The organism is Niallia sp. WK069_GA_01 (assembly GCF_983173855.1).
The window spans coordinates 4,556,042-4,665,000 of the sequence record NZ_OZ470138.1; the positions used below are offsets into that span (position 1 = coordinate 4,556,042).

General features: G+C 36.5%; 86 protein-coding genes, 3 rRNA genes, 2 pseudogenes and 3 riboswitches (2 of these 94 running past the window's edge). Of the genes and pseudogenes, 13 read left to right on the forward strand and 78 right to left on the reverse strand.

What is annotated here, in order from left to right; genetic code table 11:
- From AC5LWL_RS21240 to AC5LWL_RS21275, 8 genes are all read right to left on the reverse strand, one after another.
- A protein-coding gene (locus tag AC5LWL_RS21240; RefSeq protein WP_493436159.1) for a MetQ/NlpA family ABC transporter substrate-binding protein crosses the window boundary here: on the reverse strand, positions 1-180 show its beginning. Its footprint begins 648 nt before the window's first position; the window shows 180 of its 828 coding nt (coding positions 1-180); its start codon is at positions 178-180; its stop codon lies off the left edge, out of view.
- A 469-nt stretch (positions 181-649) separates the two neighbouring features.
- Positions 650-1,633, reverse strand: a complete 984-nt coding sequence (locus AC5LWL_RS21245; RefSeq protein WP_493436160.1) for a tRNA dihydrouridine synthase — start codon at positions 1,631-1,633, stop codon at positions 650-652.
- Positions 1,634-2,040: 407 nt separating this feature from the next.
- On the reverse strand, positions 2,041-2,529 hold the full coding sequence (locus AC5LWL_RS21250) for a hypothetical protein (RefSeq protein ID WP_493436161.1): 489 nt from the start codon (positions 2,527-2,529) through the stop codon (positions 2,041-2,043).
- 370 nt (positions 2,530-2,899) lie between these two features.
- Positions 2,900-4,636, reverse strand: a complete 1,737-nt coding sequence (locus tag AC5LWL_RS21255) for a LeoA/HP0731 family dynamin-like GTPase (protein ID WP_493436162.1) — start codon at positions 4,634-4,636, stop codon at positions 2,900-2,902.
- 20 nt (positions 4,637-4,656) lie between these two features.
- Positions 4,657-6,876: a GTPase gene (locus tag AC5LWL_RS21260; protein WP_493436163.1), complete on the reverse strand. Its 2,220-nt coding sequence runs from the start codon at positions 6,874-6,876 to the stop codon at positions 4,657-4,659.
- Between the two features lie 612 nt (positions 6,877-7,488).
- Positions 7,489-9,069, reverse strand: coding sequence for an IS66 family transposase (gene tnpC, locus AC5LWL_RS21265; RefSeq protein WP_493436164.1), 1,581 nt, complete (start codon positions 9,067-9,069; stop codon positions 7,489-7,491).
- A 33-nt stretch (positions 9,070-9,102) separates the two neighbouring features.
- Positions 9,103-9,456, reverse strand: a complete 354-nt coding sequence (gene tnpB / locus AC5LWL_RS21270; RefSeq protein WP_493436165.1) for an IS66 family insertion sequence element accessory protein TnpB — start codon at positions 9,454-9,456, stop codon at positions 9,103-9,105.
- Positions 9,453-9,647, reverse strand: coding sequence for a hypothetical protein (locus AC5LWL_RS21275; protein ID WP_493436166.1), 195 nt, complete (start codon positions 9,645-9,647; stop codon positions 9,453-9,455). Before AC5LWL_RS21275 ends, tnpB begins: the two co-directional genes overlap by 4 nt.
- 310 nt (positions 9,648-9,957) lie before the next feature.
- On the opposite strand from AC5LWL_RS21275, the gene AC5LWL_RS21280 reads away from it, so the two are divergent.
- Entirely contained in the window at positions 9,958-10,239 is a 282-nt protein-coding gene (locus tag AC5LWL_RS21280; RefSeq protein WP_493436167.1) for a helix-turn-helix domain-containing protein, read from the forward strand.
- A gap of 340 nt (positions 10,240-10,579) precedes the next feature.
- On the opposite strand, the gene AC5LWL_RS21285 is transcribed toward AC5LWL_RS21280, so the two are convergent.
- Both AC5LWL_RS21285 and AC5LWL_RS21290 read right to left on the reverse strand, forming a co-directional pair.
- On the reverse strand, positions 10,580-10,852 hold the full coding sequence (locus AC5LWL_RS21285; RefSeq protein WP_493436168.1) for a DUF7662 domain-containing protein: 273 nt from the start codon (positions 10,850-10,852) through the stop codon (positions 10,580-10,582).
- Between the two features lie 96 nt (positions 10,853-10,948).
- Positions 10,949-11,251 (reverse strand): hypothetical protein, encoded by a 303-nt coding sequence (locus AC5LWL_RS21290; protein WP_493436169.1) that lies wholly within the window; start codon positions 11,249-11,251, stop codon positions 10,949-10,951.
- 218 nt (positions 11,252-11,469) lie between these two features.
- Between AC5LWL_RS21290 and AC5LWL_RS21295 the strand changes: the two genes are divergently transcribed.
- The gene (locus AC5LWL_RS21295) at positions 11,470-12,129 is read left to right on the forward strand and encodes a YecA family protein (RefSeq protein WP_493436170.1); all 660 of its coding nucleotides are present in this window, start codon (positions 11,470-11,472) and stop codon (positions 12,127-12,129) included.
- 65 nt (positions 12,130-12,194) lie between these two features.
- On the opposite strand, the gene AC5LWL_RS21300 is transcribed toward AC5LWL_RS21295, so the two are convergent.
- From AC5LWL_RS21300 to AC5LWL_RS21320, 5 genes are all read right to left on the reverse strand, one after another.
- Complete coding sequence (locus AC5LWL_RS21300; RefSeq protein ID WP_493436171.1) at positions 12,195-13,070, reverse strand: hypothetical protein; 876 nt, start codon at positions 13,068-13,070, stop codon at positions 12,195-12,197.
- A 499-nt stretch (positions 13,071-13,569) separates the two neighbouring features.
- Positions 13,570-14,118: a GNAT family N-acetyltransferase gene (locus tag AC5LWL_RS21305; RefSeq protein WP_493436172.1), complete on the reverse strand. Its 549-nt coding sequence runs from the start codon at positions 14,116-14,118 to the stop codon at positions 13,570-13,572.
- A gap of 299 nt (positions 14,119-14,417) precedes the next feature.
- Positions 14,418-15,437 carry a hypothetical protein gene (locus AC5LWL_RS21310; RefSeq protein ID WP_493436173.1) on the reverse strand — a complete coding sequence of 340 codons (1,020 nt, stop codon included), beginning with the start codon at positions 15,435-15,437 and terminating at the stop codon, positions 14,418-14,420.
- An 81-nt stretch (positions 15,438-15,518) separates the two neighbouring features.
- Entirely contained in the window at positions 15,519-16,355 is an 837-nt protein-coding gene (locus tag AC5LWL_RS21315) for a hypothetical protein (protein ID WP_493436174.1), read from the reverse strand.
- Between the two features lie 832 nt (positions 16,356-17,187).
- A complete protein-coding gene (locus tag AC5LWL_RS21320; protein ID WP_493436175.1) occupies positions 17,188-17,601 on the reverse strand; it encodes a VOC family protein in 414 nt (137 codons plus the stop codon).
- Positions 17,602-17,785: 184 nt separating this feature from the next.
- Here AC5LWL_RS21320 and AC5LWL_RS21325 point away from each other — a divergent pair, with 184 nt between their 5' ends.
- Positions 17,786-18,496: a MerR family transcriptional regulator gene (locus tag AC5LWL_RS21325; RefSeq protein ID WP_493436176.1), complete on the forward strand. Its 711-nt coding sequence runs from the start codon at positions 17,786-17,788 to the stop codon at positions 18,494-18,496.
- A gap of 743 nt (positions 18,497-19,239) precedes the next feature.
- On the opposite strand, the gene rlmD is transcribed toward AC5LWL_RS21325, so the two are convergent.
- The 6 genes from rlmD to AC5LWL_RS21355 form a co-directional block, all read right to left on the reverse strand.
- Entirely contained in the window at positions 19,240-20,610 is a 1,371-nt protein-coding gene (gene rlmD / locus AC5LWL_RS21330; protein WP_493436177.1) for a 23S rRNA (uracil(1939)-C(5))-methyltransferase RlmD, read from the reverse strand.
- A gap of 292 nt (positions 20,611-20,902) precedes the next feature.
- Positions 20,903-21,838 carry a diacylglycerol kinase gene (locus tag AC5LWL_RS21335; RefSeq protein ID WP_493436178.1) on the reverse strand — a complete coding sequence of 312 codons (936 nt, stop codon included), beginning with the start codon at positions 21,836-21,838 and terminating at the stop codon, positions 20,903-20,905.
- Between the two features lie 336 nt (positions 21,839-22,174).
- Positions 22,175-23,104 carry a hypothetical protein gene (locus tag AC5LWL_RS21340; protein WP_493436179.1) on the reverse strand — a complete coding sequence of 310 codons (930 nt, stop codon included), beginning with the start codon at positions 23,102-23,104 and terminating at the stop codon, positions 22,175-22,177.
- A 109-nt stretch (positions 23,105-23,213) separates the two neighbouring features.
- Positions 23,214-24,296 carry a hypothetical protein gene (locus AC5LWL_RS21345; protein ID WP_493436180.1) on the reverse strand — a complete coding sequence of 361 codons (1,083 nt, stop codon included), beginning with the start codon at positions 24,294-24,296 and terminating at the stop codon, positions 23,214-23,216.
- Positions 24,297-24,412: 116 nt separating this feature from the next.
- Positions 24,413-24,883 carry an anti-sigma factor gene (locus AC5LWL_RS21350; RefSeq protein WP_493436181.1) on the reverse strand — a complete coding sequence of 157 codons (471 nt, stop codon included), beginning with the start codon at positions 24,881-24,883 and terminating at the stop codon, positions 24,413-24,415.
- Positions 24,880-25,425 (reverse strand): RNA polymerase sigma factor, encoded by a 546-nt coding sequence (locus AC5LWL_RS21355; RefSeq protein ID WP_493436681.1) that lies wholly within the window; start codon positions 25,423-25,425, stop codon positions 24,880-24,882. Before AC5LWL_RS21355 ends, AC5LWL_RS21350 begins: the two co-directional genes overlap by 4 nt.
- A gap of 450 nt (positions 25,426-25,875) precedes the next feature.
- On the opposite strand from AC5LWL_RS21355, the gene AC5LWL_RS21360 reads away from it, so the two are divergent.
- Positions 25,876-27,546 (forward strand): hypothetical protein, encoded by a 1,671-nt coding sequence (locus AC5LWL_RS21360; RefSeq protein WP_493436182.1) that lies wholly within the window; start codon positions 25,876-25,878, stop codon positions 27,544-27,546.
- A gap of 461 nt (positions 27,547-28,007) precedes the next feature.
- Positions 28,008-28,622, forward strand: coding sequence for a glycerol-3-phosphate 1-O-acyltransferase PlsY (plsY, locus tag AC5LWL_RS21365; protein WP_493436183.1), 615 nt, complete (start codon positions 28,008-28,010; stop codon positions 28,620-28,622).
- Positions 28,623-28,758: 136 nt separating this feature from the next.
- Here plsY and gatB read toward each other — a convergent pair whose 3' ends face one another.
- The 3 genes from gatB to gatC are packed head-to-tail and all read right to left on the reverse strand — an operon-like array spanning position 28,759 to position 31,959.
- Positions 28,759-30,186 (reverse strand): Asp-tRNA(Asn)/Glu-tRNA(Gln) amidotransferase subunit GatB, encoded by a 1,428-nt coding sequence (gatB, locus tag AC5LWL_RS21370; protein WP_493436184.1) that lies wholly within the window; start codon positions 30,184-30,186, stop codon positions 28,759-28,761.
- Between the two features lie 12 nt (positions 30,187-30,198).
- On the reverse strand, positions 30,199-31,656 hold the full coding sequence (gene gatA / locus AC5LWL_RS21375) for an Asp-tRNA(Asn)/Glu-tRNA(Gln) amidotransferase subunit GatA (protein WP_493436185.1): 1,458 nt from the start codon (positions 31,654-31,656) through the stop codon (positions 30,199-30,201).
- A 12-nt stretch (positions 31,657-31,668) separates the two neighbouring features.
- On the reverse strand, positions 31,669-31,959 hold the full coding sequence (gatC, locus tag AC5LWL_RS21380) for an Asp-tRNA(Asn)/Glu-tRNA(Gln) amidotransferase subunit GatC (RefSeq protein WP_493436186.1): 291 nt from the start codon (positions 31,957-31,959) through the stop codon (positions 31,669-31,671).
- Positions 31,960-32,602: 643 nt separating this feature from the next.
- On the opposite strand from gatC, the gene AC5LWL_RS21385 reads away from it, so the two are divergent.
- Entirely contained in the window at positions 32,603-33,043 is a 441-nt protein-coding gene (locus AC5LWL_RS21385; RefSeq protein ID WP_493436682.1) for a MarR family winged helix-turn-helix transcriptional regulator, read from the forward strand.
- A 102-nt stretch (positions 33,044-33,145) separates the two neighbouring features.
- Here AC5LWL_RS21385 and AC5LWL_RS21390 read toward each other — a convergent pair whose 3' ends face one another.
- From AC5LWL_RS21390 to AC5LWL_RS21440, 11 genes and pseudogenes are all read right to left on the reverse strand, one after another.
- Positions 33,146-33,574, reverse strand: a complete 429-nt coding sequence (locus AC5LWL_RS21390) for an organic hydroperoxide resistance protein (protein WP_493436187.1) — start codon at positions 33,572-33,574, stop codon at positions 33,146-33,148.
- Positions 33,575-33,841: 267 nt separating this feature from the next.
- Positions 33,842-34,291 carry a YueI family protein gene (locus tag AC5LWL_RS21395; RefSeq protein WP_493436188.1) on the reverse strand — a complete coding sequence of 150 codons (450 nt, stop codon included), beginning with the start codon at positions 34,289-34,291 and terminating at the stop codon, positions 33,842-33,844.
- 73 nt (positions 34,292-34,364) lie between these two features.
- Positions 34,365-35,531 (reverse strand): CamS family sex pheromone protein, encoded by a 1,167-nt coding sequence (locus AC5LWL_RS21400; protein ID WP_493436189.1) that lies wholly within the window; start codon positions 35,529-35,531, stop codon positions 34,365-34,367.
- Complete coding sequence (gene ligA, locus AC5LWL_RS21405; protein ID WP_493436190.1) at positions 35,528-37,552, reverse strand: NAD-dependent DNA ligase LigA; 2,025 nt, start codon at positions 37,550-37,552, stop codon at positions 35,528-35,530. The genes AC5LWL_RS21400 and ligA overlap by 4 nt, the downstream gene beginning before the upstream one ends.
- A 25-nt stretch (positions 37,553-37,577) precedes the next feature.
- The gene (locus AC5LWL_RS21410) at positions 37,578-39,158 is read right to left on the reverse strand and encodes a 3'-5' exonuclease (RefSeq protein ID WP_493436191.1); all 1,581 of its coding nucleotides are present in this window, start codon (positions 39,156-39,158) and stop codon (positions 37,578-37,580) included.
- 60 nt (positions 39,159-39,218) lie between these two features.
- The gene (ltrA, locus tag AC5LWL_RS21415) at positions 39,219-41,021 is read right to left on the reverse strand and encodes a group II intron reverse transcriptase/maturase (protein ID WP_493436683.1); all 1,803 of its coding nucleotides are present in this window, start codon (positions 41,019-41,021) and stop codon (positions 39,219-39,221) included.
- 824 nt (positions 41,022-41,845) lie between these two features.
- A pseudogene (locus AC5LWL_RS21420) lies at positions 41,846-42,529 on the reverse strand (UvrD-helicase domain-containing protein); the annotation flags it as partial.
- Between the two features lie 55 nt (positions 42,530-42,584).
- Positions 42,585-43,277, reverse strand: coding sequence for a heptaprenylglyceryl phosphate synthase (pcrB, locus tag AC5LWL_RS21425; protein WP_493436192.1), 693 nt, complete (start codon positions 43,275-43,277; stop codon positions 42,585-42,587).
- A gap of 352 nt (positions 43,278-43,629) precedes the next feature.
- Positions 43,630-43,938 carry a YerC/YecD family TrpR-related protein gene (locus AC5LWL_RS21430; protein WP_493436193.1) on the reverse strand — a complete coding sequence of 103 codons (309 nt, stop codon included), beginning with the start codon at positions 43,936-43,938 and terminating at the stop codon, positions 43,630-43,632.
- Positions 43,939-43,959: 21 nt separating this feature from the next.
- On the reverse strand, positions 43,960-45,006 hold the full coding sequence (locus AC5LWL_RS21435) for a DUF3048 domain-containing protein (RefSeq protein ID WP_493436194.1): 1,047 nt from the start codon (positions 45,004-45,006) through the stop codon (positions 43,960-43,962).
- Between the two features lie 218 nt (positions 45,007-45,224).
- Positions 45,225-46,970: an adenine deaminase C-terminal domain-containing protein gene (locus AC5LWL_RS21440; protein ID WP_493436195.1), complete on the reverse strand. Its 1,746-nt coding sequence runs from the start codon at positions 46,968-46,970 to the stop codon at positions 45,225-45,227.
- A 273-nt stretch (positions 46,971-47,243) separates the two neighbouring features.
- On the opposite strand from AC5LWL_RS21440, the gene AC5LWL_RS21445 reads away from it, so the two are divergent.
- Positions 47,244-47,612 (forward strand): YgaP family membrane protein, encoded by a 369-nt coding sequence (locus AC5LWL_RS21445; protein WP_493436196.1) that lies wholly within the window; start codon positions 47,244-47,246, stop codon positions 47,610-47,612.
- 372 nt (positions 47,613-47,984) lie between these two features.
- On the opposite strand, the gene purD is transcribed toward AC5LWL_RS21445, so the two are convergent.
- From purD to AC5LWL_RS21515, 14 genes are all read right to left on the reverse strand, one after another.
- Positions 47,985-49,241, reverse strand: a complete 1,257-nt coding sequence (gene purD, locus AC5LWL_RS21450; protein ID WP_493436197.1) for a phosphoribosylamine--glycine ligase — start codon at positions 49,239-49,241, stop codon at positions 47,985-47,987.
- A 26-nt stretch (positions 49,242-49,267) separates the two neighbouring features.
- Positions 49,268-50,803, reverse strand: coding sequence for a bifunctional phosphoribosylaminoimidazolecarboxamide formyltransferase/IMP cyclohydrolase (purH, locus tag AC5LWL_RS21455; RefSeq protein WP_493436198.1), 1,536 nt, complete (start codon positions 50,801-50,803; stop codon positions 49,268-49,270).
- A 47-nt stretch (positions 50,804-50,850) separates the two neighbouring features.
- On the reverse strand, positions 50,851-51,411 hold the full coding sequence (gene purN / locus AC5LWL_RS21460) for a phosphoribosylglycinamide formyltransferase (protein ID WP_493436199.1): 561 nt from the start codon (positions 51,409-51,411) through the stop codon (positions 50,851-50,853).
- Between the two features lie 13 nt (positions 51,412-51,424).
- Entirely contained in the window at positions 51,425-52,456 is a 1,032-nt protein-coding gene (gene purM, locus AC5LWL_RS21465; RefSeq protein ID WP_493436200.1) for a phosphoribosylformylglycinamidine cyclo-ligase, read from the reverse strand.
- 366 nt (positions 52,457-52,822) lie between these two features.
- Positions 52,823-54,235, reverse strand: a complete 1,413-nt coding sequence (purF, locus tag AC5LWL_RS21470; protein WP_493436201.1) for an amidophosphoribosyltransferase — start codon at positions 54,233-54,235, stop codon at positions 52,823-52,825.
- Entirely contained in the window at positions 54,220-56,436 is a 2,217-nt protein-coding gene (purL, locus tag AC5LWL_RS21475; protein ID WP_493436202.1) for a phosphoribosylformylglycinamidine synthase subunit PurL, read from the reverse strand. The genes purF and purL overlap by 16 nt, the downstream gene beginning before the upstream one ends.
- The gene (gene purQ / locus AC5LWL_RS21480) at positions 56,420-57,106 is read right to left on the reverse strand and encodes a phosphoribosylformylglycinamidine synthase subunit PurQ (protein WP_493436203.1); all 687 of its coding nucleotides are present in this window, start codon (positions 57,104-57,106) and stop codon (positions 56,420-56,422) included. The genes purL and purQ overlap by 17 nt, the downstream gene beginning before the upstream one ends.
- Positions 57,103-57,357, reverse strand: a complete 255-nt coding sequence (purS, locus tag AC5LWL_RS21485) for a phosphoribosylformylglycinamidine synthase subunit PurS (RefSeq protein WP_493436204.1) — start codon at positions 57,355-57,357, stop codon at positions 57,103-57,105. Before purS ends, purQ begins: the two co-directional genes overlap by 4 nt.
- Positions 57,350-58,069 carry a phosphoribosylaminoimidazolesuccinocarboxamide synthase gene (gene purC / locus AC5LWL_RS21490; RefSeq protein WP_493436205.1) on the reverse strand — a complete coding sequence of 240 codons (720 nt, stop codon included), beginning with the start codon at positions 58,067-58,069 and terminating at the stop codon, positions 57,350-57,352. The genes purS and purC overlap by 8 nt, the downstream gene beginning before the upstream one ends.
- Positions 58,070-58,202: 133 nt before the next feature.
- Positions 58,203-59,495: an adenylosuccinate lyase gene (purB, locus tag AC5LWL_RS21495; RefSeq protein WP_493436206.1), complete on the reverse strand. Its 1,293-nt coding sequence runs from the start codon at positions 59,493-59,495 to the stop codon at positions 58,203-58,205.
- Between the two features lie 3 nt (positions 59,496-59,498).
- Positions 59,499-60,653, reverse strand: a complete 1,155-nt coding sequence (gene purK, locus AC5LWL_RS21500; RefSeq protein ID WP_493436207.1) for a 5-(carboxyamino)imidazole ribonucleotide synthase — start codon at positions 60,651-60,653, stop codon at positions 59,499-59,501.
- Entirely contained in the window at positions 60,640-61,128 is a 489-nt protein-coding gene (purE, locus tag AC5LWL_RS21505) for a 5-(carboxyamino)imidazole ribonucleotide mutase (RefSeq protein ID WP_493436208.1), read from the reverse strand. Before purE ends, purK begins: the two co-directional genes overlap by 14 nt.
- A gap of 130 nt (positions 61,129-61,258) precedes the next feature.
- Positions 61,259-61,360: riboswitch (purine riboswitch) on the reverse strand.
- A 109-nt stretch (positions 61,361-61,469) separates the two neighbouring features.
- Positions 61,470-61,661, reverse strand: a complete 192-nt coding sequence (locus AC5LWL_RS21510; RefSeq protein ID WP_493436209.1) for an NETI motif-containing protein — start codon at positions 61,659-61,661, stop codon at positions 61,470-61,472.
- Positions 61,639-62,199 (reverse strand): DUF2179 domain-containing protein, encoded by a 561-nt coding sequence (locus AC5LWL_RS21515; RefSeq protein WP_493436210.1) that lies wholly within the window; start codon positions 62,197-62,199, stop codon positions 61,639-61,641. The genes AC5LWL_RS21510 and AC5LWL_RS21515 overlap by 23 nt, the downstream gene beginning before the upstream one ends.
- Positions 62,200-63,583: 1,384 nt before the next feature.
- Here AC5LWL_RS21515 and AC5LWL_RS21520 point away from each other — a divergent pair.
- Positions 63,584-64,726, forward strand: coding sequence for an IS110 family RNA-guided transposase (locus AC5LWL_RS21520; RefSeq protein ID WP_493432573.1), 1,143 nt, complete (start codon positions 63,584-63,586; stop codon positions 64,724-64,726).
- A gap of 1,199 nt (positions 64,727-65,925) precedes the next feature.
- Here AC5LWL_RS21520 and rrf read toward each other — a convergent pair.
- The 11 genes from rrf to AC5LWL_RS21575 all read right to left on the reverse strand — a co-directional run bounded on the left by rrf (position 65,926) and on the right by AC5LWL_RS21575 (position 85,970).
- A 5S ribosomal RNA gene (gene rrf / locus AC5LWL_RS21525) occupies positions 65,926-66,042 on the reverse strand.
- A gap of 76 nt (positions 66,043-66,118) precedes the next feature.
- A 23S ribosomal RNA gene (locus AC5LWL_RS21530) occupies positions 66,119-69,055 on the reverse strand.
- Positions 69,056-69,671: 616 nt separating this feature from the next.
- Positions 69,672-71,221 (reverse strand): 16S ribosomal RNA (locus AC5LWL_RS21535).
- Together the 16S, 23S and 5S rRNA genes form the textbook arrangement of a ribosomal RNA operon.
- A gap of 1,137 nt (positions 71,222-72,358) precedes the next feature.
- Positions 72,359-74,908, reverse strand: a complete 2,550-nt coding sequence (ptsG, locus tag AC5LWL_RS21540; protein WP_493436211.1) for a glucose-specific PTS transporter subunit IIBC — start codon at positions 74,906-74,908, stop codon at positions 72,359-72,361.
- Between the two features lie 187 nt (positions 74,909-75,095).
- Positions 75,096-75,938 (reverse strand): glucose PTS transporter transcription antiterminator GlcT, encoded by an 843-nt coding sequence (gene glcT, locus AC5LWL_RS21545; protein ID WP_493436212.1) that lies wholly within the window; start codon positions 75,936-75,938, stop codon positions 75,096-75,098.
- Positions 75,939-76,161: 223 nt separating this feature from the next.
- Positions 76,162-77,490 carry an NCS2 family permease gene (locus AC5LWL_RS21550; protein WP_493436213.1) on the reverse strand — a complete coding sequence of 443 codons (1,329 nt, stop codon included), beginning with the start codon at positions 77,488-77,490 and terminating at the stop codon, positions 76,162-76,164.
- A gap of 127 nt (positions 77,491-77,617) precedes the next feature.
- Positions 77,618-77,720, reverse strand: a riboswitch (purine riboswitch).
- Positions 77,721-77,884: 164 nt separating this feature from the next.
- Positions 77,885-79,438 carry a glutamine-hydrolyzing GMP synthase gene (gene guaA, locus AC5LWL_RS21555; protein ID WP_493436214.1) on the reverse strand — a complete coding sequence of 518 codons (1,554 nt, stop codon included), beginning with the start codon at positions 79,436-79,438 and terminating at the stop codon, positions 77,885-77,887.
- Positions 79,439-79,694: 256 nt separating this feature from the next.
- Positions 79,695-79,796: riboswitch (purine riboswitch) on the reverse strand.
- A gap of 29 nt (positions 79,797-79,825) precedes the next feature.
- A complete protein-coding gene (locus tag AC5LWL_RS21560) occupies positions 79,826-82,051 on the reverse strand; it encodes a transglutaminase TgpA family protein (RefSeq protein ID WP_493436215.1) in 2,226 nt (741 codons plus the stop codon).
- On the reverse strand, positions 82,048-83,211 hold the full coding sequence (locus tag AC5LWL_RS21565; RefSeq protein WP_493436216.1) for a DUF58 domain-containing protein: 1,164 nt from the start codon (positions 83,209-83,211) through the stop codon (positions 82,048-82,050). Before AC5LWL_RS21565 ends, AC5LWL_RS21560 begins: the two co-directional genes overlap by 4 nt.
- Positions 83,212-83,256: 45 nt before the next feature.
- The gene (locus AC5LWL_RS21570; RefSeq protein ID WP_493436217.1) at positions 83,257-84,207 is read right to left on the reverse strand and encodes an AAA family ATPase; all 951 of its coding nucleotides are present in this window, start codon (positions 84,205-84,207) and stop codon (positions 83,257-83,259) included.
- A gap of 341 nt (positions 84,208-84,548) precedes the next feature.
- On the reverse strand, positions 84,549-85,970 hold the full coding sequence (locus AC5LWL_RS21575) for a TerD family protein (RefSeq protein ID WP_493436218.1): 1,422 nt from the start codon (positions 85,968-85,970) through the stop codon (positions 84,549-84,551).
- A gap of 365 nt (positions 85,971-86,335) precedes the next feature.
- On the opposite strand from AC5LWL_RS21575, the gene AC5LWL_RS21580 reads away from it, so the two are divergent.
- Positions 86,336-86,533 (forward strand): hypothetical protein, encoded by a 198-nt coding sequence (locus AC5LWL_RS21580; protein ID WP_493436219.1) that lies wholly within the window; start codon positions 86,336-86,338, stop codon positions 86,531-86,533.
- Between the two features lie 94 nt (positions 86,534-86,627).
- Here AC5LWL_RS21580 and AC5LWL_RS21585 read toward each other — a convergent pair whose 3' ends face one another.
- From AC5LWL_RS21585 to proC, 4 genes are all read right to left on the reverse strand, one after another.
- Positions 86,628-87,476, reverse strand: coding sequence for an STAS domain-containing protein (locus AC5LWL_RS21585; protein ID WP_493436220.1), 849 nt, complete (start codon positions 87,474-87,476; stop codon positions 86,628-86,630).
- Between the two features lie 304 nt (positions 87,477-87,780).
- Positions 87,781-89,043 carry a glutamate-5-semialdehyde dehydrogenase gene (locus tag AC5LWL_RS21590; RefSeq protein ID WP_493436221.1) on the reverse strand — a complete coding sequence of 421 codons (1,263 nt, stop codon included), beginning with the start codon at positions 89,041-89,043 and terminating at the stop codon, positions 87,781-87,783.
- A gap of 27 nt (positions 89,044-89,070) precedes the next feature.
- A complete protein-coding gene (proB, locus tag AC5LWL_RS21595; protein WP_493436222.1) occupies positions 89,071-90,183 on the reverse strand; it encodes a glutamate 5-kinase in 1,113 nt (370 codons plus the stop codon).
- A gap of 328 nt (positions 90,184-90,511) precedes the next feature.
- A complete protein-coding gene (gene proC / locus AC5LWL_RS21600) occupies positions 90,512-91,354 on the reverse strand; it encodes a pyrroline-5-carboxylate reductase (protein WP_493436223.1) in 843 nt (280 codons plus the stop codon).
- 645 nt (positions 91,355-91,999) lie between these two features.
- Between proC and AC5LWL_RS21605 the strand changes: the two genes are divergently transcribed.
- On the forward strand, positions 92,000-93,181 hold the full coding sequence (locus tag AC5LWL_RS21605; RefSeq protein ID WP_493436224.1) for a DUF4317 domain-containing protein: 1,182 nt from the start codon (positions 92,000-92,002) through the stop codon (positions 93,179-93,181).
- Between the two features lie 310 nt (positions 93,182-93,491).
- Here the strand turns inward: AC5LWL_RS21605 and AC5LWL_RS21610 are convergent, their stop codons facing one another.
- The 9 genes and pseudogenes from AC5LWL_RS21610 to groES form a co-directional block, all read right to left on the reverse strand.
- Complete coding sequence (locus tag AC5LWL_RS21610; RefSeq protein ID WP_493436225.1) at positions 93,492-93,857, reverse strand: retropepsin-like aspartic protease; 366 nt, start codon at positions 93,855-93,857, stop codon at positions 93,492-93,494.
- A gap of 1,335 nt (positions 93,858-95,192) precedes the next feature.
- Positions 95,193-95,675, reverse strand: a complete 483-nt coding sequence (gene tnpA / locus AC5LWL_RS21615; protein ID WP_493434490.1) for an IS200/IS605 family transposase — start codon at positions 95,673-95,675, stop codon at positions 95,193-95,195.
- Between the two features lie 195 nt (positions 95,676-95,870).
- A complete protein-coding gene (locus AC5LWL_RS21620) occupies positions 95,871-97,205 on the reverse strand; it encodes an FtsW/RodA/SpoVE family cell cycle protein (protein WP_493436226.1) in 1,335 nt (444 codons plus the stop codon).
- The gene (locus AC5LWL_RS21625; RefSeq protein WP_493436227.1) at positions 97,202-97,624 is read right to left on the reverse strand and encodes a PadR family transcriptional regulator; all 423 of its coding nucleotides are present in this window, start codon (positions 97,622-97,624) and stop codon (positions 97,202-97,204) included. Before AC5LWL_RS21625 ends, AC5LWL_RS21620 begins: the two co-directional genes overlap by 4 nt.
- A gap of 3 nt (positions 97,625-97,627) precedes the next feature.
- The gene (locus tag AC5LWL_RS21630) at positions 97,628-98,179 is read right to left on the reverse strand and encodes a sigma-70 family RNA polymerase sigma factor (RefSeq protein WP_493436228.1); all 552 of its coding nucleotides are present in this window, start codon (positions 98,177-98,179) and stop codon (positions 97,628-97,630) included.
- 155 nt (positions 98,180-98,334) lie between these two features.
- Positions 98,335-98,679: pseudogene (locus tag AC5LWL_RS21635) on the reverse strand (transposase); the annotation flags it as partial.
- Positions 98,680-98,760: 81 nt separating this feature from the next.
- On the reverse strand, positions 98,761-99,570 hold the full coding sequence (locus tag AC5LWL_RS21640) for a class I SAM-dependent methyltransferase (RefSeq protein WP_493436229.1): 810 nt from the start codon (positions 99,568-99,570) through the stop codon (positions 98,761-98,763).
- 438 nt (positions 99,571-100,008) lie between these two features.
- Positions 100,009-101,643, reverse strand: coding sequence for a chaperonin GroEL (gene groL / locus AC5LWL_RS21645; protein WP_493436230.1), 1,635 nt, complete (start codon positions 101,641-101,643; stop codon positions 100,009-100,011).
- Between the two features lie 78 nt (positions 101,644-101,721).
- Positions 101,722-102,006, reverse strand: a complete 285-nt coding sequence (gene groES / locus AC5LWL_RS21650) for a co-chaperone GroES (protein ID WP_493436231.1) — start codon at positions 102,004-102,006, stop codon at positions 101,722-101,724.
- 601 nt (positions 102,007-102,607) lie between these two features.
- Between groES and AC5LWL_RS21655 the strand changes: the two genes are divergently transcribed.
- Entirely contained in the window at positions 102,608-103,333 is a 726-nt protein-coding gene (locus AC5LWL_RS21655; RefSeq protein ID WP_493436232.1) for a CPBP family intramembrane glutamic endopeptidase, read from the forward strand.
- Positions 103,334-103,543 (forward strand): YdiK family protein, encoded by a 210-nt coding sequence (locus tag AC5LWL_RS21660; protein ID WP_493436233.1) that lies wholly within the window; start codon positions 103,334-103,336, stop codon positions 103,541-103,543.
- Between the two features lie 267 nt (positions 103,544-103,810).
- On the opposite strand, the gene AC5LWL_RS21665 is transcribed toward AC5LWL_RS21660, so the two are convergent.
- Together AC5LWL_RS21665 and moaC are read right to left on the reverse strand one after the other, a co-directional pair.
- Positions 103,811-104,464, reverse strand: a complete 654-nt coding sequence (locus tag AC5LWL_RS21665) for a redox-sensing transcriptional repressor Rex (protein WP_493436234.1) — start codon at positions 104,462-104,464, stop codon at positions 103,811-103,813.
- A gap of 56 nt (positions 104,465-104,520) precedes the next feature.
- Entirely contained in the window at positions 104,521-105,012 is a 492-nt protein-coding gene (gene moaC, locus AC5LWL_RS21670; RefSeq protein WP_493436235.1) for a cyclic pyranopterin monophosphate synthase MoaC, read from the reverse strand.
- A 230-nt stretch (positions 105,013-105,242) separates the two neighbouring features.
- On the opposite strand from moaC, the gene AC5LWL_RS21675 reads away from it, so the two are divergent.
- Complete coding sequence (locus AC5LWL_RS21675; protein ID WP_493436236.1) at positions 105,243-107,168, forward strand: ABC-F family ATP-binding cassette domain-containing protein; 1,926 nt, start codon at positions 105,243-105,245, stop codon at positions 107,166-107,168.
- 208 nt (positions 107,169-107,376) lie between these two features.
- On the opposite strand, the gene tsaD is transcribed toward AC5LWL_RS21675, so the two are convergent.
- The 3 genes in view from tsaD to tsaB are tightly spaced (each overlapping or abutting the next) and all read right to left on the reverse strand, a layout consistent with a single transcriptional unit that may run on beyond the window.
- On the reverse strand, positions 107,377-108,396 hold the full coding sequence (gene tsaD, locus AC5LWL_RS21680; RefSeq protein ID WP_493436237.1) for a tRNA (adenosine(37)-N6)-threonylcarbamoyltransferase complex transferase subunit TsaD: 1,020 nt from the start codon (positions 108,394-108,396) through the stop codon (positions 107,377-107,379).
- The gene (gene rimI / locus AC5LWL_RS21685) at positions 108,396-108,842 is read right to left on the reverse strand and encodes a ribosomal protein S18-alanine N-acetyltransferase (RefSeq protein WP_493436238.1); all 447 of its coding nucleotides are present in this window, start codon (positions 108,840-108,842) and stop codon (positions 108,396-108,398) included. The genes tsaD and rimI overlap by 1 nt, the downstream gene beginning before the upstream one ends.
- Positions 108,829-108,959 carry the final stretch of a tRNA (adenosine(37)-N6)-threonylcarbamoyltransferase complex dimerization subunit type 1 TsaB gene (gene tsaB, locus AC5LWL_RS21690; protein ID WP_493436239.1) on the reverse strand. Its footprint extends 598 nt past the window's final position, so only the last 131 of its 729 coding nucleotides appear in the window; its start codon lies off the right edge, out of view; its stop codon occupies positions 108,829-108,831. Before tsaB ends, rimI begins: the two co-directional genes overlap by 14 nt.

The following is a 108,959-nucleotide window of genomic DNA, read 5'->3' on the forward strand; positions in this document are numbered from 1 at the left end:
ACCTTTATCTTCTAAAATAGGTTTAACAGCCTTTAAAAAAAGTTCACTGTACGGACCTGGTGAAGTTCCTACTTTAATAGTTGTTTTTTCTCCTGATGAATTAGCTGCATTTTTTCCACAGCCAGCAATAATAGTAGTTAAAATTCCTAAAATGACAAATAATACAGTCAGCTTTTTCATCTTGTTGTCGTTCCCTTCCTATTCATGTTTTTATTTTCTTGGATAATCTAGTTCCCTATATAAAGCAGTAATAATGATGAAACTATGTATAGATTCATTTCTAAAAAATCGCAAGCATCCTTTTCCAGTCAACGATAAAAAGCAGTCTAACTTTCCAATAGTTGATGAAGATGCTTAGCCACTTAAGGATCTAATATCCTTAGATTCCTTTTTCATCTTAAAGAGATCGTTCCCCCTTTTTAAATGTATCATCTAATTTCCAATTAATTGTATGATAAAATGAATTATACTCTATTATTCCGATAAGTCAAGTAAGTATTAAAATTCACTCCTTTTAACCATAAAAAAACCCCAATCCGCAAAAGATTCTTTAACGAATTAGGGCTGATTTAACAAATGTCTAATTGGGTGTTACACTTTTAAACCATCTATGCAAGCACTCCACAGATCGTTTCACTATTCTCGTCCATCACCATTCTTTTTCAAAGTTATCAAGCAATGTACGTACTTCATCTGTTGATTTCGTGTTCATTAATTTATTTCTTAATTCACCAGCTCCACGGAATCCTTTGACATAAATTTTGAAGAAGCGATGAAGTCCTGTGATTGAACGTGGCAATGCTTCCGCATATTGATCTTGAAGATCAAGCTGCAGTCTTAAAAGATCAAGGTATTCTTTACTGCTATGCTCTTTTGGCTCTTTTTCAAAAGCAAAAGGATTTTTAAAAATACCTCGCCCGATCATAACGCCATCAATACCATATTGTTTTGCAAGCTGCAGGCCAGTTTGACGGTCAGCAATGTCCCCATTGATTGTTAGCAGTGTATTTGGTGCGATACGATCCCGTAATTTTTTGATTTCCGGAATTAGCTCCCAATGCGCATCTACTTGGCTCATTTCCTTTCTTGTACGTAAATGAATAGAAAGGTTCGCAATATCTTGTTTTAAAATATGGGTGAGCCATTCCTCCCACTCCTGAACCTCCTTATAGCCAAGTCGTGTTTTCACACTGACAGGCAGTCCGCCCGCTTTTGCTGCTTGAATAAGTTCTGCCGCAACGTCTGGACGCAGAATAAGGCCGCTTCCCTTGCCTCTCGATGCCACATTAGGTACAGGACAGCCCATATTAATATCGATGCCTTTAAATCCTAGTTCTGCCATGCCAATGCTCATTTGACGGAAATATTCAGGATTATCTCCCCAAATATGTGCTACCAATGGCTGTTCATCTTCTGTAAAAAGCAAACGGCCACGCACACTTTTCATGCCCTCTGGATGACAATAGCTATCCGAGTTTGTAAACTCTGTGAAAAATACATCCGGTCGACCAGCTTCACTTACAACATGACGAAAAACAACATCTGTCACATCTTCCATTGGTGCAAGTACAAAAAATGGTCGTGGTAAATCACGCCAAAAATTATCTATCATTTCAAACTCAAATCCTCTCACTATGGATACATCTTCAAATACTCAGTCAAAAAATCTAAAACCAAATGTTCTACTACTTTTACATTTATATCATGCTTATTAACTTATTTTCAAACAACAATTACACGGTATTTATAATTTGTGAAAATCGTCTATGCTTATTCTAACGAAAATCAGTCTTGAATCATATTTTTATTAAATAAACCTTTCTAACAGCAGGGGGGTGTCTTCATCCATCACTGATGGTTAATTGAATTTATTGTAAAATTAGGGTCAGGCTCCTAATTTCTTGTCCTAAACGCAAGGAAAAAATAATTTTGAAGGTTTTTAAACTTTTTTGAGGAAATAACTTAGAAGACTGATTCACTTGATTTAATGAAAGGATAATTAAAAACTTTTATGCCTTTTCAAGAGATATTTATTCATAATTACTGATTGTTCATTAAATAAATCTGTTTTTCTAAAGAATGAACCTTTTCCGTTACAAATTGTACTTCTGTTTTCACCACAACAGCTTTGTCTAATTTGTTTTCCATTATATCTAATCTTCCATTAACTTCTTGAAAAGCTACTTTTACATATTGATTCATTTCTTTTAGATCTGTTTTTACTTCTTGAATTTCTTCTCTTAACTCTGTTTTTACTTCTTGAATTTCTTCTTTTAACTCTGTTTTTACTTCTTGAATTTCTTCTTTTAACTCTGTTTTTACTTCTTGAATTTCTTTTCTTAACTCTGTTTTTACTTCTTGAATTTCTTTTCTTAACTCTGTTTTTACTTCTTGAATTTCTTCTCTTAACTCTGTTTTCGTTTCTTGTAAGTCTGCTTTTACTCCTTGAATTTCTTTTCTTAACTCTGTTTCCATTTTATCCATTCTATTACTTATAGTTAGTAATAATTCATACATTTTATTTTCCACTTATCACACCTCCTCGTATCACTTATTATACCTTATTCTCTCTTCTTCTACTACTATCCTGAAGAATTCCTCACTTACCCAATATACTCACACCTTTTTAGATTAATTATTAATTATATTATACTTTATATTGCTTCTATACCTTAAAAAGCTAAAGATAGTTGGGGACAAACCAAAAAATATAATAGAACTTTTTGTTTCACTGTTTTTACCATACTCCCTATTAGCATAGTTCTGGGAAACATATCTTATGGCTTTTGTGCTATGTATAAAAGAAGCAGACAATTAATTTTGTCTGCTTCGATTTAAGGTTTTCTAATCCCATTAAAAAATACTAATTGCTTTACCTTATCTCCATTATTTAATTATTCTAGCGATTAGTTAGCTCTGTTAATGTTTTCTTAACTTGAATCATTAATTGCCCCATACCATGTACAGAAGATTCTTTAGATAGTTCAAAATCTCTTAATTCAACTTGATCTTTCTCTGCATCTCTTATTTGTTCTAAAAAGAAAGGCAATATGGATCCGTTAATGTTTTGTTCATATTCATTTCTAATTTCGAGGGCAACTTCTCGAAAATCCTTTCGTAAATCTGCCCTTGCTTCACGAAGTTTTTGCTCGTGTGAAACCTCATCGTATTCCTCTTTTGCTGCAAAGAAAATATCTAAAACCGTGCCTATTATAGATAATACAGGGCCAAGTTTATTTACAAATTTAGTTAACTTTGTTGCTCCCCAAGGTTTAAATTTCCCCCCAAAGAACTTCACAAAGTTATAAACAGCATCCTTTGAAACGTTAGTTGCAAATTGCCCCACTTTGTTTAATGCCTCCGGTCCTTTCTCTAAGATTGAATGACCACTTTTTTTCTCAGTAAAGTCTCTTTCCCCCAACGATTTTCTGCCTGTACTTGCTTCAAGCATTTTGGAAATGGACCTCCCGAGCGTTGAATCTTGAAGATTTTCAAGTTCTATTTGGAGTTGTTCTACTTGCTCAGTTAATCCATTTTGAATTCTTTCAAGCGTTTGTTCCGATTCGCTCTCTATCTGACTTTCTGCTTTTTTTAAAGCTGAATTTACCTCTTCAGAACTATGGTTTCCATCCGCCATACCAGCAACATTTTCACCTATCATTATCACTTTATGTTCTAATTTATTTAACTCACTTGTAGTTATATTTTTAAACCGAGTCATAGCATTTCTGACTAAAATACCTTTTCTACGCAAAATTTCAACCATATCTCGATGTAATTTTTCTTCTGTTGTAAGAAGATTATATGCCTTTTCTAATACCTCTGATGCTCTATGTAATGGTGTTAACAACCTTGCAGTTAGTTTATTTTTGTCTATCAACTGCTGTAAAGAATTTAGAAAGGCTTCAAAATTAGAGTCCTCCAATAGACATTCTCTTTCTTCATCGTCTTCTTCCAATCTTGCTTCTAAATAATCATGGGCATCAATATAACAAGTATAAAAATCATCTGGGTGAAATGGCTCCATCACCTCAAGAAGTGACTTTTGAAGGGTGTAAGATGTACCTGACTCTCTACTCATTTTATTTACAACAAGTACCACTTGACCATTTCTTTGCATATCGTGAATGATACGTCTAAAAAAATCACCACCTTGAGGATTAAACAGCTCATTTGAAACTACAAATACCAATAAATCCGTTTTTGAGATTTGATTTAAAGTTTTCTCGTCATGGTCATTTCTTCCTGCATAGATTCCAGGTGTATCAATAATTCGCACATCATTCCACATATATTCTTCCGTTCTATCTGTCATGATTTGTGCTCCAACATACAATTTTTTATCCCCTACTTCATATACTTCAACAAGTTTTCTTTCTCCATCTATTTCCTCATAATGTTTTTCAAGAAAACTAGCATTGGTAAGGGCAGCGATAGTAGATGATTTACCAGCATTGTATTGGCCAACAAATGCAATTGAAAGTTTTGTTTCTCTGTTATAATCATTCAAAAATACTTTATAATCTCTGTATAAACTCTTAATTTCGTCTTCCTGCCTACCTTCTAAGGTATTCAATACCTTACTACAAATTTCATCAATTGATTGTAGATTTTTCTTGTACAATAACGAATCCATAAGTTAATTCTCCTCTCTTTTTATTTAAGAACTATTTTCATTCTGCAAACTCCTTGAGCTAAACGGATATTAACTCCGCCCTTTCCAATAATAAGCCCTTTTAAGTTATTTGGAACTTGAACAACAGCAACCCTTTTATTATCTCTATTTTCGATTGTAACTTGATCTGGATTAACCTTTTCATGGTGAAGAGACCTTGCTATTAAGTTACGAATATCTATATCATCACTTATTAAATAGACATGTTCACCGCATATATCATTTAGATTTGATAGATAAGACCCATTCATAAACCAATGAGAAGGAACAATAATTTTTGTAGCAACTCCTTGATCCCTACAAATTGCTATAATATCAGATAACTCCATTGGCACACTTTCAAGCTGAAGTAAATGGAAAAACATATGTTTATTGATATTTTCTTTCATATTTCCCATTTTCTTCGCATATTCTCTGACTAAATTTGCTATTGAAAACAAGCCTTCAGTAAAGGTGCTAACTTCATCGAAAATCTCCTGTTTCCCCTTAGAGGTAATTTCCTTATAAAACCATGACTTGTATCTTCCTATAGTTTTCCTTTCCAGATCATCAATATTTTCAAAGAGGGCCTTCTCCGCATCTCTTTTTACTCTCTGCCACTTTTTCTTTTCGTAACTTTTTAACAGTCCACTAAAAATTCCAACAACAACACTTCCACCTAATAATAACCATCCCACTGGGTTCCAAATATTTGCAGTTCCTATAAAAACCGCCGTTGATACCCCACCTAAAGCAATGCCTCCCCACTTAGTAATTCTTCCTAGTTGTCCTTTTTTTAAGGTACCAATATCACTTGGTACAACATGAATATTTTCGAAATCATATTGATATTGCCGTGAAAATTCGTTTAAGTAGCTTTCAAGTTCTCCAGTCACGATCTTTAATACGGTTTCCATAGACTTTTCAATATTTTCACTTCTATCTTTAAGCCGCTCTTGTAGTACATCATGTGCATCTTTTCTACCAATATATTCTTCTACAAAACTAGGAATCCATTCTTTTATTGGTGCAAATAATTCTTCAACTTTACTTTCAATTCTTCTGTTACTTTCCGGAATAAATTGATTAAAAAAACGTTGTAACTCATCACGTTTTTCAACCATATAATGGGCTTGTGCTCGTATAACACTTTGTTCTTCCCAAAGCATTTTTTCGACAGTATCTACAAAATGGACAAGACTATCAAAAAATGTGAGCACTCGTCTATGTTTTCCATAACGATTTATCTCATACGAGATCCTATCATAAAGCATTTCCATTTGACTTACATTCCAAAGTTGGTTAGAAGTTTCCTTTTTATCTTCTTTTGTACTTAAAAAAGCTGCTTGAGCGTGAATCCAAATCACATCTACATGGGAAATACCCAAGTGAGTTTTTACGTAGTGTGATATATGATTTCTATGTTCTTTTAATCTATCCAAGTCAAAAACTTTATCTGGCTTTCTAAGGAAACGATTGATTTTCCGAACACTTGGCTCTCCAGTTTCAGGTTCTAAAAGATTATGCTTAACATTCATAACAACAAAAAAGTGTTTATTTATTTCCTGAAGACTTGCCATCTCATCAAATTCCCCTGGTTGAACGGAGTCATCTGATGTTAAAAACACAATCATATCGGATTGATCTATTATATCTTGGGCCACTTGTGTGTCATCGTCACCCTTATATGCCTCAATTCCTGGTACATCTAACAATCTTAACCCTTTCCAAGAGTATTCTAAAATCTCCCTTGTTGTTCTTTGAGCCCCTTTACCGATTGTTCCACCACTACCCTTTGTTAAAGCCTCACGTATCGTACTCTTTCCAGCTTTGGTTCTTCCAAAAAGAGATACTGTAAATGTATTTAATGATTTTTTCTTTCTGGCTGAAGATTGAGAAAGATCCTCTATACTGCTCTTAGTTTGAACCCCTATTTTTTGTATTATTTTATCGAGTGCAGATGAAAATTCAAAGTTTTTGGCATCCCTATTGCTTAGCAGATCCTCTTTTTCAATAGTTAATTGCCAGTGTAATTTATCAACCATATCAGAAATCTCTTTCTGATAATGAACTGTGTCATTATATGCTTCTATCGCAATATTTGAACATTCATCTAGCGTTTTTTCAAACTCACTAGGAATATTAACATCCATTTCTCCTAACTCTCCTTTAGCCCACAAAGATTGAACGAAAACCTTATCTATATTAAATCTAGTATCCATTCTTGGATACCCACTTTTCCATTTACTAGGTTTTTCCTAATACAATTATACTATACGTAGTTATTAAAGAAGAATATTGTTTATACTACAATCAAAAACTTAAAGGGATAAGAAAGCTATTCCTTATCCCTCAATTCACTTTCTAAATTTATAGGAACCACTCGTTTTACTCGTATGAAGGATTAAATGCTTCATTCAGTACAATAAATAGAATTGTTGTTATCCTCTTAAATTGAACATTTAAAGGGTTCATTCAAAAAAGAATTAAAAAGGAAATTAGGAATTGCACTCGTTTCACTCGTATCATCCAAAAATGCAGTTGTATGAAGCATTTCAGTTGATGCAAACACAGCCTCTTGAGTAACTAACTTTGTTTTTGCCGTCAAGGGCGATCTTTTCCTCAAGTTTGATTATACCTACCTAGAATTAAAAAAATGATGCCATCATAGATTCCTCTAAGAAGGAACCTTTAGAAATATTTCATAAAGAATTTATGTAAATACACTAAAAAGGAATCGGATTGACCGTAAGCCCGAATTATAAAAAAATAGCGCACCTTCACGGTACGCACGATGAATAGCCAAATATCTGAAGATTTTTTCAGATATTTGGCTATTTTGCACATGTGGCTTGGATATTTTCCGACCATGGCATGTAGTTATGTAAAAGATCTGGTTGCTGATGAATTGGTAAAGTTGGCAGCTCTGTTAGTAACTTGACTAAATATTGATAAAAATCGATGCCGTTTGCTTTCGATGTTTCGGCCAAGCTTAGACAGGTGGCATTTGCTTTGGCATCTGCTTCACTCACGGAGAAAAGCCAGTTCTTGCGACCAATCACATTCGGACGAATCGCATTTTCGGCTGGATTATTATTGATTTCTAAATGCCCATCATCAAGAAATGCTTTTAAACCATCAGCTCGGCTCAATGTATATTCAGCTGCTTTCGCCAATGCATTTTTACCGAAGAACGGTGAGCGATCGACCCAATCGAAAAATTCATCTACGATAGGCTTCGATTCTTTTTGTCTCATTTGTTGGCGTTCTTCGGGTGAAAGATGTTTAACTTTACGCTCAATCTGATACAACCTGTCGCAGTAATCGACGCCTATTCGACCGTTTTTACTATCAGCTTTTAACCAATAACGTCTCGTGTGAGCCCAACAGTTAGCGAACTGTACGTCAGGTAATTGACCGTAAGCTGAATAGCCATCGCAAATCACAGTTCCTTTGAACCCGGCTATCAAATCTTCTAATATAGCTCGACTTCTAGATAAGGCACTTTTGAAAACGACAATGATAGGGCCTTGGCTTGGTACGCTACGACATACCCAGTTATAAGCATTCGATTGTCCGGATTTCCCGTCGGACCTTTTAATGATTTGCGCATAGGTTTCGTCCACATGGAGCACTGATTTAGTTGTTAATAATTTCTTCATCAAATCATAAATTGGTTGAAGCCAATCTTCGGCAGCGCGAATAACCCAGTTAGATAGGTTCTTATCATTTGTAAGTAAGCCATATCGTTCCCACTCTTTTACCTGCCGGTAAAGAGGCAAGTACTGAATAAACTTATCGTAGATAAGTTTTGCCAAAACAGTTGGTCCTGCAATACTACGTTGAATGGCAGCTTGTGGCGCTTTCCCTCGTTTTATTTGTGCTTTTTGAGTGGTATCTTTTTTGCATGCCTTGCACTCATAGGCATGCTCGATATGTTGCACACGCTTCATTGTAGCTGGAATGAATTTTGCCTCTTCACTTATTACTGTTGTACCTATTTCTGTCATTTGATGGAGACAACAATCACATTGTGTATTAGCTGGATGATGATGAATTTCTTCTATTTCAATATCATTGCTAAATGAATCGTTTCTCTTTTTCTTCGATACTTTACGGATAACGGTATAGCTAATGGTTTCCGTGCTTTGTTCTTCTGTCTGCTCAGAATCGCTAAAAGACGGATCGTCTTCAAATAAAGATCCTTGACCGTCTGGTGCTTGATACTTTGATTTTTCTGATTTAGAACCATATAAAGCTTTGGTTAATTGGCGTACTTGTTCAGTCAATGTTTCTATTTGTCGATTTGACTGAGCAAGTTGTTGCTCTAGTAATCGTATGATACGTTCGTTTTGTTCTTCTTGCTTCGAATTAACACCTGTCAAATCGTTCACCACATTTCCGTACAGTTTCATCTATGGATCATTATACCATTCGGAATGGAGCGTTTAAAAGACACCTTTTGCAGATTTCGCAATTGCCTTTGGCTGCTGAAGCGATAGTCCTTCTAATAACCAACGAAGCTCTTGTTGTGAAAGATTTCGTACTTCATTTTCGTCTTTCGGCCATTGAAGCTTGCCGTTATCTAATCGTTTATAAAGCATGGCGAAGCCATCACCATCGAAGTACAAACATTTATAACGATCTTTGCTCCATCCAGAAAACAGAAAGATTGAATCGCTATATGGATCTAACTCAAATGAATCTTGAATAAGCGTAGCGAGGCCGTCAATTCCTTTACGCATATCCGTTTTACCACAGATAATAAAAATATTTTTAACGCTCGTAAAATCATGTTTCACCGATTGCTCAACTCCCTCATGATGACTTGTATGATGCGATCATCTACGCCATTGAAGAAGGAAATTTCAACACCAGCTGCTTTAATCATGCAGTTGGGGAAATGGCTTTGAGATTGCGGTACAACAGATGGAAGGGTGTCGTGGATAGGATCTAATGTCACGGGGACAATGGTTAATTTTGTGGTTGGCATAAGAATGGCACCTCCTTTGATTGATACGTCTATCGTACCGGAGGTGCCTACGCGTTTAAATGCGCTATTTGATTACGGGCTTACTTTTTTCCACTGACTATTGGCAAATGAAAATAAAAAAGCCCGCATTCATCTTAATTAGAATGCGAGCCGTTTAAAATATTCAAATTTTAATTGTATGGAGGTTTTTAGAACCATTATTTTTCCCTACTTTTCATTTGATTAATTTGTATTATAAATAAGAATAGTGCGATAATCAAGTTGAGTATTTGGATAAACTTTACATTGATTAGGAAGGAAGGTTCAATAGATGTATACAGTTGCTGAAGTATGCAAGAAACTAGGGTTAGATCGTCAAACTGTAGAAAGAATGTGTGAAAAAGGAAAGTTCCGTGATGCTCATAAAAATGAAAATGGCTTGTGGCTGATTCCAGATTATAACTTCATCACATCTCGAGAGCAAGACGAAAGAGCAGAAGAAGTATTGCGGCAAATTAATAGAAAAAATCGTGGTGGTAGGGATGAAACTGAAATACCCTATATTCCAGCAAAAATAGTCGCTGATTATTATGGGGCTACATTAAAAAAGTGATAAAATAGGAGGTCTATATTCCTTCTACAGAAAAACGATTTATATTAGTCTAGTCAACACTTTTCCGAGATTGAAATAGAGTTAACACTTCAATGAATAACCGTTGATATAGCAACGATTTGCATAGAAAAAGTGTTGACATTACCTACTTGATTTCCCCTTTAAATAACAGCAAGTGTTAACACATTTAGATTAGGGAAATATGAAATAACATTCTTCTATTTCGTTTGTTTCCACACCTTATTGCCCCTGGTTGCAGAACAAATTTTAAAACTTCCTATCCTCTTTATAGAGATTGAAGAATCCTGAAAAGATGAGCTTATTCCGCATAAGGCTCGGCTTATTTAACTATGTACCGAAACTCTATCTTTTCAGCTTTTAAATCTACATTTTCTTTCTCCCAACCATACTCTAGCCAGGAAGCACATTGTCTATATTTCTCTGTATGTGAATTTGACCACCATGTTGGATTCTTTCTAGCAGTTGGAGGCAAGTCTCTTTTTATTAAGTATTCAATCTCTTGGAAAGTTAAAGTTGCCCTTGTAACACCTTTTTCTATTAAACTTATTAAATGTTGACTAAGAGGATAATAGTCAGAGGAACTGTTCATCATTATTCCTTCTTTCAATTTTATTAATTTATGGTAGCACAAATATTTAATCTACATAAGTAATGAAGGTGTTGTGATTGATAGTGAATAAATGATGTACTATCTGCTGAAACTGTTATGCTTCTTTTCATATTGACTTAATGTAGGAAATTCATTCTGATTAATAAAGATATAATATTTTCGCAAAGCATTCTGAATAGAACCATTTGAGTCAATTAGCTCTCTCTTAATTCGCTTTAAGGTTTCATACATCTTTACATCATCTCTTACTATTTCATCCAAATTAACGTGAAATTCAACTTCTACTTTTCTTGCTTTACTTAGTCTGGAACGCACAGCCTTATCCTTACTATCAATCTTTCCGTCATTAACAAGAAATTTTTCAAAATCTTTTTCCCTCATATAGACCTCTCCTATTTCATTAAAATTTGAAAACATTCTACTATCTGGTTTTAGTATATACTAATTTTTTGTAGCTAGATTAAGCAATTGAAAGGCTAAACACTGTATTTAACTCCCTCTGTTCAAACATGGTTGCCGAAAAAATTGCGAAATACAAAATAATTGGTTCTATGTTATGTTAATAATTGAAGATTCAAAAGAAAGGAAGTATGAAGCAAATGGTTGGTCGTAATGATGAATGTCCTTGTGGAAGCGGGAAGAAATATAAAAAATGTTGTATAAATAAGAACCTAAACGAAAAAAATTTATGGAAAGAACGAGCTTTCGTCTTAGGCACTCCGTACCCTTATAATGAGAAACTTGTAAATACTTTCTTAGCTGTATTTGATCACTCAGTTAAAGAGGCTTGGCGTGGTGCATGTCATGGAGTTTCTAGCATTCTCTATATCCTGTTGAAAGAACAAGGTATTGATTGTAAGCTACAATTAGGATTCGTGAAAGCTGAGTCAGTTCCATTCCCTTTCTGTCACTCTTGGATAACTATTGATGGAGAAATTTTTGACGTTGGCCTATATCGTTCAAATCCTTCTATTCTTAGTCCAAATGAATATTTAGAAGTATCTGTCCCTATTTTCAAAGGAGTAAATCTTGAAACAAATCAGCCTTCACAGATTCAATTTGGTGTTTTCACAGAACGTGTAGATAGAATTTATGAACAGCTATCTCGGATGACAATGGGTGAATATTTTAATGGATGGCCACTCCATAAAGATGGTTTTTGGGGTGAAATCATTCAAATTGCTAAAAAGCTAGATTTAACGGTGAAGATACAGGAACTACAAGAAAAATATTCAGATGAACTCTATAAAAAAGCATAATTGAAATAATATTCCCTCATTTTTCTGGGGGAATATTAAGTAAAAAAATTGATCTAGGGTAGCAATTACTTTTTTCTAATTCTTTCATCATCTTTAAGTCGCTGGTACGCCTTACTCTTCAAAAATCGTTCTGGGTTTTTTCTTATAGCTTCCACAATTTTTCCTTTTTGGCTTTCTGAAATTTTCTCTCTCGATTCTCTAAGGTTCTTTGCCACGGCAAAAAGCTCATTAAACACTGGTGAAGATACAGTATGATTTGGCTGTCCCATATTAAAGAATCCTTTTTCCTTAACTAAGGTATTTTCCCAGACTTCTTCAACGTCCTTTTTTAATATTGTAACAATTAATATCCCCTGAAGATTTAAAAATACATATGATGAGTCGGGGTTATGGTTAATGTAAGTATAACCCACAACACTTCCCCCAATGGCAGTATGTAAATCAAATTCACTGGTATCCCCAGATACTTCCTTAATAGGACCAAAAAAGAATATATGATTTTCAATATGACCAAGGTCTTTTCTTTCTCCAAGAAGGAATTCACGCATGACTTTTTCTGCTTCAATTAAAGTACCTAAATCTATAATATCAATATTTTGATCACGCACAAATTCTATGATATCAAGATAAAGGCTTCGCCAACTGACTGAAGAAATGAAGTAATTAAGCCATTGTCCATATTCCACAACATGGAGATTATCTGAATGATATGGATGATAGAATTTATTAGCAAAAGTTGTTTCATTTCGACTGAATCTATCTTCACAGACCCCACACAACATCGCCTGTTTGTCACCGTCTTGAATAACCCTGTTTGGTTGGGATGCCATTCGCATATTACCTGTGGGTGAATTTTTCTTCATCGACCTAAAAACAAATTTAGGGATAATATGACTTTTTTCTAGTTCCCTTTCTTCTTGACATAATGCACAATTTCCCATAAAACCCCTCCCCATTTCTTCTTATCCTTGACAATATACAGTTCGAAATAGTCAAAAGGAGCTTCGCATGAAGTCATGCTCTTCTCAAATAGGCACAATAACCAATGATTTTTAGATTAAATTTATTAATTGTTTAAAAAAAGAACGTCTTAGACGCTCTCTTTTTCAATGATTCATTCTCTTTAACAGACCACTCAACTACGCCATTACTAAAGACTAGAAAACTTACACACAAGGTAATTGCTTGCAGTACGATTTGTGTACCTTTAAGGCTTGTAAACAGTTCCTTCATAATAACCACCCCTTTATATTGTATTGTTGAGAGTTGCTCAACTGAGCAAGGAACCTGTGCCGTCTGAACAAGCGGGGGAGCCTGTTAAAAAGAACAATTACCTTATTCTACCATACGAAAGTCTTTTTAATCAAATTATACTCTATCATCAATAAAGATATATTTTTGACAGCAATGACTTAACCATCTCTATTTAGAGAAATTTATTCAAGAATTAGTCCAAATAATGTCTGCAGCTTTATTTACAATCTGACTAGAATTACCCCAAATTACATCAAAACCATGTTTTTTATAGAAATGATCGAGCTTATCAAAATGATCCTTGTCTGTATGAGAAATCCAACCTGAAATTGTATTTACAGAATACTGTATAGCAAAACTGACTAATGAATGGAGTAAAATTGATCCGTAACCCCTTCCTTTATTTTCTCCAAAAACCTCTATATCACCTATCTCTATTGTATCATCGCTATAGTAAGTAGCACTCAATCGGATTCGGTTCAAAACGATACCTTTTTTATGAATTACTTTAAGGTCAATAAAAAACGGTCCGAATTTTTCTTCTTGATCAAAAAAAGTGCGGTAAACTATGATATGCTCATCATTTTTATGTAAAACATTTAAAATAGATTTCTCCGGGTCTTCATCAATTTTCCTAATTTCCGTTTCTAACACAAAATTTATATCCTTTATCTTATCTTTTGAATATTGTCTTTTGTTCCTTTGTTTATCTAATTCAAATAGAAAATCGAACATATATATACTCCTTCGCTACCTTTTTCTTGTGGTTCTCCAATTAAAAATATCAATACTTATGCACCTTATAAATTTAACATAAAAATACAACTCTTTGTTCTCCCTTTCTAACAATAAGTATTTCAAACTTTAGCTTCTGTTTTGAATTCAAAATTGTAAAGGAACAGAGGGAGTGGAAACCTGGATGGAAACTAAATACAAACCTGATGACTCTCCAGATGAATGGAGTAGAAAACCCAACTGAATAAAAAGCAAAAGACTGGTCCTTTATATGGCTCCAGTCTGAATTTGTATTTAATTTACGATTTAAAGGCTATTAAATTGATATAATCATTCAATCGAAACTCTCGACTATTTTGCCAATCACAGACAAAACCTTCTAATTGAAATATATCTTCGAAATCATCACACAAATGAATCAATGTTTCAAAGGAATTTCCATAGAAACTAATTAATCCCTTTATAGATTTTCCATACTGAACAATTAAAATTTTATGTGCTTTATCAGGAAATGGTATAACAAGATTAGTTTGCTCTCCCGACAATACAGCAAACTTGTTTTCTCCACCATTTACAATCCAATCTCGCAAAGGATTAAAACGATCATTTAATACAAAGTTTTGTCCCTTTACAAAAGCAAGATAATTGAAAACTATTTTAGCACACACTCTAAAATATCTGTCATCAAATTGAATGGACTGCTGTACTCTTATCTGCACAGTGCCATAATTAGGTGATTGGTTATCAAATGGCTTTTGAGTAAGTAACCTTTCTACAAAATCACTAATACTTGACTCCAGTTCTATATTGCTTAGAGCTACATGCCATTTACCATCATGCAATCCAAGTAAGAACTCATCCGAATCTAATCGTTCATCTTGATACAATTGATACCTTCCACTATATTTATTCAAATTCTTTTCGAAATCCGCAACTTGTTTATTTACCTCCCCAAAAGTTCTATCAGAAATAAACTGACAAGTTCCATTCACATTCATTTTAATTTGTGAAATACTGTAAGGATGACCTAAACTAATATAACCAAATTCAACATTCCCTGACTCATTCACACCATTCATTAAGGAAACCGCTGATTTTGTGGCATGTTTACGATCCAATTTCCCTCTTTTACCAGGTCCATAGATTTGACGAGGTAGGGCAATGAGGGAATTTCTCATAAATGGAAGTTCCATTGCCGAAAACGCATTGTTACAATCGTGACTTACATACTCAACAGGAAGTTTCTGAATACCTCCTATTCCAGCTGGAAAGATGTGCTCTCCAGAAGAAAAAATTACTTCTGGCTCTGTTTTCTTCAAATAAATACAAAACCTCATGTTCTTATTGTCCCTTCATTACTTACCCTTCCTATACAACCCAATATTTATTGATATCACAGCTTACACTACAGGAATAAGTGATAAAAATTTATCTCCTAAAGTATTTTTACAAGCAAGCTCAATCAATGAATGATCAACATCCCACGTAAATGTAGATGAATAAGTTAGTAAAGGTGAGCTATTTGAAGAATTCTCTATATTCATGGGAGCTATAAATCTATCAGAAACCTTTAATATCTCTTTTGGCAATTTTAAAGCCTCTGAAGATGATAAAAATTTACTGCTCCCTTCAATTAATTCGATGGAAACCGTTCTTGTTATTCTGCTATTTGAATCATCACTTTTACTTGATTGGATAATATCCTTTAGTTCCTTGAGAAGTGAATCGCTTGCAGATTCATCACTAATCTTACCCATAGCATTTTCAAAGTCCAGAACTCTATAAATTGGGTTATCCTGTAGACCATCGAAATCAAAATCTATAAGCATTGAACGTAATCTGCTTTTTAGCTCCTCACTACCAGCAATATCATTGGTATAGAATATAGTTCGTTCCTCAATAATATCGAACGGTAATCTTGTTCCCTTTTCACAAATTAGAATCATAGGTTTCCGCATGGTATATCTAATCCCTACCTCGTACATAACATTTGGATTAAGCCCAGTCAAATTGGCGATAACCAACTTAGCGGAATATAGGTTATTAATAACCTGGGAGTTAATTGATCCAGGTTTGGTAATTCTATGGGCAACCCTCGGCTCCAAATTGAATTCTTCCAAGATTGGCTTTAAGACTCCGTCTGTAATACCATCAGCATATCTTCGTTCAGCTGATTCATCCGCTCCGATGGGAGTAACTACAAAACAAATATCCTTGTTGATTTCCTCCATTCCCACAAAAAACACCTTCTTTCATAATGATATAAATTTAATTATAAATTAAAAGCTCTTAATACATATAGTTTAGCTTAACCGTCAGATGATTTGAAACTCAAATTGTTAATTGTAAATCTACAATTTCTGTTTAGTTAGAACCATCTCCTCCTCCTCAACCTCTCATATACCGTTATAGATTCGCTTTCAACTCTCTATTTAGCCACCTTCGCATGTTTTTGTTTACAATCGTTTCTCCTTCTCTACATTAGATAAAGATATACACCCATCTACTATGTCCCCACCCAAAAATTAAGTTCCAACCCCCATCACCGCTCTATTCCCCTCAATCCCTTCTCCTAAAAGGGCTCACGCCCTATTCACCCGTTTACTCTAAATTTCTTCATAAAATAATTACGTTCCCGCTTTTTCCGCATTTCCACTCGAATTTGTAACGTTTTTTCACTGATTTTGAGAAAAAAATTACGTTCCAGAGTAGACGAAGGAGATCGGATTTTGAATAAGTTCCTGATCTACTTCTACAATTGAAAAACTAACGAAAAAACCAGATAAAACGCTGAAAAACATTCGACTCTATTATGTGTGGAAACCAACTGAAAAGGAATAGGAGATGGATTGAACCCTTATTGGACAAGGCTTGGAGAGGCATAGAAATGAGAGAAACGAATGGATTCCGATTGGAAACTAATTGAAATGGAGATTGAACTGACATTGAATTGGGGTGGGATTTTTTCCGATTTTGGAAATAAAAAAACCGAAGGTCTGCCGGGAAAAGTACCGGAAAACCTTCGGAATTGGAACGTTCTTTCATTTAAACATTTTTATATTGTTAATGTTATTTTGATTGAACCCACCATAAATTACTAAAAGGATCTACAAAGCCAGCCATAGAACCACCTTCTCCATCTTCCATGACTTCCATAATTGATGTTGCTCCTGCTTTAATGGCCTTTTCATAAGTATCTGTTACGTTATCAACATAAATATACATTTGGACAGGGACTAAACCATCATTCTTTAAATCTCCACATACTCCTGGTCCACAACTCCCATCATGAGATGTATCAGCGAAATAAATGATGCTTTCTCCAATTTTCATTTCTGCATGAATAACACCCTCTGTGTCTCCTAATTTATTTACGTTAATTACTTCCGATTGAAAAACATTCTTAGTAAATTCAATAAATTTTGAAGCACTAAGTACCATAAAGTAAGGTACGACTGTTTGATTCATTTTTCGATTTTGCATAGGTATTCGCTCCCTTTAAATAGATTTCTATAAGGCATTCATTATTTAACCTTATATTTCCATAGTACAATATTAATGCAAATGCTAATGTTTAGTGTTTTTTTCTTTTATATTGTTGTATCCTATTATAAAAACCCGTCATTAACTTTAACTTTAATTTATAAGGTTAAGAGAGGAGATTTCTATGAAAGGAATTGAAATTGCTAAGAAGTTGAATATAAGCACAAGTGCATTAAGACATTATGAATCCTGGGGACTGATTCCTGTCGTCGATAGAGCAGAAAATGGGTACAGAATTTATACCTCTGTTCATGAAGCCTATTTTCAATGTATTCGTGCATTATTGCCCGGCTTTGGTATGGATTTGATTAAAGAGATCATGCCACTTATCAAAAATGGACAAATTGTAGAGGGATTATGGCTGATTAATAAAGCACAAGTTAATCTCTATACTGAAAAAGAAACCGTACAAAAAACGATTGAAATACTTGATTTAAAAGAACTAACGGAAATTCCTGATTACAGTAAGAAAACCTTTTTTACAATTGGAGAAGTTGCAAAAGAAGCGAATGTATCCGCATCTGCTATTAGACATTGGGAAAAGGAAGGGCTAATCAACCCTGAAAGGCACAAAGAGAGTGGTTTTCGTCTATATAGTCCATCCGATATTCGAAGGGTATTGATTATCCGAACTGTTCAAAGAGTCGTTTACTCATTGGATATAGTTCGTGAAGTATTATCAGACCTTGAAAACAACAACGTTGCTCAGGCTAAGCAAATGGCTTTAACATCATTGGAATACATTGATTATGCACTAACAGAGCAAGTACGAGGGATAGCATCTTTACAAAATTTATTGGATGTTGTGTCTAAAAAGAAAAATCAGGAGGAGTAATAGAGAATAATCTTATTTAAAAGGAGACTATATGCACTCGGATTTTTTAATCTTAGAAAAAAAAATCCGAAGGTCTGCCGAAAAAATACCGGAAAAACCTTCAGAGTTGGAACTTTTCTTTTCTACACCCACGATTTCAGTTTAGTTCTTTCTCTTTTCTCACACATTCCACCTTTTGGATTATATATTACAAACTAAACTTATTTCTTTCTTCTACCTATGTACAACCCAAATAAACCCTTCCGATTTCCCCCACCTCAAACCCGCATTCTTCCATTCGAGTTAAAATAAAGATTTCCGACCGAACCCCAATTTTGCCCCTTTTCTGATTCAAAAATGACCGTTTTTCGCCTGTTTTTCCGCATTTTTTTCACGTTTTTTCGGGAGTTAAAATAGAAATCTCCGAGAATGGAAGGAAGAAATAGCGGAGATAAGAATTCTGGAAAGAAGATAAAACATAGAGAAATGATTGATTGAGACCTACGGTCTCTTATTGAACAGCTGCCTGAATGTACTATTGAAAAACGCCTGATACAGCAAGGGTTTAGTAAGATTGAATCCTCATAAAACTATTGAAAATATATTGATTTTCTATTGAATTAAACAAGAAAAAATCCCGGGTTCCTATTGAGGAAAAACCGGGATGATATTGAAACAAAATTGGAGATCGGAAATGTTATTTTAACTAAAATCGATCCTGAATCGGAAATTTCTATTTTGGTTCGGAAGAGTCTTTTATTGTTTTACACTTGTAGAACAAGCTCTGCCACACACTCCACATGCATCGTCTGCGGAAACATATCCACAGGCTGTACTTCCAGTGTTTTATATCCTCCATCTTCCAATACACGCAAATCTCTTGCTAATGTCGCTGGGTTGCAGGAGACATACACTACTTTTTTCGGTTTCATTTCGATAATAGTCTGCAGCAATGCACTGTCGCAGCCTTTTCTCGGTGGATCGACTACTAATACATCTGCTATATTTCCTTCTTTATACCAGTTGGGGATAACTATTTCTGCTTCGCCAACTGCAAAATCCACATTGTGGATATCATTTAATTCCGCATTTCTGCGGGCATCTTCTATTGCTTGTGGAACAATTTCGACTCCAAATACTTTTTTGGCTTTTTTTGCAAGGAAAAGAGAGATGGTTCCGATTCCGCAATATGCGTCAATAACGTTTTCTTCTCCTTGTAGTCCAGCATATTCCAATGCCTTATCATACAAAACCTTTGTCTGTTCTGGGTTTACTTGATAAAAAGAGCGGGCAGATATTGCAAATTTTACATTGCCGATATAATCCGTTATTGTTTCTTGTCCCCAAAGTACTTTTGTAGTATCTCCCATAATCACATTTGTTTTTTTATTATTCACATTGTGGATAATCGATTTCACTTCAGGAATATCTTCAACAATTTCATCCACAATTTTCTTTTCATTCATTAATTTATTTGTACGAGTTATCAACACAACCATGATTTCGCCTGTTACTAATCCACGTCTTGCCATAATATGACGTAAATCACCTTTATGGCGGCTTTCATCATATGCACGCATACCATATTTATTGCAGATTTCTTTTACCTTTTTAATAACGACATCATTTTCTTCTTGTTGAATAAGGCATTCTTCCATGTTAATAATTTGGTGGGAACGCTGTTGATAAAAGCCCCCAATCAATCCGCCTTCTCCCTCACCAATCGGAACCTGCACTTTATTTCGGTAGCGCCAAGGTTCATTCATACCAAGAGTTGGATGTACAATCGTATCAATTTTTCCAATTCTCGTTAATACATCCTGCACTTGTTTATGCTTTATTTGCAGCTGTCCTTCATAACTTACATGCTGAAGCTGGCAGCCTCCACATGCTTTATAGATAGGACATGGGGCTTCCACTCTGTATGGGCTTTTTTCCTTCATCTCCACTAAACGGCCAAATCCATAATTTTTATTCGTTTTCACTACTCTTACTGTTGCTTTTTCACCTGGCAGACCATTGGGGATAAATAGTGGATAACCATCCACCTTTGCTACACCGGCGCCATCATGTGTTAAATCTTCAAATACTATATCTATTGTATCGTTCTTTTGAACTGGTAATGTTCGACTCATATGCTTCTTCCTTTACCTATTGTTTTCCATTCAGAAATGTGGAAACGCCTTTTGACCAGTGCCTTTTACTTTTAGAGACATGTGGGCTAGACGCTGTAGATAGACATCGTTCTAACTTAAAACTTATTTGGATAAGCGACAAAAACAAAACTCTCATTATACATTGGATAAAAATAAATCATACCATAAAAAGGAGCGGATTATTATAGGAAGTTTTTTGGAAAGGCAATGATTAGAGGGGGATTATTACAAAGAGAGTGAGCTGCTTGTTTGCTCACTCTTGTGGTTTTATTTATTGTTCTATATTTTTTATCTTTTCTGGATTATCTTCATCTCGAATTTTATCAATTGGAACAAACACTTCAAAGTGGCGGTATAAATTAATAAATTCTGCTGGAAGCATGCCGCCTAATTCCCCATCCAAATTTAATTGCACCGTTTCATTGGAAGTAATTTTTATATGATTGGCATTTGCATAAATAACGCCTGGATCGTTAATATGCTCCCCGCGAATGGCCATTGTAGCAATCCGAATAAAGTCTGCAAGATTTGCTTTTTTTAAGATAAGCAGCGAAAACAAGCCATCATTAATAGAAGCACCTGGAGCTAGCTTCTCAAACCCGCCGACAGAGTTGGTTAACCCCACTAAAAAGAGCATAACTTCCCCTTCAAATAGTTTTCCGTCGTATTCAATCTTCACATTAGTCGCTTTTAAAAAAGGCAGCATTTCAATTCCCTTTAAATAATAAGCAAGTTGTCCAAGCATCGTTTTCAGCTTGCTTGGCACTTCATATGTCAATTCTGTTAGATGTCCGCCGCCAGCGATATTAATAAAATATTTCCCATTTATTCTGCCTATATCCATTGGAATGGTATCGCCTTTTGCTATTATATCTGCTGCTACTTCTATATCTCTTGGAATATGTAATGCTCTTGCGAAATCATTTGTTGTGCCTACCGGAATAATTCCTAGCTTTGGACGATATTCTTGTTCTGCTAATCCATTCACTACTTCATTAATAGTGCCATCACCACCAGCTGCAACGACAAGGTCATAGCGCCTCTCTACTGCAATCTTGGCTGCTTTTGTAGCATCTTCTGGACCTATTGTTGCGTGGCAGGATGTTTCATATCCTGCATTCTCTAATTTCTTTAACACTTCTGCTAAATGCTTTTTAAAGGCTTCACGACCTGAAGTAGGATTATATATAATTCTTGCTCGTTTCATATCCATCATCCTATTTTTCAAGATTTCAATCCGTACTACCAACTATCATCATAAACGATAATTGCATCTTTAGGCAATATTTAGTAGTCTTGACTATCTCTGCAACTATCATTTAATACGTTTAATAAAAGAGTATATTTTTCATCTCCATTATACCCTCTTCTTGCTTTTTTCAACCAACTATCTTCGTTGCTTTCTTTCCATAAAAATTAAACAAACGTTTGATTAAAGCTCTCTAATCCCTGCCGCTGCTTACTTTTGCCAACATACCGATATATTTTATACAAGAAGAAAAGACCTACACCGAAATAGATCTTTTCCAACTATAAATAGATTTTATTTATTTATTAAATTTAAGCTGCCTCCATTAATAATATGAATGGCACCCTGTTTTTTACCTTTGACATAATTTGCTTCTGTTAATGTATCTAATTCATTCAGATTTTCTTTATTTTTATTTAAGATTTTCCACTCAGCACGATCGTCAGCTAATATTTCTGTATCTTTAACCGCTACTTCTACATTATCCGTATCAGCTAAATTCAAATGAAGAGACGTTGTATTAGAGATGCTCCAGTCATTCTTAAGATGCCTTGGATTAACCGTTAAATCATCATTTTCACCCAAAATTTCTACCTTCACATCGGATGGGATAAGAATAGTTGACTGTATTGATGAATACGAGGAAGAAAATCCATTTAAACGAACTGGCAAATCTTTTAGTTTAAAGTAAACCGTATCTCCTTTTTCATTAACTAATACATAATCTTCTGATTTTTTTATTCTTATTTTATCCTCTGTATTATCCGTTCGGTATGTACCAAACAGGGAAACGTTCTTCTCCTCTGTTCCTTCTATTGATAAGGGACTGCTTTGTCCTTCTGTCTCGATAACCACTCTCTTAATCCCGCTCTTTATTTTATAATCAAAAGCTGGTAGTTCCATTGTTACCTCTTCTTTTGTCAGTTCCTTTTCCATAAGATCTAATAATCCAGTTGACTGTAAAAAAACAATAGCTATTCCTGCAGTTCCAATTATGCCAACAATAATGATACTGAATAAATCAAAATTCAAATATGGTTTTTCCTGTTTAGATGTAAACAAATACAGCAGTATTTCCATTCCAAGTACAACTAAAATGATCGGCCACCAAACCTTTAACACCGTTGTTAGTTCCCAGTCTAATAACTGTGTTAATAAAAGAAAAATCCCAAGGAAAAGCAGCGATAACCCCATTGAAAATGTACCAACACGCCATGTTCTCAATTTTTGTTCCCCCCTTGTTTCTATAAGAGGCTCTGTTAGATTTTTAAATAGACGTCGTCTTTTAAACAGAACCTTCTTTTACTTTTTATCTATCTGTATACAAATTCTCTTACTTCTTTTTCTTCCCCATCAACAAGCGTCCTCCGCCAAGGATAAGAATAAGGCAGACTAACCCTGTTTGAAAATATTGATAAAATAAAAACTGAAGATCAATATGAAATAAAACATTCAGTTTAGGTGCTAAAATAGGCAAAATAATATTTAGAAATAAATAATATATTCCCAGTAGTACAAGACCAATGCCTATCCACTTCTGGTGATTGATTAAATAAGAAATGACCGGTGTATCTTGTAAAGGTTGTTCTTCTCCTGCTTTTGAAGCTTTTTGCAACCCATCAAAAAAGCTGTAAAACCAAATCAATGGGATTAAAAATAAGAAAAGCCCTAATCTCAATTCATTTAAAATAAAAATAGAAAATAAAAATGCTGCCATTAATTGCATTCCACGCTGTTGCAATCCTAAATATAAATGACCTGCTCCAGGAAAAATCGATAAAAAAGTGGCAATCACTTTGCTTTTTTTCCCATCTTCTCTATTCTTTTCAAAATCTTGAAATACCGTTTGATCCACTAAAACCTCACCATTTTGCTTCTTAGTAAATTGCTGCATGGCATCAAAAAAGCCATAAACCCAAATTACTGGCAAAATCGCCATAAATATTAAAAACTCACTTCTGTTTGTTAGAAAGGTAACAAAAAATATCATAATCCCTAGTCCAAGAAAAGAGGTTAATAACGTAATTCCACGGTACATTAATCCTAATTGAATATGCCCGAGCCCTGGAATAAAGGAAAGAACAATCGTATAAAAACGTTCAGATTCTATTGTATTTACTAAAATTGCTTCTCCATCTCTATCTATTTTTTCTGTAGGAAGCCGTCTCTTTAAATATCTGCTTGTTGTGATGAAGGTATCAATTAAACTGATTATATAAATGGTAAAACCGAATAATACAATAAAGATAATTATTCCTTCATCTATAAATGCTCCTGATACAGCAAGAAGAATCGAGAAAAAAGCTAATCCTAAAACAGCTGCACCATATAAAAATCCTCTAAGCCTTTTTCCGATATAAAACAAGCCAGCCCCCGGAAAAAACGCTAATAAAAAAGCGACAATCGGGTTTTTCATTCTTTCTTTTCCTCCTTTATGGTTAAAGGGGACGGAGCTTCGCTCGCGCCACCTTTAGTAGGTTTTATTTGCCCTTATATTTGTTTTAGTTGCTCACAACAAATAAAGACTAATGTTTATTTGTTGTGTTTCATGTTGCCTTCTAATTCATCCATCCACGTAAATGTTTTATCCACAAATCCAATGGTTGTAGACTCTTTTTTACTTGGCATCTCTGCTTTTTGAATGGTTTCTGTATGTTGAACAATGGATTGAAAAACCCCCGTAGACATCAGAATTAGCGTTACTGCAGCAGCTAAAGTGTAATGAAAAATAGGAGAGTGATAAAAGCTCTGTCTCTTGTTCTCCTTTATCACAAACTTTGTTTCAACAGCTTCATTGGAAAGTTTTAGCATAATCTGGTCAGTAAAAGCAGTCTCATTTGAAATGGTAGGAAGCGCCGTTTCTTGTTCATCTACAGCATTTAGATAGACTTCGAGGCAATGATCACATGTATAAAGATGATCCTCGAGCAAGCTTCGTTCCTGTTCCTCTAGCTCATCCTTCACATACTTCAACCACTGTTCATAAGCATAATGTTTTGTCATAAAAAGTCTTCCTCCTTCCAATGCTTTCTCATCCAAATTCTTGCTCGATAAAGCTTTGTTTCAATTGTTTTCACTTGAACCTTTTGTTCCAGTGCCATTTGCTGATAGCTTTTTTCAGCAATATAGTAGCCATAAATAACATCCCTGTAATTATCCGGCAGTTCTTCTAGCCTTTTTCGGACTAGCTGACGTCGTTGTCGATTTACAATCTCTAACTCTACCTCTTCTTTTTTTGTATGATGCAAATCCAATTCAACAACTTCCGAGATATCTTCTCTTCTTCTTTGTTGTTTTCTTTTTACATCGATTGCATAATTAACAGCTATTCTTGTTATCCATGTTTTGAAGCCTTGGTTCTCATATTTGGGGAGAGAAGTATAAATCTTGATAAAAACTTCTTGTGTTGCATCTTCTGCTTCTTTCTGATCTTTAAGCACACTATATATAGTACGGAATAAATCATTTCGATAATTTTCAACTAATAATCGAAAAGCTTGATCGTTTCCGGCAATTATTTTCTCAATAAGAACTTTATCATTAATTCTTCTCTCCCCCTCTCCAAACCGGCTTACATACTAATAGACGATTTAAACAACGAACCCCCTACAGTAAATATAATTATTTTTTAAGGAGTGAAAGTTTTCCTTCATATGTATACTTTTTGCAGAGACTTTAAGAAAATACTCTATTAGAGGTTGTTCAAAAAGTCCGGTAAAAATGACACGTCGAATTTCTTCGTTGGTTTGCTTTTCCGCTTCTCACGTATTAACACCATACGCTGTGATGCTCAAAGCTAAACCGCCTCGAACTTCTCGGTCCTTTTTATCCTCCTTTTTGAACACGCACTATTATCTTATCATGTAAAAAGGAGAAGACAACTTCCTATTTTATATTATTTTTTTATACTGCCGTCGCCTTTTTAAAAACGAAACTATTTCCATTAAATTACGTATTAACGTAGGATAAACTATAATAAAGGAGGAGAAATAAAAATGATTTATTTATTTGCTTTATTGGCAATAACCTTAAATCCATTTGTATGGAAAACCTATTATCCGAGAAGAATTTTTCTTTATTCACAAGTTGCCCGTGTCATTCTTGGAGCAGTCTTTATTTTCTTATTAGATTATTTCCGTTTAGTTGATTACTCAATACAAGCCCTTATAAAATTTGGTTTTCTTTATATAGCCATTTTCTTTTTATGCGACTTATTTTATCCGCGTGTAAAAGGGTATAGTGTTACTGCTATACTTAGCTTTTTAATGCTAATGGTTTGTGCTTACCTGCAGTTTTTTTATCCGCTGACAATTGTAAAGGATAAATATGCATTTGTTGCTAATAAAACAACGGTTGCAAGCCGTGAAGAGGAATCAATGGATGAACAGCATATTGCCGTTGTTCCAGAAAGTTATGCAAGATATCGCAGTGAAAAGAAATTAGGAGAGCTTGCCCATTCCTCCTACTATGACCTTGGCGACTCTACTTTGCAAAAAATAGATGACCATTTATACTGGGTAACACCTATCGAATATACTGGTTTTTTTAAATGGGTTAAAGGAGAAACTGTTCCTGGCTATATTAAAATGAGTGCAGAAGATGAAAATGAAGATGCTATTCTAGTGGAAGCTTCGATGAAATATGTTCCTTCTGCCTATTTTCATGAAGATATTAAAAGAATTGTCCGCAGCAAATATAAAGATACTATTCTTTTAGAAGCAAGCTTTGAACCGAATGATGATGATAAACCATACTATGTTGTACCGTATGGATACTATCAAAAATTCCGCCAAATGGTAGACATAAAAGGAATATATGTTATTGACCCAGAAACAGGAACGATTGAGAACTATGCAATGGATAATATTCCTGATTATATTGATCATGTTATCCCGACAAGTGTTGCAGAGGATTGGAATGAATGGTACGGAAAATACATTCACGGCTTTTGGAATACCGTTTTCTCAAAGGAAGACATGATAGTGCCAACACAATGGGATGATATGGATGAAGTTAATGGAGTATTTAATAAAAGCTTACAATTAAATTGGTTTACTGACTTTACACGACCAAAAACGAATAGTGGCTCAATGGTTGGATATTCCATGTTAAATGCACGAACTGGCAAATTAACGTTCTACACAGAGGCAAATGGTTCGTTAAATGGAAAATCTGCTATTAATGTAGCGGAAAAAACGTTCAGAGCTGAAAAATATGAAGCAGGAACACCATTGCTTTATACCATTTACGGACAGTTCACATGGGTTATTCCTCTTATGGACAGTAATAATGTACTGCGGGAAATGATGCTTGTCCATGCAAAAGATGAAAAAATCTACAGCTACAGCAATGTAAAGGCAAAGCTATTTAATGAATATAAATATGCTCTTGCAACACAGCTAAAAAATGATAAAACCGTTCCAACAGATATTGCGAATAACAAAAAAACAGCTGGTACTGTCCATTATGTGTACAAAGCAGAAGGACAAAACAGCACCGTTGTAAAATTCATGTTAGAAGGACAAAACACCATATTCCAAGTTTCCTCCACTGATTTTCCTTATAGTGTGTTTATAGAAAAAGGAATGAAACTGACTCTAGATTATATGGATACAGACGAAACAGTCGTATCCGTTGAACATTTAGCGATAGAGGAATTACAGTAAAAGTATTTTTTGTTACAATAGCTTTGTTATATTTTCAAAAAAATTGTTGTTCACGAAAAGATGCATTTTTCTTAAGTGGTATTCTTGTTATGGTAGCAGGCAGAATACACGAAGACTCCTATGGGAATTGCGAGACAGGTGAGATTCCACCACAGGAGCAAAGCTCCGAGGAGGCTCAAGCGTAGTCCCATGGAAAGCCCTATGGAAAGCGAAGTGTATTCTGACTGCGGCCCCATTACAAGAGCAGCGCTTTTTTAGAATATCTATTAAAATACAAAGCAAACAGAAAATAAATAGACAAATAAAGTAACAAATATTATTCCTTCACAGCATATAATAACTACAAAAGGAAATATGATTTTATTATTTAAGTGGAGTGTTCAAAAAGCAGACAAACAGAGCTAGAATACTATCTCTATTTGTCCCCTATTTTTAAACACCCACCCAAAAGGAGAATGCTTTTGCTTACACTTTTGATTGCGTCCTATCTTATTGGATCCATTCCTACAGCCTTAATAATTGGAAAAATATTTTTTGGAATTGATATCCGCAAACATGGCAGTTTAAATCCTGGTGCAACCAACTCTATTAGAGTACTAGGAAAAAAAGCAGGACTAGCTGTCCTTGTTATTGATATTGCCAAAGGGGCATTAGCTGCATCCCTCCCTTTGCTTTTACAAGTAAATATAGACCCGTTATACACAGGACTTATAGCTGTTTTTGGTCATTGTTTTCCCATATTCGCTAAGTTTCGAGGTGGAAAGGCAATTGCTACTACTGCGGGCACATTGCTTATCGTTAACCCTTGGATGCTGCTTATCGTTTATGCAACATTTATCCTCGTAATCGCGATCACTAAATATGTCTTTATGGGTAGCCTATCTGTTGGGGTGACTTTACTGCTATACGCTTTAATAGAACCAGGCTTAAAAAACGAAGTAACCTTTTTTATCTTTTTACTTTTATTAATCTTTTTACATCGCTCTAATATTATTAATTTCTTTCAAAATAAAGAACCAAAAATTAATGATAAAAATATCAAAAAAGATCGAATAAACCCCAAGAAAATTAGCTAATTTTCTATAATCGGACAAGCTTGGCTAATATATTCAGCAGATAAAATGAAATTTGTAGATATATAACTTTTCCTGGGAAATGATATGAGAAATTGTCGACAAAAAGGGAAATGATACTTGATCATTTCCCTTTTTGTTACCTTTTAGTAATTTCTTGTACTAATAATTTATTTACTAGCTGTGGATTTGCTTGTCCTTTAGTTGCTTTCATAATTTGTCCAACAAGGAATCCAATAGCTTTTTGTTTTCCGTTTTTAAAGTCTTCAATAGACTGTGGGTTATTATCTAATGCTTCACTGATTACTTTCAGTAATGCACCTTCATCGGAAATTTGCACCAAACCTTTTTCTTTGACAATACTTTCCGCATTTCCACCCTTTTCAATTAAATCTTTAAAAACTTGCTTAGCAATTTTACTCGATATTGTTCCGTTTTCAATAAGTTTAATCATGCCCGCTAAATTTTCTGGAGTAAGTTCTACTTCTGAAAGTTCTTTTTGCTCTGCATTAATATAAGCAGAAACATCGCCCATTAACCAATTGGATGCAAGCTTAGCATCAGCCCCTTTTGCAACTGTCTCTTCAAAGAAATCTGCCATTTCTTTTGTTACAGTTAAAACATTTGCATCATAGGCAGGTAAACCAAGCTCTTCCATGTATCGTTTTTTGCGAGCATCCGGCAATTCTGGTATTTCTGCACGAATACGCGCTTTCCAATCTTCATCAATGTATAGGTCTAATAAATCCGGCTCTGGGAAATAACGATAATCATCTGATCCTTCTTTAACGCGCATTAATAATGTTTTATTTGCTGCTTCATCATAACGACGCGTTTCTTGATCAATTACGCCGCCTGCTTTTACAACTTCTCTTTGGCGTATTTCTTCATATTCTAACCCTTTACGAACAAAGTTAAAGGAGTTTAAATTCTTTAATTCTGTTTTTGTTCCAAATTCCTCTTGTCCAACTGGACGAATGGAAATGTTGGCATCACAGCGAAGAGATCCTTCTTCCATCTTACAATCAGAAACACCTGTATATTGGACAATTGATTTTAGTTTTTCCAGATAAGCATATGCTTCATTTGGTGTGCGAATATCAGGCTCTGATACAATTTCAATAAGCGGCGTACCTTGTCGGTTAAAGTCTACTAAAGAATAACCATTTCCATGATTTAATTTCCCAGCATCTTCTTCTAAATGAACACGAGTAATCCCGATTTTTTTCTTATAGCCATCTACTTCAATTTCAATCCAACCATGTTCACCGATTGGTTTATCAAATTGAGAGATTTGATATGCTTTTGGATTATCTGGGTAAAAATAGTTTTTACGGTCAAATTTCGTATCTGTAGCAATTTCGCAGTTAAGGGCCATAGAAGCCTTCATTCCGTACTCTACCGCTTTTTTATTTAATACTGGCAAAACACCTGGGTAGCCTAAGTCGACAACGGTTGTATTCGTATTAGGCGATGCTCCAAAGTGGTTTGGACTGCTTGAGAAGATTTTTGATTCTGTTTTTAATTCTACATGGACCTCTAATCCAATGACTGTTTCAAATTCCATTGATATCACCCCTTACAGCGTTGGTTTTTGTTTATGATAATCTGTTGCTTGTTCGAATGCATACGCAACTTTGTAAATACTCGCTTCATCAAAATGTTTGCCGATGATTTGTAAGCCTAATGGCAGCCCGTTTGAGAATCCGCATGGCACTGAAATCCCTGGTACACCTGCTAAGTTAACAGGAATTGTTAAAATATCATTAGCATACATCGTTAATGGATCATCAACATTTTCGCCTATTTTAAATGCTGGTGTTGGTGTAGTTGGTCCAACAATCACATCATATTTTTCGAAAACATCTTCAAAATCTTTTTTAATCAATGTACGAACCTTTTGTGCTTTTTTGTAATAAGCATCATAATAGCCGGAACTTAAAGCGAAAGTACCTAGCATGATTCTGCGTTTTACTTCATCACCAAAGCCTTCAGCACGCGTTCTTTTATATAAATCAATTAAGCTTTCTGCATCAGTCGCGCGGTAGCCGTAGCGAATACCATCAAAGCGGGATAGGTTTGCAGAAGCTTCCGAAGAGGATAATAAATAGTAAGTAGCTAAAGCATATTTGCTGTGCGGCAAGGAAACTTCTTCCCATGTTGCCCCTAGTTTCTCTAGTACCTTTAATGCATCTAGTACAGATTGACGAACTTCCTCTTGTACACCTTCTCCTAAGTATTCTTTAGGAACAGCAATTTTTAGTCCTTTCACATCTCCAGTTAAACCTTTGGTGAAATCAGGAACTTCTACATTTGCAGACGTTGAATCCATTGGATCTAAACCTGAGATAGACTGCAGAAGAAAAGCATTATCTTCAACCGTTCTTGTAATCGGTCCAATTTGGTCTAATGAAGACGCAAAAGCTACTAGTCCAAAACGAGAAATTCTTCCATATGTAGGTTTTAGACCAACCACTCCACAAAATGCTGCAGGTTGACGAATGGAACCGCCCGTATCAGAACCAAGAGAAAATAGAACCTCTCCTGCTGCCACAGATGCAGCGGAACCGCCAGAAGAACCACCAGGAACAGTTTGCAGATTCCAAGGATTTTTTGTTTTTTGATAATAAGAATTTTCTGTAGAAGAACCCATAGCGAATTCATCCATATTTAATTTACCAATCGTAATCGATTCTGCCTGCTGTAATTTTTCTATTACGGTTGCATTATAGATAGGTTGGAAATTCTCCAATATTTTACTAGAACAAGTTGTTCTTAAATCCTTTGTTACAATATTATCTTTAATACCAATCGGCATTCCGAATAATGCTCCTGTTTTTTCACCAGAAACTAGTTTCGCATCCAATGCTTTTGCTTGATGAAAAGCATTTTCTTTATCTAAAGTGATAAATGCTTGTACTTTATCATCCACTTCTTTAATACGGTTATATGCTTCTGTTACTAGATCCGAAACAGACACTTCTTTTTTATGTAATAATTCATGCAAGTCGGCTATCTTTTGGTCAAACAAACTCATTTTTTTCCCTCCTTACTCCATAATGGATGGCACTTTTATTTGTCCCTCTTGATGATCTGGGGCGTTGCGAAGAACCTCTTCCACTGGAAGCCCTTTTGTTGATTTATCCTCGCGCAAAACATTTTTCATATCTAAAACATGTGATGTTGGTTCAATTCCTTCTGTATCAATTTCATTTAACTCTTCTGCAAATGAAATAATTGCATCAAGCTGTTTTTGAAATTTTGTTGCTTCTTCTTCTGTAATAGCAAGTCTAGCTAAGTTTGCAACATGCTTTACTTCTTCAATTGTAATTCTTGACATATTTGTCACCTCCATAAAAATACGCACAACACAATAAACTGATAATATCAAACAAATCTCTAGTAAAGCAACAGGAACCATCAAACTAACGCAGATATTCTTTAAGAACGTTCATTAGATAGATAATAAATCTTCAGAATGTACCAAAGAAGTGAATAAATTAGTAAAATTCCTAATCATCTCCACCGTCTTCCACATGCTTTATTAGAGTTTGTTCAAAAAGTACGGTAAAAAGGACACGCACTATTAGAGAAATAGAAAAAAATTATATACAATAGTGACTATACTTATTTTATAATGGCTTGTAAAATCTTTATGATTCTAATAACTTAAACTTTGCAGTTATAGATTCCTCTTCATGTATTGCCATAACTTGGTTTAGAGCAATTAGAAAAGGGTGATTGATTAGTCTTTTAGGGTAGTTATTTCGCAAACATTGCTCCTTTTAAATAGGGGCTTACTTTCCGTGGGGCATGCGCTTATCCTCGTGGAAAGCAACGTCCACAATAAAAAGCATGCCTCCTTTTTATTGTTCTAAACCGAGTAATATTAAGATTTGCAAACGAATTTATATTCTGCGAAGTTTGAGCAATAAGTAAAATATCCGTTGATGGGAAAAAGAATGGTTGAAATAAATAGAGAAATGAGGAGTAATATGGAGTTATTAAAGCTTGAGAACCAGCTTTGCTTTTTACTATATGCCAGTTCTAGAGAAATGACGAAAAAATACAAACCATTGTTAGAGGAATTACATATCACTTATCCTCAATATTTAGCTTTGCTAATCCTGTGGGAGCATCAAAGTCTTAGTGTGAAGGAAATAGGCCAAAAGCTGTATTTAGATTCTGGTACTTTAACACCTATGTTAAAAAGAATGGAGCTAAATAATTTAATTAAAAGAGAACGATCTGCACAGGATGAACGTTCTGTTATGATCTCCATAACGGATAAAGGTTTAGGGTTAAAAGAAAAAGCACAAGCCATTCCTATAGAGATAGGAAGGCTGTCTGGAAAAGAGCCGCAAGAGTTAAAAGAATTAAAAGACTCACTTTTTCATTTACTTCAGCAATTAACAAGAGATTAAGTAAACATACTTTAGCAAGACAAGCTAAAGGGCACTATAAAGAATAATGTATGAAAAAAAAGAGGCTCAGAGTCTATGGTTCTGAGCTTCTTTTTTTCGTTATTAATTTGCTACAACTTCTAATTTCACATCAATATTTCCTCTTGTTGCCTTAGAATATGGACAGAAATTATGAGCTTTATGTACGAGGTCTTCCAGTTTTTCTTTTTCTACCCCTGTACCTTTAACCGTTAATGTTACCCCGATTTTAAATCCTCCATCTGCCTCATCTTTTAAAAGACTAACACTAGCTGTTACCTCTGAATCAAATTTCACTTTTTCTTTTCCTGCAACTAATTGAAGGGCCCCATCAAAACAAGCTGCATAGCCTGCTGCAAAAAGCTGCTCTGGGTTTGTAGCATCTTCTAACTCTTTTGCCCGTGGAGTTCCAGGCATTGCCGTGTCGAATTGAATAACATGATTTTCTGAATCTACTCTTCCTTCTCTTCCTCCAGTTGCTGTTACAGATGTTGTAAAAACTGCTTCTGCCATTATAAAAACCTCCATCTTCTCTGCTTTTTAATTATGCACAATTGTATTGTACACAACCTATTTATTCATTACAATTATATTGCTTGTTGCTAAAAGCAATTCTAGATGTTCCCAAATATTCTTCTCTTATTTCTTATTTCACAAAATAACCCATTATAAACATGTTAGAAAAAAATACATGACAAAAAGGCTCAAAAAATAAAACACGAGACAGTAATCGTTCCTGCCATCTTGTTTATTTTTTGAGCTTTGTATTTGCTACTCCGATTATTTTTTAAAAAAACTGCCTAAAGAGGAGAAAAACCCCTTTTTCTCTTCCTTCTCCGATTCACTTTCTGGTTCTGCCTTTGTTACATAAATTTGTTCTTTATCAATCGCATGATTATATGCAATAAGTAGACCAATTTCACTGATATAATCCTTATTTGTTACAATGGTATACTCCATTTTATTCGTATTTGCCACTTTAATGTATTTCGACAAATAGGCATAATCAATATGGCCATTCAAGAATAATTTAGCACCAGCACTGCTTTTTATTAAGTCTTCTATTTCCTTGTAAACGCCGTCTTCTCTAACTTGCGATTGCTTTAACGCTGCAACCACTCTTTCCCTTAGCGTTCCAAGAAACTGCCTTCGTTCTTCAGGGTTTGTTTCCTTGGAGCCGTAAATGCCTTGCTGTAAATAATCATCTAGATTTGGATTGGACACATGCATCTGCCTCCCTTCGATTACTCTTTACTACTATACTCCATTCATTTAGGAAAAAAACTTGTTTCTTTAAATTTTTTTATTCATAAATATGAACAAATGGCTCATCTTGGTCTGCATCTCGAACAATTAATGATTCCGCTCCATTGACAGAAGTAATGCTCACTTGAACAGAAATATTAGAGGAAAAATGATCCATTACTGTCCCAGCAACAAATTGTGTAAAACCAATTACTTCTGCTTTTCCATAAAATTGAATAGGTATTTCAATATTTAAATTTTGCAATTTATTGTTCACATAAAAGGCTCTTCCAATTACCCCATTGAAGTTCGGAAAGTACTCTTCAATATCTTGTTTAAAATAAGAAAATGGATCTTCATCTGATTTATACTCACTATTGCCATTAGGAAATAGCACATACTTTTCATTGATTTTTTTCCAATCGCTTAAACTGCTGCTTCCTTTTTCTGCAGATGCATAAGCAATAAAGTTACCTGGAACAACAGAGGAAGTTTCTTTTTGTTCAAATAATGCAATCGTAATAGGGACAGTCCCTAAGCCTTTTGTTTTTCTAAGTCTTTTTATGACCTCTGCAGCTATTTTTTTTCCTTCACTTTCTAGTTTGGCTTGACTGATGGTCGATTTAAATACATCTCCACCCTTTTCCTTCTGATAATAATAAACAGAATTTAAAGCTAAGCCAATGGTCACTCCACCGAGTGTGACCGTTTTTGATTTCTTATCTTTTACTAAATAGTCATGTTCTAAAATATGGGCTAAATAAATCGGCTCCATTTCACCACTTTTATTCATGGACAAATCTTGATCAGATGGATTCAAGCCGAGATTTTCACTGCTTGATAACTTTTTGTCTTTTAATTCTTGTTTCGTATATTTTCTGTTTAACCAGCTTGCAACTACACTTTTTTCTAAATATTGACCTTCTTGGAAATAATATTTATCGGGATTAAATGTATTTTGCGCTACACGCATTAGTCCTGTTTCAAATTCGCTAATATCATAACGTGTATTTAAGTTATTCACGACTAATCCTCTTGCCTTTGAAGAAACAAAAGGCAACTTCATACTATAATAATCATCCGATATTTTATATTTTGGCAAAATAGCGGTCTCTGTTGTACTATCACTTGTTTCTGTTTTCACTTCTTCTTCTTTTTGAAAGCTCGGTGCACAAGCTGATAATAAAAGAACAAGACAACTCATCAATAGGAATCGCATTTTCATTCTGTAAACACACCTTTAATCTTTAATTCTTCCATCAGCTTTTCCTCATCCCAAATATCAATTCCTAATTCTTCTGCTTTCGTAAGTTTGCTTCCAGCATCTTCACCAGCTATGACTAAGTCAGTTTTTTTGCTGACACTTCCTGTAATTTTCCCACCTAATAGTTCGATCTGTTCTTTCGCTTCGTTTCGTGAAAGCTGCTCTAGTTTACCTGTTAGGACAATGGTTTTACCAGCAAAAACAGTATCTGCACTTTCAACTATGACTGGTTTTGGTCCTGTATATGTCATATTAACACCAAATGTCTGTAATTCCTCCATAAGCTCTGCTACTTCTTCTTGTTCAAAAAAAGTCACAATGGAGTCAGCCATTTTTTCTCCAATTTCATTTATGGCTGTTAGCTCTTCCTTTGTTGCTTTTGACAGCTTATCCATACTCATAAATTCCATTGCAATCGTTTTTGCAGCCTTTGCTCCGACATGGCGAATTCCTAGACCAAATACTAACTTCTCAAGGGAGTTCCCTTTTGATGCTTCAATAGCATTTAATAGGTTTGTTACAGATTTATCCCCCATTCTTTCTAATTGAATAAGCTGCTCATAGGTTAAAGCATACAAATCGGCAACATCTTCAATTAACTTTTCTGCAAACAGCTGACTAATCACACGTTCTCCTAAACCATCTATATTCATCGCATTTCGAGAAACAAAATGGATAAGTCCTTCCCGGATTTGAGCAGGACATTTAGGATTAATACAACGCAGCGCTACTTCTCCCTCAATCCGAACGAGCTCACTTTCGCATTCTGTACAGTGGGTAGGCATATGAAACTCTTCTTCCTCACCCGTTCTTCTTTCTACTAAAACATTCACCACTTCAGGTATAATGTCTCCTGCTTTTTTCACGACAACATGATCGCCGATTTTTATATCTTTTTCTCTAATAAGATCCTCATTATGCAGGGATGCTCTCTTAACCGTTGTTCCAGCAACCTTTACTGGTTCAAGAAGTGCGGTTGGTGTGATTACCCCTGTTCTGCCGACAGTAAGTTCAATATGCAACAGTTTTGTTACCACTTCTTCTGCAGGAAATTTATAAGCTATTGCCCATCTCGGACTTTTCGCTGTTGTTCCTAACTGGTTTTGATGCTCTAAACCATCTACTTTAATAACAATTCCATCTATTTCATAAGGTAAATGCGGGCGTTTTTCCTGCCAGCCATCCACATAAGTTAAAACCTCTTCGATTGTAGCGCATCTTTTTCTTTCTTGATTTGTTTTAAACCCTACTTCATCTAATAAATCCAATCCTCCACTATGCGATAAGACACCTGTTTCGCCAACATCGCCAATGCCATATAAAAAAATATCCAGATTGCGGGATGAGGCAATCCTCGGATCTAATTGTCTTAAAGATCCAGCAGCAGCATTTCGAGGATTGGCAAAAGGTTCTTCACCATTTTCCTCTTTTGCTTTGTTTAAGGCCATAAAAGATTTTTTCGGCATAAATGCTTCTCCACGAACTTCGATGCTAATAGGCTGCTTTAGTTTTAAAGGAATTGAACGAATAGTTTTAAGATTCGCCGTAATATCCTCCCCTACCGTTCCATCGCCTCGTGTTGCTCCTTGCTCAAATAAACCATTTTCATAACGTAAAGAGACAGCCAGTCCATCAATTTTCAATTCACAGACATACGTAAATTCATCACCGATAGCTTGACGAACCTTCCTGTCAAAATCACGCAAATCAGCATCATTAAATGCATTTCCTAAGCTTAGCATCGGTTTTTGATGCTGTACCTTTGAGAACATATCTAAGATTTCTCCACCTACACGCTGAGTGGGGGAATCATTTGTTTTTAATGCTGGAAATTCCTGTTCCAAGCTAACTAATTCTTTTAATAAAGCGTCATACTCTGCATCAGGAACAGAAGGGTTATCCAAAACATGATATTCATAATTATATTGATTTAAAAGATTGTGCAGCTCTTTTACTCTTTTTTCTGCATTTTTTTCGTCCATTCTGCTATTCCTTTCCTTCCATCTGTTATGCTTTCTGAATTGGCGCAAATTTAGCCAGCAATCTTTTAATTCCTACTGGACTTGGGAAGGCTATATCCAGTTCTTTTGAATCTCCTTCTCCTTTTACGCTAACAACGGTTCCAACACCCCATTTTCCATGAGCTGCTTTATCGCCAACACTCCAATCGATGCCATCTCCACCTGTGTTCGTTGTTGCAGGACGAATAACTGCTTTACGTGCTCCTGGTTGTGCTGTTGGACGCGAGAATGGGCTATTAGCTGATGGAGCATTGCTTCTTCTTCTCTGCGGCATGATGACGTCTAGCAAGTCCTCTGGTATTTCCTTTACAAACCTGGAAGGGGGATTCATATTTGTTCTTCCAAAAAGGGTTCTCATTTGTGCATTTGTTAAATATAAATGTTTTTCTGCTCTTGTAATTCCTACATAAGCTAGGCGGCGCTCTTCCTCCATCTCTGCTTCCTCAGCAAGGGAGCGGGAATGTGGAAACACGCCTTCTTCCAAACCGATTAAAAAGACAATAGGAAATTCTAATCCTTTTGCTGAATGAAGGGTCATTAGTACCACAGAATCCGCTTGATTCCCTTCTTCATCCAACTTATCAATATCAGCAACAAGCGCTAAATCAGTTAAAAAAGAGATTAGGGATTTATCATCATTGGAGTTTTCAAAGTTTTTTGTTACCGACATAAATTCTTCAATATTCTCTAAACGACTTTGTGCTTCAATCGACTTTTCTGCTTTTAACATTTCGATATACCCTGACTTCTCTATTACTTCATCCACTAATTCCGTCACAGATAGATACTCCTGCATATCACTGTAATTTCGAATTAAATTACGGAATTCTGCAGCTGCTTTTGTAATTTTAGGACTTAGGCCGATTAGTTCCACTGCATCTAACGCTTGGTACATCGACATATCATGGAGGCTTGCAAAGTTGGCAATTTTATCAAGCGAAGTTGATCCAATTCCTCTTTTAGGAACATTAATAACACGCTGTAAACTGATATCATCATCAGGGTTTGCAATTAACCGCAAGTATGCCAATGTATCTTTAATTTCTTTTCGATCGTAGAACTTTATACCTCCAACAATCGAATATTCGATATTTGATTTTAAAAGCATTTCTTCCATTACACGGGATTGAGCATTTGTGCGATAAAGAATCGCAATATCAGATAGGTTTAACGATGTTTCTCTTCTTAATTCTTGTATTTTCCCAATAACAAATTGTGCTTCCCCTTGTTCACTGTCTGCACGGTAGTAATAAATTTTATTTCCATCTTCATTTTCGGTCCAAAGATTTTTTTCTTTGCGCCCAGAATTATTTTCAATTACTTTATTAGCTGCTTTCAGAATAGTTTTTGTAGAGCGGTAGTTTTGTTCTAACATAACGACCTTTGCATTTGGATAGTCCTTCTCAAACGAAAGGATATTAGCAATATCGGCACCACGCCAGCGGTAAATCGATTGATCCGAGTCACCGACAACACAAAGATTACGAAATCTGCTTGCTAATTGTTTCACCAAAGAATATTGGGATTTATTAGGTTGCGATAGGTAAGACTTTGAAATCATCTCCATCTTTTCCCCCGCTTAGCACCGTACGTGAGACTTTCACCTCATACGGCGCCCCATCAACTACTAGCTCGTTACATTATCAATTACACAGTTTCCCACTTTTTTACGAAGAGCGTTAACTTTACTCAGTTTTTCTTCATTAAGATTCAGTACATTAAGATACTTATTAATGGTGTTTTCTTTTACCGCATGGATTAACTTATGGACTTCCTTACATACAAATATAAGGTTTTGATAAGCATCCGTTCCACCTATATTTCTAGGCTTTTTATGATGGAGTTCCATTTCCCCAATGATTAAATCTTTTCCTGTTATCGCACATTTGCCTAATTGAGCAATAAATTTGGAGAGTCGATTGTCATTGTATTCCATACTCTCAGATTTTATTGGGTTTTCCATCAAATAATGTACCATGAATGGTGGTACAGCATCTTGGCTATTGTGAACCAAGATCCGACCACTTTCGGTATAAGAATTTTTCTCCTGAGTAAAGTTCAAAGGGCTTTTGTGTTTCACTCCATCTATCGGGAATAAAATCATGCCACACGCAAAGAATTTCTTTTTATTAAGATAATCTTTATATGCTTTTTGAAAGAAGGGTGTGATAACTCCCTTTGAACTCTTTGCTTTTTTAAGTTTGTTATACAGGATTCGTTTGACTGAGTATGAAATTTCACTGAAATCCTTTGTAGTATGTGTCGCATACCGATAATAATTATGAATTCCCAAAATAGTTGAGTTAAATTTCGTTACTTCAGCCTTATTCGGTTTTCTTCGAATAAATTCAGCTTTCGTTTTTATTTTCTCAATTACCTTGCGTTTTGATTTATCTGTCATATGCGATTTAACAACACGCTTTTTGCCTTTTGGGACTACTTTGAACTTAAATCCTAGAAATTCGGAATAATTCTTACGTAGGTTGACTACTTTCGATTTTTCATTGCTGATTTCAAGGCCTAACCTTTCCTTTAACCACTGCTTAGAAGATTCAAATATGATAAATGCGGTTTTGTGGTCTCGACAAAAGATTTTAAAGTCATCTGCATATCTTACAATAAACATTTCCTTTAATTTGGTATATCTTTTAAGGGTTGCGTATTTTACCGTTTGGTCAAATCGCTGTTTTCCACCAATTACACGTATTTTTGTGTAATCCTTTTTTGTTTTAAATGTTTCCCACTGGTTACTAATCCACCAGTCGAATTCATTCAATACAACGTTTGAAAGTAATGGAGAAAGTATTCCTCCTTGTGGAGTTCCCTTATTAGGTTTCCCTATTCCTTTAATCTCAGCTTTTAGCATCTTACTAATAATCGAAAGAATTCGTTTATCCCTAATTCCAATCGTCCATAGTTGTTTAAGTAACTTCCCATGATTCACGTTATCGAAGAATCCTTTAATATCAACATCTACTACATAATGTAGTTTGTTTTTGTTTGCCAGTGTTACACCCCTTGAATATGCGTGGACTTGACTCCGATGAGGTCGAAATCCATAACTATGTTTATGAAACCGAGCCTCGCATATAGGTTCAAGAACTTGTAATAGGACTTGTTGAATTAGTCTATCTTCAATAGTAGGAATTCCTAAAGGGCGAATTCCGCCATTTGGCTTTTGGATTTCCTTGCGTTTCACTTTATGGGGCTTATAATCCTCTAGGCGATTCTTGACATATTGTACAAGTGTATCAGGGCTTCTAAGTCCAACTTCAAATATCGTGTTTTGATTTACACCTGCTGTCTTGCTTCCTTTATTCTTCTTAATGTTACGGAAGGCAAGTTTAACATTTGCGGGATGAACAACCAATTCATATAGCTTATTGAAGGTTTTCCCTTCTGAACTTAGCTGATATAACTTGTTAAACATATCTTGCGTGTTGTAATACTCATTATTTCTCAGTTTCTGGCTTTTTAACTTCTTCGGTATTACGTGAGTTTCAGTCAATTACTCACCTCTTTACATCCCCAATTGGGTTTGTAATTTCAGCTTTCATTTCTCTTAGTCATACTCGAACCTGAAATTTCTGTGTTTATAATGTCGTCTTCTAACAGTTGACTGATGGCTATCCCTCCACTGTTTGTTATCACAGTTTCATTGGTACTGTGCCATCACCTTCACCGACACAAAAGAGGTTGTACATATAAACTTTCGAAATATATGATTTCCCTTCCACCGCTTCACAGAGTGCAAACTCTCCACGTTATCGGCTTACCACGTTCCAAGAATCCTATCTATGCATACACAATCCGTAGGTGATTCCTCTAGCCCTGTTAGCTTGATGATGCCTGTAACATCATAAGGTATTTCATAAAGACAAATTTTACTCTACCTCACTAACCCCGACATGCGGGACTATTCGTTTCGAATAGCTATACCTCAAGAGCCGTACATTCGGAATTTCGTCAATAGATGGCTGTGACATCTAATTTCTCACCATAGATTGTCTTATAGAACCCCGGTCTATCAGTCATACCCTCTGCCTCCAGAGAGCTTTCCTCGTCTTTCTCGTTAGGATGACCTTCAACCGACTTCACCGAGCTTATAACCCTCAGACGTTTTGCACCGTCCGAACGCTATTCGGAGGATTAGGCGAGCCTTTCAGGGCGTTACCCCATCATTCGACTCTTCAGATTCTTAGTTCTCCTAGCCATAAGGCTAGTGGCTAATCTTTTCAATTAGCAACGTGTCGCACTATCTTGATACTCATCCACATGGATATACTGAAACTTGCGTTGATAATACTCTAAAACCTCAGGTACCCTTTGGAAAAGGTGGATCGTTTGCATAATTAAATCATCAAAATCTAGCGCCTGATTTTTACGTAAACGTTTTTGATATTCCATATAAACATCACTGACTATTTGAGAGAAATAATCTCCTGCTGTCTTTGCATATTCTTCTGGAGTCACCAATTCATTTTTGGCAGAACTGATACTTGATAGAATTGCTCGCGGATCATTTTTCTTTGGATCAATATTTCGATCCTTTAAAATCCCTTTAACAACGGATTGCTGATCAGTTGTATCTAGTATCGTGAAATTGCGATTATATCCAATCCGATCAATATCTTTTCTTAAAATTCTTACACACATGGAGTGAAAGGTTGAAATCCAAATATCATCACTTGCTCCACCCAACACTGCTGCAATCCTTTGTCTCATTTCCTTTGCCGCTTTATTCGTAAATGTAATGGCCAAAATATTATAGGGATTTACTCCTTTTTCCACCATTAAATAAGCGATTCGCTGCGTTAATACTCTTGTCTTTCCACTTCCCGCTCCTGCCATAATCAACAAAGGCCCGTCCGTTGCTTTCACGGCATTTTTTTGTTCGGGATTTAAACCATTTAATATTTTATCTGTTAAGAATTGCATTTGCTTCACCCCCATAGGAACATATATTCTATTTTAACGTTTTCTACTGTTCTATTCAACAGCTGCTATTTTTTATTTGAACCGTACGTATTGCGGCCTCTATATCTTCATATATAATATTGCCAACTACTACAACATCGGCATGCTCTGCCATTTTTTTGGCATCTTCTAAAGACTGAATTCCCCCGCCATAAAACAAGGTTGTATTGGTTAATCCTTTTTTAGCTGCTTCAACCATTAAAGAATCACCTTTCATCCCACTATATTCTAAATAGAAAATAGGCAAATGAAACATCTTCTCTGCCATCATAGCGAATGCCGTAACATCTTCTGCTGATAATGTTGTATTTGCATTCGTTAATGCTGCTGCTTTGCACTCTTTATTTAAAATACAATATCCTTGTATGAATATTTCATCCCAATTCATAATGTCACCATATTCTTTTACCGCTTCGTGATGTAATCCTGTTACCCATTTCGCATCCGAACTATTCAGTACTGTCGGAATAAAATATAGGTCAAACCCTGGTGTCACCGACTCTACTGTCGAAACTTCTAAAACACAGGGGACTGTATATCGGCGAACACGGGACATAAGACTTAAAACATTTTCTAATGTAATCCCATCCGTTCCTCCAACAATTATTGCATCCGTACCAGATTCACATATTCTCTCCAAATTTTTCTCTGCTATTTCTTTATTAGGATCTAACTTAAAAACGTGACGCCACTCACGAACATTATACATGCATACTTCCTCCAATTCTAACATTCCATTCCATCATTATAGCATTAGTGCTAGCTTCTAAAAAGAAATCACATTGGTTATTTGCATGTAAATATTTGCAGACAAAACAATCGGTTCCACGTTTTCCACATCCACAAATATTCCTTTTAATAAGACGTCTTTTTATTCGAAATAGTTGCATGCAAGAGGAATAGAACCAACCAGGATGGGTAAGCAAACGTTTTGTAATCAACCTGAAACGCTGCAGTCATTATTTTTCTTAAAATCTGCGTAACGAACTATTTTTATGTCTTGGAATATTTCTAAACGACAAAAAAAGCAGGCTTCCCTACGCCTGCTTTTTTGTCTAACGTTATTCTGCTGATTTTTCTTCCGGCTTAATTCTTTCTAATGCCATTTCATATGCATCATTTCCATAGTTTAAACATCTTTTTACACGAGAAATGGTTGCAGTACTGGCACCTGTTTCTTTTTCTATTGTATGGTACGTATTTCCTTCTCTTAACATTCTTGCTACCTCAAGCCTTTGTGACAAGGACTGAATTTCATTTACCGTACATAAATCATCAAAAAACTGATAACATTCTTCTAGATCTTTCAAGGAAAGAATGGAGTAAAATAATTGATCCAATTCTTTTCCCCTTAATTTATTAATTTGCATTATTTCATACCTCCGAAAAATTTAATGTGTCTCTAAAGAAACGGCTGCATCTATTCCAGGATTAGAAGGTATAATATCTATCCATGTTTTCCCTGGCACAAGACCTATTTGCTGATCGTTTTCGACTGGAAGTATTCGACCATCGATATTGTCCCACTCCACTTCCCGCCATTTACCTTTCTGCAATAAATAGCCTTTACCACCAGATTGAAGATTAATTTCTCTTCTTCCTTTACTATCAACAATAGAATGTTTCGCCTCTACAATAAAAACATTATCTACTGCAACTGCTTCATTCGAATCATAATCAACGGTTTGTTGTCCATTGGAATACCGCAAATACTTTTGTAAGCTGCTGTCATATTTAAATTCAGAATTAAACTGAATGTTCTTGCCAAATTGGACAGCAATTGTATCCGCCTTTTCGCCAGTTATTTTTTCTATATCTGCATCCTTTAAAAAAACAAGTGGGCTTGGCGGCTTGTTCATTTCGTACTTGTTCATAGCTGCTCCCTTTACAATATTGCTGTAGCTAATATAAGAATTATGAGGAGCCACTCTGAATGAAGCTCTTTTAAAAAGAGAGCCGTCATATTGCATTCCATTTAAATTATCGATAAATCCATTTGTTAATAGCTTTTTTGCTTCAGGACTATACCCATGTGCAATGTACAATGTGTTATAAGCCTTTGCAAGTTCTATATAATACTCTCTTGAACTTCTAACCGGTCCGATTGTTTCTGGTTTTTCACTTTGAAAAATAGCAAGAAACCTTGTTATATCGCCTTCTGCCAATACTTCATATACAATATCAGCCTTTGTTAAACCAGATTGAGGTCTTGCAGCAGGATGATTGTTAATCATGACTCCTATTGCTCTATCCGTACTTTTTTCAGCACTAACCAAACCTGTTAAAGGATATGTATATGCTAATTTCTCAACATCTTTGTCGCTTTTTTCAGCATTGCCGGTTTGATGATTTTCATTATGTTTATTAACCTCTTCTGGATTTTTACTGCATGCTGCCAGCAGCATAACAAGTAAAAGTAAAACAATACTTTTCTTCATAAAACCTCCTATTTTAAACAGCCTTCATTATAGGAACTAAAATAAGTGTTGTTTCCGACTACCTTTAATCAATATTTGGAAGAATGAGAAATATCCATTTCAAATAAAAGTATTCTAAAAAAATGATTTACTCCATTATAATGGAAAATCTACTTTTGAACTATTCCCTCAATAAAATATCGGAATATTCATAAGAAAAAAGTAGACTCTTTTATATTTTAACGCATTATCGCTGGAAAGAGTACATTTTTATTCATCACATCAAATAATCCCTTTTGTGTGATTCTAATGTATGGTAAATGTGTGGAAGAAAAGAAAACCAATGTATAAATAGGATCCTCAAATAAAAAGCCATTTCTTCTTAAAACATAAATTAATTCTTTTTCCTTTATTATCAGGTCTTGTATCGGCATATCTGCCATCATGCCTGATAACGGTAGAGGAATTTCTAAAATGAGCTTGCCTTCTTTAAAGATCACAATTCCTCCGCCTATTTCCTTTAATCGGTTGAAAGCTTTTATCATATCCCCTTGGCTTTTACCTAATAAAATAATATCACCATCTCCTGTATAGGAGCTCGCAAGACCATCTATTTCTTTTGTAAAACCTTTAAGGAATGTATTAATCCGCCATTTTCCCTTCCTGTCTAAAAGCATAAAAAAGCATTCATCATGATCTTTTGATAATGTATCTCCCATTACATTTATGCTAATGGAATATGGTTTTGTAATGACTGCATTTTCTAACTTTATTCCAAATGGCATGGAAAATTCCATATCATCGCTACTTAAGTTCCATTGCAAATCTAATGGACATAAACTGTAATCTTTCCAGTCGATGGATGGAAAAGTATTCTTTATCTCCTTTCCACCCCTTTTAACCCAAACACCTTTTGCCAATACCGATACAGGAGTAGGATTGTTTTTTTCTTTCAAAAAATTGATATTAGCAACTCTTCCCGTTGCAATATTTCCATGTAAATATTCGATGTTATAGTATCTGGCAATATTGATTGTAGCCATATTATATGCATCGATTACAGGTACCCCTTGTTCAATAGCTATGTGTATTAAATGATCAATATGCCCTTGTTCATAAAAGTAAGATGGCGATCCGTCTGTTGTTAACATAAATTTATCATATTGATGAATTCCTAAAGCATGCATTTCTTGCAGAATTTTTGGCAAATCTGGGCGAATAGAAGAATATCTCAATGCCACCATATATCCTTGCTGCAGACGGTGCAAAACTTCTGTGCCGTTCATTGCTTCATGATCAGCATCTACGCCAAGCAGCATTAGTTTTGCCAATGTTTTTTCAGAAGCACCTGGGAAATGCCCTTCTATTTTTTTGCGCATCTTTTTTGTTTCTTGCATCCAGTGCAGAATCATGTCATCTCCGTCTAATAGCTTCGGCCATGCTGTCAATTCTCCACCTTGAAGAACTGCATCATGATTTAACCAGCTTTTTATATTGCTATGGGAAAAAACCAACTCTTCATTTGTTAATTCTGTTTGTGCATCATACCTGCACCACCAATAGATAGTAGAAGGTATATTTTTCATAAAACTCATAAGGGTAAACGCTTTCTTTTTATTCAAATGCATAGCTAGAACTAGATTGTCATTTATAAGTGTTGTTGTTCCATATTGTGATGTATATTGTGCAATTGTTAGGGGATTATAAATTTGAAAAGGATGTGCATGTGGTTCTATATATCCTGGTACTAACAGTTCTTTCGTACAGTCAACTATCTCACAATCGATAGTTTGCTTTGGCATATCTTTTCCAACATAAACAATACGGTCTTGATAAATCCAAATATTTGCTACTATCCATTTTCGTAAAGCTTGGTTCAAATAGGTTGCATTTTGAAGAACCATTGTTGGTGATTTTTCACCATTTAAAATGGAAACATGATCGCGTAACTCTTTGTTTTTCCAACGATATCGCTGTTCTAACATTACATCTGCCTCCCTTTATGTGGTGGTTTAAATTATTTATGTTTAACCTTTTAATTTCTTATACATCATTTTTATGTTGTTAACAAGTTAACTACTGAGGTAATTTCAGGAAATAAGAAGAAAATATTTACAGTATTATTATTTTAACATATCGCTTTTTAAAACGGGAACAAAGTATATGTTTTTTGAAACCTTATGGAGCATCTAGCTCCTCAGATCGTTTTCTTAATACTATTACTTTTTTGTTAAAATTATGTAGGAGGGAACAAACTTATGAATCCAAAACCGAATATTAGTTTAGTTAATGCCTTAATTCGCATTACATGCGGCTTTACTTTTTTAGCATGGAGCACTGCCAAACTTTCAAAGAAGCCACATCAACAATCTTATTTGCTGATTGCATTATTGGCCGCTATGAAAATTGCTGAAGGCATTGTTCGCTACTGTCCTCTTGTTGCATTATATGATAAAAAGGAAGTTGCTTTCCCTGCAAAACCAAAAGCAACTACTCATCACCAAGCAGAACAACCAAGCCAACACGAGCATAGCACTACCAATTCCTCTTCAAAAGAAGTAGAGAAAATAATGGAAGAATTTAATCCATCCACTATTTTTTCTCCTGAAGATATGAAAAAAAATTAACAAAAAGGACAGACCTTTTACAAACTTGTAAAGGTCTGTCCTTTTTGCAAAGCTTTCAAGGCCACTACGCTTTTCTTTGTCTTGCTTCGACGTACAGGATGTACTAGTGCCGCCGTTGCCATAGGACATGGCGCACTTAGCCGGCCATCGCCTAGCCCCTGTGAGTATTGCCTCTTTCCTCTAAAAGTAAAGAACACTTTTTGAGGAAAGAGAACATTTTTCTTCGGGGCTTTCAAGGCGACTTCGCTTTTCTTTGTCTAGCTTCATCGCCTAGCCCCTGTGAAAGATAACCTCTTTCCTCTAAAAGTAAAGAACACTTTTTGAGGAAAGAGAACATTTTTCTTCGGGGCTTTCAAGGCGACTTCGCTTTTCTTACTTAATTGCTTTGTAGCCTATGTCTTGGCGATAGAAGACGCCATCGCTTTCTAATTTTGTTAATTGGTTATATACTTTTGTTTGTGCAGCTTTTAATGTGGCACTTTTAGCTGCAACTAATAATACTCGGCCGCCATCTGTGATAAAATCGCCTGACTCATTTGTTGCTGTTCCGGCATGAAAGATAGATACGCCTTCCATTTTATCCAACCCTTTTATTACGGCGCCTTTTTCATAATGATCAGGATATCCTTTGGATGCAATTACAACCCCTAACATATCTTCTTCATACCATTCAATGGTTGGGATGTTGCCTGCTAATACTTCCAAAAGCACTTCAACCAAGTCAGATTTCATTCTCGGCAAAACTACTTGTGTTTCAGGATCCCCAAGGCGAGCGTTATATTCGATTACTTTTGGCCCTTGATCGGTAGCAATTAATCCTGCATACAAAATTCCAGTAAAAGATCTTCCTTCTTTCACCATCGCTTTCGCAGTTGGTATAACAATGGTTTCAATCGCTGCTTGTACGGTATTCGCTGGAATATGCGGTACAGGAGAATAAGCCCCCATTCCACCCGTATTAGGTCCTTTATCACCATCAAATGCTCTTTTATGATCTTGAGCAATTTCAAGAGGAATAACCGTTTCCCCATTCACAAAAGCCATTAATGAAAATTCCTCACCAGCTAAGAACTCTTCAATAACTACTGTTGCCGATGCACTGCCGAATTTTTCATCCAAAAGCATTTCTTCAATACTTGCCAATGCTTCTTCCATCGTCATGGCTACAGTTACACCTTTACCTGCAGCTAAACCATCTGCTTTTATGACAATAGGAGCACCTTTTTCTTGTATATATGCTTTTGCTTGTTCATAATCAGAAAAAGTAGCATATTCTCCAGTAGGTATTTCATATTTTTTCATAATATCCTTTGCAAAGGATTTGCTTCCTTCAATTTCAGCTGCTTTCTGTTTAGGACCAAAAACCTTTAATCCAGCATCTTCAAACTTGTCTACCACTCCTGCAAGCAAAGGAACCTCTGGACCAACAATCGTTAAATCAATGCTATTTGTTAAAGCAAAATCAACTAGTTTGTCTACATCCGTTTCCTCAATTGCAACACGCTCTGCTACATCAGTCATTCCAACATTACCTGGTGCAACAAAAACAGTTTCTACCTTCTCGCTTTCCTTCACCTTTGTACAAATGGTATGTTCTCTTCCACCGCGCCCAATTACGAGTATCTTCATTTTGTCTCCATCCTCCAGCTAAAGGTTTAATGTTTGAAATGTCTTACCCCTGTTAACACCATAGCAATTCCATATTCATTTGCTTTTTTAATAGAATCTTCATCTCTAATGCTGCCGCCTGTTTGAATAATTGCTGTAATTCCTGCTTTCGCAGCAGCTTCCACTGTATCATCCATCGGGAAGAAAGCATCAGATGCCAATACTGCGCCAACGCTCTTTTCACCAGCCTGCTCCAGCGCTATTTTAGCAGCTCCGACACGATTCATTTGCCCTGCTCCAATGCCAAGCGTCATTTCTTTATCATTTACAACGATTGCATTTGATTTTACATGCTTAACAATCTTCCAACCGAACTTTAATGCTTCCCATTCTTCATCTGTTGGTTTTTTTTCAGTAGGAATCGTAATCGCTGCGTCATCCAATGTATAACGATCAAAATCTTGTGTTAATAATCCACCTTCAATAGAAGCAAACTTCATTTCTTTATTATTGCCACTAGCAAATGGAATTGTTAATAAACGCAGATTCTTTTTCCCTTGTAAAATAGTCAACGCTTCTTCTGAGAAAGAAGGAGCAATAATAATTTCTAAGAAAATTTCACGAAGTTTTTCCGCTGTTTGTGCATCTACTTCACGGTTCAACGCAATAATTCCACCAAATATAGACACCGGGTCTGCTTCAAAAGCTTTTGAGAAAGCAGTAAAAATATCTTCACCAGTTCCTACTCCACATGGATTACTATGCTTTACCGCAACTGCTGCAGGTTCTTTAAATTCTTTTACAATCTGAATGGCTGCATCCGCATCATTAATGTTGTTATAAGATAGTTCTTTTCCATGCAACTGTGCAGCATTGGCAATGGAGAAATCAGATCCTAATGGTCTACGATAAAAAGCAGCACGTTGATGAGGATTCTCTCCATATCGTAATGATTGTTTTAATTCATATGTCACCGTTAATTTCTCCGGCGTTTCTTCTTCGGTAAGCTCTGTCATATACTGAGCAATCATTGAATCATAAGAAGCAGTATGACGGAAGACTTTAGCAGCTAATCTACGTCTTGTTGCAAACTGTACGTCCCCGCTTTGTTTTAGCTCCTCAATAACCGTTGTATAATCAACTGGATCCACTACTACTGTCACATACTGATGGTTTTTTGCAGAAGCTCGAAGCATAGTTGGTCCGCCTATATCAATGTTTTCAATCGCATCCTCTACTGAAACATCTTTTTTGGCAATCGTTTGCTGGAAAGGATACAGGTTAACACAAACAATTTGAATTGGGTCAATTTGATGCTCTTTTAACTGCTCTTGATGACTAGGTTCGTCAAATTTCGCAAGCAATCCCCCATGAATAAATGGATTAAGTGTTTTTACTCGTCCTTCTAAAATTTCTGGAAATCCAGTTACTTCACTAACACTCAATACAGGAATACCACTGTCTTGTATTGCCTTTTTTGTTCCCCCAGTTGAAATCAATTCATATCCTAGTTCATGCAGTTCCTTAGCAAAATCTGTAATTCCCGTTTTATCCGATACACTTATTAACGCTCTTTTTTTCATGTGTTTATACCCCTCCAATTAATGTTGCAGCCCGCGGCTTTTGCCTGTTAAAGCAAAGTTTTAATAACCTCTGGATAAAGTTTATGTTCTAAAGAATGAATCTTTGTTTGCAAGCTTTCTATTGTTTCATTTTTTTCAACCGTTACTTCCTGTTGAGCAATGGTCGGACCAGTATCCATCCCTTCATCCACATAATGAATAGTTATACCAGTTTTTGGAACACCTGCTTTGAGTGCTTGTCCAATTGCATCTTTTCCAGGAAATTGTGGAAGCAAAGAAGGATGAACATTTACAATTTGCTGCGGAAATGCCTGCAAAAGTGTATCACCGATTAACCGCATATAACCTGCAAGTATAATTAAATCCACTCTTTTTGATTTTAGTTCATTTAATATTTCTTGTTCATATGCCGCTTTAGTCTGAAATCTTTTAGCTGAAAAAACATAAGTAGGAATATGATGTTTTCCTGCCCGTTCCAATACATAAGCTTCTGGTTTATCACATACTAATAAACTTATGTTTGCATGGATTTTCTTGCTTTCGACTGCATCTACAATCGCCTGAAAATTCGATCCGCTTCCTGATGCAAAAATAGCAATATTTTTCATTTCTATTCTCCACCTATTTCAAGACGATGTTTATTTCACCATCTTCTGTTACCTTTCCAATTGTATAGGCTTTTTCGCCAATGCTTTCAAAATGGGTAAGAATTTCTTCTTCTTGTTTTTTATTCACAGCTAAAACCATACCAGTTCCCATATTAAAAATATTATACATTTCTTTACGGTCTAGTTTCCCAATCGATTCCATCAATTCAAAAACTGCTGGCACTTCCCAATTGCTTTCATGAAGCTCCATACCAAATCCTTCTGGAAGCATTCTTGGAATGTTTTCAATAAAACCGCCGCCTGTAATATGAGCAATTCCTTTTATTTCAAATTGTTTTAATGCAGATAAAATAGATTTTACATATATTTTAGTCGGTTTAATTAACTCTTCTCCAAGTGTGCAGCCTAATTCCTCCACATAATCTGTTAAAGACATTTTTGCTTCTTCTAAAAACAACTTTCTTACTAAAGAATAGCCGTTGCTATGAATTCCGCTCGAAGCTAAACCGATTAAAACATCCCCTGCTTTAATCTTTTCACCTGTAATGAGATTTTCCTTTTCACAAGCTCCAACAGCAAACCCTGCTAAATCATACTCTTCTTCACTATACATACCTGGCATTTCTGCTGTTTCTCCGCCAACTAATGCGCAGCCTGCTTGTTCACAGCCATCTGCTATTCCTTTAACAATTGCTTCAATCTTTGCTGGTTCTGCTTTTCCACAAGCAATATAATCAAGAAAATAAATCGGTTCCGCTCCTTGAACGACGATATCATTCACACACATTGCTACTGCATCAATGCCAATCGTATCATGTTGATCTAATAAAAAAGCAAGCATAAGCTTCGTTCCAACACCATCTGTCCCTGAAACTAATACAGGATTGGTTAAGTTCAGCACCGATAAATCAAACATTCCACCGAATCCGCCGAGTCCGCCCATGACACCTGGTCTCATTGTCTTCTTTACATGTTTTTTCATTCTTGTAACTGCTTCATACCCTGCTTCAATATTTACACCTGCTTGTTTATAAGCTTCAGCCATTGTTTATCCTCCTATAGTATATCGCACTAGCATGACGTACAACATTTTGAGATTTTGTATGTCTGCTCCTATTTTCTTAGAAAATGAATGGAGAAATCTAATGGTATACTTTGCTCTTTGTGTTAAAATATCTGTTTTATATGGATAGGTTTTTTTCAAAAGAAAAGCGACATACTATCATGCCGCTTTTTCTTTTTTCTATGGAATACCTTGAAAAAGTAATGCACACGCTCAATTAGTCCGCAGCCTGCTTTAACTACAACAATAAACTTAAGAAAACTATTCTTTTCATACACCATGGTGCAAGTTCTGTTGCATGAGCGTCTACCCTGAAAAGTGGCACTCTCAAATTAATTAGGCAATCCGTTACACTTTTTCATATGGATGCAAAGTGGATGGATAGATTTCTGTTGGATATTTTCCTGTAAAACAAGCTAGACAATGACCTTTATTTTCACTATCGTCTGTTCTTCCAATTGCATCTATCATGCCTTCTGTACTCAAGAAGATTAAAGAATCTGCTCCAATTATTTCACGAAGTTCTTCAACGGAATATTTAGAGGCAATTAATTCTTCTTTTGTAGATGTATCAATCCCATAAAAACAAGGATTTTTAATAGGAGGAGAACTAATTAAAACATGTACCTCCGTTGCGCCAGCTTCCCTCAGCATCGTAACAATTCGTTTACTTGTTGTGCCGCGAACAATCGAATCATCGACCATAATAACCCGTTTCCCCTCAACAACTCCACGAACTGGGGAAAGCTTCATTTTTACCCCTTGTTCTCTTAAGGTTTGAGATGGTTGTATAAATGTACGGCCGACATAACGGTTTTTAATTAATCCTAATTCATAGGGAATACCGGTTGCTTCCGCATAACCAATGGCTGCAGATATACTGGAGTCAGGTACACCTGTTACAACATCTGCTTCAATGGGTGCTTCAACAGCTAATTGTTTTCCAAGATTTTTACGTGCTGTATGAACGTTTATACCATTAATATTGCTATCTGGTCTTGAAAAATAAACATATTCCATCGTACACATTGCTATATTAGAAGCAACTGAGAACATCTCTGAACGGAAGCCATTATCATCAATAATTAATAGCTCTCCTGGTAACACGTCACGGATAAATTCTGCGCCTACTACATCAAATGCACATGTTTCAGATGCCACTACGTATGCATCTCCTAATTTCCCTAAAGATAGAGGTCTCATGCCATTAGGATCTAACGCAACCATTAATTCCGTTTCAGTCATAATTAAGAAAGCATATGCACCTTTAACCATAGATAATGCATTTTTCACCCGTTCATTAAAAGCAGAAAAACCACCTTTTCTTATTAAATGGGCAACAACTTCTGTATCAGAGCTTGTTTGAAATATGCTTCCTTGTGCTTCCAGCTGATTCTTTAAACCAGTTGCATTTACTAGATTTCCATTATGCGCTAGTGCCATACTGCCGCTTTGGAAGTGGAACAGAAGTGGTTGGACATTTTCATATCCTCCACCGCCTGCCGTTGCATAACGAACATGACCAATAGCTGCTTTACCTGTTAATTCTTTTATTGCATCTTGTGTGAAAATTTCAGAAACAAGGCCTTCCCCTTTAATTCCTTTTAGCTTTTCTCCATCTGTTGCAACAATACCTGTTCCTTCCTGCCCACGATGTTGTAAGCTGTGAAGTCCATAATAGGTAAGCTGTGCGGCATCTTCATGTCCCCATACACCAAAAATTCCACATTCCTCATTTAACCCTCTTATTTCAGCAAGCATGGAATTGCTCCTCTCCAGGCATCCTCTAAAGATCCTACCTGTTCATTTATCAGAATATTTTCCCCTTGGCTAATAGTCAGAACGGCTGAATCTGTTACTTTTCCGATTAATGCAGCTGGAACTAATTTTTCAAACGCTGCTTTGTTTTCTGGTTTTACACTAAGCAAGAAGCGGGATTGAGACTCACTAAATAATGCGGAAACTGGATTTCCAGTTAGATCAATATTCGCTCCTAATCCTCTTGCGCCAATCAAACTTTCTGCAGCAGCAACGGCTAATCCGCCTTCTGCTAAATCATGTGCAGATGCGATAAGACCTGAGCGAATTGCTTCAAGAACAACCGTTTGATATGCTTGTTCTTTTTCTAAATCCAATGCTGGTGATTTTCCTGAAATAGCACCATTTAATAGTTTTTGAAGCTCGCTTCCGCCAAATTCATCTTTCGTTTCTCCTAATAGATAAATCAAGTCGCCAGCTTCTTTAAATTCTTGTGTAGTAATATGCTCTGTGTCTTTTATTAAACCTACCATTCCAATTACTGGAGTTGGGTAGATAGCTGTTCCATTTGTTTCATTATATAAAGATACGTTTCCGCCGATAACTGGTGCATTTAATGTTACACATGCTTCACTTATACCTTCTGCTGCTTTTTCAATCTGCCAGAAAATCTCTGGTTTTTCTGGATTTCCAAAGTTTAAGTTATCTGTAATCGCTAATGGCTCTGCACCAGAACATACGATGTTACGTGCCGCCTCTGCAACAGCAATTTTCCCGCCAGTTTTTGGATCAAGATACAAATAACGAGCATTGCAGTCTGTTGTCATCGCTAAAGCTTTTTTTGTACCACGAATACGGACAACGGCAGCATCTGAACCAGGTGAAACCACTGTATTTGTGCGAACCATATAATCATATTGATCATAAACCCATTCTTTACTTGCGATAGTCGGTTGTTTTAATAGATTAATAAGTGTTTCACTATAGTTTTTAACAGCAGGTACTGCATTCTCCATCTCTTGGAAATCACGGAAATACTGTGGCTCCGCTGATGGCTTATGATAAACAGGAGCATCTTCTGCCAATGCATCAGCCGGGACATTTGCTACTATTTCCCCTTTATGAAGTAAACGCAGCATTTTATCATCTGTTACTACTCCAATGGATACTGCCTCTAAATCATATTTATGGAAAAGATCTTTAATTTCCTGTTCTCTTCCTTTTTTCACAACAATCAGCATGCGTTCTTGTGATTCTGATAACATCATTTCGTATGCAGTCATTCCTAATTCACGTTGTGGAACTAAATCCAAGTTCATTTCAATCCCGGATCCAGCTTTACTCGCCATTTCTGCACTCGAGCTTGCAAGACCTGCAGCACCCATATCTTGTATTCCTACAAGTGCATCTGATTGAATAAGTTCTAAGCATGCTTCAAGCAATAGTTTTTCCATAAATGGATCGCCTACTTGAACAGCTGGACGTTTTTCATCCGAGTTTTCTGTCAGCTCTTCTGAAGCAAAGGTTGCCCCGTGAATTCCATCACGACCAGTTTTCGCTCCAACATACATTACTGTGTTTCCTACACCATGTGCCTGCCCTTTTTTAATATCCTCATGGTTAATTAAACCAACACACATAGCATTAACAAGTGGATTGCCAGCATAAGAGTCATCAAAAGCAATTTCGCCGCCAACCGTCGGGATGCCGATGCAGTTGCCGTATCCTGCAATGCCCGCCACTACTTCTTTAAAGAGATATTTTGTGCGAGCATTATCTAATTCACCAAAACGCAACGAGTTTAGAATAGCAATTGGTCTTGCTCCCATGGAGAAAACATCACGAATGATTCCGCCGACACCTGTTGCAGCACCTTGATATGGTTCAATTGCTGACGGGTGGTTATGACTTTCAATTTTAAAAGCAACAGCTTGACCATCACCGATATCTACAATTCCTGCACCCTCACCAGGACCTTGCAATACTTGTGGACCAGTAGTTGGGAACTTCTTTAATACAGGTTTTGAATTTTTATAGCTGCAATGTTCGGACCACATTACGGAGAATAATCCTGTTTCTGTATAGTTTGGAAGGCGACCTAGAATTTTTTCCACCATCGCAAATTCTTCGTCCGTTACACCCATCTGTTTGTAAATTTCTTCTGTTTTAATTTGTTCTGGACTTGGCTCAAGCATTAATGACATTTGCTTCCCTCCACTGACTAACTATTGATTTGAAAATTTTTAAACCGTCTGCTCCACCTAACAGTTCATCTACTGTTCTCTCGGGATGCGGCATCATTCCTAATACATTCCCTTTTGCATTTACAATTCCAGCAATATCTTCTAAACTTCCGTTCGGATTGTTTCCATTATATGTGAATACAATTTGATTATTTTGTTTTAAAGATGCTAACGTTTCTTCATCGCAATAGTAATTTCCTTCTCCATGGGCAATCGGAATAGAAATAACTTCTTCTGGCTCATATGCGGAAGAAAATATCGTATTATTGTTTGCTACTTTTAATTCCACTGGACGGCAAATGAATTTTAAACTTTCATTTCTTCTCATTGCCCCAGGAAGCAACCCTGCCTCCAATAAAATTTGAAACCCATTGCATACACCTAAAACCGGTTTTCCAGCTTCTGCTGCCTTCACTACTTCTTTCATTACATTGCTGAATCTAGCAATTGCACCGGAACGTAAGTAGTCTCCATAAGAGAACCCACCCGGCAGTAAAATTCCGTCATACTTATCCAAGCTTTCTGCATCATGCCAAACGTATTCTACTTCTTCCCCTAATTCATCCTTAATTGCGTGGAACATGTCGACATCACAATTGGATCCTGGAAATACGACAACTGCGAATTTCACTGTGCAACAACCTCCTCAACTTCATAGCTATAATCTTCAATTACGGTATTTGCTAATAAACGCTCGCACATTTCTTGTACTACTTTATCAAGATCTCTATCTGTTTTATCAATCGTCAGCTCTAAATATTTACCGATGCGTACATCGCTTACTTCGTTATAGTTTAATGAATGCAATGAACTTTTCACTGCGTTCCCTTGTGGATCTAATACACTTTCTCTTAATGTGATATATACTTTCACTTTATACATGCTGTTGTCCCCCTAGTCTTGCTAGAATATTCTGATAAGCCTCTGTTAAATTCCCTAAATCACGGCGAAAAACATCTTTATCTAGTTTTTCATTTGTTTCTTTATCCCATAAACGGCATGTGTCAGGTGATATTTCATCTGCAAGCAATATTTCCCCGTCTACATCCTTGCCAAATTCCAACTTAAAATCAATTAGTTGAATGCCTAATTCAGAAAAGAAATCACTTAATACCTGATTCACTTCTAAGGCTTTCTTCTTCAGCGTTTTTACTTCTTCCACCGTAGCAAGCTTTAATTCTTCGATATGATCTTCCGTCATCAGTGGGTCGCCAAGTGCATCGTCTTTGTAATAAAACTCTACCATTGGCTTCGATAATGGCAATCCTTCTTTTATTCCTAATCTTTTTGAAATACTGCCAGCTGCAACATTTCGTACAACCACCTCTAAAGGTATAATAGTTACCTTTTTCACCAGCTGTTCAGTTGCTGATATTTTTTCAATAAAATGCGAATGCACGCCTAACTCTTTCAACTTTAAAAATAGCAAACTAGTAATTTCATTATTCAGTTGACCTTTACCAGTAATCGTCGCTTTTTTTTCACCATTAAATGCAGTTGCAGAGTCTTTATATTCTAACCAAACAATATTATCCTCATCTGTTCCATATACTCTTTTTGCTTTTCCTTCATACAATAAAGCTCTCTTTTCCATTTGAAGAGTCTCCTTATCAAAAAAATTAGGGATAAAACGAAAATTTATAAAAAACTTGCTTCGCTATACTGCTAGCTTACTAGGAGGACTAGAACCCCTCAAAGATACAAAGGGGATCTATATCCAATATTTCTTAAAGTCCAAGTCTTGAAAAAATGGTATCCACATGTTTAATATGAAAATGGTAATCAAAACAATCATCAATTTCTTCTTTTGTTAATTTAGCTGAAATAACTTCATCTGCATCAACAAGATTTCGGAAAGGCACTTGCTTTTCCCATGATTCCATTGCTCTTGGCTGCACCGTATCGTATGCTTCTTCTCTTGTTAAACCTTTGTCGATTAATGCTAATAAAACACGTTGAGAATATATTAATCCTAATGTACGATCCATGTTGCGTTTCATATTCTCTGGAAATACGGTTAAATTCTTTACGATATTGCTGAAACGATTCAACATATAGTTTAATGCGATGGTTGCGTCTGGAATGATAATGCGTTCTGCTGATGAATGAGAAATATCTCTTTCATGCCATAACGGTACATTTTCGTAAGCAGTCAGCATATAGCCGCGAATTACTCTAGCAAGTCCAGCCATGTTTTCTGACCCAATTGGATTACGTTTATGTGGCATAGCGGAAGATCCCTTTTGCCCTTTTGCAAAAAATTCTTCCACCTCTCTTGTTTCACTTTTTTGCAATCCACGAATTTCGACAGCAAATTTCTCAATCGATGTTGCAACTAAAGCAAGTGTTGACATATAGTCAGCATGTCTGTCACGTTGTAATGTTTGCGTAGAAATTGGTGCAGGCTTTAACCCTAATTGCTCACAAACATATTTCTCCACAAAAGGATCAATGTTCGCATATGTTCCAACAGCACCAGAGATTTTTCCATATTCAATTCCAGCTGCTGCCGCTTTAAATCTGTCTAAATTCCGCTTCATTTCTTCATACCATAATGCCAGCTTAAGACCAAATGTTGTTGGCTCTGCGTGAACCCCATGCGTACGTCCCATCATTACGGTATATTTATGTTCTTGTGCTTTGTTTTTTAAGACCTCTATAAAATTCTCAATATCTTTCAACAAAATCTCATTTGCTTGTCTGATTAAGTAAGATGTTGCTGTATCTACAACATCCGTTGAAGTCAAACCATAATGAACCCATTTTCTTTCTTCACCAAGTGTTTCCGATACAGCTCTTGTAAAAGCAACAACATCATGTCTCGTATCCAACTCGATTTCTTGAATGCGTTCGATGTCAAAAGAAGCATTTTCACGAATTTTTTTCACATCTTCTTCAGGAATATCTCCCAGCTTCACCCATGCTTCACAAGCAAGGATTTCTACTTCCAACCATGCTTGAAAGCGATTTTGTTCTGTCCAAATATTGCCCATTTCTGGTCTTGTGTAACGATCGATCATCTTTTATCCTCCGATTTTTTCTGTCTGTAAATTCCAAATGTTAGTATTCTCGATTTCATCTAAAGCAATTTCAACGGATGAACGAAGCAATGTCGCATGACCCATTTTTCTTTTTTCTTTCGGTTCTTCTTTTCCATATAAATGGATTTTCCAATCTTGAAGATCTGAAATCTTATTAATAATATGTGCTTGATGCTCTCCTAGAATATTAACCATTACAGCAGGTCTTAATAGTCTTGTGCTAGCCAATGGCCAATTACAGACTGCTCGTATATGCTGTTCAAACTGAGAAGTTTCACATGCCTCAATTGTATAATGCCCTGAATTATGTGGTCTTGGAGCTAATTCATTTATATAAATATCATCATTTACAGCAAGAAACATTTCTACGGCCAATGTTCCCACTAAACCTAAATGTTCAGCTAACATATTCGCTTTTTCAATTGCCTGATCTTTTGCATATTCGCTAATTCTAGCTGGAACAATCGATTCATGTAAAATGTTATTTATATGAATATTCTCACTTACTGGAAAAACAGTGCTTTCCCCTTTTCCACTTCTTGTTACAATAACCGAGATTTCTTTTTCAAAAGGAATCCATTTTTCTAACACACAAGGTCCATTATTTAAGAGGATTTCTGCTTCTGCTATTTGGCTGCTGTCTGTTATAACATATTGACCCTTTCCATCATAACCTCCACGAGCAGTTTTTAAAACAGCTGGATATCCCAACTCAGCAAGACCTGTTTTAATATCTATGCATTCTTCTATTATTTTAAATGGTGCAACCTTTACACCGGCCTGTTGAATTGCCTGTTTTTCTTTGATTCGATCCTGCGTTATTTCAAGCAGCGAGGATCCTTGAGGAACATTTGCATTCTTTTTAAGCCAGTCTAATGCTGCAGCATCGATATTTTCAAATTCGTAAGTGATAACATCACTAATTTTTGCAAGCTTTTGAATAGCAGAAATGCTGTCATAAGCATCAACTATTTTGTAATCAGCTACTTGGCAACATGGAGAATCTTCAAACGGATCTAATACAGCAATGCGAAATCCTTGCACTTTTGCTGCAAGTGCCATCATTCTTCCCAACTGTCCTCCGCCAATAATTCCAATCGTTTGACCTGGCAGAATCATTGAATTAGACAAGCTCATCACTACTTTCCATAACCTCTTTTTTGGTTCGTTCTCTTACTAGTGCAATTCTATCTGCTAATTCGTGGTCAGTAGCACCAAGAATTTGAGCTGCAAGAATTCCTGCATTCGTAGCTCCTGCTTTTCCAATTGCTACTGTTGCGACTGGCACCCCGCCAGGCATTTGCACAATCGATAATAATGAATCCAATCCATTCAAAGCCTTGGACTGTACTGGAACTCCGATAACGGGCAATGTCGTTTTCGCCGCAACCATTCCCGGGAGATGCGCAGCTCCTCCTGCTCCAGCAATAATAACTTTAATTCCTCTATTTCTTGCTTCTTCTGCATATTCAAACATTAAATCAGGAGTACGATGCGCTGAAACCACTTTTTTTTCATAGCTTACTTCAAACAGATCAAGCATGTCACACGCATGTTGCATTGTTTCCCAATCTGATTTACTGCCCATGATAATGCCAATTTGAGCGGTCATGTTTCCCCTCCAAATCCCTAATTGTTGTTTTCCATATAAAAAGCCCCAGCCAGATGCTTCTACTATTAGAGAGAAAGTATCCGTCCAGGGCTAAAGCGATAGAGAAATAGAGCAAGCTATTCTTCTACTGGCATCATTAACTTTCCCTCATAGTCCAGTGATTTACGGTTACCGGGTAGAAACTTATGGGCCATATTCCCATTATTATATGAGGGCTATTAAATTGTTAAATTATTTTCCTTTTCCTTAACACTATATCATATTAACAAGCCTTTTTGTATTTTGTCAATAAAAAATCGAACAATTATTTATTGATTACCATTAATGTTCGTGATTTAACTTTAATTTTTTACTGCTTCAAAAATAATCTTCTGTGCTATCGGTTCATATGATGCACTTCCATTTTTAACTTCTTCTTTGAAAATAGGTTTTTCTATTCTTTTAATGGGAGTATATCCTTCCAGTTTTATCCTATCGAGGCATTCTCCAATCGTTTCATTTTCTTTGACTTCAAACTTCATTTTTTGACCCATGAAATAATTTTCCTTTCCTTACACTCTTCACCCAAAATCCACCATGTATTGTTTTTGGTTCATAAACAATAATAAATGCTTTCGGATCCAATTCTTTAATTTGCTGATATAACCGAAGTTCATATTTTCTAGGAGTTAATATCTGCAGTGCCATTCTATCTCCTTCTAAACCATGAGTCACCCAATTAGTAACCCCATAGCCTTGTTCTCTTAAAGCTTTCGGCAAATCTTTATCATACTCTTTCGTAATTACATTAGCTGTAATATATCCTAATGCAAGCTTTTCTTCTATCTTCATCCCCACGATAACTCCAATAGCATATCCAACTGCATAAGCGATTAAATTCTGTATTTGATCCAAGTTATCCAATACTAACCCTAATCCAATTACATATATAACCACTTCAATCATGCTTAGTCCTGCCGCTAAATATCTTCGTCCCTTTAGAGTCAATATCACTCTTATTGTAGAAAAAGATACATATACAATGTTAATAACCAAAATAATTAATACCATTGTAATACTGCTTTCTAACAAAAAACCACTCCTTATATCCCTTGGAAATTCTATTTTTATTTACGTGAAAAATTCAAGAAGAGAGTCTCCAATAAGTTTAATACTTCTATTATAATTGCCTATTTACAACGATGTAAACGAAACGGAAGGAATTAATTACTAAAGATTGCAACACTTTTTAGTTGCTAGTTAGGATGAACAATATTTTCATCAGGAAAATTTTACTTATTTGTCATTTTTCCATGAGAAGGATTGATTATATCCTACATAAGAAAACGTATACTTTTTTACCCTAAAATAAAATTGTAGAATAACAACTTTTCTAAGAGAAATAAATATCTATATACGAAAAATTTGATCTTTCAAATTCTCTTTCCTATTAATCAGCTCGTTTTTTGTACAAAACAGACTTATATATTGTACAAATTATAATTGCTTATACGATGGTTCATCATAATGTCACAGTTTTCCACCTACTTATTTTCAAAAAAACAAAATACGAAAACGCATAAATAATAAAAAAAAATACTATAGACATATATTTTTCTTATTACTCAAACTTCGCAGTTAGAAATTCCTCTTCATGTATTAGCATAACTTGGTTTAGAGCAATGAGAAAAGGGTGATTGATTACTCTTTTGGGAATTTTTTTGCAAACATTATTCCTTATAAATTTGGGCAAGATTCTCGTTTCAGGATGCTCGCTTTCCGTGGAGCGTGCGATGAGCCTCCTCGGCGCTTGCGCCTGTGGGGTCTCATCTAACCCGCTAATCCCACAGGAGTCTCGCACCTTCCACTCCAATCAAGCAGTTTTTATTAATTAGTTGCTGTCGATGAACTGGAAAAACACCCACCTTATAGAAATAGACTAAAAGTGGCATATTTTGGTAGAACAACGTTGAATAATAACATAAAAAATCAACGCTACTATGGTTTAACAATCATACCTTGTAATGAAATTCGAAGACAAGAACTTATTCTAAAACAGGTTGCTTGTAACGAAGGGGCCAAAGACTCCTGCGGGAAATGTGGGAAGGCTAAAAACCCCGCAAGGCAACGCCGAGGAGGCTCAAGCGTAGCCCCACGGAAAGCGAAGCGCCCCGTAGTGGAAAGCAACCCCATAAGAAACACACATGATTTCACACTCACACCCCGGCATGAAAATTTTTTCTAAGCCGGGGTTTTACTTTTTTGTCCATTTTTCCATACTGATTAATGCTATGGGAAGTAATCTTTACGTGCGCTTTTGTGGTGGTTCGACCCTGTATAAGAAACTGTTTGGAATTTGCCTTGTGTACACCCCTTTGTTGACTCTTCAATTTTTGAGGATGATCACGTACAGAAAAATGCTGTTTGACCAAGCTTATTCCACTTTCCATAGACACTACTTTGGAGGTTGTTTTATTTGGACATTTTATTAACCCATTGTGCCGGAATGGATGTTCATCAAAAAGAGATTGTAGTTTGTGCCCTAACTGGCACTAATAATGAATCCATTCAAAAAGAAACCAAGACTTTTTCCACTTTAACCAAAAGTTTATTTGATTTATTAAAGTGGTTAGAAGAAAAACAAATTACACACATTGCTCTGGAAAGTACCGGAATCTATTGGAAGCCGGTATACAACATCCTTGAAGGATATTTCGATATTACTGTGGCCAATGCCCAACGTATTAAAAACGTTCCTGGTCGTAAGACCGATGTTTCAGATGCAGAATGGATTGCCAAGCTTCTTCGTCATGGATTGATTGAAAAAAGCTTTGTCCCTTCCCAAGATCTTCGGGAATTAAGAGATTTGAACCGTTTACGCAAGAAATGGGTTGGTAACTTAACAGCTGAAAAAAATAGAATTTCAAAGGTCCTCGAATGTTCAAACATAAAGCTTGGTTCAGTTATTTCTGATATCTTTGGGGTTTCTGGACGTAAACTTTTGAAACAGTTAGTCGATAATGGATACCTTGATAAGGCTGATGTTGATGCCAATATCCATCATTCTCTCCGCAAGAAGGCTGATACCATTTCCGATTCTCTTTTCGGAACATTAAATGAACATCAAATGTTTATGATTAAAAGCTCTTGGAATCATATCATGTATTTGGAAACTTCCATTCAAGAACTTGAAAATAGGATAGATACCCTGCTTCATTCCTATCAAGAAGAAAAAGAAATACTTTTATCTATCCCAGGTATAAAGGAACACACAGCTGCTGTTATTATTGCGGAAATCGGAACAGATATGAGCCAATTCCCTTCATCAAGACATTTAGCTTCTTGGGCTGGTGTATCACCTGGCAATAATGAAAGTGCTGGTAAAAAGAAAAGTTCCAAAAGCGTTCAAGGAAACCCACATATAAAAGCTGCTCTTTGTGAGGTTGCTTGGGCTATATCAAGGTCGAAAAATACCTCAATGTCAAATGTTTTTTGGTCTCTATCTGCAAGAAGAGGAAAGAAAAAAGCTTTACAGGCTATTGCACATAAAGTTTTAAGAATTATATATACCCTATTTATTAATAAGCAACACTTCTCTGAACCACGTCTAGCTGGTTAGACGACCTTCCATTACAATACTCTATTAAGGTTGTGATTTTTTTAAAAAATTGAGGTCACACCCTTTCTTTACTATTGTCTTTTTTCTAGAAGTCCACGCTTCAAGATTTTCTTTACACCAAAATCCTGTACCCGCCCTATCAAATAGAACACGTTACTGTATTATACAGATACCCAGAATAGCCACTCGCCCGTTTTATTTTCACAGAAAAAGCGCAAGCGCCTTGTTTAGCCCCGAAGAAAAATGTTCTCCAAACTCAAAAAGTGTTTTTTACTTTTAGAGGCTGGAGGCAATACTCACTGGGGCTAGGCGCTCACTGGCTAAATACGCCACGTCCTTATGTCTTCGCCGGCACTTGTACATCCTGTACGGTGAAGCTGGACAGCCTTCATGTTTCAAAAAAATATACTTTCTCACCTTTTAAAAAACAAGTCTCCCATTTTATTGTTTTAAACCGAGTAATATCAAGACTTGCAAACAAATTTGATGGTGCGAAGTTTGAGTTATTATTTATGAAATACATAGTTGGAATCTAAATTTCTTGATCTTCCATTTTCTAATATACTTTTTCTAAACTTAACAAGGAAGTATTTGCAATAGAATGATTTAGGAGGTGTACTTTTGCTTTTTTAAAGGGGCAATGTTACAAGAAGTAATCGATGGTGTATATCGAGGTATTATAAACAAATAAACCATACAAAAGATGCTATTTATTACTAAACAACATTTTTAATAATTGTAAAGTATACAGGAATCAATACATCCCAATTCCTTTTCTATATTGAACTGAAGGAAATAATACGACCCCGGCATTCTCAGGGGGATTTGCTGAAAGATTTGTATTTTCATCTTCATCTTCTTCTTTCCATGGGGAGGGCGCCAGGGCCTCCTCGAAGCATGATAAGCTCCTGCTGCCTTTTTTCTTGCCTCGCAATTTATGGCTGCTTTAATCAACAAAAGCCTAGATCTTTTGAAATGAAAATAGACACAGTTTGATTAGTTTTTTATTAGTTGAAGTAGGAAGCAGCCTGGAATACACCCCCTGAGTGTCCTTATGTCTTCTTCGGCACTAGTCGTCAAAGCTTGGATGTGGAAACCACCATCAAGTTATCCACATTCTCATCTCGTTTATACTTTCTTAGACGACAAAAAAAGATGTTATAAAGCAAAATTGCTTCATAACATCTTTTCTATTTAGTGCCTGGCGACGTCCTACTCTCACAGGGGGAGAGCCCCCAACTACCATCGGCGCTGAGAAGCTTAACTTCCGTGTTCGGTATGGGAACGGGTGTGACCTTCTCGCTATCGCCACCAGACTATTTTGTTTTTGAGAGTTGTTCCCTCAAAACTAGATTATGTGTAAGAAAAAAGAACCGAATTAATCATTTTATTTTAGTTAAGTCCTCGATCTATTAGTATTTGTCAGCTCCACATGTCGCCATGCTTCCACCTCAAACCTATCAACCTGATCATCTTTCAGGGATCTTACTAGCTTGCGCTATGGGAAATCTCATCTCGAGGGGGGCTTCATGCTTAGATGCTTTCAGCACTTATCCCTTCCGCACATAGCTACCCAGCTATGCCTTTGGCAAGACAACTGGTACACCAGCGGTGCGTCCATCCCGGTCCTCTCGTACTAAGGACAGCTCCTCTCAAATTTCCTACGCCCACGACGGATAGGGACCGAACTGTCTCACGACGTTCTGAACCCAGCTCGCGTACCGCTTTAATGGGCGAACAGCCCAACCCTTGGGACCGACTACAGCCCCAGGATGCGATGAGCCGACATCGAGGTGCCAAACCTCCCCGTCGATGTGGACTCTTGGGGGAGATAAGCCTGTTATCCCCGGGGTAGCTTTTATCCGTTGAGCGATGGCCCTTCCATGCGGAACCACCGGATCACTAAGCCCGACTTTCGTCCCTGCTCGACTTGTAGGTCTCGCAGTCAAGCTCCCTTGTGCCTTTACACTCTACGAATGATTTCCAACCATTCTGAGGGAACCTTTGGGCGCCTCCGTTACTTTTTAGGAGGCGACCGCCCCAGTCAAACTGCCCACCTGACACTGTCTCCCACCCCGATAAGGGGTGCGGGTTAGAATGTCAATACAGCCAGGGTAGTATCCCACCAATGCCTCCACCGAAGCTAGCGCTCCGGCTTCCAAGGCTCCTACCTATCCTGTACAAGCTGTACCAAAATTCAATATCAGGCTACAGTAAAGCTCCACGGGGTCTTTCCGTCCTGTCGCGGGTAACCTGCATCTTCACAGGTACTATAATTTCACCGAGTCTCTCGTTGAGACAGTGCCCAGATCGTTACACCTTTCGTGCGGGTCGGAACTTACCCGACAAGGAATTTCGCTACCTTAGGACCGTTATAGTTACGGCCGCCGTTTACTGGGGCTTCAATTCAGAGCTTCGCATTGCTGCTAACCCCTCCTCTTAACCTTCCAGCACCGGGCAGGTGTCAGCCCCTATACTTCGCCTTACGGCTTCGCAGAGACCTGTGTTTTTGCTAAACAGTCGCCTGGGCCTATTCACTGCGGCTCTCTCGGGCTTTAACACCCAAAAGAGCACCCCTTCTCCCGAAGTTACGGGGTCATTTTGCCGAGTTCCTTAACGAGAGTTCTCTCGCTCACCTTAGGATTCTCTCCTCGCCTACCTGTGTCGGTTTGCGGTACGGGCACCTTGAACCTCGCTAGAGGCTTTTCTTGGCAGTGTGGAATCAGGAACTTCGGTACTATATTTCCCTCGCCGTCACAGCTCAGCCTTTATGGTAACGGGATTTTCCTCATTACCAGCCTAACTGCTTGGACGTGCTAATCCAACAGCACGCTTACCCTATCCTCCTGCGTCCCCCCATTACTCAAACGGTTCATAAGGTGGTACAGGAATATCAACCTGTTGTCCATCGCCTACGCTCTTCAGCCTCGGCTTAGGTCCCGACTAACCCTGAGTGGACGAGCCTTCCTCAGGAAACCTTAGGCATTCGGTGGATGAGATTCTCACTCATCTTTCGCTACTCATACCGGCATTCTCACTTCTAAGCGCTCCACCAGTCCTTACGGTCTAGCTTCAACGCCCTTAGAACGCTCTCCTACCACTGACATCTATTGATGTCAATCCACAGCTTCGGTGATACGTTTAGCCCCGGTACATTTTCGGCGCAGAGTCACTCGACCAGTGAGCTATTACGCACTCTTTAAATGGTGGCTGCTTCTAAGCCAACATCCTGGTTGTCTAAGCAACTCCACATCCTTTTCCACTTAACGTATACTTTGGGACCTTAGCTGGTGGTCTGGGCTGTTTCCCTCTTGACTACGGATCTTATCACTCGCAGTCTGACTCCCAAGGATAAGTATTTGGCATTCGGAGTTTGTCTGAATTCGGTAACCCGATGGGGGCCCCTAGTCCAAACAGTGCTCTACCTCCAATACTCTTACCTTGAGGCTAGCCCTAAAGCTATTTCGGAGAGAACCAGCTATCTCCAAGTTCGATTGGAATTTCTCCGCTACCCACACCTCATCCCCGCACTTTTCAACGTGCGTGGGTTCGGGCCTCCATCCAGTGTTACCTGGACTTCACCCTGGACATGGGTAGATCACCTGGTTTCGGGTCTACGACCACATACTTATTCGCCCTATTCAGACTCGCTTTCGCTGCGGCTCCGTCTTCTCAACTTAACCTCGCATGTAATCGTAACTCGCCGGTTCATTCTACAAAAGGCACGCTATCACCCATTAATGGGCTCTAACTACTTGTAGGCACACGGTTTCAGGATCTATTTCACTCCCCTTCCGGGGTGCTTTTCACCTTTCCCTCACGGTACTGGTTCACTATCGGTCACTAGGGAGTATTTAGCCTTGGGAGATGGTCCTCCCTGCTTCCGACGGGATTTCTCGTGTCCCGCCGTACTCAGGATCCACTCAGGAGGGAACGAAGTTTCAACTACAGGGTTTTTACCTTCTATGACTGGCCTTTCCAGACCTATTCATCTACCCCGTTCCTTTGTAACTCCATGTTGAGTGTCCTACAACCCCAAGAGGCAAGCCTCTTGGTTTGGGCTAATCCCGTTTCGCTCGCCGCTACTCAGGGAATCGCGTTTGCTTTCTCTTCCTCCGGGTACTTAGATGTTTCAGTTCCCCGGGTCTGCCTTCAGTACCCTATGTATTCAGGTAAAGATTCTATCCCATTACGGATAGAGGGTTTCCCCATTCGGAAATCTCCGGATCAAAGCTTACTTACAGCTCCCCGAAGCATATCGGTGTTAGTCCCGTCCTTCATCGGCTCCTAGTGCCAAGGCATTCACCGTGCGCCCTTTCTAACTTAACTTACTTCGAACAACGATAAGCTTCGTATCTCTGCGTCAGGTCTCTCACTCTGCTCCTCACGTACTGTTGTACGCTCCGGTGCTCGTTCGGTCGCTTCCTTGATCTACTCGCTTCTCCTTGTTCTCATGGTTTCGGCTAAAGATTAACTTCACATCTCTTCGTCAGCTTCTTCGCTCTGCTCCTCACGTACAAAGTACGTTCCGGTGCTCGCTCTGGCGCTTCCTTGACCTGTTCGTTTCTCTTTACCCTCAAGTTTTTGATAATAGTTTCACTTTTAACAGATTCACTATATCTCAATTTGATACTCTATAAATAGAGAATCTAAGATGGCGATTACTCGGTTTCTTTCTTGGTTCTTACTATACATAATCTAGTTTTCAAGGAACAATTTACGGCTGAAAATAAACTTCACATCTCTGCGTCAGCTCTCTCACTCTGCTCCTCACGTACCTTTGTACGCTCCGGTGCTCGTTCGGTCGCTTCCTTGACCTGTTCGTTTCTTTCCACCCTATAACGGCTGAAAATAACTTCAACCTACTTTGAGGAATTGCTCCCTCAAAACTGAACAACAAACTCGTCAACAATCTGTGATGGAATGTAAATTCCATTTTCCTTAGAAAGGAGGTGATCCAGCCGCACCTTCCGATACGGCTACCTTGTTACGACTTCACCCCAATCATCTATCCCACCTTAGGCGGCTGGCTCACATAAGTGTTACCCCACCGACTTCGGGTGTTACAAACTCTCGTGGTGTGACGGGCGGTGTGTACAAGGCCCGGGAACGTATTCACCGCGGCATGCTGATCCGCGATTACTAGCGATTCCAGCTTCATGTAGGCGAGTTGCAGCCTACAATCCGAACTGAGAATGGTTTTATGGGATTGGCTTGACCTCGCGGTTTTGCTGCCCTTTGTACCATCCATTGTAGCACGTGTGTAGCCCAGGTCATAAGGGGCATGATGATTTGACGTCATCCCCACCTTCCTCCGGTTTGTCACCGGCAGTCACCTTAGAGTGCCCAACTAAATGCTGGCAACTAAGATCAAGGGTTGCGCTCGTTGCGGGACTTAACCCAACATCTCACGACACGAGCTGACGACAACCATGCACCACCTGTCACTCTGTCCCCCGAAGGGGAACGTCCTATCTCTAGGAGTGTCAGAGGATGTCAAGACCTGGTAAGGTTCTTCGCGTTGCTTCGAATTAAACCACATGCTCCACCGCTTGTGCGGGCCCCCGTCAATTCCTTTGAGTTTCAGCCTTGCGGCCGTACTCCCCAGGCGGAGTGCTTAATGCGTTTGCTGCAGCACTAAAGGGCGGAAACCCTCTAACACTTAGCACTCATCGTTTACGGCGTGGACTACCAGGGTATCTAATCCTGTTTGCTCCCCACGCTTTCGCGCCTCAGCGTCAGTTACAGACCAAAGAGTCGCCTTCGCCACTGGTGTTCCTCCACATCTCTACGCATTTCACCGCTACACGTGGAATTCCACTCTTCTCTTCTGCACTCAAGTCCCCCAGTTTCCAATGACCCTCCACGGTTGAGCCGTGGGCTTTCACATCAGACTTAAAAGACCGCCTGCGCGCGCTTTACGCCCAATAATTCCGGACAACGCTTGCCACCTACGTATTACCGCGGCTGCTGGCACGTAGTTAGCCGTGGCTTTCTGGTTAGGTACCGTCAAGGTACGAGCAGTTACTCTCGTACTTGTTCTTCCCTAACAACAGAGTTTTACGATCCGAAAACCTTCATCACTCACGCGGCGTTGCTCCGTCAGACTTTCGTCCATTGCGGAAGATTCCCTACTGCTGCCTCCCGTAGGAGTCTGGGCCGTGTCTCAGTCCCAGTGTGGCCGATCACCCTCTCAGGTCGGCTACGCATCGTTGCCTTGGTGAGCCGTTACCTCACCAACTAGCTAATGCGCCGCGGGCCCATCTGTAAGTGACAGCGTAAACCGTCTTTCAGCTTTCCTATATGTGTAGAAAAGGATTATCCGGTATTAGCTCCGGTTTCCCGAAGTTATCCCAGTCTTACAGGCAGGTTGCCCACGTGTTACTCACCCGTCCGCCGCTAACTTAAAAAGCAAGCTTTTTAAGTCCGCTCGACTTGCATGTATTAGGCACGCCGCCAGCGTTCGTCCTGAGCCAGGATCAAACTCTCCATATAAGAGTAAGATTAGCTCCGAAGCTAAACTCTAGCTTTTTGTTACTTGTTGTGTTTATAACTTAGTTATAAACGTTTATTGTTGACGTTTTGTTTGTTCAGTTTTCAAAGAGCAATTTTGTTGTTTCTGTTAGAAGCAACTTTTATATAATAACAGCTTTTCAATCAAAGGTCAAATGTTTTTTTAAAAAGTTTTTTAAAATTTTCTTTAAAAACGCTTATTCCCTTGGGCTGTTTTTATATAATAACACCCCTTTTCTCTTAGGTCAATAGAAATTTCAATAAAAATATAATTATCACTGTCTTTATAATAAATAAACTTCGCTTCTCTCATTCGAGTTATTTATAAGCACACATTATAATTTATATTCTACTCTAAAGTACTACCTCCTCCATTATCCATACTATCTTTTTTACACTAACAAAAACTTATGTCATAGAAATATAAAGATCTGATCTAGATGATCATAGTTTTGTAAGTCGCCTACAAGAATGCGGCAATTCTTTTCTTTCCTATATCTGAGATTGAATGAAGTCATACCAGGCTAACAACGTCTTTCATTTCTACCCGACTTTTTTTCCTTTTTACCCAACAAGCCAACCAACGGAAGCCAGTAGCGGACGTTGACTCCACCCCAATAATAATTCTTTACCATATCAATCCAAGACATCAAGCTATTAAAACCTGTATTTTCATTTCCTCTAAAATTCTGTACTCGTGCTACAGTTTCTGTTTGGTGATGTCTATTCCTTCTATTAAAGTTACTTCTGTCAGTTGTAAAATTTTTGCGTTTTGTTTTTGATTCATACGAAATCCTCCCTGGTTCAATTAAGGGTCCTTTCGCTGCGCAGCTCCGGACACCTCGTATCATACCAAGAGGATTTTTTCATTCAAACCTCATTTTACTTTAAATACAGGAACGTTTTCTTACCTTATAAGAAAAGTGCGGAGAGCCTTGAACAGCTCTAAAGAAAAATGTTCTCACATAACTCCAAAAGTGCTTTTTTCCTTTTAGAGGCATGGGGCAATACTCACTAGAGCTAGATACTTATCAGACTTCAGCAGACTTTCTTACCTTATAAACAAAAAGAAACCCAGTTCTTGAAAAACTGGGTTTCTTCTTATATTAAATCTATTTCTTATTTTTCTATAGAAACAACATTTTCTTCTTTTAACTCTACATTACCTTCCTTATTAATCTTCACAGACTCACCTTCTGCAAGATTTGTGAAGACAATCGGAGTCGTTGTAGATGTTGCATTTTCTTTAATAAAGTCTAAATCCACTTTCAATAATGGTTGACCTTGAGTAACTTGATCGTTTTCTGAAACTAATGTTTCAAAACCTTCACCTTTCAACTTAACAGTATCAATACCGAAGTGGATTAGAAGTTCACGACCTGAATCAGCTAAGATGCCAATAGCATGTTTCGTCGGGAATAAATTAACGATTTTACCGTTCACCGGCGATACTACTGTACCTTCTGATGGAATAATCGCAAATCCATCACCCATCATTTTACCAGAGAATACTGGATCTGGAACTTCAGTGATCGGTACTAATTGTCCTTTGATTGGTGCACTAATAGAATCAGAAGCTTCCTCTTGTGATGTTGCTGCATTTTCATCTTTAATAGATACAACTTCTTCTTCTTTTAACTCTACATTACCTTCCTTGTTAATCTTCACAGACTCACCTTCTGCAAGATTTGTAAAGACAACCGGAGTCGTTGTAGATGTTGCATTTTCTTTAATAAAGTCTAAATCCACTTTCAATAATGGCTGACCTTTTGTTACTCGATCATTTTCCACAACTAATGTTTCAAAACCTTCACCTTTTAACTTAACGGTATCAATACCAAAGTGGATAAGGATTTCACGGCCAGAGTCCGCCAAAATGCCAATAGCATGTTTCGTCGGGAATAAGTTAACAATTTTACCGTCTACAGGAGATACTACTGTACCTTCTGACGGGATAATCGCAAATCCATCACCCATCATTTTACCAGCAAATACTTGGTCAGGAACTTCTGTAATCGGAATTAATTGTCCTTTAATCGGTGCAACAAACGAATCATTTCCTTCTACATCCCCTTGTAGAGGCGATGGATTCACTTCTTCAATTTGTTGGGAAACTTCTTTATCCATTGATGGTGTTTCAACAGGACGTGGTCTTTTTCCGCTCATAACATCTTTCATTTGTCCTTTAATCGTTTCAGAACGAGGACCAAATATTGCTTGAATGTTATTACCAACTTCAAGAACCCCTGCAGCACCTAATTTTTTCATACGATCCTTATCGACTATTTTACTATCTTTAACCTCAACACGAAGGCGTGTAATACAAGCATCTAAATGCGCAATATTTTCTTGTCCACCCATTGCTTCCAAAATTTCATAAGGAAGGTCGCTAGTAGCGCCAACAGGTGAATCATCCGCTTCTTTATCTTCACGTCCAGGTGTCTTAAGGTTGAATTTACGAATTGCAAAACGGAAACCAAAATAATAAATTAGTGCAAACACGATACCTACAGGAATAATAATCCACGCATTTGTTTGGGGATTAATTAAACCAAATAATACATAGTCAATTAAACCACCAGAGAAAGTCATACCAACTTTAACATTCAATAAATGCATCGTCATAAAAGATAACCCTGCAAAGATAACATGAATACCAAATAAAACTGGTGCAACAAATAGAAATGAGAATTCTAATGGTTCTGTAATACCTGTTAAGAAAGAAGTTAATGCAGCAGATAACATTAAACCACCAACGATTGCTTTTCTTTCAGGTCGAGCTTCATGATAAATCGCTAAAGCAGCAGCAGGTAATCCAAACATCATATACGGGAATTTCCCTACCATAAATGTTCCAGCTGTTAAATTTTGAACACCATCTTTGATTTGTTCCATAAACATCTTTTGGTCACCATGTACGGCTAATCCAGCTTTGTTTACATACGTACCAAATTCAAACCAAAACGGAGCATAAAAAATGTGGTGTAATCCAAATGGAATTAAGGCACGTTCACATGCACCAAAGATAAATGCTGATACTGCTAAATTACCATTTAACAACAAGTTAGAAAAACTATTTAAACCATGTTGAACGGAAGGCCAAACAACTATCATAATTAATCCTAAAATAACAGAGCTTACCGCTGTCGCAATCGGCACGAAACGTTTCCCTGCAAAAAAACCTAAATAAGGCGGAAGTTCTAATTCAAAGAAACGATTATACATAGAAGCTGCCAAAATACCAACAATGATCCCTCCAAAAACTCCTGTTTGAAGAGTCGGTATTCCTAGGACCGAAACGTATCCAGATCCTACTTCCCCAAGATCTTTCGCATCAATACCAAGTACGGTTCCCATCGTTACATTCATAATTAAGTAACCAACAATGGCTGCTAATCCAGCAACACCTTCTCCTCCAGCCAGACCAACTGCAACACCGACTGCAAACAAGAAAGAAAGGTTATCGAATATAATTCCACCTGCAGCTTTCATAACAGAAGCAACCATTACTACTCCGCTATTCTGCAAGAAAGGTGCGATATCTACTAAAACTGGATTTCCAAGTGCTACACCTATCGCAAGTAAAATACCTGCAGCCGGCAGAATAGCAACCGGTAACATAAGTGCTTTACCAACTTTTTGCAAAACACCAAACAACTTTTTAAACATTTCGCTTACCTCCTAAGTTTATCCGCTCATAATAGAAGCGTTATCATTGAAAAAGTCAAAAAACAAAAACAGGCATGAGTGAAGATAACTGAAAGAAGCTATAGGGCTAGATTACCCTAAAACTTTCAAATCAATCATCTTTTTCACTCATGCCTGATCGTATCAGTAACACGTTATAAGATAATAGCTATTTAACTTTTTTTTGAAGTCTTTGTAGATGCATAGTCAGATAGACTGCTTCCGCATCAAATACTGTTTTTTTCAATGTTTGTTGCATTACTTTAATGAGCTTCCATGAAAGATTATAACATAGCGGATATTCATCTTTCAATAGAGAAGTTATTTTTTCTGGTTCCTCTACTTTTTCCCCTGTATGAACTCTTTCTATTGTAAAACGCAAATGACGAACTAATCTCATATAATCGATACTGTCTTTATCAATTTTCATATTTAATTGCTCTTCAATTAAATTAACTAAATGTGTTACTAGTTGAGAATGTTGATTTACCTCTGATAGATTTTTATTCATCATCGCACTATGAATATGCAACGCGATGAAACCGATTTCACCTACAGGTAGATGAAGGCCCTTTTGTTCTTCAATCAACTTCACAACGTCTTCTGCAATTTGATATTCAAAAGGATAGAGAGCTTTCGTTTCAATTAAAAACGGGTTGTTTAAAACAAGACCTTTTGACAGCCTTGAAGCTGCAAAAATAATGTGATCCGTTAACGCTACATGAATATGTTCATTTAGCACCGCATTTGTTTTACTTTTAATGAGTTCAATCGAAGAAATAATTACCTCTAGCAAATCATTGTCTACGTGAGGAAGAAGCTTTAAATAATTCACTTGCTCTTTTTCATTTTTTAACACGAAAAATTTTTCTGCTACATCCGCATTGATATAGTCACCCTTTTTCTGGTTAAAACCTATTCCTTTTCCTATTAATACGACTTCACCATAGGATGGATGTTCTCCTATAAGCACGTTATTATTCAGTGCTTTCTTTATTAGTAGATTAGGCATATTGTTTTCCTCGCTCCGACAGACTTCTAGACATCTTAATGTTATTAAAGTCTTAATAGGAAGTCAACGAAAAATTACTACAAATTACCCGCTAACCTTTTAAAAAAGGGAAAAAGATTTTACAGAAATCAATAAATTCGCAACAAGAAAAATAGTAATACCCCTTATTTTATGCATAAAGAAAGAGAGAATCCTGAAGCGATTCTCTCTTTCTTTTTTATCACTACTGCAAGAATATAAAGTACAAAGCGAAAATAACAAAAAACACATACATAATTGGATTTATTTCTTTTCTACGGCCTTTTACCAACATTGTAATTGGGTAGAAAAGGAATCCCGCAGCAATTCCTGTTGCAATGCTGTATGTTAACGGCATAGCAATAATCGTTAAGAATGCAGGTACCGCCACTTCAAATTTTGTCCATTCTATTTTCCCTAAAGAAGAAACCATTAATATCCCAACTACTACTAAAGCTGGTGTTGTTACAGAAGAAGTAACAACAGATAACAATGGAGAGAAAAATAATGACAATAAGAAGAATCCTGCTGTCACAACTGCTGCAAATCCACTTCTAGCCCCTGCTGCGACCCCTGCCGAAGACTCAATAAAAGAAGTTGTAGTAGATGTACCAAAAATAGATCCTAACATAGAAGCAATTGAGTCAGCGAATAAAGCTTTTCCTGCTCTCGGCAATTTATTATCTTTCATCAATCCCGCTTGATTCGCTACTGCAACAAGCGTTCCTGCATTATCAAAGAAATCTACGAATAAAAAGGTCAAAATAACAACCAGCATACTCTGTGTATAGAAACTGCTGTCTCCAAACGCTGAGAATAATGCACCAAAAGTTGGTTCCATACTTGGAACAGAATCTACTATTTTATGTGGTGGATCAATTACTCCAAAAATCATTCCAACTACTGCTGTAATAATCATCCCATAAAAAACTCCGCCATGAATTCCTCTTACCATTAGAATGATTGTTACAAAAATCCCAAATATAGCTAATAATGTTTTAGGGTCCGTTAAATCACCAATATGAACAAGTGTAGCTGGATTATCGACAATAATTCCCGAATTTTGCAAGCCAATAAATGTAATAAACAAACCAATTCCTGCTCCAACTGCCAATTTCAACTCCACAGGAATGGCATTTATAATTTTCTCACGCAAGCCTGAAATCGTTAATAGTAAGAAAAATGCACTTGAAATAAATACTGCAGCTAAAGCATGCTGCCATGGTTGCTGCTGTGTTAAAACCACCGTGTAAGCAAAAAATGCATTTAACCCTAGTCCTGGTGCTAGGGCAATCGGATAATTAGCGAATAGCCCCATTATTAATGAACCGACTGCTGCAGCTAATGCTGTTGCAACGAATACTGCTCCGTAATCCATTCTGAGTGCCGGGTTAAGATCTGTTATATCTCCTAACGTTAATGTAAACGGATTTAGTGCCAAAATATACGCCATTGCTAGAAACGTAGTAAAACCGCCTAGAAATTCTTTACGATAGTTTGTACCTAATTCCTCAAATTGAAAAAACTTTTTCATTGTTGTATGTCTCCCTTTTCTCTTTTGTTGAATCAAACGAAAAAAACACTCCAAATATCAGGAGCGTTGACTAAGGGTTTTGTGAATAGGAAACAGAAATAAAGATAATAATAGTTCATTAAACTTCCTATTTATCCACATACCTCGTAGTCAAGCTATTTACGGTAGCTCGGTAGAAACTTTTGGACCATATTCTCCAATATTATACGAGTAAAATTTATTTTCAGTTGCCAATTTAGTTTATCAGCATGTCTTTCATTCGTCAATATATTAACACGAACATTACTATACAAACAAAATAAATTGTTCGTTTTTTGTAAAATTTAATCCACTATATGTAATATAATAAAAAATAAGCGCCTAGAAATATAATCTAGACGCTTTTAATTTGAATCTACTCCCACTCAATCGTTGCTGGTGGCTTACTTGTAATGTCATAAACTACTCTGTTGATATGGTCTACTTCATTTACAATTCTTGTTGAGATAACTTCTAAAACATCCCATGGGATTCTTGCCCAGTCAGATGTCATGCCATCAATGGAAGTAACCGCACGGATTCCGATTGTATAATCATACGTACGAGCATCGCCCATTACTCCAACACTGCGGATATCTGGTAACACAGTGAAGTACTGCCAAATATCACGATCTAAACCAGCTTTTTTAATTTCTTCACGCAAAATATAATCAGATTCGCGAACAATCTCTAATTTTTCATCCGAAATAGCACCTAAAACACGGATACCTAAGCCTGGTCCTGGGAATGGCTGTCTCCACACAATATCATCTGGAATCCCTAATTCTGATCCTAATGCTCTTACTTCGTCTTTAAACAAAGTATTTAACGGCTCAATTAGTTGGAATTGCATATCTTCTGGAAGACCGCCAACATTATGATGTGATTTAATAGTTTGAGCAGTTGCTGTTCCACTTTCAATAATATCGGTATAAAGTGTTCCTTGTGCAAGGAAATCAATACCCTTTAATTTCGTTGCTTCGTCATCGAACACATAAATAAATTCATTGCCGATAATTTTACGTTTTTTCTCTGGATCACTTACACCTTCTAATTTAGATAAGAAACGTTCTTTTGCATCTACTTTAATAACATTCATATTAAAGCCATCTGCAAAAGTTTTCATTACACTTTCCGCTTCTCCTTTACGAAGCAGGCCATGATCGACGAAAATACATGTTAATTGATCGCCGATTGCTTTATGAATTAAAACAGCAACAACAGATGAATCTACTCCGCCGCTTAGTGCACAAAGAACTTGTCTATCGCCAACTGTCTGACGAATTTTCTCCATTTCAACTTCAATGAAGTTTTCCATCGACCAGTCGCCTTTACAACCACAAACGCCAAATACAAAATTCTTCAGCATATCATTTCCATAAACAGAATGACGAACTTCTGGGTGGAATTGAACAGCATATAACCCTGCTTCTTCATTGCTCATAGATGCAATTGGACATGATGGATTTGTTGCATCCACACGGAAACCTTCTGGTGCTTCTACTACTAAATCTCCATGGCTCATCCATACTGTTTGCTCATTTGGCAATTCAGAGAAAAGTTTGCTTTCATGCTCAATCGTTAAGACCGCTTTACCATACTCACGATGTTTTGCTCTTTCTACTTTTCCTCCTAAATGCTTTGTCAAAAGCTGCATACCATAACAAATACCAAAGATAGGAAGACCTAAATCAAATATCTTTTCATCACAGCCAAATGCATTTTCATCATAAACACTGTTTGGTCCACCAGAGAAAATAATTCCTGTTGGATTTAATTTTTTAATTTCTTCTGCCGTAATCGTATGTGGATGTAGTTCACTATAAACACCAAATTCTCTTATACGTCTTGTAATCAATTGATTATATTGACTACCGAAATCAAGAACTACAATCATATCTTGATCTTGAATACTTGTTTTCCCCATCATTCTTCACCCCATCTGTCTATTTTAAAACATACTCTTTTTACTATTTTTTCTTAATACGATAAATTCATGCTAAAAAGATAAAAAAATTCCAAACTAGCCTTTGACTTTATTCAAAATAATGTTTATCTCTTTCGTCTACCAATTAAGCATAAACAAAAAACTAGAATCCTCCTCCAAAAAAAACGAAGGCAGAATTCTAGTCTCAACGTAAATAAAAGAAGAGTAATCGCCTCAAGCCATTATCCTAATTTTTCATGAAGACTTCATCTGCCTTCATAGTCAGACCATTTCAGGTGATCCGGTAGAGACTCTCGAACCATATTATCGAGGATATATGAAGGTAAATTATATAGATGTGAATATTGTAACAACATGTCGAATTGATGGTCAAGACGTTGTTCTTTTAATTAAATTTTCCCACAATTCTTTTAATTCAATCCAACGGCTCGTTTTTAAAGAACCTTTGTATAAATATTCCTCATATTTTGTCGTTAATATGACCATTTCATTCGATTCATACAAGTGATCTATTTGCTTAGCGTATTCCCTTAATGTAAGATTATCTTCTTTTCCCATTCCAGCAATTTCTAATGATTTTAATAGTATTAAATATGCTTTCGGAAAATCTTCTTCTTTATTTTTAGTTCTGAACTTCCAAATGAAATAATATGGCATCCATTTGTGACGAAATGCAAGTATCAGCCATCCTATAAAAATAATTCCTATTAGGCTGCCGAGATATTCTTCCCAATAATTCTGACTATACAACTTCACCTTGTTCCACCATTCGGTAAAAGACCATGAATTCTTTTGTGATGCTGCATTCTGTTCTTCTGGTGTTGGTTTTGGAGTCGTTGGGTTTGCTGCGTCTTTCTTTTTTTCCTCTTCTGTCTTTTCCTTATCATGGCTTTCATTTCTGACATCATTTATATAGCTATTTTCATTAGAAAAACCTTGTGTTGGTTCAAATGACACCCATCCTACTTCCGGAAAGTAAGCTTCTACCCAAGAATGGGCATTGTTATTTGTTATTTCGTAAATAGAAGTGCTTCCATTGCTTCTCTTTACTTCTCCTTCAGTAAAGCCTTTTACCCATCTTGCCGGAATGCCAATCGAACGTAATAACGCAACCATCGAAGTGGAATAATTATCACAATATCCTAATTTTGTTTCAAATAAAAATTGATCGACATAATCAGCCTCATCTCCCGGTATCGTTACACCACTTTGACTGTAAACAAAGCCATTTTGTGAGAAATACCTTTCAATTGCCCTTGCTTTATTAAAAGCATTATCTTCGTTTTTCGTTATTTCATTAGCTAAATCTATAACTCGCTGTGGCAATGTATCTGGAAGCTGTACATACCGCCTAAACATCTCTTCGTTTCCTCTTGCAAATTTCTCCATATCAGCATTGGTTAAAGCCGTTAAACTATACTGCGGTTTATTATATCGTACAGTGTAAGAATCAATTGTATCTTGCAGTACAATACGTTCGTTTCCACTTTCTATCATAAAACTCAATTCATTTCCAATTACATCCTGAACACCTAAGGGATATAACAAATACGAAAAAGACTGAACGAATTTCACCCTACTTCGATATTTTGTTAGTTTTACATTATCTCCTTCTTCATAAGAAAGAAAGGGAATTTCCTCTCCCTCATAAAAAAAGGAAGATTCCGATTCATTTAATGCCATTGCTCGATCCGATTGAATCCAGCCTTTTCCCGTATAAGTATCCTTTGTCTCCACTTTCCAGTAATGAGGCGACTCCACTTCTGCTTCGAATACAACGGTGTCATCTCCTTGGATAGAGCCACCTAACCTAGAATCATCAGCACTATAACCAACTCTTTTTACTCCGCCACCACCAGCACCTTCATTCACACTTTTGTTGCTCATCGATTGAATAAATGGTACAGGATCTGGCCAAATTGGCTTAGCCTTTGGTGATATATATCCAATTGCTGCACTAATCGCAACAAATACAAGGAGCGGAACCATCCATTTCAACAAAAAGCGGTTATCATTCTCTAGTCTTTCCTTATCTCTTAGACGGAAATAAGTCAGCATTCCCATAACAGTAAAGCCGATTATTACAGTACGAACAATCGCATCCTCTGCATTATATGGTGTAAAAGTGTCCAATACGGTAATATAAATCATCGTCAGCAAAAAAAAGGTAAAAATCCTTCTTTTTCTAATAAGCCAGTAGTCTATTAAATATGCCATCAGCCATAATAAAATAAAAAACAATAAACTTTTAAACATATCAGACATTTCCGGCCAGTTCGTGTCAAACATAATAGCTAGATTTTGCAGAATTTCAGAAAGAAACATTCCAATCCAATTAAAGGCTAGGAAAGGGGTATCATCATATAAATAATGAAGAATATATACAATATATATTACTTTCACCAGCCCGCTAAAAACCGCTGCTATACGAAAGAATGCTAATAAAAAGGAGAGAACTAAAAAGAGAATAAACACTTTTACATTTCCAGTATTCGTTAATTCCCCTATTGGTCGTAACCATTCCCAAATAAGGAATAAACCAAGTACATAAAGAATGAAATTAGCTGAGGTTCTTGACTGCACTTGCCTGCTCATCCAGTTTTCACCTCCGAAAAAGCATCTTGAAATCTTCCAGTTGATACCGGAACCACTCGAATACCTCTTGAAGATAAAGCAGCTCTTAGCTGTCTTTCCTTATCTGTTAACATTTCCTTTGCATCTTTTATTAAAAAAATACAGATGTGAAATTTTTTACTGGCAAGATAACTTGTTTTTTCCACTAGCTCCTTGGATAGATTAGCCGTAACAAGCATTAATGTTGCACTTTGATGTAATGCAGATTTTTCATTCTCGATTAATTGAGCCAAAGAAACCCTGCTATCCTGTTTAACCTTTGCCAAATGATAAAATAACAATTGCTGCTGACTTTCTCCTCCTCTGACTGGAAAGGTTATTTTTTCTTCTGCAAAAGAAAGCAAACCAACTTGAGCGCCCTTTTTTAAGATTGCCCGAATTAATGTTGCCGTAAAGGAAACAATTGCTTCAAATCGCGGATTTTCTTGCCCATCCATTACAATCATAATATCGTGAGACTGTCTTTGTTCAAATTCCTTTGTCATCATATTATTTCGTTTTGCACTTGCTTTCCAATTAATCCAGGAAAAGCGATCACCTGGCTGATATTCTCTTATTCCAACAGCCATTGTTGTATCTCTTTGCACTCTTTCCTTTGAAGTCGTCATTCCTTGATCATAGTGATTTTCAAACGGTTTATAAATCATTTCTTCATATGTTGGATAAACAACAATTTTTTCTACATTAGCTATTGCTACCTCTTTTTCCATTAATCCAAGGGGATCACCGATTTTTATTTTTGTATGATAAAAGATATGCTCCCCTCTAGGCAATTCTTTCAATACGTAGTGAAACTTCATTTGTCTTTTAAAAGCCGGCAGCAACAGTTTTTTTTCGCTCATTTCTTCCGTTAATGAAAGGCTTAACGAATCCTCAACCAACATATAAAAAAGGGGGAAATAAGTGTTTCTTGTTAATTCCAATTCTACTTTCATCGTCTCTTTGGCGTTGTATTCATGCTTTTCAATCAATCGGACTACCTTCCAACCTTTCACAGAATAGATAGCTAAAAGCAAGCCATACAAGGCAAACGGAAGAAAGCTATAGAATAAAAACCAACTGACAAAGCCACCTTGAAACATCGCATAAGAAAATGTTATCCCAATTAATACAAATAACATAATCAGCTTCCAAATCGGGATAAGTTTCTTGAGAAATACTTTCATTTATTTCACTAACCTTTGTACCGGAACGGAAACTTTGGATACAACACGTTTTATTACATCTTCTGCAGTTATCCCTTCAAACTTTGCCTCTGATTTTAAAATAATTCGATGAGCAAATACCGCTTTTACAAGATATTGAATATCATCTGGTATGACATAATTACGCCCTAGTATAAAAGCATAACTTTGCGCTGCTTTCATTAAAGCAATAGACCCCCTTGGACTAACACCTAAATAAACACTAGGGTCTATTCTCGTTTCATTAGAAAGCTGCACGATATATTGTTTAATTGTGTCATCTACATATACTTGCTTTACTTCTTTTTGCAGCAGCAATAATTCTTCTAAAGTAACGACAGATTCTAAATTTTCAATTGGAGCCTGTATTTGCAGCCTTGTCAGCACTTCCATTTCTTCCTCTATTTTTGGATAGCCAATTCTCATTTTTAATAAAAATCGATCTAATTGTGCTTCAGGAAGCGGGTATGTTCCTTCATATTCAATCGGATTTTGTGTTGCCATAACAAAAAAGGGCTTATTCAGCTGATGCGTAATGCCGTCTATCGTAACACTGCTTTCCTCCATTGCTTCAAGAAGCGCAGATTGCGTTTTAGGAGATGTTCTATTTATTTCGTCTGCTAAAATGATATTCCCTAAAATAGGTCCTGGAACAAACTGAAACTCCATTTCTTTTTGATTGTAAATGGACACACCAGTAACATCAGAAGGAAGTAAATCCGGTGTAAACTGAATTCTTCTAAAATTTGCTCCAACAGATTTGGCCAAAGACCGGACCATCATTGTTTTACCTACTCCTGGTACATCTTCTAAAAGAACATGTCCTTGAGCCAATAACGCAATCAAACTTAATTCCGCCACTTCACGCTTTCCAATCATTACCTTCTCGATATTTTCAATTATTCTGTTAATTTTCATTTTATTTTGCGCCATTCTCATCCTCCAGTTTTTCCTAATTTATATTTACTATAATTAATAACCCAAAGAAAAATCAGGGTAGACACCTATACACCAAATTTTGCACCATAGCGCATGAAAAAAAGCAGTTTGTTTTAAATAAGCAGGGAGCAGCCTGCATACACGAAGACTCCCGCGGGAATGCGAGAAAGACGAGACCCCGCAGCGCAGCGAGGAGGCTCAGCGCCTGCCCGCAGGAAAGCGAAGTGTATGCATGCTGCGGACTATTTGAGAGAGCCAAAGCTTTTTTCAGAGCAGCCTAACACTGAATCAATTACAGCATATTAAACTTTCACTCTCTCCCCTTTATTAACCACTTAAGATAAAAACTCATTTGCATTTAACCCAAGTTCCTGACATATCTCCATTACTACTTGCTTTTCTCTTTGATCAAAATGACCGTCTGCATAGCCAATTGCAATACAATATCGTGCAACAAGTCTAGCAATTTCAGGCTTAGAACGAACTTTCCCAAGAGCCCTAAAACATTCTGCCCTACCAATGATTTGATCATATTCTATACGTCTTACAAATTGTTTAAACTGCTGCAGCACCTTATTGGTATCAAAAACCCGCAACTCTTCACTTTCATTAATAAATTCAAGCATTTTTCTCTCTTCAGAAGGATCTAGCCTTCCATCTGCCATTCCTACTAACGCACAAGCTGCTACAACAGCATCTAATACATCAGGACTTTTAAAGCGCATAAACAATTCTTTCGCTTTTTGTTTTTGCTGTCTTCCCCATTCTGCATAATCTGTTTTAGAAGGAGACCAACTGTTTCGGCAGCTATTACAAGTAAACTTTAGCTGATTCTTTCCAATGAAACCTCCGAGTAAACCAACTGGACCTAAAATTAATCCTCCTACAGCTGCTTTTCCTAAACCGAACCCCTTTTCACCAGTTCGGACATTAGTACTATTGCATCGTGGACAAACAACGTTATCCCCACCATACATTTGACTTGGAGCTGCTTGCCCATTCGATGCCGGCGGATAATATCCATGATTTGACCCATAATTGGACGGAGAAGCTTGTCCATAACCTGCATGCGAGGTGTAATACTGGTGTTGATTAGAAGGCTGTGGAGAAGGAGGTGCTGAAAAAGAAGGAGAATAGTTCGGCTCTGCATAGGACGTGTTTAATTGCTGCGATGCCGGCTCATCATCAACTGTCACGCCAAAATTTCGACATAGTGCAGCCAATCCGCCTTGAAACCCACTACCTATTGCATTAAATTTCCATTCACCATTATGTCGGTATAACTCTGCTGCTACAATTGCCGTTTCTACCGTATAATCTCTTCCAAGATTAAATCGTATTAATTCCACATGATCCCTTTCGCTAAATACTCTGACATACCCATTGGCAATTTGCCCAAAATTCTGTCCTTTTTCATAAGCATGATGTATGGTAATCGTAAAAGCTATCCTAGTTATGGATGGTGGGACACGCATTAAATCAATCCGAATTTGTTCATCATCCGAATTTCCTGCCCCCGTCCGATTATCCCCACTATACATAACGGAACCGTTTGCGCCATTTGGATTGTTATAAAAAATAAAGTCTGTATCGCTATGTACCTTCCCATTAGCGCCAAGTAGAAATGCCGATGCATCTAAATCATAATTTGCCCCCTGATGGTTAATATCCCATCCAAGGCCAACTATAACATTACTTAATCCAGGATTAGACTTTGTTAAATCTACCTTTTGCCCCTTGCTAAGCATTACTCCCATCTATTTGCCTCCTCTATTAAATCACTTAATTATCCAGATTTTTTCGTATATTTCTATATTTTACATGAATTATATCTTTATTGGAATTTTCAAACCCTTAACCCTAAATATTCAATATTTTTTCTATCCCATCTATTCTCTACGATTTAAAAACATAAAAGTTCCTCCAAATAATTTGTTAGAACCTTAGAAAAATAGTTAGCTATTCGTTATTAGATTTATGAGTTGTATAACTATCTTGTTGCAAAAAATTAACGAAAATGTCTTTTTGTCATCAACTCGGAAGCTTCGTTACGTTTATTTAATCCTTACACCATTTTGCCTGTAGTACAATTTTATAAGAGCAAATAAAGGAGTTGGAAAAATTGCTATTTGGAGAACTAATCTGCAAATTACGTGGATACCATAAATTTAATTATTATTACAGCGGCCAATGCATCACTTGTGGAACAATCCGAAGAGAATCTAAAGATGATGCCTCTTTTCCAGAACAAGATAATGATTCACCTGCTTCGCTAGACATCTCAGAGCAAGACCATCATCTAAATGATAGGGTAAAATAGAAGTCAAGAAGGCTCGATTTCCAAACAAGGAAACGAGCCTTCTAACATCTTTTCCTTTTTTACGACAGAAAACCGTTCTCTTTAGTCGTATCTTTTATATTTCATTCTCTTTATTTAGTATGGTCAATGCTTGTTTAAGGTTTGCCCTAAAAACTAATTTTTTCATATCAAGACCTAAACTAACCATTGTTTGTGCGATTTCTGGACGTATTCCAGCAAACACAGTTTTAATTCCGAGCAAATTTAGTGCATCTGTTATCTTAAACAATTCATTCGCTACCATCGTATCTATGATTACTACACCTGAAATATCAATAATTAAATAGGATATCCCCATTTTTCTTGTTTTAGTTAACGTTTCTTCCATTAAAAATTGAGCTCTCTCTGTATCAATGTCGCCAATAATCGGCAATATTGCAATATTATCCGTGATAGGAACAACAGGGACAGATAATGCTAAAAATGCTTTCCTAGAATTAATAAGATCATCTGAATAGGATTTAACATAAGATATACTAAAATGATGAAGAGCATGATCTAATAATGGATCAATAATCTCTCCAACTTCAAATACCGTATCTATCGACATATTTTTTTCTTTTATTTCTGCTTTTAGGACTTCCCACATTGCTCGTCTGTAGAAAGACACATCTTTCAGCGCCTCATCTAATGGCACTCCATGAATACAAAACATATTCCCTGTTTCCTTGCCCCATTTTGAAAATTTATCATATGCGGTTTTTAAATCATTATAATTTTGTAAACTCTCTCCAAACATAGCGATGAAACCAGCACGAATAGCAATAACTTCTGCTTCTACTTTTTTTAATTCTTCCAGTTCTTCTTCCCTGACATCCGCCAACCTTTCTGTATGAACGGTAATAGCAATTTCCTGTGTCTTTTCTAACAGTTTATTTCCTAAATACACTATATCTCTCCCCATATTATCCTCCATTTAATTAGAATCAAATCAGTTCTATTCTATTAACATAGTGCTGCTCAATTGAAGTTTCCAGTAAACAAAAATCTTTTTAGGAGACGTATAAAGGGGGTTATCTTAAGAGAGATTCCACCTATCCGACTAAATGAATGCCAATTACAGAATATTATACATGTTAATAAAAAATACGGATAGGATTAACTATTTCTCTTGTATCAACTATAGTTTTATCCATAAAAAAAAGGAAACCAGTAAAAACTGATTAACCTTTTTACAAAAAAATATTCGATTGTTTTTAACAGAAATATTATCTGACTTGCCCATTTCCACTCATTAAATACTTACTAGTTGTTAATGCAAGGAGCCCCATCGGACCACGAGAATGAAGCTTTTGAGTTGAAATTCCGATTTCAGCACCAAATCCTAAGGCGCTGCCATCTGTAAACCTAGTTGAAGCATTATGGTATAAAGCAGCAGCATCGACTAGTTGCATAAATTTTTTCGCTGTTTCTTGATTTTCTGTAATAATCGCTTCTGAATGCTTTGTACCGTATCGATCGATATGCTCAATTGCTTCTTCTAGACTGCTGACTGTTTTAACGGCTATATCTAGGCTTAAATATTCATTTGCCCAATCATTTTCATCCGCTGGCAGCACATTTGAAAGTGCATTTGCTGCTGCATCATCTCCATGTACAGTGATGTGATGTTCTTTAAATGTTTTAGCGAGCTCTTCTTTATTGCGGTCTAGCCATTTTTTATCAACGATTAATGTTTCTGCCGCATTACATACAGCAGGTCGGTCTGTTTTTGCATTAATAATAATATTTAATGCTTTTTCTACGTCAGCCTCTTTATCTACATATAAATGACAATTTCCAACGCCGGTTTCAAGCACAGGAACAGTAGCATTTTCTACAACTGTTTGGATTAAAGAAGCGCCTCCTCTAGGAATCAATACATCAATATGGTTTTTCATCGTAAATAGTTGTTTGGTCGCTTCACGATCTGTTGTGCTAATAAATTGAACCGCTTCTTTTGGTATTTTGGTCTTTTCAAGCGCCTTATGCATAATCCGTACAATTTCCATATTGGAAAAGATGGCAGAAGATCCACCTTTCAGCACAATAGCGTTCCCTGATTTTAATGCAAGGCCTGCTGCATCAACCGTAACATTTGGACGCGCTTCATAAATCATTCCGATAACGCCAAGAGGCACTCGAACTTCCTCCACTTTCAGGCCATTTTCTAATTTCCAGCTAGAAAGCACATCTCCTACTGGATCAGCAAGTTCAGCCACCGTACGAAGTCCATCAGCAAAATCAAAGACACGTTCACGATTAAGCACTAAACGATCCATAAATGCCTGATCTAACCCTTTTTCTCTGCCTTTTTGCAGATCCTTTTCATTTGCTGCTAAGATAGATTCAAATTCACTTTCAAGGACATCAGCCAATATGTTTAATGCATCATTTTTTTCTTCCGTTGAAAGGATGCTGAGTGTTTTTGCTGCTTTTTTTGCTGCATTTGCTTGTTCTTCTACTGTAGTCGTTTTAATCAATGTATCCATTTCACCAATCCCTTCTAAACTGTTTCTTTATACTATCTCTAATGACATAAAGTCGCGTGCATAAACAAAGGACTCCTGTTCAATGACAGGATGTTCATTCTCCTCTTTTTTCCTTAAGTCATCACTTGAATAATTGATTCTTCCAAGCCCTATTTCTTCTGCTGATTCATCAAAAATCCGTACAACTGCACCTTCATCAAAACTACCGCTTACGTCTACAATATCCTTTAACGTAATGCATATTTTTTCGTTTATAATATTGCTCTTTGCCTGTTGATTAATAATTATCTTTCCTTCAGGCCCTGAATGAAAGGCAATCCATTGCTGTTCGTGATCTAAATTAAAAGCATCTGGCTTTGACTCAAAGTAAGTACCTTTTGCATTTCCATGTATAGCATCAATGAGAATATCCGGTGTCCCAGCTTTTCCTAAAAAGGATTGAATACCTGAAGCCATCGCAATTTTAAATGCTGCGATTTTGGATTTCATGCCACCTGTACCAACAGAGCTATCAGATCCACCAGCTGCTGCCTCAATCTCAGGAGTAATAGAATATACTTTCTCCAGCATTTTTGCATCTGGGTTTTTATGAGGATTTTCTGTATAAAGTCCATTAATATCCGATAAAATAAGGAGCTGGTCCGCATCAATAAGCGCTGCAACCTTTGCAGACAGTGTATCATTATCGCCAAATTTCAAACGGTCAACTGTAACCGTATCATTTTCATTAATGATTGGAATAATTCCACGATCTAATAATACATTTAACGTATTTTTCATGTTTTCGTAGCGGATTTCATCCGAGAAGTCGCTTCTTGTGATTAATATTTGTGAAGCGACATATCCATGAGATAAAAAGAGTTCTGAGTAAGATTCCATCAATAACCCTTGGCCAATGGATGCTGCTGCCTGCTTTTCTGGCAATCCAGTAGGACGTTTTATGCAGCCAAGCTTACGATAGCCTGCTGCTACTGCACCTGATGAAACAACTGCTGTCTCATAGCCTGCATCTTTCAACGCGACAATTTGCTCTACTAGTTTTTCTAGTTTCTTGCGGCTGATTTCGCCATGCATGCTTGTCAGTGAACTGCTTCCAATCTTAATTACAACTCTTTTTATCTGTTTATCTTCTTCGGACATTTTATCTTCCTCCTGGTTTTTGTTTTTTTATAGCTGCTCTTAAAAAAGGGATAGCTCTCTCAATGAGTCCGCAGTCAGAATACACTTCGCTTTCCATGGGGCGGGCGCCGAGCCTCCTCGGAGCTTTGCTCACTCCTGCGGTCCCGCTAATCCCATAAGAGTCTTCGTGTATTCTAACTGCTCCCTGCTAAAAAAGTGGAATCTGCTTTTTTCATAGGAGCTCTCCCTCTCTCTTTCTATGGGTGAGCAGTTGTGCTGTGGTTTTCAAAGACATATCAATCTATCTAGAAAATAACGTTACTTTTTATATGGCCTTTAAAGTAGGTAGCTATTTTGTGATGAGTTTTCCACCAAGTTCGTTGCTTATTTCTTTGGAGCGTTTTGCTGCATGAAAAACTGCTTGTGAAATAGCATCGCCGCCATTGTAGGTGTTTAGTGCCTGTAAGCCTGCTGCGGTCGTTCCGTTTGGTGATGTTACTTTTTTGCGAAGAACTGTCGGCGATTCCTTTGTTGTCATGACCATTTTTGCTGCTCCGTATATGGTTTGTGCGATAATTTCTCGAACCATCTCTTCACTCATGCCATTTTGTACTCCAACTGCTTCCATATTCTCCATTAGGTAATAGAAGTAAGCAGGTCCGCTTCCTGCAAGTCCTGTAAAAAGATCCATTTGTTCTTCGTCAATGATGAAGACTTTCCCCATGCATTCCAGTAGTTCTTTTACCGTTTCAATATTTTCTGATTCTGTATATTTTCCAGCAGATAACGCTGTTGCTGATTCTTGAATCATACTAGATGTATTTGGCATCACACGAACAACCTGCTGTTTCTCTTGAAGATGTTCTTCCATAAAATCAGTAGATATTCCCGCTAATACAGAAATAATCACTTGATTTGGCTTTAATTTATTTTTGATAGCAGATAACGCTTCTGCTGCTCCTTTTGGCTTCATTGCCAAGATAAACATATCTATTTTTTCAAATGGCAATTCCTCGTTTGAAATTGTATGGATACCATATTTATTGGTTAATTCCTGTCTTCTTTCGAAATTGCTTTTATTCGTTGCATAAATTCTTTCAGCAGGCATTTTGCCAGCTTCAATTACTCCTGCAATCATCGATTCAGCCATTGATCCTGCACCTAAAAAAGCTATCGTTTTATGTTCTAACAAGGCATATCCTCCTACTTGTTGTTTCTCGTTTTCCGCTCTGCATTTTTCAACGTTTTTTATCGTAACATGCTCGCAAATAGTTGCAAGGGAACATCACCAATTGATGAGGATAATGGCGAAATAGTGAATGTAAGGTTCCATTTAGCACCCAACCTCCCCATACCCCTAATAATCCTTTATTTTCGGATTATACGTGGAAATACAAGGGATAATATTGGAAGAAAATCTGACAAAATAAAACCTATTTAATACATATACACCTATTCCGTCATTTATTCGATTTGTTTGAAAAGGAGAGAATTTTCCCTTACAAACCAGAAAAGCGCAAGCGCGTTGAACAGCTCGGAAGAAATCTTATACTATCTACCTTATAAAAACTATTACCTCAGTTTTCACTAAATTTAACAGCACAAAAACCACTTCTAATTTATATAGGAAATGGTTTTTAACCCTATTATAGCGTACTGCTTTCTATTAAAACCCCTTAAGTTCTTTTCTATCTAATCCCCCCTGTAAAAAATGCCGTTCCCCTTTATTTTCTTATAATCCACAAAGTAAATATGGTAAAATAAATTGCTAGAAGTTAGAAAATATTTATATTTTTCCTAGAAATGCAATCGGGTTAGCTTAGGAGTGTAAAAAAACATGAACAAGAAAGATGTAGCAAATATTCGAAAACAATTTAAAATAAACAATGATTTACTTAGAATCTCTGACATTTTTAATGTGTATATCATGAAGGAATCAAGTGACATTTATCATTACCAAAGCCAGCCATTTGGCATGCTTGACCAAGATCAGCAAGAATTATTTTTGAATAACTTTAAAAAGCTGCTTGCTGGTCAATTGGATGAGAAGCTTTTTGAATTAAAGTTTCAAAGGGATGCTGAAAATAACAGTCAGCTTATTTTACACCAGGGATTACTTAGCAATGACGTAGATACTTGGAAAGAGCAAATGCTGCAAATGGTAGACAAAATGCTTGCAAGTAGACAATATGAGAAAGATATTGTTATCACATTCATTCACGGAGAATATTACAAGCCAACGAAACGCCGCAATGAAGAGAGCGAAATGGGTGGACGAGATGCGGTTTATTCCCATCCCTTTATTTTATGCAGCATAAATAATACACAAGAGCCAAAAAAAGAACTGCTTTTTGACTATGTAGAGAAAGAGTTTAAGTACAATATTGTAGTTGACCCAATTATTAACCTCCAATCTCCAATGGCAGGATTTCTCTTCCCTTGCTTTACAGACAATGCAGCAGATGTTAACCACATCCTGTATGCAGCAGGCAAGGTTCATGAACCAGATTACCAATTTATTGAAGAAGTATTAAATGGCGAAGAAATAATGACCGCCCAAGACGATAAAATAGTATTTGAAGAAATCATTAAAGACGTAACTGGAGATCAATTAAACACTTCCTCCCTCTCCAATGTCTATGAAGAAATTAATCGGATGATCGTAGAAAATGAAGAGGAAGAACAACCAAAATTAGATTCAAAAGACATCGAGCAAGTTCTAAAAATGAGCGGCCTTGAAGAGATAAGCTCAGAAAAGGTAGAAACTGCCTTCAAAAAAATTATTGATGATGACAAATATGAGATCAAGGCAAGTAACATCCTGCCAAAATTCACTTCCAAATCTATTAAAATCAGCACCAAAATTGCCAACATTTCAATTAGTCCACCAGATTTAAAGTACGTTAAACAAGTAGAATTAAGCGGAAAACGTTATCTGATGATCGAAGTGGAAGAAAATACAGTCATTGAAGGATTTACGATGATTCCGGAGGCTTTTGGAGAACGCTCAGAAGAATGATAAGATAAGTTGTTGGAAACTAAGGAAATTGATTAGTTTCCTAGCTTTCTGCTTTTGTAACAAATTTAGTAACTGATCTCGCCTTTCATTTGATAAAGAGGCTTCTCATAAGTTTAGTCAACTTATGAGAAGCCTCTTTAAAATTATCTATGTTAGCAAAATGTTAGAAATGGAAGTAATGATGCTGATTGTAAACTGACAACTTTAGTGTATATTTTACTTAGCGTTTTTATTTAGTGTACTTAAATAAGGACACTAAATCTCCCTTTCAAGCGGAATCTACTTTATAGATATTCTAAGTCTTTGCAAGTCAATAATAAGACCCGCTTCCTTCATGAAATGAAATGAAATCAAATCCGATAATACCATCAATATCAAGACCATAGTCCATCGAACCCAACTCAACGTTGAAGTTTTTAATTGCTAATTCTTCATGGATAGAGATTTGATCTATATTCTTTGTGTAAACAAACTCAAGTCCGCCGACTCCTTGAATGGTTTGTGTTATATCATTTGCTTCTGGTTTAACCCCTTTTTCCTCAAGTTTATTCACATTAAAGATGGTTCCAGCAGAGCCGCTATCAAGGAGAACATTTTCTAATTTTAAGCTCTGCCCGCGAAAAGTTACAGTAGCCTCTATAAATGGTAGTTCTGATAATTCTTTGATCTTTATCATATTTTTCTAAGACCTGTCCATTTTTTCTCCCGTATATCGAGATTATTTCTAGAGGTATGGAAAAAGTAAAGTTCACGGTTAGGCTTTTGCTTGTGTAATTCATGATGTCGCCGAAATGCCTCCATTGAGTCATCAAAAGAATCTATTACGGCTATTTCATCTACTATTCGATATTACTCTCTGAATGCGCTTTAATTGCCTCCATTACAACCCATTTATCTGGGTATGCTTTTCGAACTTGTTCCCATAACATTTGTACCACTTTGCGAAGTAATAACTTCTATATTCATTTTATCAAATATTTCATGCATTTATTTACCTCAAGAACACATACCCTTTAATATATCTTAATAACATTTCCATTTTTTTTATTATAAAATAGTTTTACTTTACATCTCTTTGTTACAATAACGAATTATTCGCTTTTAAGACGAGCAGAATGGACAATTGAATAAAAACAGATACAAAGCAAGGTCATTCAATGAAGTGACAGGACATTTCTACAGAAGGAGACTGTACCTGCAAGAAGAAAAATTGCTTGTATGTTTCTAAATGGGCATTTGTCGTTGATATCGGAATTGAACCAGTAACAGGTAAGCAAAAGCGGTTTTCCAATCAAAAAGGAGGCAGCTGCTTAGGATGGCAAAACTAAATCCTTATTTCACACCACTTTCATTAAGAATACACATACATCACTTCTTGCCGAAGCCAGTGTATCTCTTGAACAGATTATACACATACCTCGCTTTTGGCTGAAGCAGGAGTAGGTCTTGAAGAAATTATGAATCGACTCGGTCACCAAGATGATGACGTAACTAAAAAAGTATATTTTCATGTAACAAAGAAAATGAAGACAGAAGCTGCCGATAAATTTAGTGAATTAATGAAAAAACTCATATAGAATAACCAGTAGAAAGCAAAATATATTCATTTTGCTTTCTACATAAACATTTTTTAATTCTTATTTGAAAATGTAACTAATAAAAAAGAGTGGAATTTTAGGCTAACTCCTAAAATTCCACCCGTCATAACTTTGTGTATCACTATTATAATCTACTTGAGTATAATGCATCATTTATTGTAAAATTCAATTCCCTAGAAGAATTGAGACGCTTATTCCACAATCGCGCCATTTTATGGAATAACTAAATTTTTTCTCATTAATAAAACCAATTATTTCAATTACCGGTACTTTGAGATTAATCAAAACCACCCGTGATAACGGGTGGTTTGCTCTACGGCTGAAAGCCTTTGTTACTGACCAAACCCTAAAGGGCAACTGAATGGTTCGCCAAGTGTACTACTTCTACTGGCCAGACCTCAAAGGCCTTCTGCTTACTTTCGTCTCTTTTTCTTTACCTCTTCGCCTGTGAATGGATCCATGTATTCCATCATCGTTAATTGTTCTGCGACTATATCATCTTGAATTTGATTTCGTATATATTCTTCTATTACCTTTTTGTTTCTTCCAACTGTATCCACATAATATCCCGTACACCAAAATTTTCGGTTTCCATATTTGTATTTCAAATTTGCGTGACGATCGAATATCATCAAACTACTTTTTCCTTTTAAATATCCTACAAATGCTGACACACTTAACTTCGGTGGAATACTTACTAACATATGCACATGATCTTTACATGCTGTTGCTTCGATAATCTCTACACCTTTTCTTTCACATAACCTACGCAATATTTCCCCGATATCCTTTTTGATTTTCCCATAAATTACTTGTCTTCTATATTTCGGGGCAAACACTATGTGGTACTTACAATTCCATGTTGTGTGTGCTAAACTATTATTGTCTTTTGACATAAAAACTCCTCCGTATGCTGATATTTTGGTTGGCGAACCAAAAATATTTTAGCATCTCGGAAGAGTTTTTTTAATACCACGCTATAAGCTTTTTAGAACCCTAGGCCTAGCCTAGGGTTTTCTTTTCCATAAAAGAAAAAGGCGACAACTATTATTTAGCTGTCGCCCTTTTTCTCATCATTCCGATTTTTGACTTTAAATGTTTATATCATCTGCTATCGTGGGTTCTACAATATCCTTTCTTCGATAAACATTTAAAATGAGCCCTAAAACAGCAGCGTAAAAGAGGATTGCACTTCCTCCATAACTAATAAACGGCAGGGAAACTTCCATGATGGGCACGATTCCAAAGGCCATCAATATATTCCAAGTAGTAGGAACGGCAAATAATACAGCACCACCGATTACGATTAATCTCCCATAAAGATCTTTTGTTTTAAATGCATTATTTGAGATTCTTAAAATAAAAATCAGCAGAACCAAACAAAGAGCGATTCCGAATGTCCAACCAAGAGAATAGACGAGGATGGGGAAAGCAAAATCTGTATGTGATTCTGGCAACAATTGGAATTTGAAATCATTATTAAGTCCGTTACCGAACCATCCCGCTTCTGCAAGGACATTCCTAACGACCATATATATATATCCGGCTCCATTTGGATCGGCATTTGGGTTTATAAAAGTAGATAATCTAGTAAGAAAATAACTTTGGTGTGAGGTCGTAGTAATAATCATAATGATGAAGATGATACCAGCCACTAGATTTGATACGACTAGGTTGATAGCTAATTTCTTATGAACACGTGCAAATGTAAACATTCCTAGTAAACAGAAAAAGTAAATGACTCCAACCATAAAGTTTGGCACTAGCATGTAGAGCAATATGGGAATCCAAAATATAACAAGAAGAAATCCTTGTTTTCTCCAACTGCGAAACTCATTTATTTTGTTAAAAATACCGGCCCAAGCCAGGAAAAAGAAAAATAAACTCAATATAGTGCCATCGACCGTTAGGCCTGGAAGTGAAATCCATCTTTTTGCTCCGTTGACCGTATATCCAAATAAATAGAGATATACGTGAATGAACAAGCCGATAGCATAAAAGTGCATCCACCAATTTTTTGATTTTTGATAATTAAAGAAAAGAAACCCAATAATTACAAGAGCAGCTAAGGAGTACCAGATAGCTTGTCTCCCCATAATATGGGTGATTGATGATGAAAAACCAGGAATTCCACCAACTAACTGGAGAAAACTGATACTAGCAAAAATAACAAATAAAACAATTAGAATCCAATCCATTTTTGGCTTATGAAGGTGATTTAATTTCTCTCCAATAATAAATGGATTTCCCATTTCTTGAATGGCCTTTTCATCTGAATCTTCTTCAGAAAACCCTCTTTTTTTGTAAGATTGACTTAACTCTTGCAGATGATGAGTAAGCTCTTTAGTTATCCTGTTGTGGGCCTCCGTAGATTTGACTTTGGAAGTGACTTTGCTTAAAAATTCTTCAAATTTGGGAGAACTCATAAAGATGCCTCCGTTATGAAGGGATTAAGGGATAATCCTTGTTTATTGGTATCTTGTTTATGAGTAGCTAAGTATTTTTTACCTTTGGAGTTTAAAGAATAATATTTCTTGTTATTTATCCAATTTGAAGTAAGCACTTCTTTATTTTCTAATAGATGTAGCAGTGTATAAAGCTGCCCTTCATTTTTTTGGAAAGCAGATTCATTTTTTTGAAAAAGTTGGACGGAAATATTGTAACCATCCTTTGATTCATGCTGAACAGATTCTAATATAGCTATAATGGTTTCTGTATGAAATTGTGATTGCTGATTCGTACGAATGGCTTCACGCACGGCATTTTTTCTTTCATTAGAAAAAGAAAAATCCTTGAATATTGATTTTTCCATCGAACTCTTCAGGTTCTTAAATGCATCATTCATCTCCTAAACCTCCTCTATCATCTTGTCTTTTAATAATTCCTTCGCTCGCTTTAATCTCGTTTTTAATGTATTTATATTTACTGAAGTAATCTTGCTTATCTCTTTTAAAGACAGTTCTTCATAATAATGTAGAAATACGACTTCTCTGTACTTTAGAGGCAAATTCATGACGGCATTCGTTAAGCTATTTTCTTCACTATGCTTGATAACCTCCTCTTCCACCTGTTTTGACTTAGAAGGGATATGGTCAAATACTTTATTGCTAAGCGTTATTTTGCGATAATGCCAGCTTCTTAAATAGTCCTTACAATGATTACTCGCAATGCGATATAGCCAAGTTCTTATTGTTGACTGCTGATTAAATTGATTTAATTTTTCATAACACTTTATAAATATCTCTTGTGCTAAATCTTCTGCTATGGTTCGGTTTTTTACATATGTATATACAAGATGCAGGATATCATCGCTGTATTCACGCATTAATTGATCAATGATCTGCTCACGCTCATCCAGCATCGTTTCATCTGTCACCGCCAATTGATTTAGTTCATTCATCTAGTTGTCACCCCCTCATATATCTTAGACGAAGCTACCCTTCATTCGGTTTGAAAAATATAACTTTTTTATGATCGTCTGTATTCTAGAGTATAAGTGGAAAAAGGAACAACCTCTTTTCAGATTGTTCCAAAATGTTTGTAGGTAGGTTAGGGATGACTTTCTAAGAAATAAGTTTCATCTACTTCTACTATTCCTTCAAATGTGCCGATACTTTCTTTTGCAAGAGCAGACAACACTTTATTTCTCCAGTAAAAAGCAGTTACGTGAGTGATGCCAATTATTTCGGCAGTTTTACGAAGAGATAGCCCCTTCAACATACATTCAATAAATGCAATCCATTTGTCTACCTTTTTTGAACGATACATAGGAGAATTTGTTAAATCACAGCTAAATTTAAGACAATCTTTACACTTATAACGTTGGCGTCCATTTCGCTTACCATAAAGAACTACTGACATACTTCCACAATGACGACAATGATAACCGTGAGAAAACTTACTATATTATTAAATATTCAATTATTTTTAAAAAAACTTGAGAATATAAATTATCCTTAAGTCTTCCCCTTAATATTTAGCTCATTTCTTCCTTCCAATGTAGAGCAAGTGAGTTGAAATACCTAGAATGTAGGGGTCTGTTGCTTTTTCCTTAATTAAGTTTATAATTTCTTTCAGTTCATTCTCACCTTTGTTTTTCCAGTAACTCCAACTATCATTATTTAAAATGGCACCTACATTTGAGCCTATTAATTCTAAGCTTTCAAACCCTTGTTCTTCCATAAAAGGATTTATTTCATTAATATTAAAGTAATAAGCACCAGTAAATCTTCCTTCATCATCGTGATTAAAACATCCAGATTGTGAAAACTTTTGTATATTTTTCATGCTATTGTTCGGTTTCCAGTTTTCAGGGTATAAAAGTGAAGTTAATATGTGTCTGACTCTAGACATATATGCAACAAAAACAATTCCATTTTTTTTAGTAACTCTATGTAACTCCTTCATTGCTTTAATTCGGTCATTTTCTTCCTGTATGTGATACATAGGACCTAGCATTAATGAAGCGTCAAACTGTTTATTATTAATCATGTGAAGGTCTCTAGCATCAGCTTCAAAAAAGCCATTAAATTGCCCAATTAAATCAAGTTCCTGTGCTTTATTTTCAGCAATTTCAACAAACCTAGGTGTTAAATCTGTTAAAGTTACATTATATCCTTCTTTAGCCAGTTCAATGGAATATTTACCAGGTCCTGCACCATTATCAAGTATGCATCCTGTAATGGGTAAATATTTTTTTATATAGTGCCAATTTACTTGAAACTCAATCGGTTCACGCTCAAGTCTTCCCCACTCATCAAATTGATTGTAATAACTAATTATCTCCCTCATAAATTCCACCCTTTTTCTGTGTTTTAACCTTTAATTCGATAAAAGTAGATGAAAACCTTTGAATATATACAAAACACCCTATTTTCTCAAGTTAAAGCAATAACGTAAGAAGGACAGATTTAACAGCTCACCTTTTTATAAAAATTATTTTCTTCATTTAACTTTGTATTAATTAAACGAGAGAGAGAAAGGAGATCTACTCTTCATAAAACCAGAGTTTCTTTAATAACATTTGTAACCTTATAATCCATATATATAAACTTAACACTCGTCATTGTTCGAAAAAAATCTTTAAAAGGAAAATTTCAACAACACAAAAAGACTACCTCCTTGTTTTTAGGAAGTAGTCTTTTCTTTAGAAATAATTGATTAACGTGACCAGTTTTCAGTTTGGTCGGGAAATGCAATTAACCAGTTCTCGTTTAGGAGTGGTTAAATTTACATCATGCCGCCCATTCCACCCATGCCGCCCATATCAGGCATTGCAGGAGCTGATCCAGCTGGTTCTGGTTTGTCAGCTACTACTGCTTCTGTTGTTAAGAACATAGCAGCAACAGATCCAGCGTTTTGAAGTGCTGAACGTGTAACTTTTGTTGGGTCAACGATTCCGCTTTCGATCATGTTTACCCATTGACCGTTTGCAGCGTTGAATCCTGTTCCAACTGGCTCATGTTTTAAGCGCTCTACAATAACAGATCCTTCAAGACCAGCATTGTGTGCGATTTGACGAACTGGTTCTTCGATTGCGCGCAATACGATGTTGATACCAGTTGCTTCGTCGCCTTCTGCTTCGATAGCAGCAATTTTATTGTATACGTTAAGAAGTGCTGTTCCACCACCTGCTACGATACCTTCTTCTACAGCAGCACGAGTAGAGTTTAATGCATCTTCAATACGAAGTTTACGTTCTTTTAATTCCGTTTCAGTAGCTGCTCCAACTTTTACTACTGCTACTCCGCCTGCAAGTTTAGCAAGACGTTCTTGTAGTTTTTCACGGTCAAATTCAGAAGTTGTTTCTTCCATTTGAGCACGGATTTGGTTGATGCGAGCAGCGATTTGTTCTGAATCGCCAGCACCTTCTACAATTGTTGTGTTCTCTTTTGTAACAACAATTTTTGCAGCACGGCCTAGAGAGTCAATCGTTGCAGATTTAAGATCTAAACCTAAATCTTCAGTAATTACTTCTCCGCCAGTAAGAATAGCAACATCTTCTAACATTGCTTTACGACGGTCTCCAAATCCAGGAGCTTTAACTGCTACTGCAGTAAATGTTCCACGAAGTTTGTTCACTACTAATGTAGCGCTTGCTTCGCCTTCCACATCTTCAGCAACAATTAATAATGGTTTGCCTTGTTGTACTACTTGCTCAAGTACTGGCAGGATTTCTTGGATATTAGAAATCTTTTTATCTGTAATTAAGATATAAGGATTGTCTAGAACAGCTTCCATTTTATCTGAATCTGTAACCATGTAAGGAGATACATATCCACGATCGAATTGCATACCTTCAACCACATCTAATTCAGTAGTGAAGCCTTTTGATTCTTCAATTGTGATAACACCATCGTTGCCAACACGTTCCATTGCTTCTGCAATAATTTGGCCGACTTCTTCATCAGCAGCTGAGATTGCAGCAACTTGTGCAATGGATGCTTTGCCTTCAATTGGTTTTGAAATAGCTTTAAGCTCTGTAATTGCAGTAGAAATTGCTTTATCCATCCCTTTGCGGATACCCATTGGGTTAGCTCCAGCAGTAACGTTTTTTAATCCTTCACGGATCATTGCTTGTGCAAGTACTGTTGCAGTAGTTGTTCCGTCACCTGCAACATCATTTGTTTTGCTAGCAACTTCTGCTACTAGTTTTGCACCCATGTTTTCAAATGCATCTTCTAGTTCAATTTCTTTTGCAATTGTTACGCCATCATTTGTAATAAGTGGAGAACCATACTTTTTCTCTAATACAACGTTGCGTCCTTTAGGTCCAAGTGTTACTTTAACAGCATTCGCAAGTGCGTCCACACCACGGAGCATGGAACGACGTGCTTCTTCACTAAATTTAATGTCTTTAGCCATTTTGTAAAGCCTCCTCGAATTTTTTATCTATTTTCTTTCATTTATGTTTTTTTCCATCAATCTTTACGTTATTTGATATTAGCCTACGATTGCTAAAATATCACTTTCGCGAAGAATTAAATATTCTTTTCCTTCATACTTCACTTCTGTTCCAGAATATTTTGAGAAGATGATGCGATCATCAACAGAAACTTCAAGATCGATTCGCTCGCCGTTATCTAATACGCGGCCAGTACCTACAGCTACTACTTTACCTTCTTGAGGCTTCTCTTTAGCAGAGTCTGGTAACACAATACCACTTGCAGTTTTTTCTTCTGTTTCAACAAGCTCGATAATTATACGATCTCCTAATGGCTTTAACAAGTGAAACAACCTCCTCAAATAATATGTAATTGATTTATTATTTATTAGCACTCGTTTCCCTTGAGTGCTAACACAAGTATTATATTAATTAATCTTCTTCCATTTTGCAAGAGTCACGCCTTATTTTTTACAAATTTCATTCTTTTCACCTTAATTTGCCTTTAAAGAGTATATACTACTTCTTTTGTTTTATTCATTTATTCTTTTTAATAGCTTCTATTTGAAACATATAGCTACTTATTAGTACAATAAAGAGTATGAATATTTTCTTTCGCTTGTTCATTAAGAAAGTGTATGTAAACAGAACTGCATATTTCTACTAATTATCTTATAGTGCGTGTTCAAAAAGGAGGATAAAAAGGACCAAGAAGTTCAAGGCGGCTTCACTTTGAGCATCGCCCTTTCACAGGATGTGATGACTTCCACGTTGCTCATAGGACGTGAGCGTTTTTAGTGGAAGATCCTCTAGTTGATACGTGAGAAGCGGAAAAGTGAAGCCAACGAAGAAATTCGACGTGTCATTTTTACCGGACTTTTTGAATAACCTCTTATATGTTAAAACAATAAGGATAAATGCATTACTAAAAGGAGCATATTATAAGTGAAAAAGGAATATTGGATTATCTTACTTGCATATATCGGCATGCAGTTCTCATCTCTTATCGGACTGCCTCTTATTTATTTAATCGGATCATTATTTGGGTATCAAAAAGAAGCTATCCAGTTACCTGGAGTAGTCATTTGGCTCTTATTCAGCTTTGCTGTTACGTTAATTATTACCTTGGTGCTATTGCGCAAAGAAGTGACCACTCCTCTTCGCAATGAAGCTGCAAATATCAGTACTTCCATTGGTTGGGCGATTGGGGGAATTTTTCTTTCCTTATTTGCACAAAGCATGGCAGGCATGGTTGAAAATTTATTTGGCATCAATGCTGGTTCGGAAAATACAGCACGTTTAATGAAAATAGTGGAGTTTTCGCCAATAATCATCATCGTAATCAGTATAATTGGCCCCATATTAGAAGAGATTGTTTTTCGGAAAATTATATTTGGTGCTTTATACAAGCGTTTAAATTTCTTTTTATCGGCATTAATCAGTTCCGTGATTTTTGCAATTGCACATAGCGAGCTTGTTCATATTCTTTTATATACAAGCATGGGATTTACCTTTGCCTTTTTATATGTAAAAACGAAAAGAATTCTTATCCCTATTTTTGCGCATGTATCCATGAATACACTTGTCGTTATTATTCAGTTAAATCAAGAGCATTTACAAAAATGGTTAGAGCAATCAAACCAGATTTCACATTTTATTGGAGGATTTTAGATGAGGCAATCTGCTTTACTTTCAGGGTTTTTATATATCTTATTAGGGGCATTATTTACATATTTCGCTATCCAGAATATCCAAACAAATAAGGAGTGGGGTTTTCTTACATATGTGTTAATCTTACTAGCAACATTTGATATTGGTTCAGGCATCAGGCTTATCGCTTTTCATTATTTTGTCAAAAAAAAGCCAAAAAATAAAAAATAAGCTTATAGTGCGTGTTCAAAAAGGACCGAGAAGTTCGAGGCGGTTTGCTCCCGAGCATCGGCCTTTCACAGGATGTGGTGACTTCCGCGTTGCTCACAGGACGTGAGCGCTTTTAGTGGAAGATCCTTTCGTTTTGAATACGTGAGAAGCGGAGAAGCAAACCAACGAAGAAATTCGATGTGTCATTTTTACCGGACTTTTTGAACAACCTCTTATACAAAAGAGCAGGCAGCTTGAGGCGTATTCACATAAGAATACGCCTTTTTATTATTCATCCACAGCCTGAGTAGGATAATGCTTTAAAAAGTAAACAAGGGACTGCAGTTCCACAGCTAAATCAATATGATGGATTCTTACATTAGAAGGTACACTTAATCTAGCAGGAGTAAAATTAAGAATTCCTTTTATAGAACTATTTACCAAACGATCTGTAATTGTCTGAGCAACAGTTGCCGGAACCGTTAGGATAGCTACTTGAATGTCATTTTCTCTAATTACCTTTTCCAAATCATCCATATGATAAATAGTGACATCACTGATTTTTTCATTTACTTTATCTTCTACAATATCAAATGCGACTTCAATTTTTGTATTATTATTTTTCAAAAAATTATATTTTAAAAAGGCTACACCTAAATTACCAACACCTATTAATGCTACTTTTGTCAACTCATCTTGGTCCAATGTTTTGCGGAAAAAAGAAAGTAAATAATTCACATTATACCCGTATCCTTTTTTTCCTAATGCGCCAAAATAAGAAAAGTCTCTTCTAATTGTTGCAGAATCAACCTTAACTGCTTCACTTAATTCAGCAGAAGAAACACGCTGCTTCCCTGAAGAATGTAAGTTTTTTAAAAATCGATAATATAATGGTAACCGCTTGGCAGTTGCTTGCGGAATCTTCATTACCTCATTACTCATGCTTATCCCCTACCTGTTTTATTTAACTTCTTTTTATCCATTTTTTATTTAGATGACTATTCATCTATTCTTTTAAAATCACCATTTTTGCCACCGGCTTTTTCTATTAAGTAAGTTTTGCCAATTTCCATTCCTTTATCAATACTTTTACACATATCATATACAGTTAACGCAGTAACAGAAGCAGCTGTTAAGGCTTCCATTTCTACACCTGTGCTTCCCACTGTTTTTACTTTCACCATAATCGCCAAAGTATAATATTGGAACTCTTCTTCTTGCCATGTATATGAAATATCTAGACCTGTTAAAGGAATGGGGTGACACATCGGGATAAGATCAGATGTTTTCTTAGCTGCCATAATACCTGCAACCTGGGCAACCGCTAAAACATCTCCTTTTTTTATTGTTTGCTTCGTTATTTTTTCATATATTTCTTGATTTACTTTAATACTAGATTTCGCTATTGCAGTGCGAACGGTTTCATGTTTATTGCTTATATCTACCATATTCGCTCTACCATCTTTGTTAAAGTGTGAAAATTCACCCATTTAAAACACCTCTATGCAAAATGATACACTATTTTTCCTATAATGTGTATTTATTATCCTTTATTTCTATCCTATCCTATCTCAAGAGAATTAAAGGGTATCCACATGTAAAGAAAATGAAGAAAAAATGGATAAATTATTCAAGTTCCACATAGAGAAATTTCACCTTTATTGCAGTATTGCTTCCCTTTAGGTTACACTTAATATACATATCATCTGAGGTGAAGCAAATGATCTTATTACAAGTAAATCAGTTATCCAAATACTTTGGAGCTGATCTTATCTTATCGAATATAAAATTAGAAGTACAAACTAGGGATAGAATAGCACTTGTCGGCAGAAATGGTGCAGGAAAATCAACCCTTTTAAAAATGATAGCTGGTCATTTATCCTATGATTCTGGAGAAATAATTAAACCTAAAAACGTACAAATCGGCTACCTCGCCCAAAATACTGGTCTTGAATCCACTTTATCCATATGGGAAGAAATGCTTACTGTATTTAAAGCAGTACAAGCACAAGAGGCCGAACTTAGAAAATTAGAATCCTTAATGTCAGACCCTGATATCATTGCACAAACAAATACCTTTGAAAAAATTCTGAAAGAGTATGATAAATTACAATTTGACTTTAAAGAAAGCGGCGGTTATCAATATGAAGCAGATATCCGTTCTGTTCTACATGGCTTAAATTTCAGCTCTTTTGATTATAACACAAAGATTTCCAGTTTAAGCGGTGGGCAAAAAACAAGACTCGCCCTTGCGAAATTATTATTAACCACACCAGATATTTTAATTTTGGACGAACCTACCAATCACTTAGATATTGAAACATTATCTTGGTTAGAACAATATTTACAAGGATATAAAGGAGCTGTTCTGATCGTATCTCATGACCGCTACTTCCTTGATAAAGTAGTAACACAAGTGAATGAATTATCCAGACATCATATTCAGAAATTCATCGGGAATTATAGCTCTTATCTTGAACAAAAAGCAGAAAATTATGAACGAGAAATGAAGCTTTATGAAAAACAGCAAGATGAAATTGCAAAATTGGAATCCTTTATCCAAAAGAATTTAGCACGTGCCTCAACTACAAAACGAGCACAAAGCAGACGAAAAAAACTAGACCGGATGGATCGAATGGATCGTCCTGACGGAGAAGAAAAGTCTGCCACGTTTGGTTTTGATATAGCAAAACAGAGTGGCAATGATGTTATAAAGGTAAAGGATTTATCCATTGGATATGATAAAGAAGAAATAGTTGCAGAAAATATTGATTTCCAAATCAATCGCGGGGACAGTATTGCATTGGTAGGACCAAATGGTGTGGGGAAATCTACCTTATTAAAAACAATAATCTCTAAAATTCCAAACTTTTCTGGATCCATTTCTCTTGGCTCTAATGTGATGATAGGTTATTACGATCAAGAACAGGCAGAGCTTTCTTCTAATAAAAGAGTATTAAATGAACTATGGGATGAATTTCCCCTTAAATCTGAAAAGGAAATAAGAACCGTACTTGGAAACTTCTTATTCTCTGGTGACGATGTTCTTAAAATCGTACATTCTTTAAGCGGTGGAGAAAAAGCTCGCCTCGCTTTAGCAAAATTAATGATGGAACGCACAAATCTTTTAATATTAGATGAACCGACTAACCATCTTGACTTAGACAGCAAGGAAGTATTAGAAAACGCCTTGATTGATTTTCCTGGAACCATTCTATTTGTATCACATGATAGATATTTCATTAATAGAATTGCTACAAAGGTAATAGAGCTGCAACGTGAAGGCTCTACTGAATTTTTAGGTGACTATGATTATTATGTGGAGAAAAAACTAGAACAAGAGGAACTACAAGAACTGGCGAATGCTGCAGTTAGCAAAGAAGTAATCATAGAAACAGATAAAAATTCCTATCAATTAGATAAAGAAGCAAAAAAATTGGAACGACAGCGTTTAAGAAGAATTGAAGAAATTGAAAAGTTGATTGAAGATCTAGAACAAAAGGCTGCTGATAATGAACAATTACTTTGTGAACCAGCTGTTTTTCAAGATCACGAAAAGGTGTTTGAACTTACAAAGGATACCGAAGCATATAAAAATCAAATAGAACAGCTTATGGAAGAATGGACGGAATTATCAGATAAGTAAAAAGAACTGGATAGATTTCTATCCAGTTCTTTTTTTCCACATTTTTATACACAGGACAATAGCTATTATACTAGCTTTCCACATGTTTATTCACATTATCCACAATTAAATGCGAATTAATCCACATTATCCACAGTTTTCTAAATTTTTTCACTATTATCCACAATAAAAACCCCTGTTGCTTACAGGGATTTAGTCCTACCTCTCATTAATTGTGGATAGTTATATCCAGACCTGGATTACCGTTCAAATTCAACCCTGCCCTTTGGCCTTTTTGATAAAAAACAGTTCCGGCAGCAGCAATCATTGCTGCGTTATCTGTGCATAAGGATAACGGCGGAATACTAAGCTTAACTTCAGGCAATAACTGAAAAGCTTGATCTAGTGCTGTACGAAGTCCTTTATTGGCTGCTACTCCTCCTGCTAAAAGCACCTGCTTAACAGCAAATTCCTTTGTTGCCTGTACCGTTTTCGAAACAAGGACCTCTACGACACTTGCTTGGAAGCTTGCTGCAAGATCCTCTGGCTTAATGGTTTCTCCTCGTTGTTCCGCATTATGCACAGTGTTGATAACTGCTGATTTTAATCCACTAAAGCTAAAATCATACGTACCATCAATCCAGGCACGAGGCAATTTAATAGTTGGCTCTCCGCTTTGAGCTAACCTATCAATATGAGGGCCTCCAGGGTATGGTAAGTTCAATGTACGTGCCACTTTATCATAAGCTTCTCCCGCAGCATCGTCCCTTGTCTCTCCTATCACTTCAAAATGCCCCTGTTCTTTCATATAAACTAACTCAGTATGTCCACCAGAAACAACTAACGCGAGTAACGGAAATTCCAAGTTATCAACAAGCTGATTGGCATAAATATGTCCGGCAATATGGTGCACCCCCACAATGGGGATATCATGTGCAAAACTTATCGCTTTCGCAGCATTTACTCCTATTAATAACGCTCCAACAAGCCCTGGCCCCTCTGTTACTGCTATTGCCTGTAAATCTTCATATGCTATATTTGCCTGATTGATTGCTTCTTCTATTACTAAAGTTATTTGCTCTACATGATGTCTAGATGCAATTTCAGGGACAACCCCCCCAAATCGTTTATGACTTTCAATTTGAGACGCAACCACATTTGAAAGAATTTCTGTTCCATTTTTCACTATTGATACAGCTGTTTCGTCACAGCTCGTTTCGATTCCTAGTACCAAGATATCATTTGTCATTATATTTTCACCCACATTACTAATGCATCTTCTTTATTATCGGTATAGTAGCTTTTTCTGATTGCTCCATCTTGAAAACCTAATTTTCTATACAAATTTTGAGCCACTTTATTGGAAACTCTTACTTCTAATGTCATCGTAACGGCTCCCTTATTTTTTGCTTGCTGGATAATACTTTTTAACAGTTTTTCTCCTAGTTTTTTTCCTCTGAATTCTTGCAAAACAGCAATATTTGTTATATGAGCTTCATCTACTACAATCCATACTCCACAATAGCCCACTAAATGCTTTTCATGCTCTATTACCATATAGGAAGCAAAACGATTTTGTGTTAATTCATTATAGAACGCCTCTTTGCTCCACGGAGTAGTAAAAGACATCATTTCAATTTTATATACCTCTTCAATATCTTCGACTCTCATTTGTCGAAAATCAAAATTTTCCATTACCCAAGTCTTCCTTTTTACCTTTTTTATTTGCTTCCAACCAATTCGCCTCTGCTTCTGCCAAACGAATATATTCAGGAATGAAGGTATGTACTTCTTTCTCTTCCTTTTGATTTC

Coding starts and splice junctions, on each gene's coding strand:
- purN (WP_493436199.1), bottom strand. CDS start 51,411: ATGAAAAATATTGCTATTTTTGCATCAGGAAGCGGATCGAATTTTCAG.
- AC5LWL_RS21640 (WP_493436229.1), bottom strand. CDS start 99,570: ATGAGGGAGATAATTAGTTATTACAATCAATTTGATGAGTGGGGAAGA.
- AC5LWL_RS21385 (WP_493436682.1), top strand. CDS start 32,603: ATGAGGAGTAATATGGAGTTATTAAAGCTTGAGAACCAGCTTTGCTTT.
- AC5LWL_RS21560 (WP_493436215.1), bottom strand. CDS start 82,051: ATGAGCAGGCAAGTGCAGTCAAGAACCTCAGCTAATTTCATTCTTTAT.
- purC (WP_493436205.1), bottom strand. CDS start 58,069: ATGGAAAAGAGAGCTTTATTGTATGAAGGAAAAGCAAAAAGAGTATAT.
- ptsG (WP_493436211.1), bottom strand. CDS start 74,908: ATGTTTAAAAAGTTGTTTGGTGTTTTGCAAAAAGTTGGTAAAGCACTT.
- purL (WP_493436202.1), bottom strand. CDS start 56,436: ATGTCATTAATGCTTGAGCCAAGTCCAGAACAAATTAAAACAGAAGAA.
- purE (WP_493436208.1), bottom strand. CDS start 61,128: ATGACCGCTCAAATTGGCATTATCATGGGCAGTAAATCAGATTGGGAA.
- rimI (WP_493436238.1), bottom strand. CDS start 108,842: ATGGAAAATTTTGATTTTCGACAAATGAGAGTCGAAGATATTGAAGAG.
- AC5LWL_RS21255 (WP_493436162.1), bottom strand. CDS start 4,636: ATGGATTCGTTATTGTACAAGAAAAATCTACAATCAATTGATGAAATT.
- proB (WP_493436222.1), bottom strand. CDS start 90,183: ATGTCCGAAGAAGATAAACAGATAAAAAGAGTTGTAATTAAGATTGGA.
- AC5LWL_RS21390 (WP_493436187.1), bottom strand. CDS start 33,574: ATGGCAGAAGCAGTTTTTACAACATCTGTAACAGCAACTGGAGGAAGA.
- AC5LWL_RS21620 (WP_493436226.1), bottom strand. CDS start 97,205: ATGAGTTCTCCCAAATTTGAAGAATTTTTAAGCAAAGTCACTTCCAAA.
- AC5LWL_RS21300 (WP_493436171.1), bottom strand. CDS start 13,070: ATGGGAAATTGTGCATTATGTCAAGAAGAAAGGGAACTAGAAAAAAGT.
- rlmD (WP_493436177.1), bottom strand. CDS start 20,610: ATGAGTCGAACATTACCAGTTCAAAAGAACGATACAATAGATATAGTA.
- groL (WP_493436230.1), bottom strand. CDS start 101,643: ATGGCTAAAGACATTAAATTTAGTGAAGAAGCACGTCGTTCCATGCTC.
- AC5LWL_RS21290 (WP_493436169.1), bottom strand. CDS start 11,251: ATGAGGGAAAAAGATTTTGAAAAATTTCTTGTTAATGACGGAAAGATT.
- purH (WP_493436198.1), bottom strand. CDS start 50,803: ATGAAAAAAAGAGCGTTAATAAGTGTATCGGATAAAACGGGAATTACA.
- AC5LWL_RS21305 (WP_493436172.1), bottom strand. CDS start 14,118: ATGTTCGATTTTCTATTTGAATTAGATAAACAAAGGAACAAAAGACAA.
- AC5LWL_RS21665 (WP_493436234.1), bottom strand. CDS start 104,464: ATGAGTAATGAGGTAATGAAGATTCCGCAAGCAACTGCCAAGCGGTTA.
- purB (WP_493436206.1), bottom strand. CDS start 59,495: ATGATCGATCGTTACACAAGACCAGAAATGGGCAATATTTGGACAGAA.
- purS (WP_493436204.1), bottom strand. CDS start 57,357: ATGTATAAAGTGAAAGTATATATCACATTAAGAGAAAGTGTATTAGAT.
- purD (WP_493436197.1), bottom strand. CDS start 49,241: ATGAAGATACTCGTAATTGGGCGCGGTGGAAGAGAACATACCATTTGT.
- AC5LWL_RS21575 (WP_493436218.1), bottom strand. CDS start 85,970: ATGGGAGTAATGCTTAGCAAGGGGCAAAAGGTAGATTTAACAAAGTCT.
- AC5LWL_RS21550 (WP_493436213.1), bottom strand. CDS start 77,490: ATGAAAAAGTTTTTTCAATTTGAGGAATTAGGTACAAACTATCGTAAA.
- AC5LWL_RS21260 (WP_493436163.1), bottom strand. CDS start 6,876: ATGGATACTAGATTTAATATAGATAAGGTTTTCGTTCAATCTTTGTGG.
- AC5LWL_RS21325 (WP_493436176.1), top strand. CDS start 17,786: ATGAAAGGAATTGAAATTGCTAAGAAGTTGAATATAAGCACAAGTGCA.
- AC5LWL_RS21435 (WP_493436194.1), bottom strand. CDS start 45,006: ATGAAGAAAAGTATTGTTTTACTTTTACTTGTTATGCTGCTGGCAGCA.
- AC5LWL_RS21610 (WP_493436225.1), bottom strand. CDS start 93,857: ATGATAAAGATCAAAGAATTATCAGAACTACCATTTATAGAGGCTACT.
- AC5LWL_RS21280 (WP_493436167.1), top strand. CDS start 9,958: ATGTATACAGTTGCTGAAGTATGCAAGAAACTAGGGTTAGATCGTCAA.
- AC5LWL_RS21440 (WP_493436195.1), bottom strand. CDS start 46,970: ATGTTAGAACAGCGATATCGTTGGAAAAACAAAGAGTTACGCGATCAT.
- AC5LWL_RS21445 (WP_493436196.1), top strand. CDS start 47,244: ATGAATCCAAAACCGAATATTAGTTTAGTTAATGCCTTAATTCGCATT.
- guaA (WP_493436214.1), bottom strand. CDS start 79,438: ATGATGGGGAAAACAAGTATTCAAGATCAAGATATGATTGTAGTTCTT.
- AC5LWL_RS21335 (WP_493436178.1), bottom strand. CDS start 21,838: ATGAAACGAGCAAGAATTATATATAATCCTACTTCAGGTCGTGAAGCC.
- ligA (WP_493436190.1), bottom strand. CDS start 37,552: ATGGACGAAAAAAATGCAGAAAAAAGAGTAAAAGAGCTGCACAATCTT.
- AC5LWL_RS21590 (WP_493436221.1), bottom strand. CDS start 89,043: ATGGATACATTGATTAAAACGACTACAGTAGAAGAACAAGCAAATGCA.
- AC5LWL_RS21565 (WP_493436216.1), bottom strand. CDS start 83,211: ATGTTATTTGTATTAATTGGGATAACATTTTCTTATGCGATGTTTCAA.
- glcT (WP_493436212.1), bottom strand. CDS start 75,938: ATGCCTAATCTACTAATAAAGAAAGCACTGAATAATAACGTGCTTATA.
- AC5LWL_RS21570 (WP_493436217.1), bottom strand. CDS start 84,207: ATGGCGCAAAATAAAATGAAAATTAACAGAATAATTGAAAATATCGAG.
- AC5LWL_RS21350 (WP_493436181.1), bottom strand. CDS start 24,883: ATGACAAAACATTATGCTTATGAACAGTGGTTGAAGTATGTGAAGGAT.
- AC5LWL_RS21400 (WP_493436189.1), bottom strand. CDS start 35,531: ATGAAAATGCGATTCCTATTGATGAGTTGTCTTGTTCTTTTATTATCA.
- AC5LWL_RS21320 (WP_493436175.1), bottom strand. CDS start 17,601: ATGCAAAATCGAAAAATGAATCAAACAGTCGTACCTTACTTTATGGTA.
- tsaD (WP_493436237.1), bottom strand. CDS start 108,396: ATGACAAATGATATCTTGGTACTAGGAATCGAAACGAGCTGTGACGAA.
- purM (WP_493436200.1), bottom strand. CDS start 52,456: ATGGCTGAAGCTTATAAACAAGCAGGTGTAAATATTGAAGCAGGGTAT.
- tnpC (WP_493436164.1), bottom strand. CDS start 9,069: ATGAAACTGTACGGAAATGTGGTGAACGATTTGACAGGTGTTAATTCG.
- AC5LWL_RS21630 (WP_493436228.1), bottom strand. CDS start 98,179: ATGAATGAACTAAATCAATTGGCGGTGACAGATGAAACGATGCTGGAT.
- purK (WP_493436207.1), bottom strand. CDS start 60,653: ATGAGCTTGTCTAATTCAATGATTCTGCCAGGTCAAACGATTGGAATT.
- AC5LWL_RS21660 (WP_493436233.1), top strand. CDS start 103,334: ATGAGGCAATCTGCTTTACTTTCAGGGTTTTTATATATCTTATTAGGG.
- purF (WP_493436201.1), bottom strand. CDS start 54,235: ATGCTTGCTGAAATAAGAGGGTTAAATGAGGAATGTGGAATTTTTGGT.
- tnpA (WP_493434490.1), bottom strand. CDS start 95,675: ATGTCAAAAGACAATAATAGTTTAGCACACACAACATGGAATTGTAAG.
- AC5LWL_RS21510 (WP_493436209.1), bottom strand. CDS start 61,661: ATGGGTCAAAAAATGAAGTTTGAAGTCAAAGAAAATGAAACGATTGGA.
- AC5LWL_RS21285 (WP_493436168.1), bottom strand. CDS start 10,852: ATGATGAACAGTTCCTCTGACTATTATCCTCTTAGTCAACATTTAATA.
- gatA (WP_493436185.1), bottom strand. CDS start 31,656: ATGAGTTTGTTTGACCAAAAGATAGCCGACTTGCATGAATTATTACAT.
- AC5LWL_RS21295 (WP_493436170.1), top strand. CDS start 11,470: ATGGTTGGTCGTAATGATGAATGTCCTTGTGGAAGCGGGAAGAAATAT.
- AC5LWL_RS21605 (WP_493436224.1), top strand. CDS start 92,000: ATGAACAAGAAAGATGTAGCAAATATTCGAAAACAATTTAAAATAAAC.
- ltrA (WP_493436683.1), bottom strand. CDS start 41,021: ATGTTTAACAAGTTATATCAGCTAAGTTCAGAAGGGAAAACCTTCAAT.
- AC5LWL_RS21625 (WP_493436227.1), bottom strand. CDS start 97,624: ATGAATGATGCATTTAAGAACCTGAAGAGTTCGATGGAAAAATCAATA.
- AC5LWL_RS21430 (WP_493436193.1), bottom strand. CDS start 43,938: ATGCAAATTAATAAATTAAGGGGAAAAGAATTGGATCAATTATTTTAC.
- pcrB (WP_493436192.1), bottom strand. CDS start 43,277: ATGTATAATGTTCGTGAGTGGCGTCACGTTTTTAAGTTAGATCCTAAT.
- gatC (WP_493436186.1), bottom strand. CDS start 31,959: ATGTCAAGAATTACAATTGAAGAAGTAAAGCATGTTGCAAACTTAGCT.
- AC5LWL_RS21275 (WP_493436166.1), bottom strand. CDS start 9,647: ATGCCAACCACAAAATTAACCATTGTCCCCGTGACATTAGATCCTATC.
- AC5LWL_RS21395 (WP_493436188.1), bottom strand. CDS start 34,291: ATGCATGTGTCCAATCCAAATCTAGATGATTATTTACAGCAAGGCATT.
- AC5LWL_RS21675 (WP_493436236.1), top strand. CDS start 105,243: ATGATCTTATTACAAGTAAATCAGTTATCCAAATACTTTGGAGCTGAT.
- moaC (WP_493436235.1), bottom strand. CDS start 105,012: ATGGGTGAATTTTCACACTTTAACAAAGATGGTAGAGCGAATATGGTA.
- AC5LWL_RS21345 (WP_493436180.1), bottom strand. CDS start 24,296: ATGAAAAACCCGATTGTCGCTTTTTTATTAGCGTTTTTTCCGGGGGCT.
- AC5LWL_RS21360 (WP_493436182.1), top strand. CDS start 25,876: ATGATTTATTTATTTGCTTTATTGGCAATAACCTTAAATCCATTTGTA.
- AC5LWL_RS21410 (WP_493436191.1), bottom strand. CDS start 39,158: ATGGAGATGATTTCAAAGTCTTACCTATCGCAACCTAATAAATCCCAA.
- gatB (WP_493436184.1), bottom strand. CDS start 30,186: ATGGAATTTGAAACAGTCATTGGATTAGAGGTCCATGTAGAATTAAAA.
- AC5LWL_RS21585 (WP_493436220.1), bottom strand. CDS start 87,476: ATGGGGAGAGATATAGTGTATTTAGGAAATAAACTGTTAGAAAAGACA.